Below are 115,343 nucleotides of genomic sequence, written 5' to 3'. Positions count from 1 at the left end.
ACTCGGCAAAGGTGTAGATACCCGTTGCCCTGGCCCGCTCGCTCTGCGGGAACCAAGTGGCCACTACCCGGCTGTTGGTAGGGAAGCACGGTGCTTCGGTTACTCCCACCAGAAAGCGCATGCCCAGCAAAGACAGAAATCCCTGCGCCAGCCCTTGCAGGCCGGTGAACAGCGACCACAGCGTCAGCGCCAGCCAGTAGGTGAGTTTGGTGCCCAACCGGTCGATGAGGATGCCACCCGGGATCTGCGCGGCGGCGTAAGTCCACGAAAAGGCGGAAAAGATCACCCCCATCATCGCTGCGTTCAAGCCCAGGTCGGCACTGATGCTGGGCGCCGCAATGCCCATCACGCTACGGTCGAGGTAGTTGATCATGGTGCCGCCGGAGATCAGCGCCAGGATCGTGAAGCGGGTGCGGGTGCGTTGCTGCGCGCGCGCCGGGGTGTCGAACACCCCGAGGCTGGCGTTCTGTTCAGTGTTCATGACGGTTGCTCTCTTGTTATTGGAATGGCAAAACCCGGGTTCTAGGCGAACCCGAACAGACGGCGGGGTGTGTCCCACATCACAGCACGGCGCATGCGGGCATCCGGCATCAGGCATTCGGCCAGTTTCAGCAATGGGCCGTAGTCCACCCGCGAGCGCTGGCGAATGAACGGCCAGTCCGAACCCCATACGCAGGCCTCGGGGCCAAAGGCTTCGAGCAGGGCATGGACGTAGGCACTGCTCTGCTCCAGCAAGGCATCGGCGGCGGCGAATTTCTGCATGCCCGACAGTTTCACGCTGGTCCGGCCACTGTCGGCCAGCCGCAGCAAGGCCTGGAAGCCAGCTTGTTGCACCCCGGCGGCGACATCCGGGCGGCCACAGTGATCGATCAACAGACGCGCTCGGGAGCCTTGCAGCAGGCCATGCAGGTCCAGCAACTGGTCTTCGCACACCTGCACCTGGGCGAACAGGTCAAGCTCGGCGACCTTGCCGAACAGCCCGTTAACATCCTTGAGGCTGGCCACCCCGTACAACGCGGGGTTGAAGGCGATACCGACCACCCCTTGCGCCCGCAGCGCCGCCAACTGGTCGAGCGCGATATTCGCCTCGACCACCGCCACGCCCTTGAACCGCCCCTGCCCGGTGGCCAAGGCGTGCAGCAAGCAGCGGTTGTCGGTGTGGTAGCCGCTGTTGGGGCCGACGAGCAAGGCATGCTGTACGCCGTAGGCGTCCATCACCCGGGTGAACTGCTCCTGGGTCGCCACCTCCTGGCCAGAGGGCGCATAGGGTGCGTCGGGGTGGTAAGGGAAACGGGCGGGATCAAACAAATGGTTATGGCAATCGATCTTCGGTTCGTCAAAGATGTTCACGCAGCACTCCCGGCAAGCACCGCTGCGCTTGCCTGCAGATCTTGTTATTGTGCGCCACAAGGGCGATTTGGCTGTGTTCAAGATACTGCGTGGGCGGGTTTGACGCTCATACCCAGATGGCGAAAACCATAACCGAAGGTAATACACATGCTGCTTGGCAACGAAGGCGCAGACGCAAGCCCCATGGTGTTCAAACTGCGGCACATGGAAGTGTTCCGTGCGGTGATGCTGACCGGCTCGATCAGCGCGGCGGCCAAGCTGCTGTACGTGTCGCAGCCGGCCGTGAGCAAGCTGATCCAGTACATCGAGGGGCGCCTGGCCTATCGCTTGTTCGAGCGCATCAACAACCGCCTGGTGCCCACCGCCGAGGCGCAGGTGCTGTTCCGTGAAGTCGAGCGGGTGTACCAGGCGGCGCTGGAGGTGAATGAATGTGCGCTGTCATTGGGTGCCGGCGGCCACCGCAAGCTGCGTATCTCTTGCAGCGCCTCGCTGTCGACGGTGGTCATCCCGATTGCCCTGGCGCAGCTCAAGCGCGAGGCGCCTTCGCTGGACATCGAGTGGCAAACCTCGCTGATGGGCGAAATGCCCAACCAGATCCTGTCGAAAAAGGTCGACCTGTCGATTGCCGCCCTGCCCGTGGTGCACGATCACCTGCATTCGCAGGCCTTCATGCGCGGGCGCATGGTGGTGGTGATGCCACCCGACCACGCCTTGGCCGGGCATGGCTCGCTGACCTTGCAGCAGCTGGAAGGCCATGCGCTGTTGCTGTTCAGGCCCGACATGCCGTTTGGCAAACTGCTGGCCGGGCACATCGAGCGGCGCGGGCTGCAATTGAAATCACTGTTGTCGTTCACCAACGCCAACGAAGCAGTGGCCCTGGTGAAGCAAGGCATGGGCATCAGTGTGATCGACGAATTCGTGGCGCAGGACAGTGGGTTGGCGGCGGTGCCGCTGGCCGATGAAATTCACTTTGATATCAGCTTTGTCTATTCGCGGTTCGAGCCGCCGTCGCATGCGGCGATGCATTTGATGCGGGTGTTGCAGGGGCAGGCGCAGAAACTGGGCCGGGCGATTGCGCCAGCATGATTCAACAGGCCGGCGCAATCCCGTGTAGGAGCGCACGGGTTAGAAGCCTATGGTTGCCGACAACAAGTAAGTACGCGGCGTGGAAAGGGTCAACCCCGGCTCACTGTCATCCGAAGCCCCCGCCGAGCTCCAGTAACGATCATCCAGCACATTCTCGACACTGGCCCGCAAGGTAACCTCCGTAGCATCTACCTTGAAGGCATAGCGCGCGCCCAGATCGTAACGCTCCCAGCCATCGATCTGCTTGCTGTTGTTCTGGTCCAGGTACTGCGAGCTGGAATGAATGCCTCGCGCTGTCAGAGTCAGCCCGTTCACACCCGGCACGTCCCATTCGGCGCCGAGGTTGACGTTGTACTCGGGCGTGGCCGGCGCGCGATTGCCATCGTAGGCGCCACCCACGGTGTCGGTCAGCTCGCTGTCGATGTACATGACCCCACCCAGCACCCGCACGCCTTGCACGGGTTCGCCGAATACGCTCAACTCGATACCACGGTTGTCACGCTTGCCATTGGGCCCGAACACCCGCGAGGTGGCGTTCGTCTCGTAGGCCGGCTGGCGAATGCGAAATGCGCTGGCCGTGAACGCTACCTGGCCCAGGTCGTACTTGGCCCCTACCTCAACCTGGCGGCTGGTGAACGGCGGGAAAATCTGGTCTTCGTTGATCGACGTCGACGGCGCGATCTTGCCCTGGCTCAGGCCTTCCATGTAGTTGGCGTACAACGACAGCTGGTCAGTGACCTTGAGCAGCACGCCGCCCGAGGGCGAGACCTTTTCTTCGTCGTAGGCGGTCTCGCCTTTGACGCCGTCGCTCCAGTCATCCACCTGCACCCGCTGCCAGCGCGCGCCCAAGGTCAGCAGCAGGCGGTCGTCGAAAAACCCGAGGGTGTCGGCCAGGGCCACACCGGAGAAGCGGTTTTCTGTGTAGACCTCGGGATCGATGCGGGTGGGTGTGCCCGGGGTCGGGGTCGCTACCGGGTTGTAGAGGTTGCTGGGCGCCGAAGCATAGCGGGCGCCGCCGTTGGTGAAGTCCATGTAGAAGTAGGTGGCGGCCAGGTTCAACTCGTGGCTGACCGGCCCGGTGTGAAACCAGTTGCGAAGGCCTGCCATGGCGGTACGCACCGACTCGTCGCGGGTGAAGTCCCGCGGCTGCACGGTGAAGTCGCCGGCATCGTTGGTGATGGACACGTTGTGCCGCAGGAAATCATGGTTGCTTTCACGCGCACCGACCGCGCCATAGGCCAGCAGCGACTCACTGACGTCGTATTCGGCATGCAACGCACCAAAGGTGTCGTTGGTGCGCGCCTTGCTCCACGCCTGGGCATAGTTGTGGCGAACATCATTGGCATCCGGCACCTTGGCGTTGGCGCCGATCAGCACACGCTCCTGCGGTGCATCGGTGTCACGCTCGGTGTGGCCGAGGTCTGCCGACAGGCGCAGGCGCTCGCCGCGAAAATCCAGGCCCAGTACCGCCATTTCACGCTCGACACGCTGGTGGTCCCATTCGGTATCGCCGGCCTGCTTCACAGCATTCAAACGCACGCCGAACTGCTGGCCTTCGCCAAAACGCCGGCCAACATCCACCGCGCCACCTGCCTGGCCCGCCGACGCATAGCTGCCGGTAAACTCGGTGATCGGCTTGTCTGTGGCCCGCTTGGGCTGCACGTTGATACCGCCGCCCACGCTACCACGCGGCGAAATGCCATTAATCAACTGGCTGGGGCCTTTGATGATATCGACCCGGTCGGCCATTTCCATGTCGATCGAGTAAGTCGGCAAGATACCGTACAGGCCGTTGTAGGCCACATCGCTGTTGAACAGGCTGAAGCCGCGAATGGTGAACTGCTCGAAACGCCCGCCTGCCGGATTGGTGGCCCGGACTGAAGGGTCGGTGGCGATCAGTTCGCCCAAGGTTCGCGCCTGCTGGTTCTTCACCAGTTCGCTGGTGTAGCTGGTGATGCTGAATGGGGTTTCCATGAAATCACGCGACCCCAGCAGGCCTTGCGCGCCCCGCCGGGCCACTTGGCCGCCAGCATAGGGCTGCGTTTCGTTGCTTGCGACCAGCCCGCCGACGATGCTGGTCGGGGCGATTTCCAAAGCGCCACCGGCCCCGGGTGCCGGCATCAGGGTGAAGGCCCCCTCACCCACCGGCAGCAACTGCAAGCCGCTGCCGCGCAGCAGCTGCATGAAACCTTCTTCGACACTGTAGCTACCAGACAGGCCATTACTCTGCCGGCCCTGGACCAGTGCCGGGTCCAGCGAAAGGCTGACGCCGGCCTGGTCGGCAAACCGGGTGAGCACGGCGCCCAGGCTGGCGGCCGGCACCTGATAGGCACGGCGCGCCGGCTCATCAGCCCAGGCGGGTGCGGACAACAACAGGCTCATGGCGAACAACGGGCGCACTGCGCGCACCAGTGGGCGCAGGCGGCAAGACATTACTGCTGACATTGAAAATGGCTCCCCTTTATTTTCTTCTACCGGTAATGACCGGCGAGTGAAAAAAAGGGGACAGCCTCAAGCACGATTTTCTCGTGCAGCAAGGCTGACCCAGTAGCGCGTGCGTGCTTGTACCTGCAACGGCAGGCTGGCGGCGAGCAAGGCAAGAACCCGGTCGGTATCATCAAGGCGGAAAGTGCCAGTTACCCGCAGGCGCTCCAGTTCCGGCGCCCAACGCAGCACGCCGGGGCGGTACCTGCGCAGCTCGTGCAACAAGTCGCCCAAGGGGCGGTCATCCAGCCGCAGTACGCCCTCACGCCAGCCCAGCCGCCATTCATCCAGGCCTGTCACCGGACCGACACCTGCCACCTGCAAGCTGGCCTGCTGCCCGGCGTGCAGTACGTGTGCCGGGCCGCGCAGTGGCTGCAGGCTGGCTACGCCATCGGCCACCAATACCCGGCAGGCCTCATCGACCAGCCGCAGGCAAACTTCACCACCGCCGAGCACCACCTGGCCATAAGGCACCTGCAACGTCAGGTTCAGGTTGGCGGGCACCTTCACTGCCACTTCGCCGCGAAGCAACGTCAGGCGGCGTGCATTCATGTCGATATCCACCGCACTGTCGGTGTTCATCTGCACGAATGTGCCATCGCTCAACAGCACCTGCCGACGTTCGCCTACCGAGGTGTGCATGTCGGCAGTCCAGGCATCCAGAGGCAGCTCACGGCTGACCAGCCAGGCTGTCGGCAACAGCGCGGCGATAGCCAAGGCTTGCTTGAGCAGTGCGCGTCGGCCGGCGTCCGGGCGGTCCAGAGTTGCCATGGCCAAAGCGCCGGGTAAAGCGGTAAAGCGCTGACGCAACAATGATGCCTTTTGCCAGGCGTCTTCATGCAAGCTGCTGCTGGCCCGCCATTGCGCCAGGCGCAGCAAGTCGCCCTCACTGGCGTCGCCAGAATCCAGCAGCGCCAGCCAGCGGGCGGCAGCACGCACAGCTTCGCGGATTTCGGGGGAATGGGGGGTCATTGCAATTCGGCCAGCAGGCAATGTTCGTAAGCCTGCGCCATGTAGCGTTTCACCGAGCGCTCGCAAACGCCCAGGCGCTTGCCGATTTCGGCGTAACCCACACCTTCGAGCTGGCTCCAGAGAAAGGCCTTGCGCACTGGTGCCTTCAGGCCATCGAGCAATTCGTCGAGTACTTGCAGGGTTTCCAGCAATATCCAGCGTTTTTCTGGCGAGGGCACATGCTGCTCGGGCAAGGTGGCCAAAGCATCGAGATAAGCCTGTTCCAGGCTACGTCGCTGGTGGAAGTTGCTCAGCAGGCGCTTGCCGACTGTCAGCAGGTAGGCCCTTGGCTCACGTATGTCTGCCAATGGTTGGGCACTGGTCAGTACCCGCAGAAAAGTATCCTGGCTGAGATCGGCGGCATCCCAGGCATTGCCCAGGCGCCGGCGTAGCCAGGTTTCGAGCCAGCTGCGGTGCTCCCGGTACAGGGCAGGCAGGCTAGGTTCCGTTGGCGGCGCGGCGTCGATCATGAGGATGGCCCTGCGGCGGCGTAAATAGGATTAATTCTAATTTACGTTGCGGCGCAGGGCCAAGCGGTTTGTTACCGGTCAGGCAATCGCTGCATCCACCAGCACCTGCGCTTCCTGCACCAGGCGCTGCAGGTGCGCCTCGTCGATGAAGCTTTCGGCGTAGATCTTGTAGATGTCCTCGGTGCCCGACGGCCGTGCGGCGAACCATCCGTTGGCGGTCATCACCTTCAGCCCGCCAATCGCCTGGCCATTGCCCGGCGCGTGGCTGAGGATCTGCACGATAGGCTCACCGGCCAGTTCGGTCGACTTGACCTGCTCCGGCGCCAGCTTGCTCAGCAGCGCTTTCTGCCGCGCATCGGCCTTGGCTTCGACCCGGGTAGCGTACGGTTTGCCCAAGGCTTCGGTCAGGTCCGCGTAGGCCTGGCTCGGGTTACGACCGGTGCGGGCGGTCATCTCGGCAGCCAGCAAGGCCGGGATCAGCCCGTCTTTGTCGGTCGCCCACACGGAGCCATCGCGGCGCAGGAACGACGCACCGGCACTCTCTTCGCCGCCAAAGCCCAGCGAGCCGTCGAACAACCCTTGGGCAAAGAACTTGAAGCCCACCGGCACTTCGTACAGCTCACGGCCCAGACGCTGGGTGACGCGGTCGATCAGGCCGCTGGACACCACGGTTTTGCCAACGGCAGCATCGCTACGCCATTGCGGGCGGTGGCGGTACAGGTAGTCGATGGCCACAGCCAGGTAGTTGTTCGGTTGCAGCAGGCCTTCCGGGGTAACGATGCCGTGGCGGTCGTGGTCCGGATCGCAGGCGAAGGCCACATCGAAGCGCTCGCGAAGGCCGATCAGGCCCTGCATGGCGTATGGCGAGGACGGGTCCATGCGGATCTGGCCGTCCCAGTCGACGGTCATGAAGCGGAAGGTGGGGTCTACCTCGGTGTTCACCACTTCCAGGTCCAGCTTGTAGTGTTCGGCAATGGCCGACCAGTAGCGCACCCCTGCCCCGCCCAGCGGGTCGACGCCCAGGCGCAGTTTGGCGCCACGGATGACATCGAAGTCGATGACGTTTTCCAGGTCCGCCACATAGCTGCTCACGTAATCGTGGCGCTGGGTGGTCGGGGCCTGCAGCGCCTGGGCATGGTCCATGCGCTTGACGCCTGCCAGGTTCGCCGCCAGCAGTTCGTTGGCCTTGGCCTCGACCCACTTGGTCACATCGCTGTCGGCCGGGCCGCCATTGGGCGGGTTGTACTTGAAGCCACCGCTTTGCGGCGGGTTGTGCGACGGGGTGATGACGATGCCGTCGGCCAGGCCCTGCTGGCGGCCACGGTTGTGGCAGAGGATGGCGTGGGACACAGCCGGCGTGGGCGTGTATTCGTCGTCCTTCGACAACCTGACTTGCACGCCGTTGGCCGCCAGCACTTCCAGCGCGCTGGCCGTGGCCGGGGCCGACAGGGCGTGAGTGTCGGCGCCGATGAACAGCGGGCCATCGATGCCCTTTTCCTGGCGGTACAGGCAGATGGCCTGGGTGATGGCCAGCACGTGGTATTCGTTGAAACTCAATTCAAGCGAAGTGCCCCGGTGCCCCGAGGTGCCGAAGGCCACCCGCTGGGCCGCCACGGCAGCGTCTGGGCGGCCGGTGTAATAGGCGGTGAGCAGTCGGGGAATATCGACCAGCACGCTGGCCGGAGCCGGCTTGCCTGCCAAAGGACTGAGCGTCATGCAAAAACCTCGAGTTCAACAGATGTTGGTGTTGGAACGTGCAGTGTACTGAGAGTTGCAAGGGTGTGCGATGGGTGCCGGCAAAGAACAAGCTAGAGTAGAGACCACACCCACCGTGAATGAGGCCCCATGGCTTTCCACCGCCTGACCCGTACCCACCCCCGCCTGAGCTTCGCCGCAGCGGCAGGCCTGATTGGCGCCTGGCTGATCCCTGCCGATGACGCCGTGCAACACATCCTCGCTGGCTGGAACCTGGGCGTCTGGCTTTACCTGTTGCTGGTGCTGTACCTGAGCTGGGGCGCCGGCCCGGAAAAGGTCCGCAAGGTTGCCCGCGTCGAAGACGAAAACGCAGGCCTGGTCCTGCTCACCGTGTGCATTGCCGCCATCGCCAGCCTCGCCGCAGTCACCCTGCAACTGGTGTCCAGCCGTGGGCTGCAAGGCGCAGACCTGGCCCTGCACTACCTCTACACCGGCCTGACCGTGGCCGGTTCCTGGCTGCTGATTGGCTGCATCTTCAGCCTGCATTACGCCCGGCTGTTCTATACCGGGCAGAATCACGAGCCACCGCTGCGCTTCGCCGATGGCGAGCGCAACCCGGACTATTGGGACTTTCACTACTTCTCGTTCACCATCAGCGTGGCCGTGCAAACGTCAGATGTGGGGGTTGCCGGCAGGCGGCTGCGGCGGATCGTGCTGGCGCATTCCATCGTAGGTTTCGTGTTCAATACCGCAATTCTGGGGTTCACCATCAACATTGCCGCCGGGTTGCTGGGCTGAGCGCACCACTCGTCTGAAAAACTGTGTGCCAAACAGCTCTGAAACCGGACTTAACAGAGCGGAAAACCGTTCCTATCACGCCTGGAAAACGTTTGCCCTGCCGACTGCAGCGCCAAGGATTTCGTGACGCGTATGTGACCGCTGTCATGCATTGGCACATTTGTCGTATTTGCAACCGAGAATCACGCGTGGCAGCTGCTATGTTTACATTCCCGGCAGCCGCATCGATGTGGCCATCCGCTCACCACGTCCAGGCACGGACAAGGAGGCAGGCATGAACAAGATGACGTTCCCCAACGCCTGCCAGGTGATGCGCTGGCATTTTCACCCGCTGGGCTTCGAGGCCATCATGGATGCGCCACGCAGCATGGTGGCGCGACTCTTCGACCGCGCTACCGGCGAAACGCTACTGGCCATAGCCGGTATCCCCTGCACGGCAGTCATGGCTGCCGCCGACGTTGAACGCATCATCGAGGCCGTCGAAGCGGAGATGGACGCGTTTATCCCCAGCTTCACCTTGCGCGATGCCGTCTAGCCCGCTGCGGTATCTTGCGGCCGCAATGCTTGCAACTTGCTCATGAACTGTTCGGCGGGCACGGGCTGGCCCAGCAGGTAGCCTTGCAGCGAATCACACCCAAGTCGGGTCAGGAAGTCTTGCTGCTTGTCGGTCTCCACCCCTTCGGCAACGATGCGCAGGCCCAGCGCCTGGCCCAGTGCGACGATGGCCGAGACAATCGCTGCATCGTCGCTGTCCTGTTCCAGGTCACGCACGAAGCCACGGTCGATCTTCAGCTCGTTGGCCGGCAGGCGTTTGAGGTACATCAGGCTGGAGTAGCCGGTGCCAAAATCATCGATGGACAGGTCCACACCCATGTCGGACAGGCGTTGCAGCACGGTCAGGCTGGCATCGGCATCGTGCATGGCGGTGGTTTCGGTAATTTCCAGTGTCAGGCAGTTGGCCGGCAGGCCGTTCTGTTGCAGGGCCCGGGCCACGCTCTCGACCAGCCCGGCATGGCAGAACTGGATGGCCGACAGGTTCACGGCCATGCGCCAGCCTTGATGCCCTTGGTCCAGCCACTGGCGCATCTGCCGGCAGGCTTCGTCCAGCACCCATTCACCGATAGGAATGATCAGGCCGGTTTTCTCTGCCAGGCCAATGAAGCGGTCAGGCAGCAGTAGCCCTTGCTGCGGGTGTTCCCAGCGCAGCAAGGCCTCGGCACCGATCGGCTGACAAGCCTGGGCGTCGAACTTGGGCTGGTAGTGCAACCGGAACTGGCGCTGCTCCAGCGCCTGGCGCAGGTCCTGCAGCAGTTGCAGTTGCTGGCGGGCGTTGCTGTTCATCGACACGTCGAAGAAGCTGTAGCCGTTCTTGCCGGCGCTCTTGGCGTGGTACATGGCAGCGTCGGCATTGCGCAACAGCTCGTGCTGGTCCTGGCCGTTGCCCGGATACAGGACAATGCCCAGGCTCGCCGACAGTTGCAGGTCGTGTTCGGCCACGCGGAATGGTCGCGACACCAGGTTGACCTGCTTGACCGCCACGTCCATGGCATCGTTCGGCTCCTGCAATTCCACCAGCAGCACGAACTCGTCACCGCCGATGCGCGCCAACGTGTCCTGGCTGTGCAAGTGGCCGCGCAGCCGCCCCGCCACGGCCTTGAGCAGCAGGTCGCCAATGTGGTGACCGAAGGCATCGTTGACCGGTTTGAAACCGTCCAGATCAATGAACATCAGGGCAAAACAGCCGCCCTGCTCCGCCACCCTGGCAATGGCCTGCTCGATGCGGTCGGCCAGCAACGTGCGGTTGGGCAGATCGGTCAGGGTATCGTGCAGGGCCAGCTGGGTGAGCTCCTGGTTGGCCAGGGTCAGCGAACGGGCCAGTTCGGCGGTGCGCGCCTCCAGGCGCGCGTCCAGCACCGAGGTGAGCAAGGCCACGGCCAACACCGCCAAGGTAGTGATCAACACCAGGTAAACCAGGCTGTCGCCCTGCAACCCACCTGCCAGCGCACCGCAGAAACTGCCTTCGGGGAAGTTCGCCGCCGCCATGCCGGTGTAATGCATGCCGACGATGGCAAACCCCATGACCACTGCCGCCAGCCCGCGGATCTGCCGCACGTAGGGGGTGTGTTTGCGCAGACGGAAGGCGATCCATAACGCCGCCGCAGACGCATCCACGGCAATCAGCAGCGAAGCGCCAAACAGCGTCGGGTCATAGTCGATGCCCGGCAGCATGCGCAGCGCGGCCATGCCGGTGTAGTGCATGCAGGCGATGCCGGCGCCCATGATCAGCGCGCCGAAGCCCAGTTGCAGGCACGGCAGGCTCGGCTGGCTAACCAGCCACAGGGCAAAGCCCGAGGACAGCACGGCGATCAGCAGCGAGAACGCGGTAAGCGCCAGGTCATAACCCAGGTCGATAGGCAGGCTGAACGCGAGCATGCCGATAAAGTGCATCGACCACACGCCGATGCCCATGGCCAACGCGCCGCCCCCCATCCACAAGTAGGCAGCCCGGCCCTTGGCCGTGGCGATGCGGCCGGTCAGGTCAAGGGCGGTATAAGACGCCAGAATCGCCACGCACAGCGAAATCAGCACCAGCGAAGAGGAGTAGCTACCGGTCAGCATTGGAGTTCCAGCGACGGGACAGGGGGCCCGGCAAAAGCTGACGATTGTACTCAAGCTTAGGCGAAACGCACGGGGTTTCTGCGAATGGGAATGGATCCAATGCACTCTCTGCGGGAGAATGTCCAGCCCCTTTGGAACGCAGAGAGCAGGTCAATCCTGCTCGGCAAATGCCTGTTCTGCATCCCAGCCGCCACCCAGCGCAGCCACCAGCTGCACACTGGCCACCAAGCGACCTTGCAACAGGTTCAACACACTGCGCTCGTTGCTCAATGCCGTGGTCTGCACGTTCACCACATCCAGGTAGCCGATCAACCCTGCGCGGTACTGGTTCTCGGTCAGGCGCAGCGACTCGCGGGCGGCATCCAGCGCTTCCTGGCGCACCACCGCTTCATCGCCGTACACCTTCAACTGCACCAGCAGGTTCTCCACTTCCTTGAAGCCGTCGAGCACGGTCTGGCGGTATTGCGCCACGGTCTGGTCATACGCGGCCACCGTGCGGTCCACCTCGGCGCTGCGCTTGCCAGCGTCGAACAGGGTCAGCGCCAGTTGCGGGCCTACCGACCAGTAGCGGTTGGGCAGCTCGATCCAGTTGCTGAAGCTGCTGCTGGAATAGCCGCCGCTCATGCTCAGGCTCAGATCGGGGAAATACGCCGCCCGTGACACGCCGATGTTGGCATTGGCGGCCATCACGTTACGCTCGGCAGCAGCAATATCCGGGCGCCGCTCCAGCAGCTGCGAAGGCAGGGATACCGGGATTTGCGGCAGCGCAGGAATGTCCTTGCTGTCGTCCAGAGCAAAGTCGGCCGGGGTTTTGCCCAACAGCACGGCAATGGCGTTTTCGAACTGCGCACGCTGCCAGATCAGGTCGATCAGGTCAGCCTGGGTGCTCTTGAGCTGGGTGCGTGCCTGGGCCACCGCATCCGGCCCCGCAACGCCGGCGCGATACTGGTTTTCGTTCATCCGCAACGAGCGCTCGTAGGCCGCCACAGTGGCTTCCAGCAGACGCTTTTGCTCGTCTATTACCCGCAGTTGCAGGTAGTTCTGCACCAGCTCGGATTGCTGGCTCAAGCGGATCGACGCGAGGTCGGCGAAGCTGGCTTCGGCACTGGCCTCGTTGGCATTCATGGTTTCGCGCAGCTTGCCCCACAGGTCGATTTCCCAGCTCACACCCAACTGCGCGTTGTAGGTGTTGCGAATACCGCTGCTGTTGTTGGACAGGCTCGAACTGGAACTGCCGGTGCCCTGGGCCGAGCGGTTCTTGCTGGTGCTCAGGTCCAGGCTCGGGAACAACGCCGCGCGGCTGCTGCGCACCAGCGCCTGGGCCTGGCGGTACTGGGCTTCTGATTGCGCTACGGTCTGGTTGCTACGGTTCAGTTCCTCAACCAGCGCATTGAGCCCGGCATCGCCGTAGATTTCCCACCAGGCGCCGCGGGCGATGGCGTCGGATGGGGCGGCCTGGGTCCAGCCTTCGGCGTGCTTGAACTGCGCCGCCGAGCTGTTAAGTTCGGGGCGATGGTAGTCCGGGCTCAAGGTACAGGCACTGAGCAGGGCCACGCACAACCCGGCGCCGAGCAGGCGCGAGCCACGCCCACGGGTCAGCGTTTGCAGGGCACGATGAAGTGGGGTCTGGGCAAAAGTCATAGCGGGTTTTCCAGGGCGGCGTCGGTGCGCACGCCGCGCCAACGGTTGAAACGGTGGCGCAGGCGGTCCAGGTACAGGTAGACCACCGGCGTCGTGTAAAGGGTGAGGATCTGGCTGAACACCAGGCCACCAATGATGGTCAGGCCCAGCGGCTGGCGCATTTCTGCACCTTCTGCATGGCTCAACAGCAGCGGCAAGGCGCCAAGAATGGCCGCCAGGGTGGTCATCAGGATCGGCCGCAGGCGCAGCAGGCACGCCCGGCGAATCGACTCCTCCGGCGACAGCCCTTGGTGACGCTCCAGTTGCAAGGCCAGGTCGATCATCAGGATGGCGTTTTTCTTCACCACGCCAATCAGCAGGAACAGCCCCAGCAGCGAGATCAGGCTGAACTCGCCCCCCGTGACGTACAACGCGAGCAAGGCCCCGACACCGGCTGAAGGCAGTGTCGAAAGAATGGTCAGCGGGTGAATGTAGCTTTCGTACAAGATGCCCAGCACCAGGTACACCAGCACCAGCGCACCGAGGATCATGAACGGTTGGCCCTCCTGCGTCTTGGCAAAGGCGTCGGCAGTGCCACCCAGCTTGGCGATCACTTCCTCAGGCAAGCCCAACTTGGCCACTGCGCGCTCCAGCGCTGCCATGGCCTGGTCGGGGCTGTAGCCTTCCGCGACGTCGAAGGCAATGTCTTCCGAGGCGAACTGGCCTTCGTGGCTGACGCGGTCGTTGGCCAGGCTGTTTTCGTAGTGGGCGATGGTGGACAGCGGCACGCGGGCGCCCTCGGCGGTGATCACCTGCACTTGCTCCAGGGTGCTTGGGTCCCAGGCGTATTTCGGGTTGATCTCCAGCACCACCTGGTACTGGTTGAGGCTGTCGTAGATGGTAGAAATCTGCCGCTGGCTGTAGGCGTTGTTCAACACCGTGGTAACCATGTCCATGTCGATGCCCAGGCGCTTGGCCTGGTCGCGGTCGACCACCAGGGTCACCTGCTGGGTGCCGGCACCGTCACGCGCATCGATAGCAGTGAGTTCCGGCAGTGCACGTACAGCAGCGACCACTTTCGGGAACCACTCACGCAGCGCTGCCAGGTCGCCACTCTGCAGGGTATACAGGTACTGCGACGACGTCTGGTCACGGCCACCGCCGCCCAGTTGCAGGTCCTGGTCGGCCATCAGGAACAGGCGCCCGCCAGGCACTTTGGGCATTTCCTTGCGCAGGCGCTCGATCACCTTCTGCGCATCGATCTTGCGCTCGCTGATCGGTTTCAGCCGCACCAGCACCATGGCGTTGTTGGTACCGCTGTTGCCACCGATGAAACCTGCAACGCTCTGCACTGCCGGGTCGGCGAGCAATGCACGGCGGTAGATTTCCATCTTCGGCTGCATCACGGTGAACGACAGCCCGTCGTCGCCGCGGATAAAGCCCATCAGCTGCCCGGTGTCCTGCTGCGGGATCAACGTCTTGGGCACCACTACGTACAGCGCGATGTTGATGCCGATGGTGGCCAACAGGCTGAGCAGCGTCAGGCGATTGTGGCGCAGGGCCCAGCCCAGGCTGCGGTCGTAGGCGTTGACCATGCGCTGGTGCAGTTTGTCGCTCCAGCGTTGCAGGCGTGTCTGCTCGGCCTGATGCGGTTTGAGCCAGCGGGCGCAGAGCATGGGCGTCAGGGTCAGCGACACCACCAGCGACACGATGATCGCCGCCGCCAAGGTGATGGAGAACTCCTGGAACAGGTTGCGCACGATGCCACCCATGAACAGGATGGAGACGAATACCGCCACCAGCGACACGTTCATCGACAGCAAGGTGAAGCCTACTTCCTTGGCGCCGAGGAAGGCCGCCTTCATCGGCGGCTGGCCGTCCTCGATGTGCCGCGAGATGTTTTCCAGCACCACGATGGCGTCGTCCACCACCAGGCCGGTAGCCAGAATCAGCGCCATCAGCGACAGGTTGTTCAGCGAGAACCCGCACAGGTACATGACCGCGAAGGTGCCCACCAGCGACACCGGCACGGCCAGGCTGGGGATCAGCGAGGCGCGCAGGCTGCCGAGGAACAGGTACACCACCAGGATCACCAGCACCACGGCAATCAGCAGGGTGTGCTCGGCCTCTTTCAGGGTGGCCTTGATCACGGGCGAGCGGTCCATGGCCACGTTCAGTTGCACGCTGGCTGGCAGCAACGACTGCAGGGCCGGCAGCTGTGCCTTGATCTGGTCAACCGTTTCGATGATGTTGGCGCCGGTCTGGCGGTTGACCACCAGCAGCACGGCCGCCTGGTCATTGAAGAAGCCGCTGTTGTACCGGTTCTCGACGCCATCGGTGATGGTCGCCACGTCGGACAGGCGCAGGATGGTACCGTTTTGCTGGCGGATCACCACCGGCTCGTAGTCCTTGGCGCTTTCCAGCTGGTCGTTGGCGCGCACCTGCCAGTTGCGCTCGGCGTCCTCGACAAAGCCCATGGGCCTACGCTGGTTGGCGTTGGACACCGCCGTGCGCACTTCGTCCAGCGACAGGTTGTACTGGTTGAGCAGTTGCGGCTCGACGGCGATGCGCACCGCCGGCAGCGAGCTGCCGCCGATCTGCACCTCCCCTACCCCCGACACCTGGGCCAGGCTCTGCGACAGGATGGTGTCGGCCAGGTCGTACAGCTGGCCTTTCTGCAGCACATCCGAGGTCAGCGACAGCACCATGATCGGCGCCTGGGACGGGTTGATCTTTTTGTAGGTGGGCATGCTGCGCATGCCGCTGGGCAGCAGGTTACGGGTGGCGTTGATCGCCGCCTGCACCTCGCGCGCCGCACCGTCGATGTCGCGGCCCATCTCGAAGCCGATGATCACCCGTGTGGAGCCTTGGTTGGAGCTGCTGGTCAGGGTGGTCACGCCAGCAATGCTGCCCAGCTTGCGCTCCAGCGGCGTGGCCACAGTGGAGGCCATCACTTCCGGGCTGGCGCCGGACAGGTTGGCCGACACCACGATCACCGGGAAGTCCATCTGCGGCAGCGGCGCCACCGGCAGCAAGCCGAAGCTGACCCCACCCAGCAGCATGATCGCCAGGCTCAACAGCATGGTCGCCACCGGGCGACGGATGAAAGGACCGGACAGGTTCATGCCTCGGCCTGCTTCACATCAGTGGCCGGGCGCCAGCGGCGAGCCAGGCGGTCGAAGTAGAGGTAGATGACCGGGGTGGTGAACAGCGTCAGCACCTGGCTGACCAGCAAACCGCCCACCATCACCAGGCCCAGTGGCTGACGCAGCTCGGCGCCGGAACCGGTGGCGAGCATCAGCGGCACGGCACCGAACAGCGCGGCCAGGGTGGTCATCAGGATCGGCCGGAAGCGCAGCAGCGCGGCCTGGTAGATGGCATCGCGCGGGCTCATGCTTTGGTTACGCTCGGCCTCCAGGGCGAAGTCGATCATCATGATGGCATTCTTCTTGACGATACCGATCAGCAGGATGATACCGATGATGGCGATCATGCCCAGGTCGTTGCCGCTAATGAGCAGCGCCAGCAAAGCGCCCACTGCTGCCGACGGCAAGGTCGAGAGGATGGTCACCGGGTGAATGTAGCTTTCGTACAGCACCCCCAGCACGATGTACATGGTCACCACCGCCGCCAGGATCAGCAGCAAGGTGCTCGACAGCGATGCCTGGAAGGCCTGCGCCGCACCCTGGAAGCGGGTTTGCACGCCCAGCGGCATGCCGATGTCCTTCTGTACCTGCTCGATCACCTGAACGGCTTCGCCCAGCGATGCACCGTGGGCCAGGTTGAACGACAGGGTGACTGCCGGGAACTGGCCGATGTGGGAAATGGCCAACTGGGCCTGGCGCTGCTCAATACGCGCCAGCGCCGACAGGCGCACCTGGCCGCCATCGGTGGCCTTGACGTGAATCGACTCCAGCGCTCGCGGGCCGATAAGTGCCGCGTCCTGCGACTGCAGTACCACACGGTACTGGCTGGCCTGGGTGTAGATGGTGGAGATCTGCCGTTGGCCAAAGGCGTCATACAGGGCGTTGGTGATCTGCGACACCGTGATGCCCAGGCGGCTGGCCATGTCACGGTCAATCACCAGGTAGACCTGCAAGCCTTTGTCCTGCAGGTCGCTGGCCACGTCGGCCAGTTCCGGGCGCTGCTGCAGCGCCTGTACCAGCTTGCTGCTCCATTGGGCCAACAGGTCGGCGTCGGGCGACGACAGGCTGAACTGGTACTGGGTGCGGCTGACACGGTCTTCGATACTCAGGTCTTGCACCGGCTGCATGAACAGGCGGATACCCACCAGCCGGTCGAGTTGCGGCTGCAGGCGGCTGATGACCTCGCTGGCGGTGACATCCCGTTCGCCATGGGGCTTGAGGTTGATCAGCAGGCGGCCACTGTTGAGCGTGGCGTTGTCGCCGTCTACACCGATATAGGACGACAGACTTTGAACCGCCGGGTCCTGCAGGATGACCTTGCTCAGGGCCTGCTGGCGCTCGCTCATGGCGGCAAACGAGGTGGACTGCGGCGCTTCGGAAATGCCCTGGATTACCCCGGTGTCCTGCACCGGGAAGAAGCCCTTGGGCACCACCATGTACAAGAACACCGTCAGCGCCAGGCTGGCCACGGCGACCAGCAGGGTCAGCGGCTGGTGCTTCAGCACCCATTGCAGGGCACTGCCGTAGTGCTTGATCAGCCAGTCGATCCAGGCACCACTGGCACGGTAGAAGCGCCCCTGCTCTTCTTCCTTGGGCTCGCGTTTGAGCAGCCGGGCGCACATCATCGGCGTCAGGGTCAGCGACACCACCAGGGAAATCAGGATGGCCACCGCCAGGGTAATGGCGAACTCGCGGAACAGCCGGCCAACCACGTCAGCCATGAACAGCAGCGGGATCAGTACCGCGATCAGCGAGAAGGTCAGGGAAATCAAGGTGAAGCCGATTTGCCGGGCGCCCTTGAGCGCCGCCTGCATGGGCGTCTCGCCCTCTTCGATATGCCGCGAGATGTTTTCCAGCATCACGATGGCATCATCGACCACGAAGCCGGTGGCGATGGTCAGCGCCATCAGCGTCAGGTTGTTGACCGAAAAACCGGCCAGGTACATGACGCCGAAGGTGCCGATCAGCGACAAAGGCACGGCAATCGAAGGGATAATGGTGGCACTGAAGCGGCGCAGAAAGAGGAAGGTGACCATCACCACCAGGGCGATGGCGATCAGCAGTTCGTGCTGTACGTCCTTCACGGCTGCGCGAATGGTCTGGGTACGGTCGGTCAACACCGACACATCCAGCCCAGCCGGCAGGTTGTCGGTGATCGAAGGCAACAAGTCCTTGATGCGGTCGACCACTTCGATCACGTTGGCGCCCGGCTGACGCTGGATATTCAACAGCACTGCATGATTTTCGTTGGCCCAGGCGGCCAGGCGCTCGTTCTCCGCGCCGTCGACAATTTCGGCCACGTCTTTCAAGCGCAGCGGCGCACCGTTGTTGTAGGCCAGGATCAGGTTGGCGTATTCCTCGGGGGAACGCAGCTGGTCGTTGGCATCGAGCATCGACACCCGGGTCGGGCCGTCGAAGTTGCCCTTGGGCTGGTTGACGTTGGACGCGCCAATCAGCGTGCGCACGTCATCCAGGTTCAGGCCGTTGGCGGCCAAGGCATCGACGTTGACCTTGATGCGCACTGCCTGGCGCTGGCCGCCGGCAATGCTGACCATGCCCACGCCACTGATCTGCGCGAGCTTTTGCGCCACGCGGGTGTCGACCAGGTCGTTGAGCTTGGGCAGCGGCATGGTCTTGCTGGAGATGGCCAAGGTCAGCACCGGGGTGTCGGCCGGGTTGACCTTGTTGTACACCGGTGGCGCTGGCAGGTCGCTGGGCAGCAGGTTGCTGGCGGCGTTGATCGCGGCCTGCACCTGTTGCTCGGCAACGTCCATGTTCATGTCGAGGTTGAAGCGCAAGGTCAGCACCGACGCGCCGCCGGAGCTGGTCGAGGCCATTTGCTCAAGGCCAGGCATCTGGCCGAACTGGCGCTCTAGCGGTGCGGTGACTGCACTGGTCATGACCTGCGGGCTGGCGCCGGGGTACAGGGTCATGACGCGGATGGTCGGGTAATCCACCTGCGGCAAGGCAGAAACCGGCAGCAGCTTGTAGGCGATCAGGCCGGCCAGGACGATGGCCAGCATGCTCAGCGTGGTGGCGACCGGCCGCAGAATGAACAGACGCGAGAGGTTCATGCGCCCGCCTTGCCTGCTGCTTTGCCAGGTTGTGCTTCACCGGTTTGCGCCGAACCTTTGGCCTCTTGCCCTTGCAGGTGCTGGCCCGGGGTGGTCGGCACTTGCGAGCTGTCTTCGACCACTTCAACCTTGGTGCCTTCGCGCAGGCGGTCGGTACCTTCCAGCACCAGCCGGTCACCGGCCTTCAGGCCGTCGAGAATGACGCTGTTCTCGCCATCACTGGCGCCCACCTTGACCTTGCGCACGTTAACGGTGTTCTCGGCATTGACCACGTAGGCGAAGCTACCGTCATTGCCGAACTGGATGGCCGCCGCCGGGGCCATGACCACCTGCTTGAGGGTATCGGCCAGCAAACGCACGTTGACGAACTGGTTGGGGAACAGGGCCAGGTCCTTGTTCTCGAAGCGGCCTTTGAACTTGAGGGTGCCAGTGGTGGTGTCGATCTGGTTGTCGATGCTGCCCAGCACGCCGGTAGATTGCAATTTGCTGTCACTGCGGTCCCAGGCCTCGACCGGCAGGCTGGCGCCACTGCGATAACGCTCCAGCACGGTGCTCAGCTGGGTTTCCGGCAGGGTGAAGGCGACGTTGATCGGCTCGGTCTGGGTGATGACCACCAGTGCGGTGGTGTCGTTGGCCGCCACCAGGTTGCCCAGGTCAAGCTGACGCAGGCCGACACGGCCGCTGATCGGCGCACGGATCTGGGTGAAGTCGAGGTTCAGGCGGGCATCGTTGACCTGGGCCTGGTTGGTCTTGACCAGCCCCTGGAATTGCGCCACCTGTGCTTCGGCGGTGTCGAGGGTTTGCTTGGCGATGCTGTCTTCGGCGTACAGGCCTTTGTAACGGGCCAGGTCGACCTGGGCGTTCTTCAACTGCGCCTGGTTCTGCGCCAAGGTGCCTTCGGCTTGCTGCAAGGCGATGCGGTACGAGCGCGGGTCGATTTCGGCGAGCAAGTCGCCGGCCTTGACCTGCTGGCCTTCCTTGAAGTGGATTTTCACCAGTTCGCCAGCCACGCGGCTGCGTACGTTGACGGTGTTGGTCGCGGTGACCGTGCCAAGGGCCTTGTAGTACAGCGGGAAATCACCCACTCGCACCGGCTCGACGCGCACGGGTACCGCTTCGCTGGAGCCGCCAAAGCCCGGGCGACCGCCCATCATGCCCATGCCCTTGCCGCCGCGCCCGCCGCCGCCACTGGCTTCTTTATGCGCAGGCGTTGCTGCAGGCCACAGCCACCAGGCCAGTGCAGCCACCAGCAGCAGGATCAGCAGGCCAACGAGCCAGCGACGGGGGGAACGGGAATTGGACGCTTGCATGGGTTGAACGAACCTTGTTCGGAATGGCGACTTGGGGAGGGTGGACGATAAGCAATGGCATCGTTTAAGCAAAGGGCCTTTACCAGAGGTTTACCTTAGGCTGACGTTGCCAAGACGCGGAATTTTAAATGAAAACGGCCCGGAGAGCGTTCCGGGCCGTTACAGGGTGTTGCCTGGAGCGGTGGCGGGCTCAAGGGGTCCGCTGCCTGTGCTGGCCCTATGGCCGGCACAGGACTCCACCGCCCTGCCCCACGCAATCCTTACTTCAGTACAGCAAGGGCTGCATCGTAGTTCGGTTCGTCAGCGATTTCGCCAACCAGCTCGCTGTGCAGCACCTTGTCGTTCTCGTCCAGCACTACCACAGCGCGGGCAGCCAGGCCGGCCAGCGGGCCGTCGGCGATGGCGACGCCGTAGTTTTCGAGGAACTCGCGGCCACGCAGGGTCGACAGGTTCTTCACGTTTTCCAGGCCTTCAGCACCGCAGAAGCGTGCCTGGGCGAACGGCAGGTCGGCGGAGATGCACAGCACGACAGTGTTGGCGACATCGTTGGCCTGGGCGTTGAACTTGCGCACGGAGGTAGCGCAGGTTGGGGTGTCGACGCTCGGGAAAATGTTCAGCACTTTGCGCTTGCCGGCGAAGTCTTTCAGCGACTTGTCAGCCAGGCCTTCACCGACCAGGGAGAAAGCCGGAGCCTGGGCGCCGACCTGTGGCAGGTTGCCGTTAACCTGAACCGGGCCGCCTTTGAGAGTCACTTGAGCCATGACGAAATCCTTATGCTGGGTTTGAAAAGGACACTGAGTTAAGCATGAAGCCGGCCGGGTGCCTATGGGTCAGGTGAAATTGTTCTATTTCCCGACACTTTTTGTGGACAAAAAATGCCCAGGTTGCGACAAGCAACCCGGGCATTCCTCATTGCAGGGGGCGAATCAGCCCAGCAGGCCGTAAACCACCGAAGTCAACGCAACCAGGCCGACCACCACGACGAACACGTTGGAGGCCGCACCGCTGTACTTGCGCATCGACGGTACGCGGCGAATGGCATACATCGGCATCAGGAACAGCAGCACCGCCAGGATCGGGCCGCCGAGCGACTCGATCATGCCGAGGATGCTCGGGTTGAGGGTGGCAACGATCCAGCACACCACCAGCATCAGTGCAGCAACCACGCGGTCCAGGGTTTTGGCACCCGGGCGCGCGCCAGCCTTGGTGATGATGCCCTTCAGGCCTTCGCTGGCACCGATGTAGTGGCCCAGGAACGACTTGGCGATAGCCACGAAGGCGATCAGCGGTGCAGCGAACGCGATAGTCGGGTTGCTGAAGTGGTTGGCCAGGTACGACAGGATCGACAGGTTCTGTGCCTTGGCTTCGGCCAGCTGGGCGCTGCTGAGGGTGAGCACGCAACTGAACACGAAAAACAGCACCATCACCACCATCAGCAAGTGAGCACGGCGCAGGATCTGGCCGCTGCGCTCATCGGCGTGCTCGCCGTAACGGCGCTTCTGGTCCACCGCGAAGGCCGAGATGATCGGCGAATGGTTGAACGAGAACACCATCACCGGAATGGCCAGCCACAGGGTGTGCAGGAACGCCGAAGCCGGCGGCACCTGGGTGGCGCTGTCGAGGATGCCACCGGTCCAGTGCGGCACCAGGTACAGGCCAAGCAGCGCCAGGGCGACGATGAACGGGTACACCAGCAGGCTCATGACCTTGACCGTGGCCTGCTCGCCGCAACGCACGATGGCCAGCAGGCCGAGGATCAGCACGAACGACAGGATGGCCCGCGGTGGCGGCGCCATGTGCAGCTGGTGCTCCATGAAGCTGGACACGGTGTTGGTCAGCGCCACGCTATAGATAAGCAGGATGGGGAAAATCGCGAAGAAATACAGCACGGTGATCGAGGCACCGGCGGTGCTGCCGAAGTGCTCCTTGACCACCTCGGTGATGTCGCCACCGTTGCGCCCCGACAGGACGAAACGGGTCAGCCCACGGTGGGCAAAGTACGTCATCGGGAAGGCCAGGATGGCCAGGATCAGCAGCGGCCAGAAGCCGCCAAGGCCGGCGTTGATCGGCAGGAACAGGGTTCCGGCGCCGATGGCTGTGCCAAACAGGCCCAGCATCCAGGTAGTGTCGTGACGCGCCCAGCTGCCAAGGGTGGCGGGGGTCGATTCTGCAAAGCGTTGTTCAACGCTTGGGGCCTGCTCATTCATTCCGGGTGAAGCTCCACTCGCAAGACTGCAACAGGCTGAGAATGGCGAAATAGTGCCTTCGCCCAACTCAACCGGAAAAGAGGGGCGCGATTGTGCACGGAAAGGTTGCACTTGCGAAGCCCCTTTCCGAGGGGCGGTTGCACTTGTCTTTACAAGCGGGTTGTGCCGACAGGAAATGCAAGGGGCCGCGCAGGCCCCTTGGCGGTGTTACTTCTGGACGGCAGCGAACGCTTCGGCAACCCGTTGCAGGTTGGCCGGGCGCAGGCCGGACATGCACACGCGGCCACTGTCGATCAGGTACACCCCGAATTCGTCCCGCAGGCGGCGCACCTGCTCGACGCTGAAGCCGGTGTAGCTGAACATGCCACGCTGGCGCAGGAAGAACTGGAAGTCCTGGCCTGGCAACAGCACCGCCAGGGCATCGACCAGCGCCTGGCGCATGTCGAGGATACGCTTGCGCATCACTTCCACTTCTTCGGCCCATTGGGCATTGAGGCCGGCATCGCTCAGCACGCCAGCGACCAGTTGGGCGCCGAAGTTGGGCGGGCTGGAGTAGTTGCGGCGTACGGTGGCCTTGAGCTGGCCAAGCACGCTCTGGGCGGTGGCGTCATCGTCGCAGACCACCGACAGGCCGCCTACCCGCTCGCCATACAGCGAGAAGATTTTCGAGAACGAGTTGCTGACCAGGCACGGCACACCGGCACGGGCCATTTCGCGGATGGCGTAGGCGTCTTCCACCAGGCCTTCGGCGAAGCCTTGGTAGGCGATGTCGAGGAACGGGATCAGCTGGCGTGCCTTGACCACTTCGACCACTTGCTGCCACTGGTGTTGTTCCAGGTCGGCGCCGGTCGGGTTGTGGCAGCAGGGGTGCAGCAGTACCACGCTGTTGGCCGGCAGGGTCTGCAGGGTGTCCAGCATGCCGTCGAAGTCCACGCCACGGGTGGCCTGGTCGAAGTACGGGTAGGTGTGCACCTTGAAGCCGGCGCCTTCGAAGATGGCGCGGTGGTTGTCCCAGGTTGGGTTGCTGACCCAGACTTCGGACTGCGGGAAATAGCGCTTGAGGAAGTCGGCACCGACTTTCAGGGCGCCGGAGCCACCCACGGTCTGCACGGTGGCCACGCGGCCGCCGGTCACAGCCGGGTGATCGGCACCGAACAGCAGTGCCTGGATCGCCTGGCGGTAGCTGGCCAGGCCTTCCATCGGCAGGTACAGGGAAGCTTCGTGGTCCTGGCCGGCGATGCGTTTTTCCACCGCATCCACAGCCGCCAGTTGCGGCACCACGCCAGCCTCATCGTAGTACAGGCCGATACTCAGGTTGACCTTGTCGGCGCGCGGATCGGCCTTGAAGGTTTCCATCAACGAGAGGATCGGGTCGCCGGCATAGGCATCGACATGTTTGAACACAGCGTGCAGCTCCTTGGATCAGGACAGTACGAAAAGTCAGCGTTGAGCATACCCGGAGTGCGGGTTCAGGAACATCCACTATTGTGCAAGGTTGTCTATGCAACATTGCATGGCTGGGAATTTGTGCTGGATTCTTAGCGGCACGCCCGCTCCCACAGGTTCAGCGCGTACCTGTGGGAGCGCGCGTGCCCGCGAAAGGGCCGGGTCAGCCAAGCAAGTCTTTCAGGCCCTGCAACTCCTGCTCGGTCACCGCCACCCCCTCCTCCTCAGCCACCTCACGCTCGCGGTATCGCCGCTCACCCGGCATGCGCGTCAACCCCACCGCCTGCATCTGTTCCACCAGCTCGCGGCTGCGCTGGGCAAAGCGCTCGCCCTCGGCCTTGTGCGGGTCGATGACGATGATCAGTTGCCCGGTCCATGGCGTTTTCGCCCCTGGGTACCCCGACCAGTCGAACTCCCAGGAGAAATGCCCACCGGTCAGCGCCGCCGCCAGCAACTCGACCATCATCGACAGCGCCGAGCCCTTGTGCCCGCCAAACGGTAGCAAGGCGCCACCCTCCAGAATCGCCAGCGGGTCGGTGGTCGGCTCGCCATTGGCATCCACACCCATGCCTTCTGGTAGTTGCTGGCCGGCACGCGCAGCAATCTGCACGTCACCGTGGGCCATGGCGCTGGTGGCCATGTCGAAGACGATCGGGTCGTGTTCGGCGCATGGCGCAGCAAACGCGATGGGGTTGGTGCCGAACAGTGGCTTGCGGGCGCCATGCGGCACCACACAGGTCATGCTGTTGACCACGCTCAGGGCCACCAGGCCCTCTTCGGCAAACGGCTCTACATCCGGCCACAGTGCCGCGAAGTGGTGCGAGTTGTGGATTGCCAATACGGCAATGCCGGCATTGCGCGCCTTGGCAACCAACAACTCGCGGGCCGCAGCCAGCGCCGGCTGGGCGAAGCCGCCGGCTGCATCGACACTGACATAGCCGGCAGCTACATCACTGACCTTAGGTATGGCCTGGCCGTCAACCCAGCCACTGGCCAGGGTCGAAACATACCCGGGCATGCGGAATACCCCATGGCTGTGCGCGCCATCACGCTGGGCACTGGCACAGTTGTAAGCCAGCACCCCGGCCACACGCTCGCTGCAGCCATGGCGCCGGAAGATGGCCTGCAACAGGCCCTGCAGTTCGGTAAAAGGCACACGCACGACAGTGCCGGTAGAAGGTGCGGACATCTGAAGCTCCTTGTTGGTATTGGAATGGCTACAGCGTTGCAACGACAAAAACTTTCCTGCATGTGACAGCAATCTGTCAAATGTTGACTTGATGACAGAAAACATTCATTTTCTTCCCCAAGCCTTACCCCTGGAGCCACAGCATGAGCCAACCGATCAAGCAACGCCTGGAAAACAGCCTCGAAGGAGCCGCTGCCTCGGGCCGCAAGATCGCCACCTACATGCTTGCCAACCTGCACGAACTGCCGTTCCAGACTTCAGCCAGCATCGCGGCCAAGCTGGGCGTCAGTGAATCCAGCGTCGGGCGCTTCTGCCGTTCATTGGGTTATGCCCACCTCAAGGCATTAAAACAAGACCTGCAGAACGACTTGGGCGATGGCCCGTGGCTGGTGGGCGACCGCCTGCAAGATTACCGCCAGAACCAGGACGCCAGCGACAACGCCGGCAGCCTGGAGCTGGAAATCGCCGCCCTGGTGCGCGTGCACGAGTACCGCCAGAGCCCGGCCTGGCACAGCGTGGCGCAGCGCCTGGCCAGCAAGCCACGGGTGTTCATCGCCGGCTTCCAGACCGAGCGCGGCGTGGCCATGTGCATGAGCCACTTGCTGCAATACCTGCGCGATGGCGTACAACTGGTCGATATCAGCGCCGGGCACTTCGGCGAAGTGCTGCTTGGCCGCGCCGAAGACAGCGCCCTGGTGGTGTTCGAAGCGCGCCGTTATTCCCGCCATGCCTTGATGCTGTGCCAGAAGGCGCGCGAGGCGGGCATCGCGGTCACCCTGGTGACCGACACCTTCTGTGACTGGGCCGATGCCAACGCCGACGAGGTGTTCCGCATCCCCACCGAGTTCAACCTGTTCTGGGAATCCACCTCGACGATGCTGTCGTGGGTTCACCTGATGGTCAACGAGGTCTGCAAGAAACTCGGGCCTGATGTTGAAAAACGCTTGGAAGCGACTGCCGCTCTACATAACGAGTTCGTCGGCTACACCTCGTGGTCGGCGGGCAAACAACAATAGCAAGAGTGCAATGAGGTGCGAGATGAACAAGACCATGGCCTTGGTGGGTGCGTGTGCCCTGCTGCTGACGGGTGCCGCCAGTGCCGAAACCCTGCGTTTTGCCACCGAGGGCGCCTACCCGCCCTTCAACTATGTCGATGCCGATAACAAACTGCACGGCTTCGACATCGACATCACCCACGCCCTGTGCGAACAGATGAAAGTCGAGTGCACGCTGGTGGCCCAGGACTGGGAGGGCATCATCCCGGCCCTGATGGCACGCAAGTACGACGCTATTGTCGCCTCGATGATCGACACCGAAGAACGTCGCAAGAAAATCGCCTTCACCGACCATTACTACCGCACCCCGCTGACCGTTGCCGTCGCCAAGGACAGCAAGATCGACAGCGCCCAGACCGACTTTGTCGGCTACACCGTTGGCGCCCAGTCGTCGTCCACCCAGGCCATCTACGCCGAAGACGTGTATGGCAAAGCCGGCGCCGACGTGAAGCTGTACCCGACCATGGACGAAGCCAACGCCGACCTGGCCGCCGGGCGCCTGGACGGGGTGATTGCCGACAAATTCCCGCTGCACGAGTGGATGACCAAGAACGGTGGGGATTGCTGCAAGATCCTCGGCGACGTGGCAAACACCAAAGCCGATGCTGCCATTGCCGTGCGCAAGGAAGACGAGGCCCTGCGCCAGCGCCTGAACGTTGCACTGCAACAGATCGTGGCCAACGGCACCTACCAGAAGATCGCCAGCAAGTACTTCGCCTTCGATATCTACAACTGATCTTCAGGAAGTCTTGCGAAATCTCTGTGGGAACGGCGTTGCGTCGCTCCCACAGAGACCGCACTACCCGTCCAAGGGGTTTGTCATGCTCGATCAATTGTCCTTGCTGTCCTTCGCCAGCGGAGGCTGGGGCCAGGCGCTGCTGGCCGGCGCGCTGGTTACGGTTTCCCTCGCCCTGGCCTGCCTGCCCATCGGCCTGCCGCTGGGCCTGGTAGTCGCCCTGGCCGCACGCTCGCGCAAACGCCTGCCACGGGCCTGGGCCACCACGTTCTCTACCGTGTTCCGCGGCCTGCCAGAGCTGCTGACGTTGCTCATCATTTATTACGGCTGCCAGATTGCCGCGCAGAAAATTCTGGCTGCCATGGGCTACGAGGGTGAGTTCCTGATCAACACCTTCCTTGCCGCGATGATTGCCTTCAGCCTGGTGTTCGCCGCGTTTTCCAGCGAGATCTGGCTGGCAGCCTTCAAGACCCTGCCCAAAGGCCAGCTGGAAGCCTGCTCGGCACTGGGCCTGAGCAAGCGCACCGGCTTCTTCAAGGTGCTGTTGCCGCAACTGACCCGCATCGCCCTGCCCGGCTTGTCGAACAACTGGCTGTCGCTGCTCAAGGACACCTCGCTGGTGTCGACCATTTCGCTGGTCGACCTGATGCGCCAGACCAACCTGGCGGTCAGCGTGACCAAGGAGCCGATGTTCTTCTACGGCGTCGCCTGCCTGGGTTACCTGCTGTTCGCGGCACTTTCCGGGCGCGTGTTCGCCTACATCGAACGGCGCAGCAACCGCCACCTGCAAGGAGCACGCGCATGAGCTTCGAACAACTGCTGGCACTGGTGCTCGACCCCGACCTGCTGGAACGTTACGGCCCACGCTTTCTCGATGGCCTGCTGGTAACCGCCAAGCTGGTGGCCATTTCCTTCAGCCTGGGCGCCGTGCTCGGCCTGTTGCTGGCCCTGGCTCGCATGTCGCGCAGCCTGGTGCTGCAGCGTATGGCCGCCGGTTATGTGTACTTCTTCCGTGGCTCGCCGCTGCTGGCCCAACTGTTTCTGCTGTATTACGGCCTGGGCTCGCTCAAGGGCTTCTGGCAGGACGTCGGCCTGTGGTGGTTCTTCCGCGAGGCGTGGTACTGCACCTTGCTGGCATTCACCCTGAACACCGCCGCCTACCAGGCCGAGATCTTCCGCGGCAGCCTGATGGCCGTGGCCCCCGGCCAGCATGAGGCAGCCCGGGCGCTGAACCTGAAACGCTCGACCACCTTCTTCAAGGTGATCCTGCCGCAGTCGCTGCTGGTGGCCATAGGCCCACTGGGCAACGAACTGATCCTGATGATCAAGGCCAGCGCGATTGCCTCGCTGGTGACCATCTACGACCTCATGGGCGTGACCAAACTGGCCTTCTCGCGCAGTTTCGACTTCCAGATCTACCTGTGGGCCGCTGTGCTCTACCTGGTGATCGTGGAACTGGTGCGGCGCCTGCTGAAACACCTGGAAGCCCGCCTGGGCCGCCACCTGAACTGACCGAAGGATACGTTCCATGCATTGCCAGACCCTTGTCCTCGGCGCCGGCATCGTCGGCGTCAGCACCGCGCTGCACCTGCAGGCCCGCGGGCGCCAGGTGATCCTGATCGACCGCGACGAACCGGGCAGCGGTACCAGCCACGGCAACGCCGGGTTGATCGAACGCTCCAGCGTCATCCCCTATGCCTTTCCCCGGCAACTGGGCGCATTACTGCGCTACGGCCTGAACCGCCAGCCCGATGTGCGCTACAGCCTGGCGCACCTGCCCAAGGCCGCGCCGTGGCTGTGGCGCTACTGGCGTCATTCAGCCCCTGGCCGGCTGGCCGGCGCCGCCGCTGACATGCTGCCGCTGGTGCAGCGCTGCGTCGAAGAACACGACGCGCTGATCGCTGCTGCCGGCCTTGAAGGGCTGGTGCAGGCCAAAGGCTGGATCGAAGTGTTCCGCGACCCGGCCCTGTTCGAGCAGGCCAAGGCCGATGCCAAAGGCCTGAGCCGCTATGGCTTGCAATTTGAAATCCTTGAATGCGGGCAACTGCAGGCCCGCGAGCACCAGCTGGACGCCACCGTGGTCGGCGGCATCCACTGGCTCGACCCGAAGACCGTGAACAACCCCGGCGCCCTCACCCGTGGCTACGCGGCGCTGTTTCAGCAGCGCGGCGGGCAGTTCCTGCATGGTGATGCGCGCAGCCTGCGCCAAGCCAACGGCCAATGGCGGGTCGAGAGCCGCCGCGGCCCGATTACCGCCGACGAGGTGGTGGCCTGCCTAGGCCCACAGTCGGCCGAACTGTTCAGCGGCCTGGGCTACCAGATCCCGCTGGCGATCAAGCGCGGCTACCACATGCACTACAGCACTCGTGACGGTGCGCAACTGGAGCACTCCATTTGCGATACCCAGGGCGGCTACGTGCTGGCACCGATGGCGCGCGGCGTGCGACTGACGACCGGCATCGAGTTCGACGCAGCCAGCGCGCCCGGCAACCAGATCCAGCTGGGCCGCTGCGAGGCCCTGGCGCGCAAGCTGTTCCCGGCCTTGGGCGAACGCCTGGATGACACGCCGTGGCTGGGCCGTCGCCCGTGCCTGCCCGACATGCGCCCGGTGATCGGCCCTGCACCGCGCCACCCGGGGCTGTGGTTCAACTTCGGCCACGCCCACCACGGCCTCACCCTGGGCCCGGTCAGCGGTCGGCTGGTGGCCGAGCTGATCACCGGCGAACACCCCTTCACCGACCCCGCGCCCTACAGCGCGACCCGTTTCGACTGAACCCACGCGGGAGAAAAACAACATGACCGCACCACTGAGCCTTGCCAGCCTTGCCCCCGAGCCCGACCCACGCCAGGTGCTGATACGCATCGAAGGCCTGAACAAGCACTACGGCGCGTACCACGTGCTGCACGACATCGACCTGCAGGTGCGCGAAGGCGAACGCATCGTGCTGTGCGGGCCGTCCGGCTCGGGAAAATCGACGCTGATCCGCTGCATCAACCGCCTGGAGGTGGCCCAGCAGGGCAGCATAAAGGTCGACGGCATCGACCTGGCCGCCACCACCCGGGAAGCGGCGCAGGTGCGCAGCGATATCGGCATGGTGTTCCAGCATTTCAACCTGTTCCCGCACATGAGCGTACTGGACAACTGCCTGCTCGCCCCTACCAGCGTGCGCGGGCTGTCGCGCAAGGACGCCGAGGAACGGGCGCGCATGTACCTGAAGAAGGTGGGTATCGAAAGCCAGGCGCACAAGTACCCCAGCCAGCTATCCGGTGGCCAGCAGCAGCGCGTGGCGATCGCCCGGGCGCTGTGCATGAAGCCGAGGATCATGCTGTTTGACGAGCCAACCTCGGCGCTGGACCCAGAAATGGTTGCCGAGGTGCTGGATGTGCTGGTGCAGCTGGCCGGCACGGGCATGACCATGCTGTGCGTGACCCACGAAATGGGCTTTGCCCGGCAAGTGGCCGAGCGGGTGCTGTTCCTTGAGGGTGGGCAAATCATCGAGGACAGCCCGCCGCAGGTGTTCTTCAACCAGCCGCGTACCGACCGGGCCAAGGCGTTTCTGGCGCAGATACTGCACTGAAGCCTGCTCTGGCCTCTTCGCAAGCTTGCCCGCGAAGAGGCCGGCACAAGCAACACTTTATTGCACCGCTGCAAAGACCCAACTGCATCGTTAAATATTATTGACCGGCATCCCCGCCAAACCCACGCCACAACAGGCCCGCATCGGTTTCAGCCCCCAAAAACCGGTGCATTCCCCGCGTTAAAGCCCTCTTCAGTCGTTTGACATATCGAACGGCTCTGGCAAGCTATCTACATGCCCCGACCGGAATCGTCGCCTCTGACGAGCCGGCAGTGCTCGGGGCTACAGGCTGCACCCAAGGCTCCGCGCCGTGCACCTGCACAACAACGACAGGCCGAACCTGTCCCAAGGTGACATATGTCCAACAGCAACATTGGCAACAAGCAACCTTCCCTGCGCAAACCCGTCGTCCTGATGACCATGGGCAGCCAAGAGCGCAAAGGCCATGACTATCAAGTCATGACCCACAAATACATCACGCCGCTGGTCGAGTTCTCCGATTGCGTTCCGGTACTGGTGCCCACCTGCTGCGGCACTGAAGACCTCGAGCCCTACCTGGACATGGCCGACGGCGTGTACCTGACCGGCGCTGGCAGCAACATCGACCCGGCCCTGTATGGCCAGGAAAACCAGACCCCAGGCAAGGGCCAGGACCAGAACCGCGACCTGTTCGACATCCCGCTGGTCAAGGCGGCGATCAAGCGTGGCCTGCCAATCTTCGGCATCTGCCGTGGCATGCAGGAAATCAACGTCGCCCTGGGCGGCGACATCTACCAGAAGGTGTACGCCGAGCCGGGCTTCAACGACCACCGGGAAAACCCGGAAGACCCGGTTGAAGTGCAATACGCTCAGGTTCATGGCGTAAAAATCCAGCCAGGCAGCTGGCTGCAGGACACCCTGGGTACCGACGAGATTCGCGTCAACTCGTTGCATGGCCAAGGCCTGCGCAAGCTCGGCGCTGGCATCGAAGCCATCGCCCACGCCGAAGACGGCCTGGTCGAGGCCATTCACGCCCCGAGCATTTCGCCGTTCCTGTTCGCCGTGCAGTGGCACCCGGAATGGCAAGCGGCGAAAAACCCTGATTCGATCAAGATCTTCCAGGCATTCGGCGATGCTTGCCGCGCCCAGGTACGCAAGGCGCAGATCAAGCGCCAGCACGCTGCCTGACCTACCGTTTCCTCTGCTTTGATCGCGGGGTGGCGCAAGGCCGCCCCCGTTTCCCCGGTCACCCTCTGCTGGTCCCAGAACACTTCCCGTGGATGCGGGCGGCGGGCTTGTGCCTGTCTCCGCGATCGTTTTTCCCTCCCCTCTCAAGAGATACGATGACTGATTGTGATTGGTCTGCCATCGGTGTCTTCGGCTCCTTCTGCTGTAACCCGCGAAGACGCCAGTACAGAATTAACCCTTCCCTCCTGCACCGCCGCAAAAAAATCTCGCAAAGGGACTAGTCATCGTACAAGTTGTACGATAACTTACCTCCACCGCAGAACAACACCCTTCACCCAAGCGCCACAGGATGCCTAGAACAATGACTCCACAAGAACTGAAATCCATCCTCTCCCACGGCCTGCTGTCTTTCCCGGTCACCGACTTCAACGCCCAGGGCGATTTCAACCAGGCTGGCTACATCAAACGCCTGGAATGGCTGGCCCCGTATGGCGCCAGTGCCCTGTTCGCCGCTGGCGGCACCGGTGAGTTCTTCTCCCTGGCTGCCAGCGAATACAGCCAGGTGATCAAGACCGCCGTCGACACCTGTGCTACTTCGGTACCGATTCTCGCCGGCGTGGGTGGCTCCACCCGCCAGGCCATTGAATACGCCCAGGAAGCCGAGCGCCTGGGTGCCAAAGGCCTGCTGCTGCTGCCGCACTACCTGACCGAAGCCAGCCAGGATGGCGTTGCCGCCCACGTAGAAGCGGTGTGCAAATCGGTAAAAATCGGCGTGGTGGTGTACAACCGCAACGTCTGCCGCCTGAACGCCGACCTGCTGGAAAAACTGGCCGAGCGCTGCCCGAACCTGATCGGTTACAAAGACGGCCTGGGTGATATCGAGCTGATGGTGTCGATCCGTCGCCGCCTGGGCGACCGCTTCAGCTACCTGGGTGGGCTGCCGACCGCCGAAGTGTATGCTGCTGCCTACAAGGCCCTGGGCGTACCGGTGTACTCCTCCGCCGTGTTCAACTTCGTGCCGAAGACCGCCATGGACTTCTACAACGCCATCGCCCGTGACGACCACGCCGCCGTGGCCAAGCTGATCGACGATTTCTTCCTGCCGTACCTGGACATCCGTAACCGCAAAGCCGGCTACGCCGTCAGCATCGTCAAGGCCGGCGCCAAAATTGCCGGTTACGACGCAGGCCCGGTGCGCACGCCGCTGACCGACCTGACTGCCGAAGAGTACGAAATGCTCGCAGCCCTGATGGACAAGATGGGTCCGCAATAAGCGCACCCCTGCGGCCTGCCCTTGCCGCACCCGGAGTGGGAAGCCCCACTCCGGTTACAATTCGTGAGCCCGCACAAAAATAACTAGTGGGAGTATTACCAGCATGCAAGCGACTAAGAAGACGCATGTGCGCTACCTGATCCTGTTCATGCTGTTTCTGGTGACCACGATCAACTATGCCGACCGCGCTACCATTGCAATCGCAGGTTCCAGCCTGCAGAAAGACCTCGGCATTGACGCCGTAACCCTCGGTTATATCTTCTCCGCCTTCGGATGGGCTTACGTAGCTGGCCAGATTCCTGGTGGCTGGCTGCTCGATCGTTTCGGTTCCAAGAACGTCTACGCCTTCAGCATCTTCACCTGGTCGCTGTTCACCCTGTTGCAGGGTTTTGTCGGTGGCCTTCCGGTTGCCTGGGCCGTAGTGACCCTCTTCACCCTGCGCTTCCTGGTTGGTTTCGCCGAAGCCCCGTCGTTCCCGGGCAACGCGCGCATCGTCGCCGCCTGGTTCCCCACACAGGAGCGTGGCACGGCCTCGGCCATCTTCAACTCGGCACAGTACTTCGCCACTGCACTGTTCGCGCCGATCATGGGCTGGATCGTGTTCAGCTTCGGCTGGGAGCATGTGTTCGTGGTCATGGGCGCACTGGGCATCGTGTTCTCCATGGTATGGCTGAAGACCATCCACAACCCGCGCCAACACCCCCGCATCAGCCAAAGCGAGCTTGAACACATCGAGCAGAACGGCGGCCTGGTGGACATGGACCAGAAGCGCGGCAACGACGGCCCGAAATGGGGCTACATCAAGCAGCTACTGACCAGCCGCATGCTGCTGGGCGTGTACCTGGGCCAATACTGCATCAACGCCATCACCTATTTCTTCCTCACCTGGTTCCCGGTGTACCTGGTGCAGGAGCGCGGCATGACCATCCTCAAGGCGGGCTTCATCGCCTCGCTGCCGGCGGTCTGCGGCTTCATTGGTGGCGTGCTGGGTGGCGTGATCTCGGACTGGCTGCTGCGCCGTGGCAACTCGCTGACCTTCTCGCGCAAACTGCCGATCGTCTGCGGCCTGTTGCTGTCGACCACCATGGTGTTCTGCAACTATGTAGACGCCGAATGGATGGTGGTCGGCTTCATGACCCTGGCGTTCTTCGGCAAAGGCATTGGCGCGCTGGGCTGGGCGGTGGTGGCGGACACCTCGCCCAAGCAGATCGCCGGACTGTCAGGTGGCCTGTTCAACACCTTCGGCAACATCGCCTCGATCACCACCCCGATCGTGATCGGCTACATCATCAGCGCCACCGGCTCGTTCAAGTGGGCGCTGGTGTATGTAGGTGCCAACGCCTTGGTGGCGGTGTTCAGCTACCTGGTGATCGTTGGCCCGATCAAACGCATCGAGCTGCGCGACGATGCCCCAAAGCCACAGGCTGAGCCTGCCGCCAACAGCGAACTGGCCAGCTCGCGCCACTGAGTGAACACGCCCGCGCCGGTTAACCGGTGCGGGCGGATGTACAAAAAGCCTGAGAACCTGACAAGTAGGGCCCAAACATGCAGTTGATCGAACATTCCGACTCGCCCCGCTACGTCCGCCTGCATGACGACGATAACGTCGTCGTGGTTGTAAACGACGGCGGCCTGGGCGAAGGCGCCCGTTTCGCCGATGGCCTGACCTTGGTCGAAGGCGTGCCACAAAGCCACAAGGTGGCCACCGTGACCATCGCCAAGGGCGAACCCGTGCGCCGCTACGGGCAAATCATCGGCTATGCGCTGGAAGACCTGCGCCAAGGCAGCTGGGTGCAGGAAAGCCAACTGGCCATGCCGTCCGCCCCGGAGCTGGACAGCCTGCCGCGCTGCGACGCTGTCCCGCAGCCCTTGCCGCCGCTGGAAGGCTTCACATTCGAAGGCTACCGCAACGCAGACGGTACCGTCGGTACCCGCAACATCCTCGGCATTACCACCACCGTGCAATGCGTGACCGGCGTGCTCGAACACGCAGTGAAGCGCATCCGCAGCGAACTACTGCCCAAATACCCCAACGTCGATGACGTGGTGGCCATCACCCACAGCTACGGCTGCGGCGTGGCGATCAACGCACGCGACGCCTACATCCCGATCCGCACCGTGCGCAACCTGGCGCGCAACCCCAACCTGGGCGGCGAGGCGCTGGTCATCAGCCTGGGCTGCGAAAAACTGCAGGCCGGCCAGGTGATGCACGACAACGACCCGTCGGTGGACCTCAGCGACCCGTGGCTGTACCGCCTGCAGGACGCCAGCCTGGGCTTTGTGGAAATGATCGAACAGATCATGGCACTGGCCGAAACCCGACTGAAGAAACTCGACCAGCGCCGACGCGAAACCGTACCTGCCAGCGAGCTGATCCTTGGCATGCAGTGCGGCGGCAGCGACGCCTTCTCGGGCATTACCGCCAACCCGGCACTGGGCTACGCGTCCGACCTGCTGGTACGCGCCGGCGCCACCGTGCTGTTCTCGGAGGTGACCGAAGTACGCGACGCCATTTACATGCTGACCTCTCGCGCCGAAAACCAGGATGTTGCCGGTGCCCTGATACGCGAAATGGACTGGTACGACCGTTATCTGGAGCAAGGTGCGGCCGACCGCAGCGCCAACACCACGCCGGGCAACAAGAAAGGCGGCCTGTCCAATATCGTCGAGAAGTCGCTGGGTTCGATCGTCAAGTCCGGCAGCGGCGCCATTCAGGGCGTGCTTGGCCCAGGCGAGCGAGTTACGCGCAAGGGCCTGATTTTCTGCGCCACCCCGGCCAGCGACTTCGTCTGCGGCACCCTGCAACTGGCTGCCGGCATGAACCTGCATGTATTCACTACCGGCCGTGGCACCCCATACGGCCTCGCCATGGCACCAGTGGTCAAGGTGTGCACCCGCAGCGAACTGGCCCAGCGTTGGCCCGACCTGATCGACATCGACGCCGGGCGCATCGCCACAGGCCGCTCGACCATCGAAGAGCTGGGTTGGGAACTGTTCCACTACTACCTGGACGTGGCCAGCGGCCGCAAGCAGACCTGGGCCGAACAGCACCGGTTGCACAACGACATCACCCTGTTCAACCCGGCACCGATTACTTGATGCCCAAGGCAGCAACCTATCAGACATTCTCTTAACCTACAGGAGCACCCCATGCCTGAAATCCTCGGCCACAACTTCATCGCCGGCCAGCGCAGCGCCGCCGGCCAACAGCGCCTGCAGAGCCTGGACGCCAGCACTGGCGAGGCCCTGCCCTACAGCTTCGCCCAAGCTACCGAAGCCGAAGTGGACCAGGCCGCCACCGCTGCCAAGGCCGCTTTCGCCGAATTCCGCCAATTGAGCCCAGCCCGCCGCGCCGACTTCCTCGATGCGATCGCCGCCGAGCTGGACGAACTGGACGACGCCTTCGTCGCCATCGTCTGCCGCGAAACCGCCCTGCCCGCCGCCCGTATTCAAGGCGAGCGTGGCCGCACCAGCGGCCAGATGCGCCTGTTCGCCCAGGTGCTGCGCCGGGGTGACTTCCTCGGTGCCCGTATCGACCTGGCCCTGCCCGAGCGCCAGCCGCTGCCGCGTGTAGACCTGCGCCAGATGCGCATCGGCGTTGGCCCGGTCGCCGTGTTCGGCGCCAGCAACTTCCCGCTGGCCTTCTCCACCGCCGGTGGCGACACCGCGGCCGCTCTGGCTGCCGGTTGCCCGGTGGTGTTCAAGGCGCACAGCGGCCACATGGCCACCGCCGACCTGGTCGGCTGCGCCATCGTGCGCGCCGCCGAACGTACCGGCATGCCCAAGGGTGTGTTCAACATGGTATTCGGTGGCGGCGTGGGCGAGTGGCTGGTCAAGCACCCGGCCATCCAAGCTGTCGGCTTCACCGGTTCGCTCAACGGTGGCGACGCCCTGTGCCGCATGGCTGCCGAGCGCCCGCAACCCATCCCTGTGTTCGCCGAGATGTCCAGCATCAACCCGGTGATCGTCCTTCCGGGCGCCCTGGCCAAACGTGGCGAGGCCATCGCCCGCGAGCTGGCCGGCTCCGTGTGCATGGGCGCCGGCCAGTTCTGCACCAACCCTGGCATGGTCATCGGCTTGCAATCGCCTCAGTTCAGTCAACTGCTGGCCGACCTTGGCCAGCACCTGAACGCCCAGGCCGGCCAGACCATGCTCAACGCCGGCGGCCTGCGCAGCTACGTCGGCGGTCTGGAGCACCTGCACGCCCACGCGGGTATCGAGCACCTGGCTGGCCAGCCACAGGAAGGCAGCCAGGCCCGCGCCCAGCTGTTCAAGGCCGACGCCAGCCTGCTGGTGAATGCCGACCCGCTGCTGCAGGAAGAAGTGTTCGGCCCAACCACCGTAGCGGTCGAAGTGCAGGACAACGACCAGTTGCGCGCCGCCCTGCTCGGCCTGCGTGGCCAGCTGACCGCGACGCTGATCGGTGAGCAGGAGGACTTCGAGGCCTTTGCCTGGCTGGTGCCGCTGCTGGAGGAGAAGGTCGGGCGCATTCTGGTCAACGGTTACCCGACCGGTGTCGAAGTGTGTGATGCGATGGTCCACGGCGGGCCCTACCCGGCCACCTCCGACGCCCGTGGCACCTCGGTTGGCACATTGGCTATCGACCGCTTCCTGCGCCCGGTGTGCTACCAGAACTACCCGCAGGCGTTGCTGCCTGAAGCCTTGCGCGACGGCAACCCATTGGGTCTGCGCCGTTTGGTCAATGGTCAGTGGAGTGACGCGGCGATCTGAGTGATTGCCTGAAACAAGAAAGCCCCGCGCATGGCGGGGCTTTTCTTTTGGCAGTGTCCGCTGGCAAGAGAAACTTCAGGCCCCTTGCGCCTCAGCCTCTTCATGTACCTGACGCAAGCGCTCCCGGCTATTGCTCAGGTGCATGCGCATGGCCATCTTCGCCCCCTCGCTGTCACGCCGGGCGATTGCTTCATAAATCGCCTCGTGCTCATGCATCAACCGGCTCATGTAATGCGCCTGGTCATCATGGGCCAGCCGCGCCGAATTCACCCGGGTGCGAGGGATGATGCTGGTGCCCAGGTGGTTGATGATATCGGCGAAGTAATGGTTGCCACTGGCCTGTGCAATGCGCAGGTGAAACTGGAAGTCCGCCGACACCGCATCGTTGGCATGGGCCGCCCCTTCGTTGAGCTCATCCAGCGCCGCACGCATGCCTGCCAGCTCTTCATCGCTGCGCCGCTGCGCCGCCAGGCCTGCCGACTCGATCTCCAGGGCAATGCGCAATTCCAGCACTGCCAGCACTTCACGCAGGGTGACCACGGTGGCCGGGTCGATGCGAAAGCCCCCGGTGGCCGGCGCGTCCAGCACGAAGGTACCGATGCCATGACGGGTCTCGACCTGCCCGGCGGCCTGTAGCCGCGAGATCGCCTCACGCACCACGGTGCGGCTGACGCCCTCCTCAGCCATGATCTGCGATTCGGTCGGAAGCTTGTCGCCACGCTTGAGCTGGCCACTGCGAATGCGCTCGGTCAGCACCGTGACCAGTTCCTGGGCCAGACTACGCGGCTTGCGCCGGGTCCTTGCCTGTACCTGCTGCTCTGTCATTGCCCTGTGTTTCACCTTGAAAGATAGCGCTCATCATAGCGCATGCAGTTGTACGATCACATACACCCGGTGCGGTATTTCTTGCTTTCCCTCCCAAGCCACAACTATGAAAAAACTGGAGCAAGTGCTGGCCCAGAGCCTGCGCACGCCTGTACTGTGCGCCTTTGCGCTCACTCATCCATGGAAGGAAAATGCCGCATGAAAACCCTCGACCGTTTATTGCTCGCCAGCGGCCTGCTGATACCCTTCTGGTTGCTGGCAGGTGTGTGGCTCACCGCCCAGGCTTACCCCGGCTATGACCACCTGCAACATGCCATGAGCCAGCTCGGCGCCGTCGGCGCGCCAACCCACAGCTGGTCGCCACTGGTAAACAACTTCCCACTGGCTGCGCTGTTCGCGCTGTTTGCCTGGGGCCTGGCGCGGCGCTGGCGTGGTTCGAAGCTGGCTATGCTGAGTGCGGCCCTGGTGTTGGTGCATGGTGTCGGCAGCCTGGGCACCGGCTGGTTCCCGTGTGACCAAGATTGCGCACCAGCGCAGCCGTCCACCTCACAGCAACTGCATAACCTGTCCGGCCTGCTGATGTTCCTCTCGCTGACCCTGGCCAGTGCGCTGTGGGCGTGGCTGGGCAATCGCATTGCCGGCTCGCGGGCCTTTGCGCTGTTCTCACTGGCCTGTGTGGTGCTGGCGATCATTACCGTCGCACTGATGGGTCAGGCAGCGCAAAACGGCCAGTTGTTCGGCCTGTATCAACGCCTGAACTATGGTGTGTCGGTGATCTGGGTTGCCAGCCTGGCCTGGGCCAGCCTGCGCAAGCCTGCCACCAGCCCGCTGCGCATGGCGGTGATCTGACGGCAAATTGCTGGCCCCCGGTCTTGAAAAGCGAAGGCAAACTTCCTTCCTCTTCATATGCTTAGGACAGCAACATGCGAGTACTTCTAGCAACGTTGGCCGGTTGCCTGCTGGCCACGCTCGCTTTCGGCGCCCAAGCCCGGGCGCCAAGCCAGAACGATCGCCACACCTGCACCTGGGGGGCGCAGATAGCCGCCGAAGCCCAACAGGCCAAGCTTTCCGGGGTCACGCTGTATGCCACGCGAAAGAAGCTGCAGGTACGCAAATTCCCCAAACCGTGGATGCGCATGACCGCCTTCGGTATTACCGAGCAGACCTACAACAGCCGCTCGCGGCTAAAACCGTCGGCAATCAGGCAGACTTACTACGAGCAGTGCGTTCAGCACGCTGTAGCAAGAAGATGATTTGTTATTTATCAAATATTTATGCAATAAACTTTAGACTCAGTCTTGAATAACGACAGGCCACTTCTAGGCCGCCAAGGGGCTTCGGCCTAGAAGCGGTCTTCCAGCCAGGCCTTGAATGCCCCCAGTGCCGCTGTATTCAGGCGCGCGGTCGGCCGCACCAGGTAAATGCCCGCTGCCACTGCGGCAACACCCGCACCAGGCGGTGCTTGCATTTGTTAATCTGATAAAGACATTTGAATAGTGATAAAGCCATTCACCCCATGGATGAACTGCGCAAGATCGACCTCAACCTGCTGCTGGCCCTTCACGCGCTGCTCAGCGAGAAACACGTGACCCGCGCCGCCCTGCGCCTGCACCGCAGCCAGCCGGCGGTAAGCCACGCCCTGGCGCAGTTGCGCAAACACTTCGACGACCCCTTGCTGGTTCGCCAGAACGGCCGCATGGCGCTCACCACACTCGCCCAGTCGCTGGCCAGCCCGCTGCAGGATGCGCTGGGCAGCCTCAACGGCCTGCTCGCCACCCCCCAGTTCGACCCGGCCAAGGCCCAGCGCCGCTTCAGGCTGTCGCTGTCCGACTACTCGTCGCGCATTATCCTGCCACCCCTGATGCGCCATCTGCGCCAGGTCGCACCCGGGGTAGACCTGGCCATCAGCCAGGCCAGCCGCGAAACCATGCTGGCCCAACTGCTCGATGGCGAACTGGACCTGGCCTTGGGCATCTTCCCGGACCGGCCCCAAGGCATCACTACCCAGCCGCTGTTTGCCGACAGCTTCATCAGCGTCGCCGACCGCCAGGTCCTGCCAGCCAGCGGCGGCTTGGCGCTGGAAGACTGGCTGGCGCGCCCGCATGTGCTGATGGCCATGCGCCCGGACGCCTTCGATGAGATTGAACGTGCGCTGGCGGCCCAAGGCTTGCGCCGTCGAATTGCCCTGGCCTTGCCGCACTGGAGCGCAGCGGTGGAGGTATTGGCCGGTACCGACCTAATCCTTACCGTGGCCAGCCGCGCCGTAGGCTCGCTGCACCCGCACACGGCGTTACGCCAGTTCGAACCGCCGCTGGCAATCCCCTCGTTCGACTACCAGCAAGCCTGGCACAGCCGCAAGGACAACGACCCCGGGCATCGCTGGCTACGCGAAACCGTGTGGGCCTGCAGCCAACCGGGGTGCTGATCAACCTTCTGGCTGCTTCACCACCGCTGCGGCACTGGCCGGTGTCGCCGTCGCCCAGGTGCCCTGCACCAGCAGCACGCCACATAAAATCAGCACCACGCCCGCCAGCCTGGCCAGGTTGAGTGGCTTGCCAGTCAACCCCATTACCCCAAAATGGTCGGCCAGCACTGCCGTGATGATCTGCCCTGCCACGACCAGTACCAGGAAGCCCGCAGCCCCCAGCCTTGGGGTAAGTGCAGCAGCACCGGCCACATACAGTGCCCCCAGAACACCCCCTACCCACAACCACCAGGGCCCCTGCAGCGCCTTGCCCATGTCCGGTGCAGGCACCCTCAGAACCAGCAGGGCAACAATCACCACCAGCGAACTCACCGTCAACGAGGTGAACGCCCCCCATAACCAGTGCCCCAATGCCCGGCCTACGGCAGCGTTAGCGGTGGCCTGAAAGGGCAGTACGGCACCGGCAAACAACGCCAGGGCAAGCGGCAGAACCAACAGAAGCATGGATTTACTGAACATGGCCGTGCCTTTTCAACGTGTTGATGACCGCCATCATCGTGCAATGCACCAAGCTGATGGAAATCAAAATCATGCACATGAACTATTCGTAGCATGTATGAAAAACAGACATGCAACGCACTAATTCAACAGCTGTCGCAGCCCTGTAACACAAGCACTGTTGACTTACTAAGGCACCAAGATAAACTGCGCCTTATGAATATTCTTGAGAACAAGCATCACATCATGCTCGACGCACTGGCAGAGGCCCCTGCCGACGCCAGGCAAAGCGTGCGCCTGTGTTTCGAACTGCTGTCCGCGGCTGCGGCAATCAACCGCGTGTGCGCGGTTCGCCTGGCTCGCCATAACTTGTCGGAGGGGCGTTTCGCCATCTTGCTGACGTTGCAAGCGGCTGGCGGACGCTTGTCGCCACTGGAACTGGCGACGCGTCTGGCGATTACTTCGGGCACCGTCACCGGTCTGCTCGACGGCCTGCAAGGCGACGGCTTCATCAAGCGCCGCAAGGATGCCCACGACCGTCGCAAACTGAGCATCAGCCTTACCCCGGCAGGTGTTGCTGTCCTGGACGAGGTGTTTGCCGAACACACCGACTGGATCGGCACGATCATGCACACGCTGGACAACACACAGCGCGAAGCCCTTTCCACCGCGCTGCAGGCACTTTCGGCGAGCCCTGCCTTGGCATTGCCACCCGACAAGGACTGAAGCCAATACACCCGTCAAACCACATGGAGGTGGATGATGTTGCAGAATCAGAGCGTACTGGCACGAATCGGCAGGAAGCCGCGCGTGCACAGCGAGCGCGACCAGGTAAGGCGGCGCCAGGCCTGGCTTGAAGCCTGCCTGCCAGCTGCACTCTACCGGCGGCTGTTCATTCGCCGCCTCTGCAGCCAGCCGCTAGCCATTGAAGGCTTCAGCTTTCGACCGGTGCAGAATCTGTATGAACTCGAGCAGGCCCTGCGCCTGGTCAACGACAGCTATGCCCGTCGCGGCATTGCTACTGTGTGCCGCGCCGGCATGCGCTTCTCACCTTTTCACCTGCTACCTGGCACCACCACGTTCGTGGCACTGAAAGGCGACCAGGTGGTGGGGACCGTGTCACTGATCGAAGACTCGCCGCTCGGTTTGCCGCTCGAAGACGTGCATGTCAACGAAGCGGTGTTGCAACGCCTGGGCGGTGGCCGCCTGGCCGAAGTCGGCACCCTGGCGGTCTGTAGCCACTACAAAGGCAAAGGCGTGCCCCTCATGCTGTACAACGCCATGTTCCGTTGGGCCATGGACCATCGCCGGGTAAATAGCCTGCTGATCGCCGTGCACCCTCGCGCCGCCGGCTTCTACCGCAACGTGCTGTTCTTTTCGCCCATTGGCCCCGTGCAGACCTACACCAAGCTCAACAATGCCCTGTCGCTACCCCTGGCCTTGAACCTGAACCAGGCACGCCAGGTGTTCGCCAAGGTCTACCAGCACCCTGGGCTGGGCTTTACCGTCGAGCAGCAGCACACCGACCTTTTCGACTTTTTCTGCGCACGGCATTTCCCGCACATCCAGTTGCCCGTCGCGCCGCCTCAAACCCACTGGAGCACTGACGAAGTGCTCACCCACATGGCACGTTGCGGCACCTCGCCGCGCCATCTGACGCCGCGGGTACGGCGGGTTCTGCAACTGGATTGAGCAGCCCGCCCCGCGCTCCACACCACACGACTTTCATGGAGGATACGTTCATGGACATGGGATTGCTGCGCGCGATCTACAGGGAAATTACCCTCAGGCACCCCCTGGTGCGCACGCCTGAGCCTGATCTGGTAATGGCTGACGACGCCTGTGTCTCGGCTTACGCCGACAGTGCAGGCCAAGGCCAGGCGCTGTCCGGTACGTACCTGTACCACTGCGCCCAGATGTGCGCGTTGATCAAACCGGGCGATGTCGTGCTGGACATCGGCTGTGGCCCGGCCAGCCTGCTGCTGCAACTGGCCCGCCTGAACCCGAGGGCCGAATTCATCGGCACCGACCTGTCGGCCACCATGCTCGAGGTGGGGCAGGCCTCGATTCGCCAGCAAGGCATCGACAACGTCGAACTGCGCGAGGAAGACATGACTCGCCTGGCCGGTATCGCCGACCGCAGCGTTGACGTGGTGATCTCTTCGATGGCGCTGCATCACTTGGCCGACCTCACTCAACTGGAAGCTACGTTTCGCAACATCGCACGCGTGCTCCGCAATGACCGGGCCATCTACCTGAACGACTTTGGCCGGCTCAAGTCGGTAGAGTCGGTGGACTATTTTGTCAGCCGCGCCAGTGATGGAGCCGACCAGGCCACACTGCTCGACTACCGCAACTCGCTGCTGGCTGCTTTCTCTCTGGAAGAGTTCCAGACCCTTGCCGCCAGTTACCTCGGCCCATGCGCCAAGGTATACAGCACAGCGGTCAGCCCGCTGATGATGGTGATCCGCACCCCCAAGCGGCGCTGTGTGGCAGCGATGAAGGGCGAATTTCGGCGACGCTACCGCGATTTGCCACGCAGCCGCAGGGCCGACGTCGACCAACTGCGCCTGTTCCTTGGCATGGGAGGCCTGGCTAGTGCGTTCTGAGCCGCAGGGGCTACAAGCCGCCTTGGCAGCCTGGCGCGCGGTGCTGGGTGACGCCCATGTCCAGAATGACGCCAGCACGCTGTGCCAGCTGAAGCAGGACACCATGCGCTCGCCCGCCCATGCCAGTGCCAGACTCAGGCCAGCCAACAGCGAGCAGGTAGCCGCCTGCCTGGCCATTGCACACCTGCACGGTGTCGCGGTGCAGCCGGTAAGCACAGGCCACAACTGGGGCTATGGCGGCGTGGCAACGCTTCACGAGCACTGCGTGCAACTTGACCTGTCGCGCATGGACAAGATCCTTGCCTTCGACGAGGCTCTGGGCGTGGTCACCCTTGAACCAGGCGTTACTCAGGCCGCGCTGGCCGATTACCTGGCCAGTCGCAACCTGCCATTCCTTACGCCAGTCACCGGCGCAGGGCCCACCTGCAGTGTGTTGGCCAACGCGCTGGAGCGCGGCTTTGGCATCACACCGTTAACGGACCACTGGCAAGCCGTCATGGGCCTTGAAGCCATTCTGCCCGATGGCCAACGCTATCGCTCGCCGATGTGGGCAACGGGCACCACCGCCTGCTTCAAGTGGGGCATCGGCCCCTACCTGGACGGCCTGTTCAGCCAGAGCGGGCTGGGGGTGGTGACACAAATGTCGATCGCCTTGGTCAAGCGCCCACAGGTCGTGCAACCGTTCTATTTCTGGGTGGACTCGGCAGCACAGCTCCCGGCCGCCCTCGATGGCATCAAGCGCATTCTGGAACGTTGCGCCAGCCAGGTGGGCGGCATCAACCTGATGAACAGCACGCGTCTGCTAAGCATGGCCTACGACACCCGGCCCCTTACCCAACTGAATCAGGCCGAACGCAACGCCGCCGCGCAATCGCTGGCATTGCCCGCCTGGATGGGGGTAGGTTCGATCTACTGCGAACAGGCGCAGCTGGCTTCGCTCAAGGGCATCATCCGCAGCGAACTGCGGCGGTTCTGCAGCCGTTACCTGTTCCGCAGCCAACGCCAGCTGGCGCTGGCTGAGCGTGCCTTGCGTCTGCTGCCGGGGGCCTGGTCCAGGCATTGGCAACTGACCTTGAGCAAACTGCGCATGGGCGTTGAACTGATGGAAGGCCAGCCGAACCAGGTGGCACTGCCGCTGGCTTACGCCGCAGGTGCGCAACCGCAGCAAGGCGCCTTGCTCGACCCGGCCCGGGACAACTGCGGCCTGATCTGGTACGCGCCTATCCTGCCCCTGCGCAGCCAGCAGGTAGCCACCTTCGTCTCGCACATGGAACAGGCTTGCGAAACCCATCGCATGCCCTGCCCGGTTACCCTCACCACCTTGTCGGGCCGCGCAATCGACTGCACCGTGCCGTTACTGTTCGACCGCAACGATGCCCCCGCCAGCAGCCGCGCCGAAGACTGCTACCGGCAGTTGTTCCGCACGGGCAAACAGCAAGGCGTACTGCCCTATCGGCTTCCCCTGGCCTTCATGGGCTTGCTGAGCGAAACACAAGCGCCTGCCTGGCAACTCGGGCAGCGCATCAAGGATGCGCTGGACCCAGAGCACCTGCTCGCGCCAGGGCGTTATTGCCCATTGGCGCCAGCCCTCCACTGCCAACCTGCTGTGATGGAGCCTCAGCAATGACTGATGATCGCAAGTCCCTGATCGACCTTGGCCAACTGCCAACCCGCAACCTGGCCGAATGCCTGGCCGTGGACCAGGTGACACTGGCCAATGCCCTGGCCACCCGGTTACCTGCGGCGCTGGTCGAGCAACTGGCTGCCTGCGCTGACCAGGTTCAGACGCTGGGCCTGTCAAAAAAGGTTGCAGCCATCGGCCTGGCGCTGGGCCAATGGCTGGAACATGCACCCGCCCCCCTGCGCCAGGAGGTGTTCGAGCAATGCTGTGCGCACCCGTCCGACACCGTACGCAGCTGGGCAGCCTTCGCTCAGGCACACCTTTCGCGCACGCTGCCTGCACAAGACGCCCTGCTGGCGCAGTTGCGCTTCGCCCGCGATGAGCATTTCGGTGTACGCGAATGGGCCTGGATTGCCCTGCGCCCACGCCTGGCACAGCAGCTGGACACCGCCATGCCGTTGCTCAGCCGCTACGCAGGCGACGCAGACCCGCTGGTGCGACGCTTTTGTATCGAAATCCTGCGCCCACGTGGCGTCTGGTGTGAGCACATAGCCGCGCTCAAAGAACAACCGGAAGTGGCCGAGCCGTTGCTCGTGCCGCTGTTGGCCGAGGCTGAAAAGTACGCCCAGGACTCGGTCGCCAACTGGCTTAACGATGCCAGCAAAACCCGACCCGATTGGGTGCTCCAGCTGTTCCAGCGCTACCCCCCCGGCTGCAAGGCCTCGCAGCGAATCCACACCCGGGCAACCCGAAGCCTGCCCCAGTGAATCACCACAAGGAGAGAAGCATGTCACTCAAGGAAAAACTCGACGCCATCAAACAGCAGATGGGCCAACTGCCCGCCGACGTGCTGGAAAAATTCAGCACGTCGCTACAGGCCTTGATCGCACGCCACCCCGAAGCCCATGCGCTGAAAGCCGGCGACCGCGCACCACTGGCCGTGTTGGAGGATGCCGATGGCAAGGCGGTAGACCTGCATGCCTTGCTGGCACGCGGCCCATTGGTGCTGGTTTTCTATCGCGGCCTGTGGTGCCCGTTCTGCAATGCCGCGCTTGGCGAGTACCAGCAGATGGTGGGTGACCTGGCCGTCAGCGGTGCCACCTTGGTGGCTGTCTCCGCCCAGAGCCCTGCCGCCACCCAAAAAACCCGCGAAGCCCTGGGGGTGCGCTATCAACTGTTGAGCGACCCCGGCAACCAGCTGGCACGCCAGTACGGCATCGTCTTCGAACTGGAACCGGAGCTCGAGGCGGTGTACCGCTCGCTCGGTGCAGACCTCAAGGCCCTCAATGCCAGCGACGACCTCAGTTTGCCGATGGCCAGCGCATTCGTCATCGGCCAGGACGGCCGCATACGCCGGGCGTTCATCAATGTCGACTACTCCGAGCGCGCCGAACCCCAGGCACTGATCGAAGCCGCCAGCCACTGAGTGCCACTCCCCGGCACCGGTTTTCCCGGTGCCCCACCCCATCACGGACTGATGACATGAAACGTATCGCTATCATGGGGGCCGGCGTGGCCGGCCACCTGGCTGCCCTGTACCTGCGCAAGCGCTTGCCGGGCGTAGAAGTGACACTGATCGGCCGCCCGGACCGCAAGCGGCCGATCGTCGGTGAGTCGACGGTCGAGCTGACCACGCATTTTTTCAAAGGTATCGGCCTGGGCAGCCTGCTTGAAGAAAAGCATTACCACAAATACGGCCTGACCTATTACCTGAAACTGCGCAACAACCCGGAGTGCCGTAACTACGTGGTCCATGAGGCACCTGGGGTGATCCGCATGCCCGCCTACAACCTCAACCGCTTCAGCTTCGACAAAGACCTGCGTGCCATCGTGGCCGACCAGCAGGTGCAATTGATCGAGGCCGACGTGGCTGCGGTCGACCTGCACGAAGGCGAGCACACCCGTCACCGCCTGACCCTGCGCAGCGAAGCGCAAACCTGGCAAATGGACGCCGACTGGGTGGTCGACGCCACCGGCCGCAACCGATTCATGGCCAAGAAGCTGAAGCTGCACAAGGAGCCGACCTACCAGCGCAGCACGTTCTGGTTCCGCCTTCGCCAGTTTGACCGCAACATCCTGCACAGCATCAACACCCACAAGGACAAGCATCACTGTTTCGACCCGTATTACGTCACCCATCACTTCTACGGCAAGGGCTACTGGATCTGGCTCATACCCATGCGCAGCGAAGACGGTGCCGACATGATCAGCATCGGTATTACCTACCGCCCGGACATGATCAACGAACGGATTGGCACGCTGGAAGCCTTCAAGGAAAGGGTCATGGCAGACCACCCGGTGATCACCGAGCTGATGGCATCGGGTGAAGTCATCGACCAGCACGCCATGTACAACTACATGTACGAGTCCAACCAGTACTACTCCACCGATTGCTGGTTCCTGATCGGCGATGCGGCGTTCACCTTCGACCCGGCCAACAGTGCGGGGCTGGCTTATGTAGCCCAGCAGATACCGCAAGTGGCCGCCATGATCGAGAAAGACATCCAGGGCACGTTGACGCCCGCCTATGTCAATTGCCTGGAATCGCACATCCAGGCGCAACTGGCGCTTCAGGACACCTGGAGCAAGTGGTACGAGGTAATGGACGACCCGTTCCTGATGGGCTGGACGCTGCTGTTCGCCAACATGGCGTACTTCCATGTGGTGTTGCCCATGTATGTCAGCGGTGATTTTCTCGACGGCCATCAGGCCCAGCAATTCGCCGATTTGTTGCCACGCTACACGCGGGACCTGCAGCCATCACCGCTGCCCTTTGCCTGCCTGTTACGTGAAGTACGCCGTTCCAATCCGGGCATCAGCCCGCAGATGATCCCCAACCTGTATTCGCGCACCATCAACTTCGCCCTGTACAAGGCCGACAACCAGGCCCGGCCGCGATACGCCGCCAGCTACTTCCTGCGCTCGGCGCTGCTGCGCTTACGCTTGATGCGCATGGTGCGCTGGAGTTTGGCGCCTCGCCACCTGAAACTGCTGGCGCGGCATAGCCTGGGCACGCTGCAGGACTTGGGACGCGCTACCAGCCTGCGGCTGATGCCTTCACTGTTCTACAAGTACGGTGAGGCGCCCGAGCTGCTCAAGTCGCCGTTCGGCAGCGACGGCGGCTTCCTCGACCTGGCGCGCCACTGATGGGCATGCCCATGGCCGAAGCCAGCAGCGACGCACTGCTGGCTCATAGCGGTGTGCGCCTGGCTGCCGGGGTCCGTGATGGCACGCTGTCGCCGGTAGCACTGGTCGAACACAGCATCCGCCGCTGCCAAACCGTGCAACGGCGCTGCAACGCGGTGGCAGTGGCGCTGTACGACCAGGCGCGGCGGGCCGCCGAAGTTGCCGAACGCCAGCGAGACCAAGGCGTCCCGCTGGGTCGACTGCATGGCGTGCCCTTCAGCTTCAAGGAGGGCCTGGGGCTGGCCGATGCGCCCAAAACGTGCGGCTCACGCCGCCGACAGCACAAGGTTGCCGGGTTTACCGCCACCGCCGCGCAACGCCTGATCGATGCGGGCGCCATTCCGGTCGCACTGGGTAACCAGGCCGAGATGGCGCTATGGCCAGAAACCGATAACCCTGTCTACGGCCGCACCAGCAGCCCCTACCGGAACGACCGGAGTGCCGGTGGCAGCAGTGGCGGTGATGCCGTGCTGGTAGCCAGCGCTTGCGTGCCATTCGCACTGGGTACCGACGGCGGTGGTTCGGTGCGAATCCCTGCTGCCTGCAACGGCATTTTCGGCCTCAAGCCGTCACGGGGGTTGGTGCCACTGACCGGGCATCTCCCCTTGGACGAACGCGGCCTGGGGCAGCCGAATGCCATGGCCATCGCCAGGCACTTTGCTGCCGGCCCATTGTGTCGGCATGCCGAAGACCTGCCCGTGCTGCTGGAGATCATTGCCGGGCCTGACCACCTGGACCGCAATATCCTCGACAGCTACGTACACCGCCCACCGCCTGCAGCGTTGCAACGCCTGTACCTGTGCCAGCCCGAACGCCTGGCCTGGGGAAGCCGGGTTTCGCCGGCCGTGGCTCAGGCGCTGGATGACGTGGCCCACCACTATCAAAGCCAAGGCACCCATGTCGAGCGCTGGCTACCCCACGCACTGAACGATGCGTTCGCCATCTGGTTGGCCGTGCTCAAGCAGGAAACCGGCGTGCGCCTGGCCGACATTCTCGGTGACGGCCAGCCTGTGGCGCATTTGGCGCATGCCTGGCAAGCACTGCTCGGCCAACCGCAGCATGCCACCGGGCCTTGGCTGGCAACCGTGCTCGACAGCCTGGGCGAATGCCTGGGTAACCCCGGCCTTGCAAGGCAGCTACCCAAACGCGATGCCCTGTTACACGCGCTGACCGAACGGCTGGATGGCAACAGTGTACTGGCCCTGCCGGCGTTGCCCGGCACCTCGCCCGAGCATGGCCATGCCCTGCGCTACCCGGGGGATATCGGCTACACCGCGTTGTTCAACGTACTGGGCCTCCCGGCCCTGACGGTACCCATGGGGCGCCTCGATCAAGGCTGCCCGGTGGCCGTGCAGCTGGTGGCCGGCCCCGGCCAGGAGCCTGTGCTGCTCGACGCAGCACGCTCACTGGAGCTCGCATTCGGTGGCTGGATCGCACCGCCCTTCTGACCCAACACACTCGGGACACCATCATGCCCAATACCCTTCACGCCAGTACCGTGCAGCTCGCGCCAACGGCGCCGGCACAGTCAGCCGTTGGCTCCCAGGCCGAACACCTGACCCTGATGTTTCTGCTGCAGCTCATCGTGATCTTCAGTGTTTCGCGGCTGATCGCCTGGTTCAGTACCCGCCGCTTGGGCCAAACGCCAGTCGCCGGCGAAATCCTTGCCGGGCTGGTGCTAGGCCCAAGCCTGCTCGGCTACTTTTTTCCTGAGCAACTGGCTGCGCTGTTCGTACCGCAAACGGCCACTGCCTTCGTGGTAACAGCACAAATCGGCCTTATCCTGCTGATGTTCCAGGTCGGCCTGGAGTTCGAGTTCGGTGCACACCTCAAGGGCCGCAAGCGTTCGGTCATCATCATCAGCATGGGTGGGCTGCTGGTACCCTTTGCCAGCGGCATGCTCACTGCCGAATACTTCTGGCAGCAAATCAGCGGGGACAGACCGCCCCTGCTGGCGTTCCAGCTGTTCTTCGCCACAGCACTGTCGATTACCGCCCTGCCCATCCTCGGGCGCATCTTCATGGAACTGGGCCTTTCGCGCTCGCGAGTCGCCACCCTTACCATCGGTGCGGCGGCAATAGACGATGTCTGCGGCTGGCTCATCCTTGGTGGCGTTACATCGCTGATCGCCTCGCAGTTCAACCCTTGGGCTTCCTTGGCCAGGGTGCTGGCGCTGGGCTTGTTCATTGTGCTGGTGATCGGCCTGGTGCGACCACTGATCATGCGCTGGATCCTCGGCGACCTGGAGCGCCGACCGCTGACGGCTCAAGGCATATCCCTGATGCTGATCATCCTGCTGGCCAGCGCGACCGTGACCAACCTGATCGGCGTGTTCTCGATCATCGGCGGTTTCATTCTCGGCGTTGCCCTGCACACTGAACGCCGCTTCGTCCAGCAGTGGAATGCCAAGGTCAGTGGCGTGGTCAACGCATTCTTCTTGCCGATATTCTTCGCCTACACCGGCCTGCGCACGGATGTGGGTGCCCTGGAAGGCACGACCGCACTGTGGAATTGCATGCTGATCTGCCTAGTGGCCTTCGCCAGCAAGTTTTTCGGTGCCTACGGAGCCAGCCGCCTGCTTGGCGAAAACCGCCGTGATGCGGCGCTGATAGGCGTGTGCATGAATACCCGGGCGCTGATGGAGCTGGTCGTGCTGAATGTCGGCTATGACCTGGGCGTACTTCCCAAGGAGTACTTTACCCTGCTGGTGATCATGGCCATCATCAGTACCTTCATCGCCTCGCCCTTGATCCGGCTGCTCACAGCACATGCCCGCCCACCACGTTCGACCTCGGAGGCAACCGAGGTCGGCAGCGGCTGAAATCAGCGTGAGGTTTCGACGCGCAGCACTTCGGTGTAGATCGCGTCGACGGTCTGACCGACCTTGAGGTTTTTCATGCGCGCCTGCAGGTCCGGGTTCTCGACCTTGACCACCTGCAGCTTGCCCTCTGGCGGCAGCAGGCTTACTTCATGCTTGGCGAGGTCAATCTTCTTGATCTGCGAGGTGACCCTGACCTGGCGGAAGGCCTCGCCGCCCGGGTTGGGGTTTTGCGCCGTGGCGCGAATGGTGCCGGACTCCTCACTGGCCTTCGGCGCCCCGCCCACATCCGTGTTGAGCACATAGGCCACGGCACGGGTCACGAAGATGTCGACCTGGTCCCCCACCTTGAGGTTGGGAAGGGCCTTGGCTTTTTCAGTCAGCTGGAACGTCACATCCTTCTTGTTATCTGGGCCCTTCACCGTGACCTGGCGGTTGGCCAGGTCGATGGCGGTGACCTGCGTGGTCACGTGACTTTCCAGCGCCTCGCTGGCAATCGGGATATCTGCAGCGTGCACGGTGAGGCTGGTAGCGGATACCAGCGTGGCCAAAGCAACAGCATGCGCAAGTGAGCGGATCGGGTTCATAGGCCTGCTTCCATGTGATCAAGACCGGATAGGGGCGCGAAATGCTCGCGCGCCAACAAGCATAGACCCTGTCCGCCACCCTGCAGGCGCGACGTATTTCGTCCTGTTTTCGTCATGCCAACCCTTGTAATAGCAAATGCGAACTCTTTACACTTGCTTTACATTTACAAATCATTACTATTCGTGACCTTCAAAACAACAAAGAGTCACCTGTAATGGCAAAAAGGTCTGTTGCCCCAGCATCCATTTCCATGCTGGGCCTGCTAGTAGTGCCTGCTGTTCACGCCGCCGTTCAACCCGATGCTCAGGGCTCACTCGCCCTGCCTGCCACTGCCGTCACCAGCGCCTACGAGCAACAAAGCTACAAGGCCAGTGATAGCCGCAGCGCCATGAAGATCGACGCCCCCCTGCGCGACATCCCGCAAACCGTCAACGTCGTACCTGAAAGCGTGATCAAGGACCAAGGCGCGCAATCCATGGAAGACGTGCTGTAAAACGTGCCCGGCATCGGCCTGTCCAACGGCGACGGCCAGCGCGACCAGGTGACCATCCGTGGCTTCAGCGCCATTGGTGACATGTACATCGACGGCGTACGGGATGACCCCCTGTACTTCCGCGACCTGTCCAACATCGAGCGTGTCGAGGTCATCAAGGGGCCTGCTGCCGTGCTGTATGGCCGCGGCTCTTCCGGCGGGCTGATCAACAGCATCAGCAAGAAACCGAGCTTTACGCCCAAGCGCGAAGTCGGCATGAGTTTCGACAGCGAAGGCAAGCGCCGCACGCAGTTCGACACCGGCTGGGCCGACCCGCAGAGCAACCAGGCTTACCGTGTGACCGGCGCCTTCGAAGACAGCGACACCTTCCGCGACGATGGCTACATCGACCGCAAGGCCATTGCGCCGTCGGCCTACTTCCGCCTGTCCGACGACCTGGAACTGAACCTGGGCGCCACCTACCTGTACGACAAGCGCCTGATCGACTTCGGCATCCCGGCGCTGGGCAATCGCCCTGTGGATGTGGACCGCGACAAGCGCTTCGGCTCTGGCGACGCCGACCAGGACTACGCCCGCAGCGAAGTGTTCTCGTTGACGGCGAGCCTGGACTACCGCATCAACGACAACTTCACCCTGACCAACACCAGCCGCTACTACCGCTACGACCTGGACCGCAACAACACCCTGGCTGACAGCAGCCCTACACGCTTCGTCACTGCACCCAACGGCGAACTGCTGGTCAAGCTCAACCGCGGTAACGTAGCCCGTGACGAATACGGCGTATTCAACCAGACCGAGCTCAAACAACAGGCGCAACTGGCCGGTATGCAGCACAACCTGCTGTACGGCGTGGAAGTGGGCTTCCAGGACAAGTACCAGCGCGTGTTGAGCCAGAACAACGTGGCCCAGGTGCCGGTGTACCGCGACGCCCTGGTATCGGTACCCGAGCACGCTGCCAACCTCTCCTCCAAAGGCACCAACTTCCAGCAGACCACCGGCCTGTACCTGCAGGACATGATCGAGCTGAACGAGCACTGGAAGGCCCTGGTCGGCGTGCGTTATGACATCTTTGGCCAGGCGTACGACGACGACCGCGTGCAGAACGTCGACCTCGACCGTACCGACAAGACCTGGAGCCCGCGTGCCGGCCTGGTCTACCAGCCAGACGCCATCCAGTCCTACTACGTGTCGGTCAGCCGCAGCTACCAGCCTTCGGGCGAGGTGTTCGCGGTCAGCCCGACCAACCAGCACCTGGAGCCGGAAGAAACCACCAACTACGAAATCGGGGCCAAGTGGGACCTGCTCGACAGCCGCCTGTCGCTGACAGCGGCGGTGTTCCGCCTGGAACGCACCAACATGAAGACCGCCGACCCGGCAAACCCCAACTTGACCGTGCTGGCCGGCGAACAACGCACCGACGGCTTCGAGGCCACCGTCAGCGGGCAGCTTACGGACAAATGGCAGATCTACGCCGGCTACGCCTACCTGGATGCCGAGATCACCAAGTCCAACAGCAAGACCAACGGCGTGGCCAACGAAGGCCAGACCCCTACCCTGACGCCGCGTAACAGCGCCAACGTCTGGCTGGTACGCACCCTGACCCCGGAGTGGCGCGTGGCCGCGGGTGCCAATTACGTGGACGAACGCTACACCGCGCTCGACAACGTGGTGGTGATGCCGGGCTACACCACCTTCGACGCTGCGCTGCTGTACAGCGTGCCGCAGTGGGATGCGGCGCTGCGCCTGAAGAACGCGTTCGACCGGGATTACTATGCCTCGGCACATGGCTCGGTAGACCTGGTTACCCCAGGGGCACCGCGTACGCTTGAGGCAAGCTTCAATTATCGCTTCTGATACCGAACGGGGCGCAAGGCGGCCCCGAAAGGTTCAGCGATTACGCGTCACCCGCCACACCGTATTCGCCAGGTCGTCAGCGATGATCAACGCCCCACGCGGGTCCACCGTTACCCCTACCGGTCGCCCACGGGTCTTGCCATCCTCACCCCGGAAGCCAATGGCGAAGTCGATCGGTTCCCCGGCGGGCTTGCCATCGCGGAACGGCACGAAGATCACCTTGTAGCCCACCGGATTTGGCCGGTTCCAGCTGCCGTGTTCACCCACGAACACACCCTCGGCGAAACGCTCGCCCATGGCCGGTATCGAAAAATCGACACCCAGCGCAGCCACATGCGAGCCAAGGCTGTAATCCGGCTTGATCGCCGCCGCCACTTTGTCCGGGTTCTGCGGCCGTACCCGCTCGTCGACGTTCTGCCCCCAATAGCTGTAAGGCCAACCATAGAAGCCCCCCTCACGCACCGAGGTCAGGTAATCCGGTACCAGATCGGGGCCTAGCTCATCACGCTCGTTGACCACCGCCCACAATTGCCCGGTCTGCGGCTGGATGGTCAAGGCCGTCGGGTTGCGCAAGCCGGTGGCATAAGGACGGTGGGCGCCCGTCTCGGCATCGACCTGCCAGACCATGGCGCGGTCGGCCTCTACCTCCAGGCCACGTTCGGTGATGTTGCTGTTTGAACCAATCCCCACATACAGGTAGCGGCCATCCGGGCTGACCGTCAGCGCCTTGGTCCAATGGTGGTTGATTTCGGCAGGAAGGTCAGTGAGCTTGGTGGGCGCTCCATCAGCCTGGGTCTGGCCGTCCCGGTAGTCGAAGCGCACCAGCGCATCCTGGTTGGCCACGTACAGTTTGCCGTCGGCAAAGGCCAGACCGTAAGGCGCATTGAGGTTTTCCGCAAACACCGTCTGCACCTCATAGGTGCCATCACCGTCGGCATCGCGCAGCAAGGTCAGGCGGTTGCCGCCTTTGACCTGGGTGTTGCCTTTGGCCTTGATCTGGCTGGCGATCACATCCTTGGGCTTGAGCTTGGCTGCACTGCCGCCGCGCCCCTCGGCGATCAGAATGTCACCGTTGGGCAGTACCAGGCTCTGCCGCGGTATCCTCAGGTCTGTAGCGATGGCCGTGATGCTGAAACCTTCCGGCACAGTCGGCTTCTGCTCACCCCAGGCAACCGGCCGGGCAATCTTCATGCTTGGCAGCAAGCTGCGCTCGGGGGCTGGCAACTCCGGGTCCGGGCCCAGCGCCTGGGTCACCTCACCATCGCCGCCGCACGCACTCAACAACAAAGCCACGCCCAACAGGCTCAACGCATGCAAAGGCTTCATGCTGCACCTCCCGAGCGCAGATTGCTCAAGCCGGTCCAGGCAGCGATTACCGCGAGCACCGTGACGATTACCGACAGCACCAGCCCGGATGGCATCACCGCCCAGGCATCCTTGGCATGTTCAAAGGCATTGATCAGGCCCAGCATCCACGTCACCAGCAACAGCACGAAGTACAGTGTGGGTCGCCCACTTTTGCGCTCTGCCCGGATCAGATTGGCCAGCGCGAATAAAAGTGCCAGCCCGCAGAACACCAGCCCACCGGCGATCAACCAGGCGGCGAAGTTGCTCCATTGGATCTGGTAGCTGTTCAGGTAGGCGATGTCGCTTAGCAATGCGCCGAGAAACAGCGGCACACTGCCGGCCAGCAGCAAGGCGTGAAGCGGGCTGGGTGTATAACGACAGAGGGTTTGGTCAGGTGTGGTCACAGTGCCTCCTTTTCATTCAGTGACCCAGGGACTGATGGGCTATTGCCACCAGGCACGCACAGGTTGCGCTAAGCAAAGGAGCCCTGGGGTGGCGCGATAGTTCACCGTTTCGCTGGAATGAAATATCCTGCAAGCTATTTGGCTCGTGCCCCAGGAGCAGACATGATTAGCAAAATGAAAGACGGGCACGCCCCCTTTGCACTGACCACCCTGCTCGCCTTTTGCCTGGCACTCACTGCTGGCTGCTCCAGCAAAAACAGCCAGGCACGCTATGCAGCTTCTACCGTAGGCTCAAACTGCTTTGCCAAAGCAGTCCCCTCAACCGGAGAAGGCGGTTTGGCGTGGGGGAATACCCTGAGCATTGCCCGGCAGAAATCGCTGAACAACTGCGTGCGCTATGCCGCCCGGTCAGGAGGCACGCCTAGAACGTGTCAAGTGGTGATGGCCAAGTGCAAGAACTAAGTGTTTATGCACTACAAATAAAAACGGAAATTTCCTACAAATATAAACAGGCTGCCTTACTGCAATAAGCGCCACAACTATCCGACTCAAAATCCGACGCCACCGCCCCCTGCTGCCTTCGAAGAAGCCCCTGCTAGACTCAACAAAAGGAAGCGCAAAGTCGAGGGTGACCCGGGTTGGCTCATTGACTGACTACGACTACCAGCACGTTAGCCACTCTCTTTTGCACCTCGCAACCGTTCGATAACCGAACAGTAGCCCGTCTCGTGAATTGACGCTGCCATCCTCACTGCGCACCATGCACTGGCCTTGCGTGCCCCCTGCCTGGGAACCGGCCACGTATCTGTCGTACCGCAGCTGAATACAATTTCAAGAAACGAGCAGTTTATGAACCACTCCAAGATCACCCCCGCCGCACCCCGGATGCACCCGGGTTCGATCGGCGACAAGCTTCGCGGCGCGTTCGGCGTCGGCAAAACCCGTTGGGGCATGCTTGCCCTGGTGTTCTTCGCCACCACCCTGAACTACATCGACCGTGCCGCGCTCGGCATCATGCAACCCGTGCTGGCCAAGGAAATGAGCTGGACGGCGATGGACTACGCCAACATCAACTTCTGGTTCCAGGTCGGCTACGCGATCGGCTTTCTGCTGCAGGGCCGGCTGATCGACAAGGTGGGGGTAAAACGCGCCTTCTTCTTCGCCGTGCTGCTGTGGAGCCTGGCCACCGGTGCTCATGGCCTGGCGACCTCGGCCGCCGGTTTCATGGTCTGCCGCTTCATCCTGGGCCTGACCGAGGCCGCCAACTACCCCGCCTGCGTCAAGACTGTACGGCTGTGGTTCCCGGCGGGTGAGCGGGCGATTGCCACCGGGCTGTTCAACGCCGGCACCAACGTCGGCGCCATGGTTACCCCGGCCCTGCTACCGCTGATTCTGGCCGTGTGGGGCTGGCAGGCCGCATTCATCGCCATGGGTAGCCTGGGCCTGGTGTGGGTGGTGCTGTGGCTGCTGAAGTACTACAACCCTGAAGACCACCCCAGCGTGCGCCAGAGCGAGGTGCAGTACATCCAGCAGGATGACGAGCCCGAGCCGACCCGCGTGCCGTTCAGCCGTATCCTGCGCCTGCGCGGGACCTGGGCTTTTGCGGTGGCCTATGCGATTACCGCGCCGGTGTTCTGGTTTTACCTGTATTGGCTGCCGCCGTTTCTTAACCAGCAGTACAGCCTGGGCATCAACGTGACCCAGATGGGTATCCCGCTGATCATCATCTGGCTGACGGCGGACTTTGGCAGCATCGGCGGCGGCATTCTGTCGTCGTGGCTGATCGGACGCGGCGTGCGTGCCACCACGGCGCGGCTGGTATCCATGTTGATCTTTGCCTGCACCATGCTCAGCGTCATCTTTGCCGCCAACGCCAGTGGCCTGTGGGTCGCGGTGGCGGCCATCTCGCTGGCCGTGGGCGCGCACCAGGCGTGGACGGCGAATATCTGGAGCCTGGTGATGGACTACACGCCAAAGCACCTGGTGAGCACGGTGTTCGGCTTTGGCAGCATGTGTGCGGCAATTGGCGGAATGTTCATGACGCAGATCGTCGGTAGCGTGCTGACCGCTACCCACAACAACTATGCCGTGCTGTTCACCATGATTCCGGCCATGTACTTCCTGGCGCTGGTGTGGATGTACTTCATGGCACCGCGCAAGGTCGAAAGCGCCTGAGTGCGCTAGCCACTTTCCTCTACGGGGCCCTTGCGGGCCCTTTTTTTGGTCTTGTGATCAGGCCATGACAGCGCGCCGTCTGTGTGAGCGCGCTGCCCGCTCGGAGTCAGACTGCGGCCAACACCGCCTTGGCCTTCTCCAGTGCCATGCGCGCGCGCTGCTCGCCGCTGATGCCCTGCTCCAGCAACTGCCGCGTGGGAATTTCCAGGCTTAGCGGTACGCTTGACGGCAAGACGCGTAGCAGGCTGACCAGATCGGCATCGCCATCGCCCGGGAAGCGTCGCTCATTACGCGCCTGGCGCAGGATCTCATCCATGTCGGCCGGTACCGGACCGGCAACGTCGCACAGCTGGGCATAACGCATGCGCTGCGGTGCCAACTGCGCCAGGTCATCCAGTGAAGACCGGGAGCGGTTGAAGTGGAAGGCGTCCACCAGCACGCAGCCATTGCCATGGTCGGCGTTGGCCACCACCCGCATAGCCTGGCGCAGGTCACGTACCTCGGTCCAGGGCATGAATTCCAGGTGTGGGTGAATACCATAGCCCGCCGCCAGCTCGCACAGGGCAGCAAAACGCTCGGTCAGGCGTGCTTCATCGGGGTCGTTGCCTGCCACCAGCAGTTCAGTGCCACCCAGTTCGGCGCCCACCGCAAGGATCGGCTCGAAATCAGCCACACAGGTCTCCGGCTTCAGGCGCAGGATTTCCAGGTCGAGCACCTTGATGCCGGTGTCGCGCAGGCGCGCCTGGGTCTGCCGGCGCAGCTCGGCATCAGCCACCAGCGGGAAGTGCTGTTCCTGCTCGGTGGCGGGTACCAGGCGCAGGCCAACGTGGCTGTAACCGGCACGGGCTGCCGCCTCTACCATCTCTGGCGGGGACAGTTCGAGTACCGTCAGGGCTGCAAGGGAGAAAATACGGTCAGTCATTTATCGTCACCAAAAGAGTAGAGGTTGCGTCAGGCGATGTGCTCGGGCGCGCAAGCCCGGCCCGTTTCCGCCGCCTGGCGGATCGCTTCGATCAGCGCCAGCGTGCGGCCACCGTCGGCGGCATCGATCAGCGGCGCCTGTTCACCCCGGGCAACCCGCACGAAGTGCTGCAACTGCAGGGTCAAGGCCTCGCCGGCGGGAATGCTCTCCTCGCTTTGAAGCAGCGGCGTGTGCCAGCCCGAGCCCGCTTCGGCGTAGTGCCAACGCTTGAGCTGGGGAATGCTCAGCGCCCCTTGAGTGCCGGCCAGCAGGTAGCACGGCTGGCCATCCTGGCGCGGGTACACCGGGCTTTCGCCAGCATCCAGCTCCCAGCTCCACGGCGCCGCCACCGCGTCGGAGCCGGTCAGGCTACCCAGCGCGCCGTTGGCGAACTGCAGCAGCACCGCCGCGCTGTCTTCGTTGGCAAAACCACGTACATCGTTACGGGTGAATGCCTGCACCTGTACCACCTCGCCGCACAGATGGCGCAGCAGGTCGAGGTCGTGGATCAGGTTGGTCAGCAGGAAGCCGGCGCCCGGTTCACGGCGCCATGGCGTTTCGAAATAGCTGTCGGGTTTTTGCAGTTGCCACAGCGCGGTGACATTGATCAGCCGGCCCAGCTTGCCGTCGGCAATCACTTGGTGCGCCTTGGCGATCAGCGGGTTGTGCCGCCGGTGATGGCCGACCAATACGGGTACGCCACAACGGCGCGATGCTTCTACCAATGCGCGAACCTCATCCAGGTGCACGCCCACCGGTTTTTCGACCAGCACCGGCACGCCGGCTTCGACGCAATCCAAGGCGGTCGCCACATGCAGGTTGTTTGGGTTGGCAACGATTACTGCCTCGGGGCGTGCGCGCTCCAGCATCTGCCGGTGGTCGGCAAAACAGGGCACGCCGCATTCAGCGGCAAAAGCCTCGGCCTGCGGGCCGGGGTCGGCCACCGCGCACAGCTGGGCGTGCGGCACATTGCGCAGGTGCTGGTAGTGCTGGCGGCCCATGATGCCGGCGCCGATCAAGGCAATACGAAGGGGTTCGTTCAACAGCCTGTCCTCTTGTCATTGTTGTTGTATGAATTATGGAACCCTATTCCAGAACTCATACAGCACAATTTAGAACCAAGTTCAGCCTTTCAGAAGAACCCGCAGGACAAGCTGTTCGGTAATCGACCGGAAATGCGCGTCAGGCAAACAATTCGCTTGCCCGGCTGGCCGCCGACAGCTCTTGTGCAGCAGCCAGCAGTAGTGGCGCCAGCTCTGCCAGGCGGCTTTGCGCCATCCGTGCACTGGGCCCGGCAATGCTCAATACGCCGATCACCTCGTCAGTGTGCGGGCGGCGCACCACGGCAGCCAGGGCCGAGGTGCCGATGGCCGAGGTTTCCTCGACCCAGGCATAACCACGCTCGCGGGCACGGTGCAGATAGGCGAGCAGCTCGTCGGTGGAGCGCGGTGCGTTGGGGCCGAACTGCGCAGGGTCGGCAATACCTTGGCGCAACACCATCTGCAGCGCCTGCTCATCGTCCAGGCTGGCCAGCCAGGCATGCCCGGACGCTGTATAGAACAGCGGCGCATCGCGGCCCATGTCGGGGTCGTAGCGCAGCCCGGAACGAGCGCCCTGTGACTTGGCGATCCAGGTCTGGCGGGCACCGTCGATCACGCCAAGGCGCACCAGCTCACCACTGTCCTGGGCCAGGCGGTCGAGAATCGGCTGAATGATGTCGGCACCGTTGCTCGACAGGTAGCGAAACCCCAAGGCCACCAGTTTGGCCGACAGTTGGTAACGGCTGTTGTCGCGGTTCTGCCGCACGTAGCCGAGCCGCACCAGCTCGGTGAGCATGCGGTGGGTGGCGCTTTTGGGAATGTCCAGGCGCTCGGCCAGGGTTTGCAACGGCAGCCCCGAGGGTTCGCCGGTAAGGGTTTCTACAAGACTGAAGGCGCGTTCGATCTGACTACCAGCCATGACTACAGGTCCCTGATTTTTTTGCCGATTCTAGAAGATGATTCCACATGAGCGATACCGGCCGCAGCGAAGTCGCGCTGAAGTGTCCGGTTATCGCCCAGTTGTTGACTGTGCGGGCTGCCATGCCCTTGCGGGTAAAGACGGCGCCGATAAAAATGTGGAACCTTGTTCTAATAACAACACAGGAACACCGCGATGCCCTCAGCTGCTCTGGATACCGAATACGATGTACTGGTCATAGGCTCCGGCGCCGCCGGGCTGGCTGCGGCCGTGACGGCGGCCTGGCATGGGCAGAGGGTGATCGTGGTAGAGAAGGAGCCCGTGTTTGGCGGTGCCACCGCCTGGTCCGGCGGCTGGGCCTGGGTGCCACGTAACCCGCTGGCACAGCGGGCCGGCATCGTGGAGGACATCGAGCAGCCGCGAACTTACCTGCGCCATGAACTGGGAACCCACTACAACGCCGAGCGCGTCGATGCCTTCCTTGAGGCTTGCCCGCACATGGTGGCGTTCTTCGAGAAACATACGGCGTTGCAGTTTGCCGACGGCAACGGCATCCCGGACATGCATGGCGACACGCCGGGCGCAGCCCAGGGCGGGCACCAGGTGATCGCGGCGCCGTATGATGCCCGCGAGGTGGGTGCCTTGCTGCCACGCCTGCGCAAGACCCTGCGCGAAACCTCGTTCATGGGCATGCCGATCATGGCCGGTGCCGACCTGGCGGCCTTCCTCAACATGACCCGTTCGCCCAAGGCACTGCTGCACGTATGCAAGCGTTTTGGCCGTCACCTGTATCACCTGGCGCGGTATGGTCGGGCGATGCACCTGGTCAACGGCGTGGCACTGGTGGCGCGGCTGGCCAAATCGGCACAGGACCTGGGTGTGCACCTGCAGGAATCGGCGCCGGCCAAAAGCCTGCTGGTCGAAGATGGCCGAGTGTGCGGGGCTCGGGTGGCCACGCCGCAGGGCGAGCGACAGATACGCGCCAAGGCCGTGGTGCTTGCAGCAGGTGGCTTCCCCAACGACAGCGCCCGGCGCCAGCAGCTGTTCCCGCGCGATGCCAGCGGCCACGACAACCTGGCCCTGCCGCCACAGGGGTGTTCCGGTGACGGGCTGCGCCTTGGCGAGGCGGCCGGCGGCGTGGTGGCCACCAACCTGAAATCGCCGGTGGCCTGGGCGCCGGTTTCGCGCGTGCCGCATCGCGATGGCAGCATCGGCCACTTCCCACACATTATCGAGCGCGGCAAGCCAGGCATCATCGGCGTGCTGGCCAACGGCAAGCGCTTTGTCAATGAAGCGCATGGCTATTACGACTATGTATCAGCCATGGTCGCGGCAGTCCCGCAGGGTGAGGAAGTGTGCTCGTGGCTGGTGTGCGATCATCGCTTCTTGCGCCGCTTTGGCCTGGGCTATGCCCGCCCGGCACCGCTGCCGGTGTGGCCGCATGTGCGCAGCGGTTATCTCAAGCGGGGTGTCACGCTTGAAGCGCTGGCGGACGCCTGTGGCATTGAACCGGCCGGGTTGCGTGCCACGGTCAGCGACTTCAACAAACATGCACGAGATGGCCAGGACCCGGCATTTGGCCGTGGCTCCACGCCGTTCAACCGCAAACAGGGTGACCCGCAGCACAAGGGCCCCAACCCGTGCGTGGCGCCCATCGAACACGGGCCGTTCTATGCAGTGAAGGTGCAACCCGGCTGCTTTGGTACCTTTGCCGGGTTGCGCACCGACGGCAGTGCCCGGGTGCTGAATGAAGCCGGGCAACCCATCGCAGGCCTGTATGCGGCGGGTACCGACATGGCCAGTGTGTTTGGTGGCTGGTACCCGTCGGGCGGCATCAACCTGGGGCCAGCGCTGACCTTTGGCTATGTGGCCGGGCGGCACATTGCCGGGGTGCAGGCGTATGAGTGAGGTGGGCCAACCGGTTCCGGCAAGGAAGTGTTCGCCAAAGCCCTGCATGCCCACTGCTGCCCTCAGGCCCCGTTCGTTGCGATCAACTGCGCGGCCCTGCCCGAAAGCCTGATCGAAGCCGAGCTGTTCGGCTATACCGAAGGCAGCTTCACTGGCGCCCGCAAAGGGGGTGCCATGGGCCTGCTGGAGTCAGCCGGGGACGGTATCCTGCTGCTCGACGAAATTGGCGACATGCCGCTGGCCCTGCAAAGCCGGTTGCTGCGGGCACTGCAGGAACGGCAGGTCACCCGCATTGGCAGCACCACGGCAGCGCCCTTCAAGGCACACATTGTCGCAGCCACCCACAAAGATCTTGGCGCGCTGGTAGCCAACGGAGGTTTTCGCAAAGACCTGTTCTACCGCCTGGACGGCCTGCGTGTCAGCCTGCCCGGTTTGGAACAGCGCCTGGATAAACAACAACTGATCGAAGCCTTTTTCCAGCGTCCGGGCTTTGCGCCGCTGCAGGCCGAGGCCAGGCGCCGGCTGCTGGCCTACCACTGGCCGGGCAACCTGCGGCAACTGGAGAACGTGGCACGGCTGGTCGGGGGGCTGGCCGCGGGTGAGCCCAGCATAGGTGCGCAGCACCTGCCAGAAGACCTGCAAGGCCAGCCGGTCGCGGCGCCGCGCTCGCTTTCAGACGCCACCCAGGACGTGATCGCGCGCGCCTTGCTGGCCCATGAGGGCAATGTCAGTGCTGCCGCCAAGGCGCTGGGTATTTCCCGTACCACCATGTACAAGCGCCTGGGTTCGCGCTAGCACTCAGGCCGGGCAGCGCATCTGCGCCAGCCAGTACGGCACATCCACCTCGTCGATCTGCTCGGCACGCAGGAACAGCTCGGCATACTGGCGGTACACCCCGGTGCTGAGGAACAACTCCAGCAGTTGCCCGTCGATGTGCCGGTCACGGGCCATGAACACCAGGATCTTCACCGATTCGGACAACGTCTTCGGCGGCTTGTAAGGCCGGTCGGCCGCCGTCAGTGCTTCAAATATGTCGGCAATGGCCATGACTCGCTCGGCAATGCCCAGGTCATGCTCACCCAGCCGGCGTGGGTAGCCGCTACCATCCAGCTTTTCATGGTGGTTGCCGGCGATGGCCGGTACGCGTCTCATCTGACGTGGAAACGGCAGCGAGCTGAGCATGATGATGGTTTGCACGATGTGCTCGTTGATCTTGAAACGCTCCTCGTCATTCAGCGTGCCGCGCCGGATCGACAGGTTATACAGCTCGCCGTGGTTGCTGGCGTGGGCTGGCAGGCGCATGTCGAAGCCCCATCGGTTACACGGGTCGCCCTTGGTCACCGGGGGTTTGCGCTCGCCCCAGGGCACACGATGCTCGGGGCGGTCGGCCAGCAGCAATTCTTCTACCGGCAGCGCGGGTTGCGGTACGTCGGTATAGCGCTGCGCCTCATCGCGGGAGATGCCCAGGCGGTTGTCGAAGTGGCGCTGCCAGCGCTGCTGGCTGATCTGCTGCAGGCGCTCGATATCGGCATCCTGCATGGACTCGCCGCCGATGTTGGCCTGGGCGACAAAGGCGAAGTCATCCTGCAGCTGGGCCTGGCTATGGACTAGCGCGGCTTGCAGCACCTGCGGGTCGGCGCCGCTGGCCAGGCCTCGCCAGTAGGCCAGCTCGGCATCACGCCACAGCACTTCAAAACGCATGCGTACTTCATGAATACGGTTGTACAGGGTCTCCAGCTTGGTCGGCTTGTCCACCACGTACTCAGGGCTGGTAACCTTGCCGCAGTCGTGCAGCCAGGCCGCTACGCGAAATTCGTAGCGTTCGGCTTCAGTCATGCTGAAGCTGGCATAGGGGCCGCTGTCGGCATTCACCACCTGGTCCAGCAGCATCTGCGCCAGTTGCGGCACACGCTCGCAGTGGCCGCCGGTATAGGGGCTCTTGGCATCGATGGCGTCGGCCAGCAACTTGATCATGGCATCCATCAGGCGTTGCTGGGCTTCGGCCAGCTGGCGTGTCTCGATGGCCACTGCCGCCACGCCAGAAAGCTCTTCGACAAATTGCCGGAACGGTTCGCCCAGCTGGTCGCGCGCCTGCGCCTCATCCAGTTGCAGCACCAGAATGCCCAGCAGCGCCTGGCTACGGTCTTTCAGCACCACGGCCTGGCTGCGCTCGTCCAGGCCGAGGGCCTGCGTCACCGCAGCGGCCAGCGTGCACCGGGCACCTTCATCCACGGCAAGCTCGCCGGGGTATTGCTCACCCCGGCAGGCGGCGGCCAGGCGCAGCAGCGTGTGCTCGGCGTCGAACAAGTACACCACACCGGCCTCGACCCCGGCAGCGTGCACCAGGTGAGCCAGGACGCCGTCGAGCATACGCGCCAGGTCGCGCTCGCGGCTGAGCGTGAGGGTAATGGCCTGGAAACCGCGAATGGTGCCAGCCATGCGGCTCAATACCTGGCTCAGCTCTCGTACTTCGGACACCTGCGATTTCACCCCCACTTCGCGGCTGAAATCAAAGCTGGCCAAGCCCTGCACCTGTTCAGCCAGCACCTTCAGCGGGCGGACGATACGCCGACCGAGCACACCGCCAAGCACCAGCAGCACGGCCATCAACGCCAAGGTCCAGAGCAACTGCTCGAACAACACCTTGCGCGCACCGGCCAGCAGCTCATGGCCCGGCACGGCAATCAACACCTGCAGATCCTGCCCGGCCAGGCTGGTCAGCGGAATGCGCATGCCATACCAGGTCTGGCCGTCCACCTGGTATGGCTGTGCCTGCGTGCCTGACGGCAGGTCAGCGTACAGGTGCTGCAGGCTTGCGATGTCCAGCTCGCTGAGTCGCGACAGGCGCACGCCCTGCCCTTCATGCACGATCACCCGCTGCAAGTCCGGGTAGGCCACAACATTGCCCTGGTCGTCGAGCACGGCAATTTCGGTGCCGGGGGTGATGCGCAAGCCCTGGGTTTCGCTGGCCAGGTCGTTGACCGAAACATCCATGCCGATCACCGTTTCTCCGTCAACGCTGCGCTGCGCCAGGGTGACGCCTATTTCGCGGGTAGTGAAGAACACGTACGGCGGCGTCAGCACAGTGGCGGGCTGCGCACTGGCTTCGGCGAACCACGGGCGTGTACGCGGGTCGTAGCGGTATTCGGGTTTGGCCTGGGCCCGCAACAGGTTCAACGCCTGGTCGTAGTAGCGCCACTCGCCCTGCACCACCCCGCCCTCGCCACGGCTGACACGCTGCACCAGAAACGCCGTGCCCGGCGGCGCGGCGAAACGCTGCAGCAGCTGCGGGTCACGCAGCCGGCGCACCAACAGGAAATCGCCGCTGGGGTAGCCCATGTAGGCGGCACTGAGCATGCGGTTGGCATTTAGCGTTTCGACCAGTTGCGGCAGGCTATCCAGGCGCTGCGCCTGGGTATGCGCAGCAGGGTTGTGGGCAAGCAGGCGGATGCTGCTTTGCACCGGGTCGATCAGGCGCCGGGCGCGTTCGTCGATGGTCTTGCCCACCTGCTGGGCTGTATCGCCGGCGGCGGCTACCAGGGTCTGGCGGATACCGCGATAACCCTGCCAGGCCAGGGCGGCACCCAGCAGCAGCATGGCCAGCACGATGGCCAGCGCCACCAGCCATTGCAGTGAAATGCCACGCCCGGTCCTACCGGTATCACGCCCCGTCGACACGCAGCCCATCCCAGGTACTCCATGTGAAGCAGATTGAGGGAGCAGCCAGAACGATCATGCGGGCCGAAGCCATTCGCAGGCAGCGAGAGGGGCCGAATGGTGGCCAATAGCCCTGGTCCATCTTGGCAGGAGTGTAGAGTGCGGCGGGGGGGTCTGCCGGGTTGGCAGAAAAAATTAACGTGGCTGGTCACAATGCCCTCAGGTAGACGCCCGCTGCTCCAGCATCACCAGCGTGCCGACATCACCTTGCAGCGCCTGCGCCGGCCATTTCGCGGGTAAATCACGATCGGCAAGGTTCATGTCGATTGGCTCGTTCGAAGAATGAAAAAGGTGGGGCCGGACCGCGCCCCACCTGAGGTGAGTCAGCGTTTGGCCTGCAGGGCCTTTTGGCGGATCTGACTGAGGGTCATGCGCGGGGTCAGGGCTTCAGGGTCGACCTGCACCTCGATCAGCGCCGGCTTGCCGGACGCCTGGCAACGCTCGAAGGCGGCGGCGAAGTCCTCAGTGCGAGTGACCGTTTCACCGTGCAGCCCATAGGCGCGCGCCAGGGCGGCAAAGTCCGGGTTATGCAGTTCGGTGCCAGAGACCCGGCCCGGGTAAGTACGCTCCTGGTGCATGCGGATGGTGCCGTACATGCCGTTGTTGACCACCACCGTGATCACCCGGGCGTCGTAGTGCGCCGCCGTGGCCAGCTCCTGGCCATTCATCAGGAAGCAACCGTCGCCGGCAAACGCCACTACCGTGCGCTGCGGGTAGGTCAACTTGGCTGCTACTGCTGCCGGCACGCCGTACCCCATGGAGCCGTTGGTAGGCCCGAGCAGCGTACGGAATACGCGGTGCTGGTAGCCACGGTGCACCCAACCGGTGTAGTTACCGGCACCGCAGGTAAGGATGCTATCGGCCGGCAAGGTCTTGTTCAGCCAGGCGATCACTTCGCTCATCTGCACATCACCCGGCGAACGCGGGGTTTCGAAGTTGCCCCGGTAGCCGCTGTTCAGGCTGGCGACCCAGTCGGTGAACGCCGCCGGGCGCACGGCGGGCAAGGTGGCGGCCTGGTTCAGGAAGCTCGCCGGGCCGGCATTGATGCCCAGGGTCGGTTGGTAGACGCGGCCAATTTCTTCGGCGCTGGCGTGCACATGCACCAGTGCCTGTTTTGGTGTCGGGATGTCGACCAGCGCGTAACCGCCCGTGGTCATTTCGCCCAGACGTGCGCCTACCACGATCAACAAGTCAGATCGCTTCACTGCATCGACCAATACCGGGCCGGCAGCCAGGCCAAGGTCGCCGGCATAGTGCGGGTCGGTGTTGTCGAACAGGTCCTGGCAGCGGAATGACGCTGCCAGCGGCAAATGCTGCGCCTGCACGAAGCGCTTCAGGTCGGCCACCGCCTGGGCGTTCCAACCACCGCCACCGGCAATTACCAGTGGCCGCTTGGCCTTGGCCAGCAGCGCCTGCAGTTCGCCCAGCGCCTGCGGCGCCGGGGCGGCTTCGACACGCTGGGCCGGGCGGGCATCGGCTACCTGTACCACGTCCGTCAGCATGTCTTCCGGCAAGGCGATCACCACAGGCCCGGGGCGGCCGCTGATGGCGCGCTGGAAGGCCTGGTTGACCAGTTCGGGAATGCGTACGGCATCGTCGATCTGTACCACCCACTTGGCCATCTGGCCGAACATGCGCCGGTAGTCCACTTCCTGGAAGGCTTCGCGTTCAATCTGGTCGCGGGCCACCTGGCCGATGAACAGCAGCATCGGCGTGGAGTCCTGGAAGGCGGTGTGCACGCCTACAGAGGCGTTGGTGGCGCCTGGGCCACGGGTAACGAAGCAGATGCCCGGCTTGCCGGTCAACTTGCCGTAGGCCTCGGCCATGTAGGCGGCACCACCCTCCTGGCGACAGACGATGAGGTCGATTTCGTCCTGCACATCATGCAGCGCATCGAGCACCGCCAGGTAGCTTTCACCCGGCACACAGAACGCACGCTCGACACCATTCACCCGTAGGGCATCGACCAGTACCTGGCCGCCACTGCGCTTCACTTCGGAGTTGCTCATTGTTGTTCTCCCTCAGGCGCTGCGGTCAGATAACCGAGTCTTCCAGGAACGGCTTGTTGTCGATCACCCGCTGGTAGCTCAGCGCGCCCAGGTCGAGCGAGCGGTAGCCGCCATAGGTGATCAGCTCGGACAGCCCGCGGCCAATGGCCGGTGCCTGCTGCAGGCCGTGCCCGCTGAAGCCGTTGCAAAACAGGAAGTTGCTCACTTCGTTATGCGGGCCCACGATGGCGTTGTGGTCGAGCACACAGAAGTCGTAGTGCCCGGCCCAATAGTTGACCACTTTGATGCCCTCGAACGCGGGCACCCGCTCGGCAAGAATCGGCCACACCTCTTCGTCAAACTCCTCGTGCAACACGTCGAAGTCTTCAAAGTCCACTTCCGGGTCGTTTTTAGGGTAGGTGCCGCCCAGGTAGAACTTGCCTTCGGGGCGGAAGAACACCCCGGTCGGGTCGATGGTCAGTGGCACGGTGCCTTCCAGCGGGGTACGGCAGTCGAACACGAACAGCGAGCGGCGCCGTGGCTCGACCGGAATATCCAGGCCCGCCATGCGCGCGACCTTGGTGCCGCGAGTACCGGCACAGTTCACCAACAGGCCGCAGCCGATACGCTCGCCGCTGGCCAGTTGAACGCCGGTAATGCGATCACCTTCGCGCTGGATACCCACCACCTCGTTCTCGATGTACTCGATGCCCATGGAACGCGCCTTGCGGCGGAAGCCGTTGAGCATGCCAAGGCTGTCGAACCAGCCTTCTCCACTCTGGCCATAACTGGCGCCAGCGAGGCGGTCGATGTTCACCCAGGGAAACTTGTGCTGGAGCTGCTCGGGATCGAGCAGGTGCACATCCGCGCCGTGAGACACCTGGGTATCGTGCAGGCGGCGCAGCACTTCATAGCCCTTGTCGTCGCCAAGGAACAGATAGCCATTTTCGTGAAAGGCCAGATCCGGGCGGTCGCCATCCACTTCCATCACGTCGGGGAAGTTGCGCACGAATTCGGCGCCGAACCTGGAGATTTCAATGTTGATCGGGTTGGAAAACTGCTGACGGATCGAACTGCTGGACAACGCGGTGGCCGACTTGTTGTAGGTCCAGTCGCGCTCGATGACCAGCACCGACCCCTTGAAGTCCGGGTTGTTGGCCAGGAAGTAGGCGGTGGCGCTGCCGTTGACCGCGCCGCCGACGATCACCACATCGTAATTCTGTTGTTTAGCGGTGGAAGCCATGGAATTAGCTCTCTTCTGATGTGGGCGTTATTTCGGGTCTTCGAAATGGCCGGCGCCGGCGAAGTTGCCGCCGTGGTAGCGTGCAGCGGGTTCATTCGGGTGCAGTGGCGGGTGCTTGGCCAGGACCTTGTCGCGGTAGTCGTCGGCGCTGTCCTTGGGCACATAGCCGATCGATGAGGCCAGGCGGTTGTCCCACAGGCTTTCGCGGTTGGCCGACATGCCATAGACGATCATGTGTCCGACCCGTGGCGCCAACAGTGAGCGCTCGGTGAGCTGGGCGAAGTCGTCGAACGATAGCCAGGTGGCGAGCATGCGCCGGTCCAGCGGCTCGGGGAACGACGAACCGATGCGCAGGTTGACCGACTCGATGGCGAACTTGTCCCAGTAGTAGCGGCCCAGGTCTTCGGCAAAGCACTTGCTGACGCCATACAGGCTGTCGGGGCGATGCGCGGCGGTGGCATCGATGGTCTCGGTGCGGTCATAGAAGCCGATGGCGTGGTTGGAGCTGGTGTACACCACACGCTTCACACCGTTGCGCCGCGCGGCTTCGTAAATGTTGTAGGTGCCGACGATGTTGCCGTTGAGGATTTTCTCGAAAGTGTCCTCCACCGGTACGCCACCGGCATGAACGATGGCGTCAACCCCTTCGGTCAGCGGCAGCACATCGTCGAAGTTGGCCAGGTCGCAGCGCACCAACTGTTCATGGGGCGCAGCGTGGCCCATGTCGGCGATGTCGGTCAGGCGCAACTCGTCGGCGAAGGCGGCCAGGTGCTTGCGCAGCACGCTGCCCAGGCGTCCGGCGGCGCCGGTGATCAGCAGGCGTTTGAAAGGCTTGCTCATGTGTTACCTCGATTGCTTGATGGGCTCAGGACAGCGCCGCGAACGCGTCGCGCAACTGCCCCAGGGCTTGTTCCAGTTCCTGCCGCGACGTGGCGAACGACAGACGAATGTAGGGTTCCAGGCCAAACGCCGAGCCCGGCACAGTCGCGACTTTGCCGACCCGCAACAGGTAGGCCGACAGGTCGGCATCGTTGCCAATGACCTGGCCATCCGGGGTGCGCTTGCCGATGAAGGCACCTACCTCGGGGAAGGCATAGAACGCGCCCTGCGGCATCTGCAGCTGCAAGCCCGGGATCTGCGCCAAGCCTTGCACCACCAGCGCGCCACGCGCCTGGTATTCACGGTTGGCCTCCCGCACGAAGTCCTGCGGCCCGTTCAGCGCCGCCACGGCGGCCAGTTGCGAAATGCTCGACGGGCAGGTGGTGGTCTGTGACTGGGTCTTGTTCATGGCTACGACCAGGTCTTTCGGCCCGGCGGCGTAACCCAGGCGGTAGCCGGTCATGGCATAGGCCTTGGACACGCCGTTGATCAGCAAGGTGCGCTCACGCAGTTGCGGGCAAGCAGTGACGAACGACACGAACGGCTGATCGCCCAGCACAATGTGCTCGTAGATCTCGTCGGAGATGATCAGCACGTTCGGGTGGCGCGCCAGCACCTTGCCCAACGCGGCGAACTCTTCACGGGTGAAGATCGCCCCGCTCGGGTTGTTCGGCGAGTTGAGCATCACCCAGCGTGTGCGCGGGGTAATGGCCGCTTCCAGCTGCTCGGGCTTGAGCTTGAACCCCTGCTCGGCCCCGCAAGGGATAACCTTGGGCACACCATCGTTGAGCATGGCCATGTCGGTGTACGACACCCAGTACGGCGCCGGGGTGATGACCTCGTCGCCCGGTTCGAGCGTGGCCAGAAAGGCGTTGAACAACAGCTGCTTGGCACCGTTGCCTACGCAGATTTCGTCCAGGCCGTAGACCAGGTCGTTTTCCCGGGCAAACTTGTCGACGATGGCCTGGCGCAACACCTCCAGACCGTTGGGCCCGGTGTAGTGGTTGTTACCCGCAAGCATCGCCTGGTGGGCGGCTTCGATCACGTGGGCCGGTACGTTGTAATCCGGCTCGCCGAGTGCCAGGTTGATGACCGGTTCGCCCTTGGCCAGCATCTGCTTGGCCAGTACCGACACGGCCATGCTTGGCGAGCTTTTTACCGCGCGCACGCGGCTGCTTTGCACGTCCATCCTCTAGCGCTCCTGAGCGGCGTCAAAGCCGTAGTCGTTACGTGCCTGCTCGGCGCTGATGTAACCGGCACGTACATCGCGCTCAACCTGCTTGCGGTCGCGCTGGCGCGGGTCGCCATAACCACCGCCCCCGGGCAGGCGCAGCACCAGGCGGCGCTCAGCGGGTACGAATTGCTGGCCTTTGCCGCGCAGCACGCTGCCGTCATCCAGGCCAACGAAGCCTTGGGCGCCCTCCTTGCCACCCTCCAGGCCGCGTGCCGGGTACTGGATACGGTCGAACATGGCACTGAAGCGCAAGCTGTAGCCTTCGGCCGCCGACACTTCGATTTCCTGGCCCAGGCCACCGCGCAACTGGCCAGCACCACCGGAGCCTTCACGCAGTTCCTTGCGCCATACCACGACCGGGCCGGCGTGTTCGGTGGCTTCCACCGGCATGGTGTGTACGCCGCTGGGGAACGCCGTGGCGCTCAGGCCATCCATCGTCGAGCGGGCACCCATGCCGCCGCTGTTGAACATCAGCATCTCGGCATTGCGGCCGTTGGGGTTGCTCTCCAGCGGACGCACGCTCAGGTGCAGGTTCCACAGGGCGCTGGCACCCTCGGCCGGCACTTTGCCTGGCAGGCACTTGTGCAGCGCGCCGAGCACCAGGTCGGGCACGAAATGGCCCAGCACATGGCGCACCGACACCGGCGCCGGGTGCTTGGCATTGAGGATGCAGCCTTCAGGCGCGGTGACTTCGAAGGGCGCCAGCGAAGCGGTGTTGTTCGGGATTTCCGGTGCGACGATGCACTTGAGGCCATAGCAGGCATAAGCCTTGGCGTAGCCCAGCGGCACGTTGATGCCGAACTGGCTCATGCCAGAAGTGCCGGTAAAGTCGCTCTTGATACCGTCGGGGCCAACAGTGATGGTGACCGCCAGGGTTACCGGCACATCGTAGCCGTCGAGGGTCATGCTGTTGCTGTAGGTGCCGTGGGGCAGCGACTTGAAGCACTCCAGGGTAGCGCGACGGCTGTGTTCGAGGATGAACCCGCCGATGTACTCCAGGTCGTCCAGCTTGAACTCTTCGAGCATGTCCAGCAGGCGCTTGTGGCCAGTTTCGTTGCACGCCGACAACGCATAGAAGTCGCCCACTACCCGGTCGTTCTCACGCACGTTGTTGCGCAGGATGTTGATCAGGTCGCGGTTGACCTTGCCGCGCTCGAACAACTTCATGATCGGGATGAACAGCCCTTCTTCGTACACTTCGCGGGCATCGGGGCCGAAGCCCCGGCCACCGATATCGACCACGTGGGCAGTACTGGCGAAATAGCCGATCAGCTTGCCCTTGTAGAAGGATGGCGAAACGATGGTGATGTCGTGCAGGTGGCCAGTGCCCTTCCACGGGTCGTTGGTCACGTAGACATCGCCTTCGAAAATGTTGTCCTCGCCGATGTCATTGATGAAGTGCACCACCGCCTCGGCCATGGTGTTCACATGGCCAGGGGTGCCGGTGACGGCCTGGGCCAGCATGTTGCCGGCGCGGTCGAACACCCCGGCGGACAGGTCGCCGGCTTCGCGCACACTGGTGGAGAAGGCCGTGCGAATCAGGGTCAGGGCCTGCTCTTCGACCACCGAGACCAGGCGGTTCCACATCACCTGCATTTGAATGTCGATCAACGTATCGCTCATGGTTCTGGCTTCCGAATTCAGGCGTTAGCGGCGCACGACCAGCAGGCAGCCGTCTGGCTGGACCGTGGCGGTGAAATTGGAGGTGACGAAGGTCGAGGTTTCGCGCTCGACGATGACCGCCGGGCCGTCGACACGGGCACCGACTTGCAGCTCTTCGCGTGGGTGGATGCCGGCTTCGACAAAACCACCGGCGGCCACGTCGAACACCTGGCGGCGGGAAATTTCATGGGCGCGGTAGGCGGCGCCCACTTCCTCAATCTGCGTGACGGGTGGCAGGGGCGAACTGGCCTTGACCGACCAGCTGACGATCTCGATGTCCGGCCCTTCGATGGGGCGGCCAAAGAAGCGGGTGTAGGCTGCTTCGAAGCGGGCCTTGAACTCTAGCGTGTCGGCAGCGCTGAAGGCTTTGAATGGCAAGGCAACCGGGATTTCCCAGCCCTGGCCCACGTAACGCATGAACGCGGTGCAGTCCATGTCCGGCTCACCGATCGGCATGCCCTGGCGCAGGAAGCCCAGCGATTCGGCTTTCATCTCGTCGATCAGGTCATTGACCTGCGCGGCCTCGAACTCGGACAAGCGTACGAACGCACTGCGTACGGCCTCGTAACCGAATGGCGCACGCAGGAAGCCGATCGCCGAGCCCACGCCAGCACCCGCCGGGACGATAAAGCGTGCCACACCCATCTTCTCGCACAGCCGTGCAGCGTGCAGCGGGCCGCCACCGCCAAAGGTGATCATGGTGTAGTCGGCAATGTCCTTGCCGCTTTCCACCGCATGCACACGGCCGGCGTTGGCCATGTTCTCGTCAACCACTTCGCACACGCCAAACGCTGCGGTGTCGGCCTGCATGCCCAGCGGCTGGCCGATGACCCGGGCCATGGCGTTGGCCGCGTTGTCGGTGGACAAACGCAGCGCGCCACCGGCGAAGTTGTCTGCATCCAGGCGGCCGAGCAGCAGGTTGGCGTCGGTGATGGTCGGCTCCAGGCCACCACGGCCGTAACAGGCCGGGCCAGGCTCGGAGGCCGCACTGTGCGGGCCCACGCGGATCTGGCGCATGCTGTCGAGGCTGGCGATGGAGCCGCCGCCAGCACCGATTTCGACCATTTCCACCACCGGGATGGAAATCGGCATGCCGCTGCCCTTCTTGAAGCGGTAGGTACGGGCAACCTCGAAGGTTTTCGCGGTTTTCGGTACCTGGTCTTCGATGAGGCAGATTTTCGCCGTGGTGCCACCCATGTCGAACGACAGCACGTTCTCCAGCTGGTAGCGGCGGGCGATGTCGGCCGCAAAGATGGCGCCACCAGCCGGACCGGACTCCACCAGACGGACCGGGAACTCAGCGGCGCTTTGCACCGAGATGATGCCGCCACCGGAGTGAATCATGAACACCGGGCAATGGGCGCCTTCCTGTTTGAGGGTCACCACCAGGCGGTCCAGGTAAGACTTGATCAGCGGTTTGACGTAAGCATTGGCACACACGGTGTTGAAGCGCTCGAACTCACGCATCTGCGGCGAGACTTCGCTGGAAATGGAAATCGACAACTGCGGCAGTCGCGCCTGCAGGGCATCGCGCAACTGGCGTTCGTGAGCACCGTTGACGTAGCTGTGAATGAAGCCAATGGCCACGCTTTCGTAGTTGCCTTCGGCAATGCGCTCGACCAGGGCATCGATCTCGGCCTGCGCAGGGGCGATCAGTACCTGGCCTTTGACATTCAGGCGCTCACGCAGGGTGTAGCGGTGGTCACGATCGATCAGTGGCGGCGGCAGGGCGATGTTGATGTCGTACTGCTCGAAACGGTTTTCGGTGCGCATTTCCAGGGTGTCCCGGAAGCCTTCGGTAGTGATGAAGGCGGTGCGCGCGCCACGGCGCTCGATCAGGGCGTTGGTGGCCAAGGTGGTGCCATGGATCAACTGGTCGATGTCCGACAGGGCCAGGCCCGCCTGCTCCACCACCTGGCGCACGCCGGTGAGGATGGCCCGTTCAGGCAGCTCGTAGTCGGTCAGGATCTTGGTCGAATTCAGCACGCCATTCACGTCCAGCGCGATATCGGTGAAGGTGCCGCCTATGTCCACGCCGACCCGGCATGATGTCGCAGTCATCGTCATATCCCCTGCAATGCTCTGTAGTTGTCTCAACCGGCTGAGGCAGTCTTAATGTAAGTTATATGTTGTCTTACAGGTGGTCAAGCACCTATTTACTCAAAACTGCATTGCCTGCACTGGCCTCTTCGCGGGCACGTCCGCTCCCACAGGTACTGTGGTGCCTGTGGACCAGTGGTGATCCTGTGGGAGCGGGCGTGCCCGCGAAGAGGCCGGTACAGGCGATAGAACCGTCGGATCAGCCCGCCGTCTTGACCATCCGCCCGCCCCCCACCGCCTGCGCAGTAGGGAATACCTCCAACCGCGAGACATCCACCTGCCGCGGCATCTTCAGCGCCGCCAGCAACAGCTGGGCGATATCTTCCGGCTGGATCGACTCATAACCGTCATACAGCTCACTGCCTGCCGCCTGCATGCCCATGGCAGTCTTGTACAGCTGTGTCTGCACCCGGCCCGGAGCAATCTCGGTCACTCGCACGCCGCTGCCCAACAGGTCACAGCGCAAGGCATCGCAGAACAGGCTGACCCCGGCCTTGGACGCGCCGTACACCGCTGCACCCGGGTGCGGCGCTCGACCAGCACTGGAGCCAATGAAGAACAGGTGCCCCCTGCCCCGCTCGACCATGCCTGGCAGCACCTGGCGCGCCAGGTGCAACGGCGCCTTGAGGTTGATGTCGAGCATGTTGTCGATTTCGGCTTCGTCGATGTCCTGGAATGCCGCCCGGGTGGACAGAATGCCCGCGTTATTGACCAGCACATCCACCGCTTGCCCTTCCAGGGCAGCAGCCAGCGAACGGTAATCACGCACATCCGCCTGCAAGGTGGTCACACCCGGCTCGCCAGCCAGCTCGGCCAACGCCTCAGCGCTGCGCCCCACGGCAATCACTCGCAGGCCGGCATCACGCAGCGCCAGTACGATGGCCTTGCCGATACCGCTGGTAGCCCCGGTCACCAGCGCGCGCTGGTAGCCCTCAGGAAATGCGGCTTCAGGCATAGATGTAGCCCCCGCTGACAATCACGTTTTCACCGGTGGCGTAGCTGTTGCGGCTGCTGCCCATCATCACGATCCACTCGGCGATTTCTGCCGGTTCCGCAGCACGGCCCAGCGGGTTGGCTGCCGCCAGCTCGCCGAGGAAGCCCAGCTGTTTGGCGCGCTCGGTGGCAAAACCGGCCGGGGCTACCGAGTTGACCAGGATCTGGTCCTTGGCACAGGCCTGGGCAAACGATTTGGTCAGGCTTACCACCGCTGCCTTGGTGGCGGCATAGTGGGCGTTTTGCGGGTGGGCCTTGAAGGCATCCACCGACGTCACGTTGACGATACGCCCGGTCACCGCCGGGGCCGCCACGTACTGCTGCATGTGGCGCGCGGCGGCGACCATCATGTGGTAGGTACCCTTGATGTTGACGGCGTTCTCCAGGTCCCACTCGTCGTCAGTGATCTCGAAGATGTCCTTACGCGGGTAGATGGCCGCGCTGTTGACCAGGCAATGCACCCGCCCCAAGCCTTCGACGATCTGGTCGAAGGCTGCATGGGCGGTGTCCTTGCGGGCAATGTCGCCTACCGCGATTGCCACTTCTACACCCTGCCCGCGCAGCTCTTCTGCGGCTTGTACCAGCAATTGCTCATTGCGGTCGATCAGGCCGATTTTGCCGGCTCCACGTTTAACCATCAGCCGGGCTGTTTCCAGGCCCAGACCCGAGGCACCACCTACGATCACCACCGTTTGATTTTCCACGAAACACCTCCGCGATTGAGTCTTTACGTAAGATGCCTGTTGTCTTACATTTGGTCAAACATCAATTCGCCCACAGGTGCGTCCATGCCCGCTTCCAGCCTCTCGCCCGTACCCACCCCGCACGCTCGGGACCGCCTGCTGGAGGCGGCCAGCGCCTTGTTTGCCAGCCATGGCTACCAGGCCATAGGCCTGCGTGACCTGGCCAGCCACCTGGGCCTGCGCGCCGGCTCGCTGTACCACCACATCGAGAGCAAACAGGGGCTGCTGTTCGAGCTGATCGAGTCGAGCCTGACCGATCTGCTGTATGAAACCCGACAATGCCTCAAAGGTGCCCGTACCATCAGTGAACACTTGCCGTGCTTTGTGCAGGCCTTCGTGACGTATAGCCAGGCCAACCCCGACAAACTGGTGCTGCTGACGCGGGAAGCCATGAACCTGAACACAGAGCAACTGTTGCAAATCGAACAGTTGAAAACGCAATACAGCGGGCTGCTCAGTGACATTGTCGCCGCAGAGTGCGGGCTGCCGGCACTCCGAGCGCGGTCGATTGCCCATGCCGTACTGGGTTTGCTGTGCGGGCAGGCGCAATGGGGAAGCGTGATCACCGCGAGGGATCAACTGGTGACGTTCGTACAGGGCATTGTCGGTACCGGCAAGACGGCGGCTTATCCATATAAATGCATAACAATATGAATTCTTATTCTTTTTTTAACGAACGATAATCCTCTATAACTCTCTCCACTGCACAGCCGCCAACACTTGGCCAACTGTTCGCAGCGCAACACCCAATCAACACGAAACGCCCGCCCGGCAACAGCGACGCAAACCTGCTAACGCGATAACTTGTTGATTTAGAAGAACATTAGAACCCGGCACGACGATTGCTCAAGCAAAGTCCCCCGCTCAACCCGAACCGGAGACCTGCCCATGAGCACCCCACTGAATGTCGTAGCCCTGTCCGGCGGCACTTCCCGCCCTTCACGCACCCTGGCCCTGACCGAGGCGATCCTCGCTGAGCTGGCTGAACACCTGCACATCAAGCCGCACCTGATCGAACTGGGCGACATCGCCCGCCCACTGGGCAGCGCCCTGTGGCGCAGCGAACTGCCCGACACCGTCGAGCAGCAACTGCGTCTGGTGGAAAAAGCCGACCTGCTGGTGGTGACCACCCCCGTGTACCGCGGCAGCTTTACTGGCCACTTCAAGCACCTGTTCGACCTGATCGGCCAGGATGCCCTGGTCGACACCCCGGTTCTGCTCGCCGCCACCGGCGGCAGCGAACGCCATGCGCTGGTGCTCGACCATCAGTTGCGCCCGCTGTTCAGCTTCCTGCAAGCCCTGACCCTGCCAATCGGCGTGTTCGCCAGCCAGGCAGAACTGGCCGACTATCGCGTGTCCAGCGATGCCCTCGCCGCCCGCATCCGCCTGGCTGCAGAGCGTGCCGTGCCGCTGTTCGGCGCCCACCACGCACTGCGTAAAAGCGCCTGAGGAGCGGCCATGAATGCACCTGTGAATACCCCGCTGCGCCCGGCCTTGGCCATCGCCCGCGAACTGGCCGGGCAGTTTGCCCAGACCGCCGTAGAACGCGACGAGCGCGGCGGCACCCCGAAAGCCGAGCGCGATGCCCTGCGTGACAGCGGCCTGCTGTCGCTGGTGATCCCGCAGGCCTTCGGTGGGCAGGGTGCCAACTGGCACGACACGTTCGCGGTGGTGCGCGAGTTCGCCCGGGTCGACAGCTCCATTGCCCATGTGTTCGGCTTTCACCACCTGATGCTGGCCACCGTACGCCTGTTCTCACGCCCCGACCAATGGCAGCCCTGGTTCGAACAGACCGCCCGCAAACAGTGGTTTTGGGGCAATGCCCTGAACCCGCTGGACACCCGCACCGTGGTCAAGCACTTCGATGGCTGGTGCGAATTTTCGGGCAAGAAAAGCTTCTGCTCCGGCGCCAGCGACTCGGAAATGCTCATCGCCTCGGCGGTGGACGAACGTGCCGGCGGCAAGCTTCTGATTGCCGCCATCCCCAGTGGCCGCACCGGCATCAGCCTGCATAGCGACTGGAACAACATCGGTCAACGCCAGACCGACAGTGGCAGCGCCACGTTCGAGCGGGTGCGGGTAGAGCACAACGAACTGCTACTCGACCCAGGCCCGCTGAGCACTCCGTTCGCCGCCCTGCGCCCGCTGATTGCCCAGCTGCACTTCGCCAACCTGTTCCTCGGCATTGCCGAAGGCGCCTTCGAAGAAGCCCGCCAGTACACCCTCAAGGAAAGCCGGCCGTGGTTCCGCTCCAGCGCCGCCAGCAGTGCCGAAGACCCTTATGTGCTGCGCCATTACGGCGAGTTCTGGGTTGGCCTTGAAAGCGTGCGTCTGCTGATCGAACGGGCCGCACGCCAGCTGGATGCCGCCTGGGCCAAGGAACATGCCCTCACGGCAGAAGAGCGCGGCGATCTGGCCCTGGCCATCGGCACCGCCAAGGTCGCCGCCAGCCGCCACGGCCTGGACATCTGCAACCGCCTGTTCGAGGTCACCGGCGCACGCGCCACCCATGCCTCGCTGCGCTTCGACCGCCATTGGCGCAACCTGCGCACACAAACCCTGCACGATCCGGTGGACTACCGCATCCACGAACTCGGCGAGTGGGCCCTCAACGACAAGCGCCCTGCCCCATCCTTCTATTCCTGAGGATTGCCCATGCAACTGCTGACCCTCCCCCCGTCACCGACACTGGCTACCTCGATCAGGGCGACCGCACAGGTCTTCGAAGACCCAAGGTCACAGGCGCTGCTCGCCCACTTGCAACAGGTCGCCCCCAGCGAGGCCAGCGTCCTGATCATCGGCGAAACCGGTACGGGCAAGGAGCTGGTCGCACGCCACATCCACAACCTCAGTGGCCGGCGCAACGGCCCATTCGTCGCAGTCAACTGCGGGGCGTTCTCGGAGTCGCTGGTGGAGGCCGAACTGTTCGGTCATGAAAAAGGCGCCTTCACCGGCGCGCTGGCGGCCAAGGCCGGCTGGTTCGAGGAAGCCAATGGCGGCACGCTGTTCCTCGACGAAATCGGCGACCTGCCCCTGCCGATCCAGGTCAAGTTGCTGCGCGTGCTGCAAGAGCGCGAGGTGGTGCGGCTAGGGTCGCGCAAGAGCATCCCGATCAATGTGCGGGTCCTGGCCGCAACCAACGTGCAGCTGGAAAAGGCCATCAACGCCGGGCATTTTCGTGAAGACCTGTACTACCGGCTCAACGTGGTGACCTTACAGTTGCACCCTCTGCGCGACCGCCCGGGTGACATCCTGCCACTGGCCCGGCACTTCATTCGCAGCTACAGCGACCGACTGGGCTACGGCCCGGTGGAGCTCAGCGCCAAAGCCCAGGCCAAGCTGGTGGAATACAGCTGGCCGGGCAATATCCGCGAGCTGGAGAACGTGATTCACCACAGTTTGCTCACTTGCGGCGACGGCACGGTGCAGGCGCAGGACCTGCGCCTGTCCAACCTGCGCATCGAGCGGCAAGAGGAAGAGACGGCTGGCAATGGTGTAGACGACTTGTTGCAGCGGGCGTTCAGCCAGCTGTTCGAGGAGCAGCCGGGCGACCTGTACGAGAAGGTGGAAAACGCCTTGCTGCGCTCGGCCTACCGGTTCTGCCACTACAACCAGGTGCATACCGCGCAGTTGCTGGGGTTGTCGCGCAACATCACGCGCACGCGGCTGATTGCCATTGGCGAGCTGGTGGTGAACAAGCGGCGGGGGCAAGAACAGCAAGTGCTGGACAACCGGGTGATACGGTTGTCCATCTGAGCCTTGCAGTGCCGCGAAGGCCTCAGGATGCCGTACGCGGCATCAGCTCATACGGATGCTTCCACCCCGGCTGCGCCTGGATTCGCGCCTTCCAAGCCTCGATATGAGTGAACTCCACCAGCGGGATCCCTGTATCTTCAGGCATGAACACATACCCCGCCAACGACAGGTCGGCGATGGTCAGCCGGCCGCCAACCATGAACGGCGTTTTTGCCAGGTGTGCGTCGACAATACGGTAAGCCGCCGTGGCACGCTCACGCAGGAATCGCGTCACGTCCGTTTCCCCCGTTTTCTTCAGGCAGAATAGAAAGCGCAGCGCGGCGTAATAGCTGGTGAACTTGTGGTTGTCGAACAGCATCCAGCGCCAGATCTCGCGTTTTTCGTCTTCATCACGCGGGCCGAACTGACCGGTCTGTTCGGCAAGGTATTCCAGGATCAGCGCAGACTGGGTGAAGGTTTTGCCCGCGTGCTCCAGCACCGGCACCTCGCCCTGCTCGTTCACCTCATCGCGCCAGCCTGGCTCGCGGGTCTGGCCGTTGAAGAAGTCGACGAAAACCGGCTGCCAGGCCTGGCCAGTGAGCTCAAGCATAAGCGCGGCCTTGTAGGCGTTGCCGGATTCGGCGAAGCAATGCAGCGTGTATTCGGACATCGGCGAACCTTCATTTTCCTTTGAATGATCGTGTCGGGCCATTCACGGGTTCACCCGCGAAGAAGCCGTAGCGCCGAGCAAATCACGCCCGGCCCGCCACGGTCAATCTATCTTCAGGCAATCTGGACGGCGGTTGTTCTCCTGCAGCCAGAACACCCCATTCCCCGTTCCTCCCGTCATAGCCCCCACACAATCTATTTCGTGGCCCCCAAGGGAACTACCACCTCCTGCGTGCTCTCTTAAACGTTGAGTGTTTTATTACCTTGGGCTTCACGCTACTGGAGAACACGACATGCGCCACCTACTCCTCGCTCCTGCGCTGCTGCTCCTGCTGCCTGCCGGTGCTGCCCTGGCCCGCGTCGATGCGGGCGACGTCGCCACCTCGGCCGGTGTTTCCGCTTCGCTTTACTCGACCTTCAAGGACGATAAACGGATCATCCCGGCACGCGATGAACTTTCTGCCTTCGTTGCCAGTGGCGGTGCAATCCGTGGCGCCTATGTGGAGTCGGCGCTGGAACAAGCCCGCAGGGACCACCCTGGGCTGCAAGCCAATGATGAAGAGCTGGCCCGGGCCATTCTGTCGCAGGATGATCGGATAGCCGATCATTGAAGTCAGCCTGCGCCGGCCCTTTCGCGGGCGCGCCCGCGAAAGGGCCGGCGCAGGCAAACATTCACCCCCAGCCATCCATGCGCATGGTTGCCCTGACCAGGCGCTGCTCCTCCTGCTCGATCTCCCGCAAACTGTCGCGAATCCCGTTGATATGCTCGCGCGCAGCCCGCTGCGCCTGCTCCGACAACTGCTCCATCACCGCCTGATACAAGCGTGCATGCTGGCGGTCGATCTGGCGCTTTTGCGCCGGCCGGCAATACAGGTTGTTGACCGAGGCAAACACCGTGCTCAAGGTCAGGTCGCTGAGCGATTGCAAGGTATGCACCAGCACCGGGTTGTGTGACGCCTCACTGATCGCCCGGTGGAACGCGTGGTCGCGACGAGCGTGTTCACGGGCATCGATCGCGTCTGGTGCCTCGTGCGCGGCCAGCATGTCTTCGTAGCGCCGCCGAATCAGCAAGCGGTCAACCTCGGTGGCCCGTAACGCCGCCAGCCGCGCCGACTCTGCCTCCAGCAACGCCCGCACTTCCAGCAAGTCGAACAGCGTACGCGGTTGCGAGCCAAACAAATGCATCAACGGTGTGGCACCCGACTGCCCTGTCAGGTCGGCGACGAACGAGCCCCGCCCCTGTTCGGTATCGATGATGCCGCGCCCCCGCAAAATGCGTAGCCCTTCGCGCAGTGCCGAGCGTGAACACCCCAGCTTCTCCACCAACCGCCGCTCCGACGGCAAGGCCTGGCCCACCTTGAGTACGCCGTCAACGATCAGGCGCTCCACACGCTCGGCCACCTGGTCGGCGACCTTGACCTTGCCCTCAGCACCCATCACGCCTTCTCCTACTGGTAGGACCACCTCAACCGATGGCTCCAATCTAGCCAGGCAAAGCCGTCAATAACCAGCCCTTTGCAGAAAAACTGGTAGGACCAGTGAACGACGCGCTCGACCAGGGCCGTTGGCACGTGCAGGCTGCACCGGTGACCGCTTTGCCAACAACAACAAAAACGTTGCCGAGTGAGCCGATGAATATCCTGTACGACGAACGCGTCGATGGCGCGCTGCCCACCGTAGACCAGGCGGACCTGTTGCAGGCGCTGCGCAAGGCCCTGCCAGACCTCGATATCCTGTACCGCGGAGAAGACCTCAAACCCTACGAATGTGACGGCCTGTCGGCCTATCGCACGGTACCGCTGCTGGTGGTGCTGCCCGAGCGCCTGGAGCAGGTGCAGGCCTTGCTCAGGCTCTGCCACCAGCGCGGCGTACCCGTGGTAGCCCGTGGCGCCGGCACCGGCCTGTCGGGCGGCGCCCTGCCGCTGGCCAAGGGGGTCCTGCTGGTAATGGCGCGCTTCAACCGCATTCTGGAGGTCAATCCACAGGGCCGTTACGCCCGTGTGCAACCCGGCGTGCGCAACTTGGCCATCTCCCAGGCGGCCGCCCCGCACGGTATGTACTACGCACCAGACCCGTCCTCGCAAATTGCCTGCTCCATCGGTGGCAACGTTGCCGAAAACGCCGGAGGCGTGCACTGTCTGAAATACGGCCTGACCGTGCACAACCTGCTCAAGGTGGAAATCCTCACGGTAGAAGGCGAACGCCTGACCCTCGGCAGCGATGCGCTGGACAGCCCAGGCTTCGACCTGCTGGCACTGTTCACGGGCTCCGAAGGCATGCTCGGCATCGTCACGGAAGTGACCGTCAAGCTGCTCCCCAAACCCCAGGTGGCGCGGGTGCTGCTGGCCAGTTTCGACAGTGTCGAGGACGCCGGTCGGGCAGTCGCCGAAATCATCGCTGCCGGTATCATTCCCGGCGGCCTGGAGATGATGGACAACCTGGCCATCCGCGCCGCCGAAGACTTCATTCATGCCGGGTACCCGGTGGACGCGGCAGCCATCCTGTTGTGCGAACTGGATGGCGTCGAAGCCGATGTGCATGACGATTGTGAACGGGTGGCCGCCGTCCTGGCGCACGCCGGGGCCCGCGAAGTACGGCTGGCCCGCGACGAAGCGGAGCGCGTGCGTTTCTGGGCCGGGCGCAAGAACGCCTTCCCGGCGGTGGGGCGCATCTCGCCGGATTACTACTGCATGGACGGCACCATCCCGCGCCGCGAACTGCCACGGGTACTCAAGGGCATCAGTGACCTGTCCGCGGAATACGGCCTGCGCGTGGCCAACGTGTTCCATGCCGGCGACGGCAACATGCACCCGCTGATCCTGTTCGATGCCAACCTGCCAGGTGAACTGGAGCGTGCCGAAGCCATCGGCGGCAAGATCCTCGAACTGTGCGTGGCGGTAGGCGGCAGCATTACGGGCGAGCACGGCGTAGGCCGCGAGAAAATCAACCAGATGTGCGCGCAGTTCAACAGCGACGAAATCACCCTGTTCCACGCGGTGAAGGCCGCCTTCGACCCGCAGGGCCTGCTCAACCCCGGCAAGAACATTCCCACGCTGCACCGCTGTGCCGAGTTCGGTGCCATGCATGTGCACCATGGGCAACTGCCCTTCCCCGAGCTGGAGCGCTTCTGATGAGCATGGACCGCGACAACAGCCAGGCCCTGCTGGAGCAGGTCGGCCAGGCGCTGAACCAAGGCACACCGCTGCGTATCCAGGGCAGTAACAGCAAAGCCAGGCTGGGCAACCTTGTAGCTGGCGAAGTACTCGACACCCGCAGCCACAGTGGCATCGTCAGCTACGACCCGACCGAACTGGTGCTCACCGCCCGCGCCGGCACACCGCTGCGCGAGATCGAAGCGGCGCTGCACGAAGCCGGCCAGATGCTTCCCTGTGAACCGCCACACCTGGGCCCGGACGCCACCTTGGGCGGCATGGTCGCCGCCGGCTTGTCTGGCCCCCGGCGGCCATGGGCCGGGTCGGTACGTGATTATGTACTGGGCACGCGGGTGATCACCGGCCACGGCAAGTTGCTGCGCTTTGGTGGCGAAGTGATGAAGAACGTGGCTGGTTACGATGTATCACGGCTGATGGTGGGCAGCTTCGGTTGCCTGGGGTTGCTGACCGAGGTTTCGTTGAAAGTACTGCCCCGGCCGCGCCAGTGCTTGAGCCTGCGCCTGCCAATGGGCCGGCATGAGGCGCTGGCCGAGTTGGCCGAATGGGGCCAGCAGCCTCTGCCGATCAGCGCGGCTTGCCATGACGGCGAAGCGCTGTACCTGCGCCTGGAAGGCGGCGAAGGCTCGGTTCAGTCGGCACGCCAGCGACTGGGCGGCGCAACCCTCGACAGCGGTTTCTGGAGCGACCTGCGCGAGCAGCGCCTGGCATTCTTCAACAGCCCTGCACCGCTGTGGCGCCTGTCACTGCCCAACGCCACCGGCGAGCTGGACCTGCCCGGCCAGCAACTGATCGACTGGGGTGGAGCGCAGCGCTGGCTCACGTCCAGCGCACCGGCACAGGCCATTCGCGACCTGGTCGCCAACGTGGGCGGCCACGCCACCTGCTACACCGCTGGAGCGGACAGTAGCCCGCCGCTGCCCGCTGCACTGATGCGCTACCACCAGACGCTCAAGCAGCAGCTCGACCCCCAGGGCGTGTTCAACCCTGGCCGCCTGTACCCGAACCTGTGAGGCCAGACCATGCAAACCAACCTGAGTGAAGCCTCCCGACGCCTGGCCCGCGCCGACGAGGCGCAAAGCATCCTGCGCTCCTGCGTGCACTGCGGTTTCTGCACCGCCACCTGCCCCACCTACCAGTTGCTGGGCGATGAGCTGGACGGCCCGCGCGGGCGCATCTACCTGATCAAGCAACTGCTCGAAGGCGAGCCGATCACGGCCAGCACGCAACTGCACCTGGACCGTTGCCTGTCCTGCCGCAACTGCGAAACCACTTGCCCCTCAGGGGTGAAATACCACGACCTGCTGGACATCGGCCGCGCCGTGGTCGAACAACAGGTGCCGCGCCCGCTCGGTCAGCGCCTGCTGCGCCAGGGCCTGCGAGCCGTGGTGCCACGCCCGGCGCTGTTCAAGGCCCTGACCCGTGGCGGCCAGGCCTTGCGCCCGCTGCTGCCGGCCACACTCAAGCGCAAACTGCCGGCACGGGTGGTCGCCCCTGGCCAGCGCCCGGCACCGCGCCATGCACGCCGGGTGTTGATGCTGGAAGGCTGCGTGCAGCCAGCCTTGTCGCCCAACACCAACGCCGCCGCCGCGCGCCTGCTGGACCGCCTGGGCATCAGCGTGCAGCCGATCCACCAGGCCGGCTGCTGTGGCGCGGTGGACTACCACCTCAATGCCCAAGAGCAAGGCCTGCAACGTGCACGGCGCAATATCGACGCGTGGTGGCCTGCCATCGAAGCGGGGGCCGAGGCCATTGTGCAAACCGCCAGCGGCTGCGGCGCGTTCGTGCGTGATTACGGCCATCTATTGGAGAAAGACCCCCGTTACGCCGCCAGGGCCGCGCGGGTCAGCGCCCTGTCCCGCGATCTGGTAGAAGTGCTGCGCGATGAGCCGATCGAGCAACTAGGCCTGTGCGCCGAACAGCGCCTGGCCTTCCATTGCCCTTGTACCCTGCAGCATGCCCTGAAGCTGGGCGGCGCGGTGGAAGCGCTGCTGACGCGCCTGGGCTTTACCCTCACCGCTGTGCCGGACGGCCATCTGTGCTGCGGCTCGGCGGGCACCTATTCGCTGACCCAGCCCGAATTGTCACTGCAACTGCGTGACAACCGCCTCAACGCACTGGAAAGCGGCAAACCGCACGTCATCGCCACCGCCAACATCGGCTGTCAGGCCCACCTCGACGGGGCCGGGCGTACGCCGGTACGGCACTGGATAGAAATTGTCGAAGCAGCCTTGAACCCGGAGCCCCCCCATGCATAGCAAGTTCGTGATCGGCCAGGCCGAAGTCGCCCGCGTATTGGCCGCCGCCCGCCAGGAAGCCCTGGCCCAACACTGGAACGTCACCATCGCCGTGGTTGACGACGGTGGTCACCCGCTAGCCCTGGAGCGCATGGACGGCTGTGCGCCAGCCAGTGCCTACATTGCCGTGGAAAAGGCTCGGACCTCTGCGCTGGGGCGCAAGGAAACACGGGATTACGAAGAGATGGTCAATGGTGGCCGTACTGCATTTGTCACTGCACCGCTGCTGACCAGCCTGGAAGGTGGCGTGCCGTTGCGGGTGGACGGCCAGGTGGTGGGTGCCATCGGTGTGTCCGGGGTCAAGTCCGAGCAAGACGCCCAGGTGGCCAAGGTCGGGGCAGCTGTTCTGTAAATCCTGTGCTGGCCTCTTCGCGGGCTCACCCGCGAAGAGGCCAGCACAGGCACCCCATTTCCTGAAAACTGAACATCGAGCGGACAGACAATGCCAAACCATCAACTCCAGATAGCCCCCATCCTCCAGCGCTTCATCGAAGACGAAGTGCTCCCCGGCACCGGCATCGAAGCCGCCCCCTTCTGGCAAGGCTTCAGCACCCTGGTCCACGACCTCGCCCCGCAAAACCGTGCACTGCTCGCCGAACGCGAGCGCCTGCAGGCCGAACTGGACAGCTGGCACCGCCAGCACCCCGGCCCAATCCGCGACATGGTGGCCTACCAGCACTTCCTGCAAGGCATCGGCTACCTAGTGGATGCCCCCGAAGACGTGCAAATCAGCACCCACAACGTCGACCGCGAGATCGCCGTACAAGCCGGCCCGCAACTGGTCGTGCCGCTGAGCAATGCCCGCTACGCCCTCAACGCCGCCAACGCCCGCTGGGGTTCACTGTACGATGCCCTCTACGGCACCGATGCCATCGCCGAAACCGCGGGTGCCGAGCGCGTCCAAGGCTACAATCCGGTGCGCGGCGCCAAGGTGATTGCCTATGGCCGGCAATTCCTCGATACCTCAGCCCCGCTTGCCGGCGCCTCACACAGCGACGCCAAGGCCTACGCGATCAACCAGGGCGCACTGCAGGTCACCCTGGCCGATGGCCGCCAGGTTGGCTTGCAAAACCCCGCGCAAATGCGTGGCTACCAAGGCGAGCCAAACACGCCAACTGCGATCCTGCTGCAGCACCACCAACTGCATTTCGAAATCCGGATCGACCCGGCCAACATCATCGGCCAGCAGGACCTGGCCGGGGTCAAGGACATCCTGCTGGAAGCCGCACTGACCACCATCATCGACTGCGAAGACTCAGTGGCAGCCGTCGATGCCGACGACAAGGTCAATGTCTATCGTAACTGGCTGGGACTGATGAAAGGCGACCTCAGCGAACAGGTCAGCAAGGGCGGCAAAACCTTCAGCCGCACCTTGGCCGCCGACCGCCAGTATCACGGTGCAAACGGCCAGCCACTGACCTTGCCAGGCCGTTCGCTGCTGTTCATTCGCAACGTTGGCCACCTGATGACCAACCCGGCGATCCACGACCGCGATGGCCGGGAAATTCCGGAAGGCATCCTCGATGCCGTGGTCACCAGCCTGATCGGCCTGCACGATCTCAAGCGCCGAGGCAACTCGCGCGAAGGCAGCCTGTACATCGTCAAGCCGAAAATGCACGGGCCGGCCGAAGTGGCCTTTGCCGACCAGCTGTTCGGTCGCGTCGAGTCCCTGTTGGGCCTGCCCGCGCATACCCTGAAGATGGGCATCATGGACGAAGAGCGGCGCACCAGCGTCAACCTCAAAGCCTGCATCGCCAGTGCTGCATCACGGGTGGTGTTCATCAACACCGGCTTCCTCGACCGCACCGGGGACGAGATGCACAGCGCCATGGAAGCCGGTGCCATGCTGCGCAAGGGCGACATGAAAGGCAGTGCCTGGATCCAGGCCTACGAACGCAGCAACGTGCTGGTGGGGCTGGCCTGCGGATTACGCGGCAAGGCACAGATCGGTAAGGGCATGTGGGCCATGCCCGACCTGATGGCGGCCATGCTCGAACAGAAAATTGCCCAGCCCAAGGCCGGTGCCAACACCGCTTGGGTACCCTCACCGACGGCCGCAACGCTGCATGCGCTGCATTACCATCTGGTAGACGTGGCAGCGGTGCAGCACGCGCTGGAAGCAGTCGATCTGAACGCCCAGCGCCACGCATTGCTGAACGACCTGCTCAGCGTACCGGTCAGCCCAGAGCGGCCCTGGAGTGCCGACGATATCCAGGCTGAACTGGACAACAACTGCCAAGGCATCCTCGGTTACGTGGTGCGCTGGGTCGAACAAGGGGTCGGCTGCTCCAAGGTACCGGACATCCACGATGTTGGCCTGATGGAGGACCGTGCCACCCTGCGTATTTCAGCGCAGCACATCGCCAACTGGCTGCACCATGGCGTGGTGGGTGCCGAGCAGGTCGAGGCGACTCTGCAACGCATGGCCAAGGTGGTAGACCAACAGAATGCCGGGGACCCGGCGTACCGGCCAATGGCGGCCAACTTCGAGGCATCGCATGCGTTTCGCGCCGCCCGAGAGCTGGTGTTCAAGGGGCGCGAGCAACCTAGTGGCTATACCGAGCCGTTGCTGCATGGCTGGCGGTTGCAGTTCAAGCAGCAGGTTCAACGCTAGCCCAAGCTGCGCGGAGCTGCTGGCGCGGCCTTGTGTTGCGCCGGCAGCAAACATCTGCCGCCGGCCCGTCAGGGGTGGTATTCCGGCGCCCTCAGAAATTTCCCACAACGTTCTCGGAAGCATCCTGCTTGCTGCCTCTGCACGCAAAAAACAAGATCGGCACTGGAAACCGCAAGGTCGCGATCCAGAGGAGGCTCCGTATGCACCGTTACGCCCGCTCCATTGCCGAACTGCGCAGCAGCTTGTGCGAAATGCTGGCCCATGACATCTGCAACCCCGAAGAGGATCCGCACCTGTCGGGGGTGATGTTCTTCTGCGCCACCGACGAACACTCCCGGCAACTGGTCGAGCGAATCGAGTTGCTGGCCAGCGAGGTGTTCTTTGACCGGAACGGACGGGCCATCGCGGAACACCTGAAAGCGGCCGCAGTCGATGGCGTGCGCATCAAGCGCAACCGCAAGGCGCCAGCGGATGAAACGGTGATACGCATCGCAGTCGCCGACAAGGGCTATATCACGGTGAGTACGGCCCGGCTCTGAAATATGTGGCCGCTTTGCGGCCCCATGCCCTTGTCTGGCCAATCCGCTATCCTGAGCACTCCCCCGCTCCGGACCGCCCCATGGAACTGCACATTCGCCTGGAAGGCCGCAAAGGCCTGGCCGACCAGCTCTATCAGCAACTGCGCGCCGGGATCGACAGTGGCCACCTGGCCGCCGGCACCCAGTTGCCACCCACCCGCTTGCTGGCCGAGCAACTGGGCGTGTCACGCAAGACGGTGGCCGAGGCCTATTCGCGGCTCACCTACGACAACCTGCTCAGCGGTGTGGTCGGCCGTGGCACCTTCATCACGCCGCGCCAACCGCTGCGTAGCCATGAATCAACCACCATCCCCCTCGCCGGCGCTTTGTCCCTCGAGCGCTGGCAGCAGCGCGCTACCGTGCTCGGCCAACGCCAACTGCAAGCGCCCTCCCGCTATGACTTTATCGGTGGTGCGTCGAGCAAGGCGCAATTTCCGTTTGACCAGTGGCGCAGCTGCCTGAACTACGCCCTGCGCCGCAGCCAACGCCACCCCGAGCGGCAGTTTCCGGCCCAGGGCCTGCCGGAGCTGCGCGAGGCCATAGCCCACCACATCGCTTACGCCCGCGGCGTGCACTGCAGCGCAACCGACCTGCTGGTGTGCAACGGCGCCCAGCAAGCGCTGGACCTGATCGCCCGGGTATTGGTGGAACCCGGTTGCCAAGTGGCCATGGAAGACCCCGGCTACCCGCCTGCCCGGCAACTGTTCCTGGCCCTTGGTGCACGCGTGCAGTCCGTTCCGGTGGATGATGAAGGCCTGCGTGTCGAGCACATCGCCGATGGCACCCGGTTGATCTATGTAACGCCGTCGCACCAATTCCCGCTGGGCATGCCCATGAGCGAGCCACGTCGGCACGCCCTGCTGGCCCGGGCGGCTGAGCTGGGCGCGTTGATCATCGAAGACGACTACGATTGCGAGTTCCGTTACCACGGGCCGGCAGCGGACGCATTGCAGCGCCTCGACTGCCATGGTCTGGTGGCCTATGTGGGAACCTTTTCCAAGACGTTGCTGCCCGAGCTGCGGCTGGGCTATGCCGTGTTGCCGCCTGCCGTGCTGCAGGCGGCCTGCGTGGCCAAGCACCTCAGTGACTGGCACAGCCCGACCTTGCTGCAGTGGGCGCTGGCGCGCTTTTTGGGCGAAGGCCACCTGAACAAGCACATCCGCCGCTGCCACGAGGTTTACAGCGCCCGCCGCGAACGTATCCTGGCGCGTTTGGGCAGCGACCTGTCACCGTGGTTCAGCGCCATCCCCGCCAGCGCGGGCTTCCACCTCAGCGCGCTGGCCAAGCCCGGGGTCGATGTCGAGTTGCTGGCCAACCTGGCCCGCAAGGTGGAGGTGGGCCTGTATTCGCTGGCGCCGTTTTTCAGCGAAGCACCGATACGCCCGGGGCTGTTGCTGGGCTTTGGCGCTATCGAGCTGCTGGACATCGACCCGGCACTGGACCGGGTGCGCGATACCCTGCAACGCCTCAGCTGACTGGCGCGGCCCTGCCCGTCGCGGGCGCGCGCGCGACGGCCGCAGCATAGCCACGCGGATTGAAACACGCGGTTACCAACAGCATCGCCATCACGGTCACGGTCAGCAGCGTCCACGATGCCTGGAAGTCGCCACTCACGTCACGCAACCAGCCGGTGATGTACGGCACGATACCGGTGATGATAAAGCCGATCCCCTGTACGAATGCCGCCAGGCTGCCGGCCTCCGCAGGCGTCTTGAGGTGCTCCAGAGTCAGCGTCAGGCTCTGGCTGAAGCAGGCACCCAAGCCAAAGCCGATCATGGCGACCCACAGTCCTGCAGCCACCGTGGGTGCCAGCAGCAGGCCGAGAAAGCCGGCCAGCTGAATCGCCAGCGCCAGCCAAAGGCCTGGGCGCCGGTCTGCCCAGCGCCGCAGCAGCAGAGGCAGGCCGAGCGCACCGGCCACCTGGAAAATGGTCATCAGGCCCACCAGGTCGGCGCCGCCCTGGACGCTGCCACCGTGCTCGATATGGTAGGCGGGCAACCAGGCCACCATGCTGGTGTAGCCGCCATTGATCAGGCCGAAGTACAAGGCCAGCAACCACGCCCGGCGAGTGCCAAACCAGTGTCCACCCGCAGCGCCCGCCAGCCTCGGTGCTTCCTGACGAGGCCGCAGCACGGCCCAGGCCAGCACCGCCAGCACGGCCGGGGCTGCCCACAGGCCCAGGCCGGCCTGCCAGTGGCCGAAGTGGCCACTGACATGTGGCCCAAGCACGGCCGCCAGGCCGCCGCCCGTCATCAGTGCCGCCGAATACAGGCCCATCGCCCCGGCCAGCCGCCCGGGGAACCATCGATTGACCAACCCTGGCATCATGCCTTGCACCACCGCCACGCCCAGGCCAGCGACCACTGCACTGGCAATCAACGCCCACGCGCTGTCCAGTTGCAGCCGCCACAGGCAGGCCAGGGCAATCGCAGCCAGGCCACCGGCCATGCCGCCATGCTCGCTGATCCAGCGCCGCAGCCAGGGTTGCAGCAACGGTACCAGCCCCATGCACAGCACCGGCAACGCTGTCACCAAGGCGGCCTGCTGGTAGCCCAGGCCAGTGCTGGCACGCATAGGTTCGAGTAACGGGCCGATACTGGTCAGGATCGGCCGCAAGTTCAGCGCCAGCAGAATCACCAGCAACAGGTTCAACGCAGCTCTCATTGTGAATCGGTTCTCTTGTAGCAAGACCCGGCCATTATCCCGGCTCGGTCAGCCTGGCAGAAATGAAGAGATTGGATGCCTGTCAGTGGCCACCTGAATGGTCGATTGGCCTCCTGCATATGCGCAGGATTGGCTATCGGGGGGGCCAAAGGGCGGCACTAAAGTAGTGCCATTCCCACCCCACACCCTTTGGAGACAGCCATGCACAACCGTATCGAATGGGCCAAGCACGCCCCCGAAGCCTACAAAGCCATGGTCGGCCTGGAGCAGGCCCTGGCCAAGAGCGGCCTGGAGAGTTCCCTGCTGGAGCTGGTGCGCCTGCGGGCATCGCAGATCAACGGCTGCGCCTACTGCGTGAACCTGCATGCCAACGATGCGCGCAAGGCCGGCGAGACCGAGGCACGCTTGCAGACGTTGAGCGTATGGCGTGAGACCGCTTACTTCACCCCGCGTGAACGTGCGGCACTGGCCTGGGTCGAGAGCCTGACCCGCTTGCCTGAGCAGGGCGCGCCGCAGGGGCAATATGAAGCCCTGCAGGAACATTTCGAACCGGCCGAAGTGGCCAACCTGACCCTGGCAATTGCCACGATCAATGCCTGGAACCGCTTTGGTGTCGGGTTTGCGATGGTGCCGGCCTGATCATTAATGGGTAGCCGGTACAGGTGACACATCAACGCCCAGCCAACCGAGCCCGATAGCTACCGGGGCTCTGCCCCGTCCACTTCTTGAACGCCCGGTGAAACGCACTGGGCTCCTGGAACCCCGCCTGCTCGGCGATTTCGGCGATGCTTAACACTCCTTCACGCAAGCGCTCGAAGGCCATCGCCCGGCGCACCTCATCCTTGATCTGCTGGTATGACCGCCCCTCCCGGTCCAACTGCCTGCGAAAGGTACTGGCGCTAACCCCCTGCTGCTGCGCCAGCGCCGCCAATGTCGGCCACTGGCCATAACGCAGTGCGCGCAAGCGCCGGTACACCTCGGCCACCAGCCCGTTCTGGTTCCGAAAGCGAATCACCAGCCCCTGTGGCGCAGTGCGCAGGAAGGTTTTCAAGGCTGGCAAATCCTGTACCACTGGTAACCGCAGGTAGGCACTGTCGAATTCCACCTCGGTACGGCCGCTGCCCAGGCGCAGGTCTGGCCCCCACAGCAGCAGGTCGTCCTCCTGGGCCGGGCGCGACACCGCCAGTTCGGTACGGTCGATGGCAATGCGCCGCCCGGCCAGCCAGCACAGCATGCCGATCATCAGCACCAAATAGGTTTCCTCGGCATACACCCGGGTCAGCGGGTCGGCAATGTTCGACTGCACGCTGATCTGCGCCCGACCACCACGTACCGTCAGGCTGCCACGCAGGTCCCGCAGGAACAGGCCGAAGCCGCCCATGCACTGGCGCAAGGCCTTTTCCAGGTTCGGTTCAAGTATCAAGCCCCGGCAGATGAGGGCAAAGCTGCCCAGCGGCATGCCATGGCTGTCGAGGCAGAAAAACTCGTCGTCCAGCCGTTGAATCATCGCCAGCCAGAGCTGGGCGAAGGCCTTGGCCGGCACGCGTGCCTGGGGCTGTTCCAACAGCTGTGGGTCGATGCCCACGGCACGCAGCTGTGCATCACGCTCGGCGGGGCTGTCGCGCAGGGCATGGAGCATGGCGTTGAGAAAGTACACGGCGACCGAATCGCTATCGCGCATGGCGGTTTTCGCTGTCTATGCTGAGTGGCAAAAAGTGCCAGGTTGTTTGAACAGTTCCGGCATAGGCTGCAACGGAACCTTTGCCTAGACTCGATCCCACTCCGGGACCGCCGGCCATTCTCGCAGAGCCTGGCCCCGTCCCGCCATGCCTTCGCAATCGGAGCCCCTATGAGCAACGCAGAAATCTACGTCGTCAGTGCCGTCCGTTCAGCCATTGGTGGCTTTGGCGGCTCCCTCAAGGACCTGCCGCTGGCCGACCTGGCCAGCACCATTACCCGTGCTGCCATCGAGCGTTCGGGCCTGGCCGCCGATCACGTTGGCCATCTGGTGATGGGCACGGTAATCCCCACTGAGCCGCGTGACGCCTACCTGGCCCGTGTGGCAGCAATGAACGCCGGCATCCCCAAGGAAACCCCGGCGTTCAACGTCAACCGCCTGTGCGGCTCGGGCCTGCAGGCCATCGTTTCGGCAGCCCAGGGGCTGTTGCTGGGGGACACCGACGTGGCCGTTGCAGCCGGTGCCGAATCCATGAGCCGTGGTCCATACCTGCTGCCACAGGCACGCTGGGGCGCGCGCATGGGTGACCTGCAAGGCATCGACTACACCGTTGGCGTGCTGCAGGACCCGTTCCAGCATTTCCACATGGGCATCACCGCCGAAAACGTCTCGGCCAAACACGGCATCACCCGCGAAATGCAGGACGAACTGGCCCTGACCAGCCAGCGCCGCGCCGCCCGCGCCATTGCCGAAGGCCGCTTCGACAGCCAGATCGTGCCGCTGGAACTGAAAACCCGTAAAGGCAGCGTGCAATTCAGTGTCGACGAGCATGTACGTGGCGAAGTTACCGCTGAACAACTGGCCGGCATGAAGCCGGTGTTCAAGAAAGACGGCACCGTCACCGCCGGCAACGCCAGCGGCATCAACGACGGCGCCGCCGGCCTGGTGCTGGCGACGGGCGACGCCGTGCGCCGCCTGGGCCTGAAGCCGCTGGCCCGCCTGGTGGGTTACGCCCACGCCGGTGTCGAGCCTGAACTAATGGGCCTGGGTCCGATCCCGGCCACCCGCAAGGTGCTGGAAAAGACCGGGCTGCAGGTCCAGGACCTGGACGTGATCGAGTCCAACGAAGCGTTCGCCGCCCAGGCCTGCGCCGTGGCCCGCGAGCTGGGCTTCGACCCGGAAAAGGTCAACCCCAACGGTTCGGGCATTTCCCTGGGCCACCCGGTAGGCGCCACGGGCGCGATCATCGCCACCAAGGCCATCCATGAACTGCAGCGCATCCAGGGCCGCTACGCGCTGGCCACCATGTGCATCGGTGGTGGCCAAGGCATCGCCGTGGTCTTCGAACGCGTCTGAGGGAGGCTGACACATGAGCATTGAACAGATCGCCGTGATCGGCGCCGGCACCATGGGCAACGGTATTGCCCAGGTGTGTGCAGTGGCCGGCTACCAGGTGTTGCTGGTGGACGTGTCCGACGCGGCACTGGAGCGTGGTGTGGCCACCTTGAGCAAAAACCTCGAGCGCCAGGTCAACAAAGGCACCCTGGAGACGGACAAGGCCGCAGCCGCCAAAGCCCGCATTCGCACCAGCACCGACTACACCCAGCTCAGCGGTGCGCAGCTGGTGATCGAGGCCGCCACCGAGAACCTGCAGCTCAAGCAGCGCATCCTGCAGCAAGTGGCCGCCAACGTCGCCGCCGACTGCCTGATCGCCACCAACACCTCGTCGCTGTCGGTCACCCAGCTGGCCGCCAGCATCGAGCACCCCGAGCGTTTCATTGGTGTGCATTTCTTCAACCCAGTGCCGATGATGGCACTGGTGGAAATCATTCGCGGCCTGCAGACCAGCGACAGCACCTATGCCCAGGCGCTGGTGGTGACCGAAAAGGTCGGCAAGACACCGATCACCGCCGGCAACCGTCCGGGCTTTGTGGTCAACCGCATCCTCGTGCCGATGATCAACGAAGCGATCTTCGTGCGCCAGGAAGGCCTGGCCAGCGCCGAGGACATCGACACCGGCATGCGCCTGGGCTGCAACCAGCCCATCGGCCCACTGGCCCTGGCCGACCTGATTGGCCTGGACACGCTGTTGGCAATCATGGAGGCCTTCCATGAGGGCTTCAACGACAGCAAGTACCGCCCTGCCCCGCTGCTCAAAGAAATGGTCGCGGCCGGTTGGCTGGGGCGCAAGAGCGGTCGCGGCTTCTTCACCTATTGAGGACCCTGCGCCATGCCCCCGGTCAATGCCGCAATGCGCTGTGCCAATTTTGAAGAGCGACGTGACCGGGCCATGGCGCTGTTTGCCGAAAAGGGCTTTGGCCAGGTCAGCATGCGCGAGCTGGCGGCCCATGTGGGGCTGACTGCAGGCTCGCTGTACCATCACTTCCCGAGCAAGCAGGACTTGCTGTACGACCTGATCGAGGAGTTGTACGAAGAACTGCAGGCCACCCTGGACCAGGGCCGCCGGGCCATGGCGCGCGGGGCCTCGGCGTTGAGTTGCCTGATTACGGCGCACTGGCAGTTGCATGCCGAGCGGCCCATGCAGTTTCGGCTGGCCGAGCGGGATTTGTGCTGCCTGAGTGACGAGCAGCGGGCGCGTTTGGCGTTGTTGCGTTCGCGTTACGAGGCCGGGCTGCTGAGGCTGATTGCGCCGCAGGCGAAGCTGCAAGGGGAAGCCTTGGTGGCGACGGCGCATGTGGTGGCGACGCTGCTTAACCAGTTGCCGGGGATGTTGAAGGCACTGCCTGAGGAACAGGGAGTGGGGTTGATGGAGAGTATGTTGGTAGGGGGTATTGAGCGGACCCTGAGGTAGCCTGTTCCGGCCTCTTCGCGGGTAGAACCGCCAAGAGGCCGGAACAGGTTAACGCAGCAGGCTCTGGATCTGCTCATGCAAGGTATCCAGGTCAAACGGCTTGGCCAGGATCGGTGCCTTGCGGGTGATCGGACTGCCCGATTCCAGAATCTCCGCCGGGTAGCCACTGATGAAGATCACCTTCAGGTCCGGCCGTAACTTCACCGCAGGCTCGGCAATCTCCACCCCGGAGATGCCACCCGGCAGGCGGAAGTCCGTCACCATCAGGTCCAGGTGCGGTTTGCTGGCCAGGATGGCAAACGCCTGCTCGCCATCTTCGGCCACCAGCACGTGATACCCCTCGCCCGCCAGGTAGTCACGCAGAATCATGCGAATCGCCGGTTCATCCTCGACGATCAGCACCACGTCTTGTGCATCTTCACTCATGTTAACGCCTTGAAATGCTTACAGTTGGCCATCAGACCGCAGGCTCATGCAGAGGTTGCCCGCGCCTGGTCGTTTTGTTGTTCGTAGGTTGCCAGCGGCAGCTGCAAGGTAAAAGTGGCACCCTTGCCCTCTTCACTGTCGACCCGGATGCACCCGCCATGAGCCTGCACGATCTGCTCCGATATATACAACCCCAAGCCCAATCCGCCGCTGGCTTGCTGGGTGGCCACCCGCTCGAACTGCTGGAAAATGCGCTGCTGGTTGGCCGCACCAATGCCGATACCCTGGTCCTGCACTTGCACGCACGCCAGGCCGTCCTGTTCGAACACCCGTACCTGCACCGGCTTGCGCTCACCATATCGCAAGGCATTGGACAACAGGTTGACCACCACTTGTTCAATGCGAAATTCGTCCCACTCACCGTGCAGCGGTTCGCAACGGTGTAGCTCGATACGCGTGTCCAACGCAGTGGCCTGGGCAGCGAAATTCTCCACCAGTCCACCTACCAGCTGGCTCAAGTCGAAGGCCTTGGGCCGTAACGACAGCTTGCCGGTGCGGATACGCGACACATCGAGCATGTCTTCGATCAGGCGGATCAGGCTGTTGATCTGCCGTTCATCGCGCTCGACCATCGCCTGCAGCTTCTGGCCACTGAACGCGGCAAGGTTGCCGCGTGCCAGGTGCATCTTGCGCAGCTGGGTTTCCAGGATCAACCCATTGAGCGGCGTGCGAACCTCGTGGGCGACAATCGACATGAAGTCATCACGCATTCGCACGGCATGTTCCAGCTCGCCTCGCGCCGTCTGCAACTGGGTCAACAACAGTTCCTGCTCCTGGCGGCTGCGCTCCAGCGCCTGCAACTGGCGGTCGAGCACCTTGCGCTGGCGGTACAAGTCGACGAACACCGACACCTTGCTCTTCACCGCCAGGGTGTCGAGCGGCTTGTGCAGGAAGTCCACCGCCCCGCTTTCGTAGCCCTTGAAGGCATAGTTCATTTCGCGTCCGGCCGCAGTGACGAAGACGATGGGAATGTTGCGGGTCTTTTCCGTACCACGCATCAGCTCAGCCAGCTCGAAGCCATTCATGCCTGGCATCTGCACATCGAGAATGGCCAGGGCGAACTCGTGTTCGAGCAGCAGCGACAACGCGGCTTCCGCCGACTGGGCCTGATGCACCTCGCGGTCTTCGCCCTGAATCAGGGCGTCCAGGGCCAGCAGGTTCTCCGGCAGATCGTCGACGATCAGCAGTTTGGCGATGGTGTGGCTTAGCATGCGCTGGGTTCCAGGGCGGCGAGCAACTGCTCGATGCCACTCAGAGTAAGTATATGGTCAGGCTGGTGCAGGGCCAGGGCAGCCTCAGGCATCAGCGCAACCTGTGCGTCACGGGGGTCCTGGACGATGGTCCGGCCCCCGCTGTTCTTGATGTAGGCCAGCCCTTCGGCGCCATCTTCATTGGCACCGGTAAGCAGCACGCCGAGCAGGCCATCACCGTAGGCGTCTGCCGCCGACGTGAACAGGAAATCGATCGATGGCCGGGAAAAATGCCGCGGTGGCTCCTGGCTCAGCGACAGGGTGAAGTCGCTTTCCACCGACAAGTGGTAGCCAGGCCCGGCTACATACACCTGCCCGGGCTTCAGCGGTTGCTTGTCGCGCGCCTCGCACACAGGGCGCTGCAAACGCCGTTGCAGCACCTCGGCCAACTGACTGTGACGGTCATCCGGCAGGTGCAGCACGCACACCACCGGGATGCCATAACCGGCGGGCAACGCGCCGAGCACGGTGAACAACGCCGTCACGCCGCCTGCCGAGGCGCCAATCACCACTGCGCGTACGCCCTTCATGATTTACGGTAGATCCGTTCAGGCTTGACCAGCGGCTCGAACCGGTCGCTGTAGGCCGAAAAGTCCACCGACTCCTTGCTGCCCAGCACCAGGAAGCCGCGGTGGCACAGGGATTCATGGAACAGGCCCAGGGCACGGTCTTGCAATTCCTTGTTGAAATAGATGAGTACGTTGCGGCACGACACCAGCTGGGTTTCGGAAAACACGCTGTCGGTGGCCAGGCTATGGTCGGCGAAGGTCACGTTGTCGCGCAGGGTGCTGTCCATGATGGCGTTGCCGTAGGCCGACGTGTAGTACTCGGAAAAGTCCCTGCGCCCGCCCGCGATGCGGTAGTTTTCGGCGTACTCGCGCATGCTCTGCATCGAGTAGATGCCCTGCTTGGCCTTGTCCAGCGAATGCGGGTTGATGTCGGTGGCGTAGATGATGGTGCGCTCCAACAGGCCTTCCTCGCGCAGCAGGATGGCCATGGAGTACACCTCCTCACCCGTGCTGCAACCCGCAATCCACACCTTGATCGAAGGCCAGGTGCGCAGCAGCGGCACCACTTCGTTACGCAGCGCCAGGAAGTGCCCCGGGTCGCGGAACATTTCGCTGACCGGGATCGTCAGGTACTGCAGCAACTGCATGAACATGCCCGGGTCGTGCAGCACACGCTCCTGCAGCGCCGACACCGTCAGGCAGTCGAACTGGCGCAGCGCGTGCAGGATCCGGCGCTTGATCGAAGCGCCGGAATAGTTGCGGAAATCGTAGCTGTACTTGAGGTAGATGGCCTCGATCAGCAAGCGGATCTCAATGTCGGTGTTACGTTCGCTAGTCAAATTCGCTCCAGTTGCGGCAGCCATACACGGATCAGCGAGAACAGGCGGTCCAGGTCGATCGGTTTGGCCAGGTAATCATTGGCCCCGGCCTGCAGGCAACGCTGCTGGTCATCCTTCATGGCCTTGGCGGTCACGGCGATGATCGGCAGCTTGCGCCAGCGCGGTTGCTGGCGGATCAGACGGGTGGCTTCGAAGCCGTCCATTTCCGGCATCATCACGTCCATCAGCACCAGGTCGATGTCGTCATGCTGCTCCAGGCGCTCGATGGCTTCACGCCCGTTGCGGCCGATTTCCACTGTCGCGCCCTTGTGCTCCAAGGCACTGGTGAGGGCAAAGATGTTACGCACATCATCGTCCACCAGCAGTATCTTACGGCCTTCGAACACCTTGTCGCGGCTGCGTGCGGTCTTGAGCATGCGCTGGCGTTCATTGGACAACTGCGACTCCACCTTGTGCAGGAACAGCGTGACTTCGTCCAGCAGGCGCTCCGGCGAACGTGCGCCCTTGATGATGATCGAACGCGAATACTTGAGCAGGTCGGCTTCTTCTTCGCGGGTCAGGTTGCGACCGGTATACACGATCACCGGCGGGAAGGAGCGGATATCCTCGGCGGTCATGCGCTTGAGCAGCTCGTTACCGAGCATGTCGGGCAACTTGAGGTCGATGATCATGCAGTCGTAGATGTTCTCGCGCAGCAGCTCCAGGGCGTCCTGGGCCATGGCCACCGCAGTGATTTCCACGTCGTCGTCGCCAATCAGGCGGGCAATGCTTTCGCGCTGCAGGTCGTCGTCTTCCACCAGCAGGATGTGCTTGAGCTTCTGGGTCAGCTTGGCCTCCAGGCGGGCGAACACTTCTTTCAGCTCGTCACGGCTGGTGGGCTTGACCGCGTAGCCGACAGCGCCCATATGCATGGCGGCCTCGACCCGGTCTTCGACAGAAATGATGTGCACCGGAATGTGCCGGGTGCTGGCCTGCTCCTTCAGGCGCTGCAGCACCGTCAGGCCGGAATGGTCGGGCAGGCGCATGTCCAGCAGGATCGCATCGGGGATGTACTGGGCGGCCAGCTCGAACCCTTCGTCGGCGCCCTGCGCCACCAGGCAGCTGTAACCCAGTTCATGGGCCAGGTCGAAGAGGATGCGGGCGAAGTTGGGTTCGTCTTCGATCACCAGGATGCAGCGGTTGCCGAACGGCGCGCGCTCACGGTCGTCGTCAAACGCCGGCAGCGGGCGTTTTGGCGCAGCCGCCACCGGCACCTGGGGGGCGGGCGGCAGGGTGTCGACCGCCGGGCGCAGGCTGAGGGGCTCCACACTGTGCCCCACACTTTCGTAGTGCTCTGGCAGGATCAGGCTGAACACACTGCCTTTGCCAGGGCTGCTGTCAACGCTGATCTGCCCGCCCAGCAAATGCGCCAGGTCGCGCGAGATCGACAGGCCCAGGCCAGTGCCGCCGTAACGGCGGTTGCTGGTACCGTCGACCTGATGGAAGGCACCGAAAATGGCCTGCTGCTGGTCGGCGGCAATGCCAATGCCGGTATCGCGCACAGCGAAGACAATGCCAGTGCCAGCCTGGTAGCCGATGTTCAGGCTGACCTGGCCACGCTCGGTGAACTTGACGGCATTGGACAGCAGGTTCTTGAGGATCTGCTCCAGGCGCTGGCGGTCGGTGAACAGGGTGGCGGGTACATTCGGTTCAGCGTTTACCTCGAAGGCCAACCCCTTGTGCCCGGCCAGCGGTTCGAACATGCCGCGCAGGCCTTCGACCAGGCGTTCCACCTGGGTACTTTCAGGGCGCACCTCGAGTTTGCCGGCCTCGACCTTGGCAATGTCGAGAATGTCGTTGATCAGGTTGAGCAGGTCATTGCCGGCCGAATAGATCGAATCTGCGAACTTGACCTGTTCTTCGCTCAAGTTGCCTTCGGCGTTTTCCGACAGCAGTTTGGCCAGAATCAGCGAGCTGTTCAGCGGCGTGCGCAGCTCGTGGGACATATTGGCCAGGAACTCGGACTTGTACTTGCTCGAGCGCTGCAGCTCGTCAGCGCGCGCCTGCAGCTCGTGCTGAGCCTGCATCAGCTCGTCGTTTTTCAGGTCCAGCGCCTCTGTGCGTTCGGATAACTGCTCGTTGGTCTGCTCCAGCTCCGCCTGCTGGATTTCAAGGTGGGCCTGAGACTCCTTGAGCACACGGGATTGTTCTTCCAGCTCTTCGTTGGCGGTTTTCAGCTCTTCCTGCTGCACTTGCAGCTCTTCGTTCAACTGCTGGGTTTCGGCCAGCACTTCCTGCAGGCGTTGGCGGTAGCGGGCACTTTCGATGGAAATGCCAAGGTTGCCGGCAATGCGTTCCAGCATTTCGGCGTCGCGGTCGTCCAATGGGCGCAGGAAGCCCAGTTCCAGCACGCCATTGATCTGCCCGTCGTCGCTGACTGGCAGCAACACGGCGCTGCGTGGCAGGCCACTGCCCAGGCCGGAACTCAGCTGGTAATACCCTTGCGGCAGTTCTTCCAGATGCAGCAGGCGCCCTTCACGTACGGCCTGAGCCAGCAGGCCGTCGTGATCGCCCTTTACCTGCTCCCGGGCTTGCTCCTCTGCGCTCAGGCCATAGGTGGCCACGCGCACCAGGCGGCCATGCTCATCGCGTACATACACCGCCCCCACCACACTTTCCAGGTAGTCGGCAAAGAAGCGCAGGATGTTGTCACCCAACATGGACAGGGTCAGTTGCCCCAGCACCTGCTCGGCCAGTCGGGTCTGGCCATTGCGCAGCCAGGCCTGGTGCTCTAGGCGCTCGGCCGCACGCTGCTGGGCCTTGAAGTTTTCTTCGTAACTGCCCGACAACGCCAGCAGGTCACGCCGGCCAAGATAGGCCAACATGGCGCTGAGGCCGACGATGAACAGCACGAACACCGAGATGGCAGTGACGGTAACGCTGCTGACTTTCTGGTTGCGGGCCATGCGTAACTGCTGTTCGGTGCCGATCAGGCCGTCGAATTCCTTGCGGATCTCGTCGGTCAGGCGCTTGCCCCGGCCATTGCCGATCGACGCCTGGTAATCGCCCTGGCTGCGGCGCAGGGCGATCATCTCGCTGCCGAAATTGTTCCAGGCTTGCTGCAGGGCAACCAGCCGGTCGATGCGGTCGACCTGCTGCGGGTTGTCCTCGACCAGGCCGCGCAGGCTTTGCAAGCTGCCGAGAATGCGTGGTTTTGCCACCTCATAGGGGTCAAGGAAGCGCTCGTCGCCGGTGATCAGGAAGCCGCGCATGCCGGTTTCCATGTCGATCGACAGCTTGAGCGTCTCGTTGGCATTGCCGATCACCCGGTCGGTGTGCTCGACCCACTGCATGGCAGACAGCAGGTAGTTGATCACCGCGACAAAGGCCACGGCGCCCAACAGGCCAACCCCCAGAGGAAGAGCGATGTTACGGCTCAATAGCTTGCGAAAGCTTCGTTGGTCCATCGAGGCTGATTGAATCATGTGAAAGGGCCCGAGCAAGAAAAGTCCATTGAAAAGCGTGGCGGATCTACCGCTATCGTTATCTGCCACTGCACCGTCCTGTTAAGCGAGTCTAACCAGCTTTGGCGGGTCTGGCAGGGCATTTAGCCAGTATTTGAAGGTGGCGTGCGCCAATCGTTCCATCTGATTGCATGGATCGGTATCCTCGGGAACTTCTGGTGCCGACCGGAGCACAGATTAAAGACATTCATTGCACAGGACCTGAAACATGCACCTTCTGGTAGTCGAAGACGACGACATCGTACGTATGCTGATGGTCGAAGTGCTCGAAGAGTTGGGCTACGAAGTGATCCAGGCAGAAGATGCCGCGGCCGCCCTGCGGGTACTCGAAGATCCGAGCCAGGCGCTGGCACTGATGATGACCGATGTGGGTTTGCCGGACATGCGTGGCGAAGCACTGGCGGGTAAAGCGCGCGAATTGCGGCCGCTGCTGCCTGTGCTGTTTGCCAGTGGTTATGCAGACAGCCTCAATGTGCCCGAGGGCATGCACATGATCGGCAAGCCGTTCAGTATCGACCAGTTGCGGGACAAGGTGGTGGCCATTCTCGGCCCGGTTTGAGATGGGGTCGTCTGTACCGGCCTCTTCGCGCGCGCAGGCAATACACCTCACAACTACCTGCGCAACAGGTAGGTATCCATGATCCACCCCTTGCGCCGCCGCTCCCGCTCACGCACTTCCAGAATCTGCGCCTTCACCGCCTGTAGCGGCCCGGCAATCAGCACTTCATCCTCGGTCCCCAGGTAAGCGCCCCAGTAGATGACCAACGCCGGGTCATCAAGCTGGGCAAACGCGCACTGCCCGTCGAGCATCACCACCACGTTGTCGATAGGCCCCTGTTCGGTCAGGCGCCGCCCTGGCAGCACGGTCAGCGGCTCGCCAATGCGGTTGAGTGGCACCTGATGACGTGCAGCCAGCGCCTGCACACTGCTGATGCCAGGGATAATCTGCAGGCGCAGCGCCACGCCGCGTTCACGGACCAGGTCGAGTATGCGCAAGGTGCTGTCGTACAGGGTCGGCTCGCCCCACAGCAGAAAAGCGCCGGTTTCGCCGTCGCCAATTTCCTGTTCGATCAACTGCCCATACAGCGCAGCCCTCTGCCGGTGCCAAGCCTGCACCGCTGCCAGGTAATCATCCGCCCGGGCGTCGCGCAAAGGGTCGGCTACCTGTAGCAGGCGATAGCCGCCCTCAGGCCGGTAGCGTTGCAGAATGCCCGTGCGCAGACGCACCAGCTCATCCTTGTTGCGACCTTTGTCGAGCACGAAGAACACACTGGCCTTTCGCAACGCATCGACTGCCTCATAGGTGACCTGGCGCGGGTCACCCGGGCCGATGCCGATCAACAACAGATTTTTCATTGTCCTGCCCTTTGCGGGAACCAGCCGCCATTGTCAGTTGGCTGCTGGTATTTGGCAAAGCAGTCGCTTAGAAGATCGAGAAGTTATAGCTGACAATTACCCGTGTCTCGTCCATGTCACGCGCCCACTTCTCGTAGTTACTGCGGTAAGTGGAATTACGCAGGCGTACACTGACATCCTTGAATGTGCCACTTTGCACCTGGTACTTGAACTCGGTGTCGCGTTCCCATTCCTTGCCTTCAGCCGTGCTGCCCGGCACCTTGATATTGTCGCCGTTGATGTAACGGGTGAAGAAGGTAAGGCCGGGCACACCCAGCGCCTTGAAGTCATAGTCATAGCGCACCTGCCAGGAGCGCTCCTGGGCGGCGGCGAAGTCGTTGACCTGCGCGTAGTTGACCAGGTACGGGTTGCTGCCATCCAGATACGGCATGGCGCTGTCGCCATACATGCGTTGCCAGCCGGCACTGATCTTGTGGCCCCCCAGGCTGTAGCCGAGCATGCCACTGAAAGCGCGGTGGTCGATTGCCCCGGCGCGGGCATTGCCGATGTCGTCACTCTTGATCAGCCGCAGGTCGGCCGACAGGCTACCCACTGCCAACGGCTGGCTGGCCACCAGGCCGAGGAAGTGCTGGCGGTAGATATTCTCCAGCTTGGCCACCTGGTACTGGGCGCTGAAGCGCTCGTTGAAACGGTAATCGACACCGGCCAGGTCGAAGTGGTCGGCTTCGATATCGCAGGCATAGCGCTTGTTCTTGCAGTGCACGCGAATGTCCTGGCGGTCGGTGGAATCCCGAGCGGTGTATTTGTCCAGGCGAGCCAGGGTGAACTTCAGATCGTGCAGTTCTTCAGAGGTGAGCATGGCGCCATGGAACATGGTCGGCAACAGGCGGCCATCGTTGTACTTGAGCAACGGCACATCCGGCATCATCGAACCGTACTTGAGCACGGTGTTGGAGACCTTGACCTTTGCCGCCAGGCCCATCTTCGCGTACTGGTCGGCCGAGTGCCGTGGGTCGTGGCCGGAAGACGGCAGCAAACCACTGTTACTGTCGGCCGGGCTGGAATCCAGTTTGAAGCCGACCATACCCAGTGCATCCACACCAAAACCTACCGGGCCCTGGGTATAACCCGACTGCACATTGAGGATGAAGCCTTGTGCCCACTCTTCGCGCTTGGACGCACCCTGGCTGGAACTGCTGTGGCCGTCACGGAAATCCCGGTTGAAATAGACATTGCGTGCTTCAAGCTTCGCACTGCTGTCTTCCATAAAACCGGCGGCCTGGGCATTGACGCCGGCACACAACAGGAACAGGCCGGCAACACGACGCCCGGGGGCGAGGGGGAAAGGGGCAAACATGCGAGGAAACATCCAGAATGAAAACGGGTTAACAACCTGTGGCACGTGGTGGCCACGGTACTGCGACAGGCCAGAACAGTAGCCGGCCATCATCTGAAATGATCGCGCAAAGGCTCTGGCACGGGCCATTGGACCATGGTCTAAGCGCCCAGGCAGGCCACCACAGAAAACCGGCGAAACAACGCACGCAAAACTAGGAAAGTTCCCAACTTACTTACAAAAAGTTAGCAGTTTACCCAGTACCCATGAATGACTACACTCGATATCAGCGAACAGCAGAACCCACCCGCGTGGCCGGCGTTTTCATTCTTCTTCAATGTTCGTCACGCCCTGCCACGACCGACGTACAGGAGTGATTACAGTGTCCAGACTTGCAGAGTTTCGTGCTGCCGAAAAAGCGCTCCAGGAACAGATGGCGCAACTGGAGGCGTTGAAAAAGGATGCCGGCCTAAAACGCGAAATCGAATTCGAGCAGAAACTAGTCGGCCTGATGAAAAGCTATGACAAGAACCTGCGCGATATCATCGCCATCCTCGACCCGAAAGCCGTGACCCGGGTATCCGGCGCCGCGCCCAAGCAACAGCGCCGCCCACGCGTGGTGAAGGTGTATCAAAACCCCCACACCGGCGAGCGAATCGAGACCAAAGGCGGCAACCACCGCGGGCTCAAGGCCTGGAAAGAACAGTACGGCGCCGCGACGGTAGAAAGCTGGGTACGCTGATGAAACGTCCACGTGTACTTCACACTTTTTTCACAAGGGCTGGCTCAGTATCGAGACAGCTAAAGGACTAGCGACCCCATCACGCGCCCGCACATGCGGGCCTCTAATTCCAGCGCCCTGCCTTGTGCAGGGCGCTTTCATTTGCGCTATTGGCGCACTGCCGTATCATGGTCAGCCTGTCCGTTTTGCCGGTGCCCTGTGCCCGGCCCCGTCTCAGGAGTTCTCATGAGCCTGCACGATCTGCAAACCCTGCCTGGCGTCACCGCCCAGCCAGACACCGCCACCGCCCAGTTCGTCTTCAACCACACCATGCTGCGGGTCAAGGACATCGAGAAATCGCTGGACTTCTACACCCGCGTGCTGGGCTTTCGCCTGGTAGACAAGCGCGACTTCCCCGAAGCCGCTTTCAGCCTGTACTTCCTGGCCCTGGTCGACCCGGCGCAGATCCCTGCCGATGACGCCGCACGCCACCAGTGGATGAAGTCGATCCCTGGCGTACTGGAGCTGACCCACAACCATGGCACCGAAAACGATGCCGAGTTTGCCTACCACAACGGCAACACCGACCCACGCGGGTTTGGCCACATCTGCATTTCGGTGCCGGACGTGCGCGCCGCCTGTGCACGCTTCGAAGCACTGGACGTACCGTTCCAGAAACGCCTGCAGGACGGGCGCATGAACCACCTGGCCTTCGTCAAAGACCCGGACGGTTACTGGGTGGAAGTGATCCAGCCAACCGAGCTCAAAGGCTAAGCGTTCATCGCCGTGCGCTCGTCGGGCCGGGAACTCCCGGCCCCTTGCTGTGGTATATGAAGGTAACTGCTTCACATGCCACAGCGAGGTAAGGACGATGCAATCTCTTCACTGTGAATACCGCAAGCACACCATCACCGCCAGCGTGATGCCGCACCCCGACTCCCCCCTGCCCTATGCCGCCGGCTGCCTGATCACCGCCCCTGACGGGCACACCAGCAGGCGCATGTCGATGCCAATGAAGTTTTTCTCGGACCTTGAGAATGCGCAGCATGTGTCACTGGCCCACGGCCGGGCTTTGGTTGACCAGCAACTGGATGAGGGGCACAAGGTGTTCTGACCCTGCCTTGAACCTGTACCGGCCCTCTAGCTGCGCAAGGGCCGGCACAGCAGCCACTAGATATCCCGCGCGTACGCCACTGCCGCATCCACCTGCGCCCGTGTCGGCCTTACCCCGGTGTACAGCACAAACTGCTCCAGCGCCTGCAACGCAATCACCTCCAGGCCCGTGATGACCGGCTTGCCCAACGCCTGCGCCCGGCGGATCAGCGGGGTTTGCGCCGGCATCGCCACCACATCGAACACCCGCTCAGCCGCTGCAATGGCAAGCTCGGAAAACGCCATTTCTTCGGCCTCCGGTCCTCCCGCCATCCCGATCGGCGTCACGTTCACCAGCATCGGCGGGCAGATGTCTCCCAGGTCCGGTACCCAGCGATAGCCACAGATATCCGCCAACTGGCGCCCGGCTTGCTCGTTGCGCGCAACGATCATGCCCTCGGCAAAGCCGGCATCGCGCAAGGCACTGGCCACGGCCTTGGCCATGCCACCACTGCCGCGCAGGGCAAAGGCAGTGCCCGGGTCGACCTGATGCTGTGCCAGCAACTGGCGAACAGCCAGGTAGTCGGTGTTGTAAGCCTTCAGGTGCCCATTGGTGTTGACCAAGGTATTCACCGATTCAATGGCCGCAGCCGACGGGTCAATTTCGTCGACCAGGGCCATGCAGGCCTCCTTGTACGGCATCGACACACCGCAACCGCGGATACCCAACGCTCGGATACCCGCCACCGCCGCGGGCAGGTCATCCGTGCGCATGGCCTTGTAATAGAAGTCCAGGCCCAACTGCTGGTACAGGTGGTTGTGAAAACGCACGCCGAAGGTGCCGGGGCGCCCGGCCAGGGAGATGCACAATACCGTGTCCCTGCTGGGAGTTGTCGACATAACCTGCTCCTTTGTCATAACTGAAACGTTTATTCAGCGTACCAGAGCCAACCACTGGTCGTCCCTTACATAACCTTTACCGTTTCCCTGTAATCAGCTGACGGAGACCGGAGTCATAGTAGTAAGGCCCCGAACGAGGGGTTTTCCTGCGAGGTTGCGTTATGAACCGTCTCATTCCCGGAATTGCCTTGCTGATCGCTGCCTTGGCCGTCAGCGGGCCTGCTGCTGCGCATGGCGGCCATGGCGGCGGCGGTTGGTATGGGCCGGGCCCACTGCTGGGCGCGGCGGTGGTCGGCGCGGTGGTCGGGGCAACGGTGTATGGCGGACGTGACCGTACCGTGTATGTCGAACGCCAGCCGGTCTACTACGGGCCGCCGCCAGTTTATGTGCAACCGCCACCGCAGCCGGTGTACTACCAGCCGTACTACGCCCCAGCACCACCGCCCCCGGGCTACCGCACCTACTACGGCCCACCGCCGGTGTATTACGGCCCGCCGCGCTGGTAAAGGTTGATAGAACTAATGACCACTATTGAGCACGTTGATTTCAAACCGCCCCGGCTGCTGCGTATGGTAGGGCCATGTCTTGCAGGAGGTCCCCATGGCCACTATCCATATCATGTCCGTCGTCGGCAGCGCCGTTCCCGCCTCACTGCGTGAGCAGGGCCTGCTGGCTTGCTGGTACCTGGTACGCAACGGTGAAGCCGTGAGCGGCCCGATGCCGACACTGGCCTCGGCCCAGGCACTGGTTGAACAGTTGCAACCCGGCACCCTGGTTGCCTGACCCGAATGTGTTGTGCGTTGCTCCCTACGCCCTTATGGCCCGCCAAGATGGTGGGCTTTTTTTTGCCTGGGCCCCTCAGCGTTGCGAGCTACGACTCAACTGGCTGCTCAGCACCATGATCTTGCCCTGAAGCCGCCCTACCGTCAGCACCAGCTCGTTGCGCTCCCTGGCCAGCTGGTCCGCTTTGGTTTCTGCCTCTCGGCGGGCATCCCGCTCAATGTCCAGCAGCTCGGTCAGGCGGCGAATGACTGCAACATCCGCGCTGTCCATCGCACGTTCGGCCGCATCCTTGGACAACCACTTGCGCAGCCACAGAAACGCACCTAGCAGCACAGTGCCCGTACCGCTCAGCCAAGTGACTGTGCCCGGGCCGAGGTCGGTCGGATCCATTGTGAACCTCATTACCAATGATGATGTGATGAGCACTGGAGAAAAGCGTCTCGCTGGCTTTTCTTGTTTGCCGCTTTAATTTAGCCTACAGCTAATTTCATCACAAGAGGCAATTTAGCCATGCGCACATTTAGCAGCGAGCTAAACACTGGCATGCTTTGCCCTATGGACATCTACGGCATTCGCAAACACAACCTGGTCAAGTTGATCGGCAGCCAGAGAAAGGGATCCTGCGCAGAGCGCTGGGGGATGGCGCCTGCACACCTGAGCCAGATCCTTTCTGACAAGACCGCAAAAAACCTGGGCGATGACGTGGCCCGCCGGATCGAGGGCATCGAAGGCCTGCCACGCGGGTGGTTCGACGCACTGTCGACAGGTGACCCGGTACAGTTGCCGGTCGAAACCGGCGACGGCAAGCTTTCTGCGGCCGACCTGGTCAAGCAGATGCTTGCCAGAAGTGGCAAAGGCATCCCCGAAGAAACCCGGCAGCGGTTGCTGGCCGCAGCTGAAGAGCCGCTGGACGCCACACGGGTGAAAGCTGAGCTTGTCCGCCCTGGCCTGGTGGGTGATGAAGTATGGATTGCCCACTACGACGTGCGGGCTGCCATGGGCGGTGGCCAGATCCCCCACGATTACCCGGAAATGTTCAAGGACGTTCGCGTCAGTCCCAGCCATCTTCGCGAGCTGGGTGTGGAATTCACTGAACACCACCACCTCAAGATGGTGACCGGCTGGGGCCAGTCAATGGAGCCGACCATCAAGCACCGTGACCCACTGATCGTGGACGTGAGCATCCGGGATTTCGTGGGCGACGGGATCTACTTCTTTTCCTGGGGCGATCACATCTACATCAAGCGGCTGCAAATCGCGGATGAGGACCACTTCGAGATGATCTCAGACAACTCACGGCACAAGGACCGCATGATTCGCCGCGAAGAAACCTACATCCAGGCCCGGGTGCTGCTGGTGTGGAATGCACACTTGGTATAACGCCCATGCCCGCCCCCAGGCGGGCTCTTCATGAGGCTCAGAACGGCGCCTGCGCTTCGACCTCCTCCGCCTTGCTGTCCTGCTCAACGATGAAGTCATCGCGCTCCTCCACACTGCTGCGCGCCCAACGTACGGTAACGCTCTCGTCATCGTTGAACGTAAGGTCCAACTCGGACGTTTCGGACAACAGGCCCATCACCTCTTCCCACTCCGCATCACCGTCGGTGTCCAGGCGATGCACCACAACCCAGCGTTGGGTCTGCGCGACCGGGTGGTTGATCATCGACGACACCCGCAGGCTAAGACGCTCGATTCCGGTCATTGCCTGACGCTGCCGGGAAGTTGACTGCATGTGCATAGACATATTCTCATCCTGAAAGCTGTATATCTGTACAGTATCCGAGAAAAGCTTATCTCACCGCCAAATCCAGCGTAAAGCCCCCCGCTGAAAATTTTCCCGATTGTGTAAATTTGCGCAAAGCGAAATTTATTTAGCTTTAAGCTATTGACTGAAATTTAGCCCAGCGCTAATTTTTATCCCGCAGCCGCAAACGCGGCCGCCAGAGCCCCCAGCCAATCCTCGCTTTGCGTCAGGAGTTCATATGACCGTAGACATCAGCAACCTCATCATCGCTACGCCGGTAGCCGTATCCTCGACCAACCCCGTTGCACTCGAACTCAACGGTGCCGAAGCGATTGCCAGCTACCCGAGCATCGTCAAGGTCCTCAGCGATGGTTCGATCCAGTTCTCAGCCCCCACTAAAGGCGCCTCAAGCAAAAGCACCCGCAGGACCCGCTGCGAGTGGACGGAAACTGAGGATTGGACGCTGGCCAGTGCCCAGGATCACTGGAACTACCAAACCATGACGCTGACCAAGGTCAACGCTGCGCAGAAGGTGGTCATCGCCCAGATGCACGTACGTGGGGACGATAGCCCGCCGGTGAAGGTGTTCTGGAACAAGGGCAACATCACGCTGGGTTTTCGGCGCACCTACAACCAGGCCAACCCGGTGAACTCGACAGTGCTGAAAGGCGTGCCGCTGGGGGGCAGGTTCATCGTCAGCATCCACACCACGTCTGCCGGCGTGGTCAACGTGACGGCCAAATACAATGGTGTTTCCGGCTCGTCAGGTAATTTGCAACTCGACAGTACCTGGGCGCCACGGTTGTTCGAATTCCACGGCGGCATCTACAACCAGGTTGACTACACCGATACAACACCGGCCGATGACGGCTCGATCTGCATCATCAGCGAACTGTCGCTGATCCACCGCTGAACGATGCAAGCCCGAAAGGCATCCCGGTGCCCTGCCCAACACGGGTTGCGCCGGGATCGCCGTGACACGCCGAGCCATTGATTAGTCTCGATGAGTCATATTGTTGCCTTCCCGCTCCCAGACTAATAATTGACTGTCTGCCTGGGGAGGCGCGAAACATGCAATCAAGATTCGTTATTGTCCCTGCCGTGCCAGTGGAAGGTGATGCGTTGCGCATCGGTAACCGGTTCTATGCCGCTACCACTTCGGGCGGTTTCGATATCTATGACAACCAGGAAAAACAGCGGCTCAAGCGGGGCTATGTCAACAAGTCCGAAGCGGCGGCCGCGTGCACATTGATGAACGCAGAATCACGCAACCCAAAAGAGTTGTTTCCCATCCTGCGTACAGACTGATTTGCTATCCGACCTGATCAAGGCCGCGCCGAGCGGCCATCGCGGCCGTGCGCCTGAAATCAGGCCCTGCTCCGCTACAGGATTAAATTTCCTTCACCTTGCGCCCTTTAGTCATAAGGCATTCGACAGCGTTTGGGCCATACTCCACAGATGTTTTTTGGGGTTTGGCGAGTTTTCGAAAGTGAGGAAAGCCCGTATTTACGGGCCTTCCAGCCCATACCGCCACCCTGCATCCCACTGGAAAACACAGCCATTGGTACAAAAATTGGTACGAGCTGGCTGTACGCACATACAGCGGTTTTCCGTCACCAATCCTCATCCCTTGCCGCCAACATCACCATGCGGTTTCTTGGCGGTGTTTGGCGGTGACAAAGGGTTGATTTCATTGAGTCAAACGCCCCTCCACCCCCCTTCTTTCCCTTCCAGTGGTATCAAAATTGGTATCACTTGGTCGCCGCCGCTGGCTGTCCGCTGTCGACCCATTGCGGCCATTCGCGGAGGGCAATGAACGGCCTATAGCGCCCCTTCGACCATACCGCTCGATGGGTGTTCATGGCGTACTTCGATACAGACATGGCCTAGTTCGAAGCTACCATCTTGGCCCTGTGGGGCTATTCCAAGCGTTGCTACAGTGGGCTCCAACAAACTCCACCCACTGCGAGCAACTACCCATGAACAACCGCCTTGATTACTTCAAGCTGTCTCCCCAAGCGTCCAACAAACTGGTGGAACTCACCCTACAACTGAGCAAGAAACCGCCACTGGCCGATCTTGGCCACCTGATCATGTTGCGCGCTTCGCAGCTCAACGGCTGTGCGTTCTGCGTGGATATGCATGTGAAAGAGGCCAAGATCCATGGCGAGCGCGAGCTGCGTCTTCACCACGTGGCCGTATGGCGTGAGTCAGGGCTGTTTTCGCCAGTAGAGCGGGCGGCGCTGGAGTGGACTGAAGCCCTAACCCAACTGCCGCCTCATGGTATCTCCAACAGCCTGTATGCGAGTGCGCTTGAGCAGTTTTCCGAGCA

General features: G+C 63.1%; 102 protein-coding genes and 3 pseudogenes (1 of these 105 running past the window's edge). 58 read left to right on the top strand and 47 right to left on the bottom strand.

Annotated features, from left to right (window positions below):
- Together D906_RS23315 and D906_RS23310 are read right to left on the bottom strand one after the other, a co-directional pair.
- Positions 1-481, bottom strand: partial view of an MFS transporter gene (locus tag D906_RS23315; RefSeq protein WP_019098369.1) — the 5' end (the start) only. 869 nt of this gene lie to the left of the window's left edge; 481 of the gene's 1,350 nt are visible here — the first part of the coding sequence; it begins with the start codon at positions 479-481; the stop codon falls past the left edge of the window.
- 41 nt (positions 482-522) lie between these two features.
- Positions 523-1,350: an amidohydrolase gene (locus D906_RS23310; RefSeq protein WP_025752591.1), complete on the bottom strand. Its 828-nt coding sequence runs from the start codon at positions 1,348-1,350 to the stop codon at positions 523-525.
- Positions 1,351-1,497: 147 nt separating this feature from the next.
- On the opposite strand from D906_RS23310, the gene D906_RS23305 reads away from it, so the two are divergent.
- Positions 1,498-2,436, top strand: coding sequence for a LysR family transcriptional regulator (locus D906_RS23305; protein ID WP_016713859.1), 939 nt, complete (start codon positions 1,498-1,500; stop codon positions 2,434-2,436).
- Positions 2,437-2,475: 39 nt separating this feature from the next.
- Here the strand turns inward: D906_RS23305 and D906_RS23300 are convergent, their stop codons facing one another.
- The 4 genes from D906_RS23300 to pgm all read right to left on the bottom strand — a co-directional run bounded on the left by D906_RS23300 (position 2,476) and on the right by pgm (position 8,117).
- On the bottom strand, positions 2,476-4,881 hold the full coding sequence (locus D906_RS23300) for a TonB-dependent receptor (RefSeq protein WP_027614944.1): 2,406 nt from the start codon (positions 4,879-4,881) through the stop codon (positions 2,476-2,478).
- Positions 4,882-4,947: 66 nt separating this feature from the next.
- Complete coding sequence (locus D906_RS23295; RefSeq protein WP_019098367.1) at positions 4,948-5,892, bottom strand: FecR domain-containing protein; 945 nt, start codon at positions 5,890-5,892, stop codon at positions 4,948-4,950.
- Positions 5,889-6,401 carry a sigma-70 family RNA polymerase sigma factor gene (locus tag D906_RS23290; RefSeq protein WP_019098366.1) on the bottom strand — a complete coding sequence of 171 codons (513 nt, stop codon included), beginning with the start codon at positions 6,399-6,401 and terminating at the stop codon, positions 5,889-5,891. Before D906_RS23290 ends, D906_RS23295 begins: the two co-directional genes overlap by 4 nt.
- Before the next feature lie 78 nt (positions 6,402-6,479).
- Entirely contained in the window at positions 6,480-8,117 is a 1,638-nt protein-coding gene (gene pgm, locus D906_RS23285; protein ID WP_019098365.1) for a phosphoglucomutase (alpha-D-glucose-1,6-bisphosphate-dependent), read from the bottom strand.
- A gap of 129 nt (positions 8,118-8,246) precedes the next feature.
- Here pgm and D906_RS23280 point away from each other — a divergent pair, with 129 nt between their 5' ends.
- Together D906_RS23280 and D906_RS23275 are read left to right on the top strand one after the other, a co-directional pair.
- Positions 8,247-8,894: a DUF1345 domain-containing protein gene (locus D906_RS23280; RefSeq protein WP_019098364.1), complete on the top strand. Its 648-nt coding sequence runs from the start codon at positions 8,247-8,249 to the stop codon at positions 8,892-8,894.
- A 274-nt stretch (positions 8,895-9,168) separates the two neighbouring features.
- Positions 9,169-9,429, top strand: coding sequence for a DUF1652 domain-containing protein (locus D906_RS23275; RefSeq protein ID WP_019098363.1), 261 nt, complete (start codon positions 9,169-9,171; stop codon positions 9,427-9,429).
- Here D906_RS23275 and D906_RS23270 read toward each other — a convergent pair.
- The 9 genes from D906_RS23270 to D906_RS23230 form a co-directional block, all read right to left on the bottom strand.
- A complete protein-coding gene (locus D906_RS23270) occupies positions 9,426-11,513 on the bottom strand; it encodes a bifunctional diguanylate cyclase/phosphodiesterase (protein ID WP_027614945.1) in 2,088 nt (695 codons plus the stop codon). The genes D906_RS23275 and D906_RS23270 overlap by 4 nt on opposite strands.
- Before the next feature lie 150 nt (positions 11,514-11,663).
- The gene (locus D906_RS23265) at positions 11,664-13,154 is read right to left on the bottom strand and encodes an efflux transporter outer membrane subunit (RefSeq protein WP_027614946.1); all 1,491 of its coding nucleotides are present in this window, start codon (positions 13,152-13,154) and stop codon (positions 11,664-11,666) included.
- The gene (locus D906_RS23260) at positions 13,151-16,258 is read right to left on the bottom strand and encodes an efflux RND transporter permease subunit (RefSeq protein ID WP_019098361.1); all 3,108 of its coding nucleotides are present in this window, start codon (positions 16,256-16,258) and stop codon (positions 13,151-13,153) included. The genes D906_RS23265 and D906_RS23260 overlap by 4 nt, the downstream gene beginning before the upstream one ends.
- Complete coding sequence (locus D906_RS23255) at positions 16,255-19,353, bottom strand: MdtB/MuxB family multidrug efflux RND transporter permease subunit (protein WP_019098360.1); 3,099 nt, start codon at positions 19,351-19,353, stop codon at positions 16,255-16,257. The genes D906_RS23260 and D906_RS23255 overlap by 4 nt, the downstream gene beginning before the upstream one ends.
- On the bottom strand, positions 19,350-20,663 hold the full coding sequence (locus D906_RS23250; RefSeq protein WP_027608910.1) for an MdtA/MuxA family multidrug efflux RND transporter periplasmic adaptor subunit: 1,314 nt from the start codon (positions 20,661-20,663) through the stop codon (positions 19,350-19,352). Before D906_RS23250 ends, D906_RS23255 begins: the two co-directional genes overlap by 4 nt.
- A gap of 260 nt (positions 20,664-20,923) precedes the next feature.
- The gene (gene tpx / locus D906_RS23245) at positions 20,924-21,424 is read right to left on the bottom strand and encodes a thiol peroxidase (protein WP_019098358.1); all 501 of its coding nucleotides are present in this window, start codon (positions 21,422-21,424) and stop codon (positions 20,924-20,926) included.
- Positions 21,425-21,589: 165 nt separating this feature from the next.
- Entirely contained in the window at positions 21,590-22,870 is a 1,281-nt protein-coding gene (locus D906_RS23240) for a serine/threonine transporter (protein WP_025752601.1), read from the bottom strand.
- A 207-nt stretch (positions 22,871-23,077) separates the two neighbouring features.
- Complete coding sequence (locus D906_RS23235) at positions 23,078-24,274, bottom strand: amino acid aminotransferase (RefSeq protein WP_019098357.1); 1,197 nt, start codon at positions 24,272-24,274, stop codon at positions 23,078-23,080.
- A gap of 205 nt (positions 24,275-24,479) precedes the next feature.
- Positions 24,480-25,505, bottom strand: a complete 1,026-nt coding sequence (locus tag D906_RS23230) for an Ldh family oxidoreductase (protein WP_019098356.1) — start codon at positions 25,503-25,505, stop codon at positions 24,480-24,482.
- Between the two features lie 143 nt (positions 25,506-25,648).
- On the opposite strand from D906_RS23230, the gene D906_RS23225 reads away from it, so the two are divergent.
- The 11 genes from D906_RS23225 to D906_RS23175 all read left to right on the top strand — a co-directional run bounded on the left by D906_RS23225 (position 25,649) and on the right by D906_RS23175 (position 38,045).
- Positions 25,649-26,521, top strand: a complete 873-nt coding sequence (locus tag D906_RS23225) for a MurR/RpiR family transcriptional regulator (protein ID WP_016713843.1) — start codon at positions 25,649-25,651, stop codon at positions 26,519-26,521.
- A gap of 22 nt (positions 26,522-26,543) precedes the next feature.
- Positions 26,544-27,296: a transporter substrate-binding domain-containing protein gene (locus D906_RS23220; protein WP_019098355.1), complete on the top strand. Its 753-nt coding sequence runs from the start codon at positions 26,544-26,546 to the stop codon at positions 27,294-27,296.
- 85 nt (positions 27,297-27,381) lie between these two features.
- Positions 27,382-28,101 (top strand): ABC transporter permease, encoded by a 720-nt coding sequence (locus tag D906_RS23215; RefSeq protein WP_016713841.1) that lies wholly within the window; start codon positions 27,382-27,384, stop codon positions 28,099-28,101.
- Positions 28,098-28,808: an ABC transporter permease gene (locus tag D906_RS23210; protein ID WP_019098354.1), complete on the top strand. Its 711-nt coding sequence runs from the start codon at positions 28,098-28,100 to the stop codon at positions 28,806-28,808. Before D906_RS23215 ends, D906_RS23210 begins: the two co-directional genes overlap by 4 nt.
- Positions 28,809-28,824: 16 nt before the next feature.
- Positions 28,825-30,069, top strand: coding sequence for an FAD-binding oxidoreductase (locus D906_RS23205; protein WP_016713839.1), 1,245 nt, complete (start codon positions 28,825-28,827; stop codon positions 30,067-30,069).
- A gap of 22 nt (positions 30,070-30,091) precedes the next feature.
- Positions 30,092-30,874: an amino acid ABC transporter ATP-binding protein gene (locus tag D906_RS23200; RefSeq protein WP_019098353.1), complete on the top strand. Its 783-nt coding sequence runs from the start codon at positions 30,092-30,094 to the stop codon at positions 30,872-30,874.
- 357 nt (positions 30,875-31,231) lie between these two features.
- Entirely contained in the window at positions 31,232-32,041 is an 810-nt protein-coding gene (locus D906_RS23195; protein ID WP_027614947.1) for a gamma-glutamyl-gamma-aminobutyrate hydrolase family protein, read from the top strand.
- A gap of 361 nt (positions 32,042-32,402) precedes the next feature.
- Positions 32,403-33,314, top strand: coding sequence for a 5-dehydro-4-deoxyglucarate dehydratase (gene kdgD, locus D906_RS23190; RefSeq protein WP_016713836.1), 912 nt, complete (start codon positions 32,403-32,405; stop codon positions 33,312-33,314).
- Positions 33,315-33,417: 103 nt separating this feature from the next.
- Positions 33,418-34,782, top strand: coding sequence for an MFS transporter (locus D906_RS23185; RefSeq protein WP_019098352.1), 1,365 nt, complete (start codon positions 33,418-33,420; stop codon positions 34,780-34,782).
- Positions 34,783-34,859: 77 nt separating this feature from the next.
- Positions 34,860-36,413 (top strand): galactarate dehydratase, encoded by a 1,554-nt coding sequence (gene garD / locus D906_RS23180; RefSeq protein WP_025752604.1) that lies wholly within the window; start codon positions 34,860-34,862, stop codon positions 36,411-36,413.
- A gap of 51 nt (positions 36,414-36,464) precedes the next feature.
- The gene (locus D906_RS23175) at positions 36,465-38,045 is read left to right on the top strand and encodes an aldehyde dehydrogenase (NADP(+)) (RefSeq protein ID WP_027614948.1); all 1,581 of its coding nucleotides are present in this window, start codon (positions 36,465-36,467) and stop codon (positions 38,043-38,045) included.
- A 75-nt stretch (positions 38,046-38,120) separates the two neighbouring features.
- Here D906_RS23175 and D906_RS23170 read toward each other — a convergent pair whose 3' ends face one another.
- Complete coding sequence (locus tag D906_RS23170; RefSeq protein ID WP_019099577.1) at positions 38,121-38,870, bottom strand: FadR/GntR family transcriptional regulator; 750 nt, start codon at positions 38,868-38,870, stop codon at positions 38,121-38,123.
- Positions 38,871-39,068: 198 nt separating this feature from the next.
- Between D906_RS23170 and D906_RS23165 the strand changes: the two genes are divergently transcribed.
- A complete protein-coding gene (locus D906_RS23165; protein ID WP_027614949.1) occupies positions 39,069-39,719 on the top strand; it encodes a DUF998 domain-containing protein in 651 nt (216 codons plus the stop codon).
- A gap of 74 nt (positions 39,720-39,793) precedes the next feature.
- A complete protein-coding gene (locus D906_RS23160; protein WP_016713830.1) occupies positions 39,794-40,123 on the top strand; it encodes a hypothetical protein in 330 nt (109 codons plus the stop codon).
- A gap of 89 nt (positions 40,124-40,212) precedes the next feature.
- Here the strand turns inward: D906_RS23160 and D906_RS23155 are convergent.
- Positions 40,213-40,328 (bottom strand): annotated as a pseudogene (locus D906_RS23155) (LysR family transcriptional regulator); the annotation flags it as partial.
- A gap of 58 nt (positions 40,329-40,386) precedes the next feature.
- Between D906_RS23155 and D906_RS23150 the strand changes: the two are divergent.
- The gene (locus D906_RS23150) at positions 40,387-41,295 is read left to right on the top strand and encodes a LysR family transcriptional regulator (RefSeq protein WP_025752611.1); all 909 of its coding nucleotides are present in this window, start codon (positions 40,387-40,389) and stop codon (positions 41,293-41,295) included.
- Here the strand turns inward: D906_RS23150 and D906_RS23145 are convergent, their stop codons facing one another.
- A complete protein-coding gene (locus D906_RS23145) occupies positions 41,296-41,814 on the bottom strand; it encodes a DMT family transporter (RefSeq protein ID WP_027608904.1) in 519 nt (172 codons plus the stop codon).
- Positions 41,815-42,009: 195 nt separating this feature from the next.
- On the opposite strand from D906_RS23145, the gene D906_RS23140 reads away from it, so the two are divergent.
- Genes D906_RS23140 through D906_RS23100 form a run of 9 tightly spaced genes read left to right on the top strand, consistent with a single transcriptional unit; the run spans position 42,010 to position 52,030 of the window.
- On the top strand, positions 42,010-42,519 hold the full coding sequence (locus D906_RS23140; protein WP_027614950.1) for a MarR family winged helix-turn-helix transcriptional regulator: 510 nt from the start codon (positions 42,010-42,012) through the stop codon (positions 42,517-42,519).
- 36 nt (positions 42,520-42,555) lie between these two features.
- Positions 42,556-43,485, top strand: a complete 930-nt coding sequence (locus D906_RS23135; RefSeq protein WP_019099571.1) for a GNAT family N-acetyltransferase — start codon at positions 42,556-42,558, stop codon at positions 43,483-43,485.
- Between the two features lie 50 nt (positions 43,486-43,535).
- A complete protein-coding gene (locus D906_RS23130; protein WP_019099570.1) occupies positions 43,536-44,402 on the top strand; it encodes a class I SAM-dependent methyltransferase in 867 nt (288 codons plus the stop codon).
- Entirely contained in the window at positions 44,392-46,029 is a 1,638-nt protein-coding gene (locus D906_RS23125; RefSeq protein WP_027614951.1) for an FAD-binding oxidoreductase, read from the top strand. Before D906_RS23130 ends, D906_RS23125 begins: the two co-directional genes overlap by 11 nt.
- A complete protein-coding gene (locus tag D906_RS23120; protein ID WP_025752615.1) occupies positions 46,026-46,790 on the top strand; it encodes a hypothetical protein in 765 nt (254 codons plus the stop codon). Before D906_RS23125 ends, D906_RS23120 begins: the two co-directional genes overlap by 4 nt.
- Positions 46,791-46,810: 20 nt before the next feature.
- Positions 46,811-47,449 carry a peroxiredoxin-like family protein gene (locus D906_RS23115; protein WP_016713821.1) on the top strand — a complete coding sequence of 213 codons (639 nt, stop codon included), beginning with the start codon at positions 46,811-46,813 and terminating at the stop codon, positions 47,447-47,449.
- A 56-nt stretch (positions 47,450-47,505) separates the two neighbouring features.
- Entirely contained in the window at positions 47,506-49,170 is a 1,665-nt protein-coding gene (locus tag D906_RS23110; protein WP_027614952.1) for an NAD(P)/FAD-dependent oxidoreductase, read from the top strand.
- Positions 49,170-50,657 carry an amidase gene (locus D906_RS23105; protein WP_028614307.1) on the top strand — a complete coding sequence of 496 codons (1,488 nt, stop codon included), beginning with the start codon at positions 49,170-49,172 and terminating at the stop codon, positions 50,655-50,657. The genes D906_RS23110 and D906_RS23105 overlap by 1 nt, the downstream gene beginning before the upstream one ends.
- A gap of 23 nt (positions 50,658-50,680) precedes the next feature.
- The gene (locus D906_RS23100) at positions 50,681-52,030 is read left to right on the top strand and encodes a cation:proton antiporter (protein ID WP_027614954.1); all 1,350 of its coding nucleotides are present in this window, start codon (positions 50,681-50,683) and stop codon (positions 52,028-52,030) included.
- A gap of 2 nt (positions 52,031-52,032) precedes the next feature.
- On the opposite strand, the gene D906_RS23095 is transcribed toward D906_RS23100, so the two are convergent.
- Entirely contained in the window at positions 52,033-52,614 is a 582-nt protein-coding gene (locus D906_RS23095) for a hypothetical protein (RefSeq protein ID WP_016713816.1), read from the bottom strand.
- A 215-nt stretch (positions 52,615-52,829) separates the two neighbouring features.
- Here D906_RS23095 and D906_RS23090 point away from each other — a divergent pair.
- Positions 52,830-54,962: pseudogene (locus D906_RS23090) on the top strand (TonB-dependent receptor).
- Between the two features lie 33 nt (positions 54,963-54,995).
- Here the strand turns inward: D906_RS23090 and D906_RS23085 are convergent.
- Both D906_RS23085 and D906_RS23080 read right to left on the bottom strand, forming a co-directional pair.
- The gene (locus D906_RS23085) at positions 54,996-56,288 is read right to left on the bottom strand and encodes a sorbosone dehydrogenase family protein (RefSeq protein WP_027614955.1); all 1,293 of its coding nucleotides are present in this window, start codon (positions 56,286-56,288) and stop codon (positions 54,996-54,998) included.
- Entirely contained in the window at positions 56,285-56,713 is a 429-nt protein-coding gene (locus D906_RS23080; RefSeq protein ID WP_019099561.1) for a DUF2231 domain-containing protein, read from the bottom strand. The genes D906_RS23085 and D906_RS23080 overlap by 4 nt, the downstream gene beginning before the upstream one ends.
- A 162-nt stretch (positions 56,714-56,875) precedes the next feature.
- On the opposite strand from D906_RS23080, the gene D906_RS23075 reads away from it, so the two are divergent.
- Complete coding sequence (locus tag D906_RS23075; protein ID WP_019099560.1) at positions 56,876-57,175, top strand: hypothetical protein; 300 nt, start codon at positions 56,876-56,878, stop codon at positions 57,173-57,175.
- A 423-nt stretch (positions 57,176-57,598) separates the two neighbouring features.
- Complete coding sequence (locus tag D906_RS23070) at positions 57,599-58,888, top strand: MFS transporter (RefSeq protein WP_371059045.1); 1,290 nt, start codon at positions 57,599-57,601, stop codon at positions 58,886-58,888.
- A 106-nt stretch (positions 58,889-58,994) separates the two neighbouring features.
- On the opposite strand, the gene D906_RS23065 is transcribed toward D906_RS23070, so the two are convergent.
- From D906_RS23065 to D906_RS23055, 3 genes are all read right to left on the bottom strand, one after another.
- Positions 58,995-59,810: a sugar phosphate isomerase/epimerase gene (locus tag D906_RS23065; RefSeq protein ID WP_019099559.1), complete on the bottom strand. Its 816-nt coding sequence runs from the start codon at positions 59,808-59,810 to the stop codon at positions 58,995-58,997.
- Between the two features lie 29 nt (positions 59,811-59,839).
- Positions 59,840-60,892 carry a Gfo/Idh/MocA family protein gene (locus D906_RS23060; RefSeq protein WP_016711092.1) on the bottom strand — a complete coding sequence of 351 codons (1,053 nt, stop codon included), beginning with the start codon at positions 60,890-60,892 and terminating at the stop codon, positions 59,840-59,842.
- A gap of 139 nt (positions 60,893-61,031) precedes the next feature.
- Complete coding sequence (locus D906_RS23055; RefSeq protein ID WP_016711093.1) at positions 61,032-61,808, bottom strand: IclR family transcriptional regulator; 777 nt, start codon at positions 61,806-61,808, stop codon at positions 61,032-61,034.
- 195 nt (positions 61,809-62,003) lie between these two features.
- Between D906_RS23055 and D906_RS23050 the strand changes: the two genes are divergently transcribed.
- The 3 genes and pseudogenes from D906_RS23050 (at position 62,004) to D906_RS26910 (ending at position 64,511) form a co-directional block, all read left to right on the top strand.
- Positions 62,004-63,716: an FAD-dependent oxidoreductase gene (locus D906_RS23050; RefSeq protein ID WP_025752629.1), complete on the top strand. Its 1,713-nt coding sequence runs from the start codon at positions 62,004-62,006 to the stop codon at positions 63,714-63,716.
- Between the two features lie 15 nt (positions 63,717-63,731).
- A pseudogene (locus D906_RS26915) lies at positions 63,732-64,139 on the top strand (sigma 54-interacting transcriptional regulator); the annotation flags it as partial.
- A 144-nt stretch (positions 64,140-64,283) separates the two neighbouring features.
- On the top strand, positions 64,284-64,511 hold the full coding sequence (locus D906_RS26910) for a helix-turn-helix domain-containing protein (protein ID WP_256586164.1): 228 nt from the start codon (positions 64,284-64,286) through the stop codon (positions 64,509-64,511).
- 3 nt (positions 64,512-64,514) lie between these two features.
- Here the strand turns inward: D906_RS26910 and D906_RS23040 are convergent, their stop codons facing one another.
- The 9 genes from D906_RS23040 to D906_RS23000 all read right to left on the bottom strand — a co-directional run bounded on the left by D906_RS23040 (position 64,515) and on the right by D906_RS23000 (position 78,236).
- A complete protein-coding gene (locus D906_RS23040; protein WP_027614957.1) occupies positions 64,515-67,403 on the bottom strand; it encodes an HD domain-containing phosphohydrolase in 2,889 nt (962 codons plus the stop codon).
- Positions 67,404-67,756: 353 nt separating this feature from the next.
- Positions 67,757-69,442 carry a thiamine pyrophosphate-binding protein gene (locus tag D906_RS23035; protein WP_019096239.1) on the bottom strand — a complete coding sequence of 562 codons (1,686 nt, stop codon included), beginning with the start codon at positions 69,440-69,442 and terminating at the stop codon, positions 67,757-67,759.
- Between the two features lie 25 nt (positions 69,443-69,467).
- Entirely contained in the window at positions 69,468-70,664 is a 1,197-nt protein-coding gene (locus tag D906_RS23030) for an FAD-binding oxidoreductase (RefSeq protein ID WP_027614958.1), read from the bottom strand.
- A 27-nt stretch (positions 70,665-70,691) separates the two neighbouring features.
- Complete coding sequence (locus tag D906_RS23025) at positions 70,692-71,504, bottom strand: NAD(P)-dependent oxidoreductase (protein WP_019096237.1); 813 nt, start codon at positions 71,502-71,504, stop codon at positions 70,692-70,694.
- A 25-nt stretch (positions 71,505-71,529) separates the two neighbouring features.
- Positions 71,530-72,732, bottom strand: a complete 1,203-nt coding sequence (locus D906_RS23020) for an aminotransferase class I/II-fold pyridoxal phosphate-dependent enzyme (RefSeq protein ID WP_019096236.1) — start codon at positions 72,730-72,732, stop codon at positions 71,530-71,532.
- Positions 72,733-72,735: 3 nt separating this feature from the next.
- Entirely contained in the window at positions 72,736-74,400 is a 1,665-nt protein-coding gene (locus D906_RS23015) for a hydantoinase B/oxoprolinase family protein (protein WP_016711102.1), read from the bottom strand.
- 24 nt (positions 74,401-74,424) lie between these two features.
- Positions 74,425-76,500 carry a hydantoinase/oxoprolinase family protein gene (locus D906_RS23010; RefSeq protein WP_097156183.1) on the bottom strand — a complete coding sequence of 692 codons (2,076 nt, stop codon included), beginning with the start codon at positions 76,498-76,500 and terminating at the stop codon, positions 74,425-74,427.
- 238 nt (positions 76,501-76,738) lie between these two features.
- The gene (locus D906_RS23005) at positions 76,739-77,494 is read right to left on the bottom strand and encodes an SDR family oxidoreductase (RefSeq protein WP_019096234.1); all 756 of its coding nucleotides are present in this window, start codon (positions 77,492-77,494) and stop codon (positions 76,739-76,741) included.
- Entirely contained in the window at positions 77,487-78,236 is a 750-nt protein-coding gene (locus tag D906_RS23000; RefSeq protein ID WP_019096233.1) for an SDR family NAD(P)-dependent oxidoreductase, read from the bottom strand. The genes D906_RS23005 and D906_RS23000 overlap by 8 nt, the downstream gene beginning before the upstream one ends.
- Before the next feature lie 84 nt (positions 78,237-78,320).
- Here D906_RS23000 and D906_RS22995 point away from each other — a divergent pair, with 84 nt between their 5' ends.
- The 4 genes from D906_RS22995 (at position 78,321) to sfnR (ending at position 82,031) form a co-directional block, all read left to right on the top strand.
- Positions 78,321-78,929, top strand: coding sequence for a TetR/AcrR family transcriptional regulator (locus tag D906_RS22995; protein WP_027614960.1), 609 nt, complete (start codon positions 78,321-78,323; stop codon positions 78,927-78,929).
- A gap of 234 nt (positions 78,930-79,163) precedes the next feature.
- On the top strand, positions 79,164-79,724 hold the full coding sequence (msuE, locus tag D906_RS22990; protein ID WP_016711107.1) for an FMN reductase: 561 nt from the start codon (positions 79,164-79,166) through the stop codon (positions 79,722-79,724).
- A 9-nt stretch (positions 79,725-79,733) separates the two neighbouring features.
- On the top strand, positions 79,734-80,921 hold the full coding sequence (locus D906_RS22985) for an acyl-CoA dehydrogenase family protein (protein WP_025752645.1): 1,188 nt from the start codon (positions 79,734-79,736) through the stop codon (positions 80,919-80,921).
- 9 nt (positions 80,922-80,930) lie between these two features.
- On the top strand, positions 80,931-82,031 hold the full coding sequence (gene sfnR, locus D906_RS22980; RefSeq protein WP_019098603.1) for a sigma54-dependent transcriptional activator SfnR: 1,101 nt from the start codon (positions 80,931-80,933) through the stop codon (positions 82,029-82,031).
- 22 nt (positions 82,032-82,053) lie between these two features.
- Here sfnR and D906_RS22975 read toward each other — a convergent pair whose 3' ends face one another.
- Positions 82,054-82,680 carry a glutathione S-transferase family protein gene (locus D906_RS22975; RefSeq protein ID WP_019098604.1) on the bottom strand — a complete coding sequence of 209 codons (627 nt, stop codon included), beginning with the start codon at positions 82,678-82,680 and terminating at the stop codon, positions 82,054-82,056.
- Between the two features lie 292 nt (positions 82,681-82,972).
- Between D906_RS22975 and D906_RS22970 the strand changes: the two genes are divergently transcribed.
- Positions 82,973-83,290 carry a DUF2388 domain-containing protein gene (locus tag D906_RS22970; RefSeq protein WP_019098605.1) on the top strand — a complete coding sequence of 106 codons (318 nt, stop codon included), beginning with the start codon at positions 82,973-82,975 and terminating at the stop codon, positions 83,288-83,290.
- 61 nt (positions 83,291-83,351) lie between these two features.
- On the opposite strand, the gene glcC is transcribed toward D906_RS22970, so the two are convergent.
- Positions 83,352-84,116 (bottom strand): transcriptional regulator GlcC, encoded by a 765-nt coding sequence (gene glcC / locus D906_RS22965; RefSeq protein ID WP_027614961.1) that lies wholly within the window; start codon positions 84,114-84,116, stop codon positions 83,352-83,354.
- A gap of 194 nt (positions 84,117-84,310) precedes the next feature.
- On the opposite strand from glcC, the gene glcD reads away from it, so the two are divergent.
- The 7 genes from glcD (at position 84,311) to D906_RS22930 (ending at position 92,813) form a co-directional block, all read left to right on the top strand.
- Positions 84,311-85,810, top strand: a complete 1,500-nt coding sequence (gene glcD, locus D906_RS22960) for a glycolate oxidase subunit GlcD (RefSeq protein ID WP_019098607.1) — start codon at positions 84,311-84,313, stop codon at positions 85,808-85,810.
- Positions 85,810-86,862: a glycolate oxidase subunit GlcE gene (gene glcE / locus D906_RS22955; RefSeq protein WP_027614962.1), complete on the top strand. Its 1,053-nt coding sequence runs from the start codon at positions 85,810-85,812 to the stop codon at positions 86,860-86,862. The genes glcD and glcE overlap by 1 nt, the downstream gene beginning before the upstream one ends.
- Before the next feature lie 9 nt (positions 86,863-86,871).
- Positions 86,872-88,107 carry a glycolate oxidase subunit GlcF gene (glcF, locus tag D906_RS22950; protein ID WP_027608887.1) on the top strand — a complete coding sequence of 412 codons (1,236 nt, stop codon included), beginning with the start codon at positions 86,872-86,874 and terminating at the stop codon, positions 88,105-88,107.
- Complete coding sequence (locus tag D906_RS22945; protein WP_019099230.1) at positions 88,100-88,498, top strand: heme-binding protein; 399 nt, start codon at positions 88,100-88,102, stop codon at positions 88,496-88,498. The genes glcF and D906_RS22945 overlap by 8 nt, the downstream gene beginning before the upstream one ends.
- Positions 88,499-88,588: 90 nt before the next feature.
- Complete coding sequence (locus D906_RS22940) at positions 88,589-90,760, top strand: malate synthase G (protein WP_019099229.1); 2,172 nt, start codon at positions 88,589-88,591, stop codon at positions 90,758-90,760.
- Between the two features lie 200 nt (positions 90,761-90,960).
- Positions 90,961-91,299: a hypothetical protein gene (locus D906_RS22935; RefSeq protein WP_019099228.1), complete on the top strand. Its 339-nt coding sequence runs from the start codon at positions 90,961-90,963 to the stop codon at positions 91,297-91,299.
- Positions 91,300-91,379: 80 nt separating this feature from the next.
- The gene (locus D906_RS22930) at positions 91,380-92,813 is read left to right on the top strand and encodes a PLP-dependent aminotransferase family protein (protein WP_027614963.1); all 1,434 of its coding nucleotides are present in this window, start codon (positions 91,380-91,382) and stop codon (positions 92,811-92,813) included.
- Here the strand turns inward: D906_RS22930 and D906_RS22925 are convergent.
- Positions 92,806-94,002, bottom strand: a complete 1,197-nt coding sequence (locus D906_RS22925) for a cyanate transporter (RefSeq protein ID WP_027614964.1) — start codon at positions 94,000-94,002, stop codon at positions 92,806-92,808. The two genes, D906_RS22930 and D906_RS22925, sit on opposite strands and share 8 nt — an antisense overlap.
- 201 nt (positions 94,003-94,203) lie before the next feature.
- Between D906_RS22925 and D906_RS22920 the strand changes: the two genes are divergently transcribed.
- Positions 94,204-94,641: a carboxymuconolactone decarboxylase family protein gene (locus tag D906_RS22920; protein ID WP_019098769.1), complete on the top strand. Its 438-nt coding sequence runs from the start codon at positions 94,204-94,206 to the stop codon at positions 94,639-94,641.
- A gap of 31 nt (positions 94,642-94,672) precedes the next feature.
- Here the strand turns inward: D906_RS22920 and D906_RS22915 are convergent, their stop codons facing one another.
- Positions 94,673-95,683 (bottom strand): AraC family transcriptional regulator, encoded by a 1,011-nt coding sequence (locus D906_RS22915; protein ID WP_027614965.1) that lies wholly within the window; start codon positions 95,681-95,683, stop codon positions 94,673-94,675.
- A 168-nt stretch (positions 95,684-95,851) separates the two neighbouring features.
- Between D906_RS22915 and D906_RS22910 the strand changes: the two genes are divergently transcribed.
- From D906_RS22910 to D906_RS22900, 3 genes are read left to right on the top strand one after another with little or no spacing between them, the layout of a single operon-like run.
- Entirely contained in the window at positions 95,852-97,036 is a 1,185-nt protein-coding gene (locus tag D906_RS22910; RefSeq protein WP_027608884.1) for an acetyl-CoA C-acyltransferase family protein, read from the top strand.
- Positions 97,037-97,049: 13 nt separating this feature from the next.
- A complete protein-coding gene (locus D906_RS22905) occupies positions 97,050-97,898 on the top strand; it encodes a 3-hydroxybutyryl-CoA dehydrogenase (protein ID WP_019099464.1) in 849 nt (282 codons plus the stop codon).
- Between the two features lie 12 nt (positions 97,899-97,910).
- Positions 97,911-98,492, top strand: a complete 582-nt coding sequence (locus D906_RS22900) for a TetR/AcrR family transcriptional regulator (RefSeq protein ID WP_019099465.1) — start codon at positions 97,911-97,913, stop codon at positions 98,490-98,492.
- Positions 98,493-98,540: 48 nt separating this feature from the next.
- Here D906_RS22900 and D906_RS22895 read toward each other — a convergent pair whose 3' ends face one another.
- Genes D906_RS22895 through D906_RS22875 form a run of 5 tightly spaced genes read right to left on the bottom strand, consistent with a single transcriptional unit; the run spans position 98,541 to position 105,040 of the window.
- Positions 98,541-98,918 carry a response regulator gene (locus D906_RS22895; RefSeq protein WP_016711125.1) on the bottom strand — a complete coding sequence of 126 codons (378 nt, stop codon included), beginning with the start codon at positions 98,916-98,918 and terminating at the stop codon, positions 98,541-98,543.
- 44 nt (positions 98,919-98,962) lie between these two features.
- On the bottom strand, positions 98,963-100,189 hold the full coding sequence (locus D906_RS22890) for a hybrid sensor histidine kinase/response regulator (protein WP_019099466.1): 1,227 nt from the start codon (positions 100,187-100,189) through the stop codon (positions 98,963-98,965).
- Entirely contained in the window at positions 100,183-100,758 is a 576-nt protein-coding gene (locus tag D906_RS22885; RefSeq protein WP_027614966.1) for a chemotaxis protein CheB, read from the bottom strand. The genes D906_RS22890 and D906_RS22885 overlap by 7 nt, the downstream gene beginning before the upstream one ends.
- Positions 100,755-101,576 (bottom strand): protein-glutamate O-methyltransferase CheR, encoded by an 822-nt coding sequence (locus D906_RS22880; protein ID WP_019099468.1) that lies wholly within the window; start codon positions 101,574-101,576, stop codon positions 100,755-100,757. Before D906_RS22880 ends, D906_RS22885 begins: the two co-directional genes overlap by 4 nt.
- Positions 101,573-105,040, bottom strand: a complete 3,468-nt coding sequence (locus tag D906_RS22875) for a response regulator (RefSeq protein ID WP_027614967.1) — start codon at positions 105,038-105,040, stop codon at positions 101,573-101,575. Before D906_RS22875 ends, D906_RS22880 begins: the two co-directional genes overlap by 4 nt.
- 247 nt (positions 105,041-105,287) lie before the next feature.
- Between D906_RS22875 and D906_RS22870 the strand changes: the two genes are divergently transcribed.
- Positions 105,288-105,638 (top strand): response regulator, encoded by a 351-nt coding sequence (locus D906_RS22870; RefSeq protein WP_019099469.1) that lies wholly within the window; start codon positions 105,288-105,290, stop codon positions 105,636-105,638.
- A gap of 53 nt (positions 105,639-105,691) precedes the next feature.
- Here the strand turns inward: D906_RS22870 and cobF are convergent, their stop codons facing one another.
- Together cobF and D906_RS22860 are read right to left on the bottom strand one after the other, a co-directional pair.
- Positions 105,692-106,435, bottom strand: coding sequence for a precorrin-6A synthase (deacetylating) (cobF, locus tag D906_RS22865; protein WP_025752672.1), 744 nt, complete (start codon positions 106,433-106,435; stop codon positions 105,692-105,694).
- A gap of 67 nt (positions 106,436-106,502) precedes the next feature.
- On the bottom strand, positions 106,503-107,792 hold the full coding sequence (locus tag D906_RS22860; protein ID WP_019099471.1) for an OprD family porin: 1,290 nt from the start codon (positions 107,790-107,792) through the stop codon (positions 106,503-106,505).
- 361 nt (positions 107,793-108,153) lie between these two features.
- On the opposite strand from D906_RS22860, the gene D906_RS22855 reads away from it, so the two are divergent.
- From D906_RS22855 to D906_RS22845, 3 genes are all read left to right on the top strand, one after another.
- Entirely contained in the window at positions 108,154-108,513 is a 360-nt protein-coding gene (locus tag D906_RS22855) for a histone-like nucleoid-structuring protein, MvaT/MvaU family (protein WP_016711134.1), read from the top strand.
- A 225-nt stretch (positions 108,514-108,738) separates the two neighbouring features.
- Positions 108,739-109,266 carry a lactoylglutathione lyase gene (gloA, locus tag D906_RS22850; protein WP_016711135.1) on the top strand — a complete coding sequence of 176 codons (528 nt, stop codon included), beginning with the start codon at positions 108,739-108,741 and terminating at the stop codon, positions 109,264-109,266.
- Between the two features lie 97 nt (positions 109,267-109,363).
- The gene (locus tag D906_RS22845) at positions 109,364-109,606 is read left to right on the top strand and encodes a hypothetical protein (RefSeq protein WP_019099472.1); all 243 of its coding nucleotides are present in this window, start codon (positions 109,364-109,366) and stop codon (positions 109,604-109,606) included.
- A gap of 56 nt (positions 109,607-109,662) precedes the next feature.
- Here D906_RS22845 and D906_RS22840 read toward each other — a convergent pair whose 3' ends face one another.
- Positions 109,663-110,484 carry a shikimate 5-dehydrogenase gene (locus tag D906_RS22840; RefSeq protein ID WP_019099473.1) on the bottom strand — a complete coding sequence of 274 codons (822 nt, stop codon included), beginning with the start codon at positions 110,482-110,484 and terminating at the stop codon, positions 109,663-109,665.
- A 161-nt stretch (positions 110,485-110,645) separates the two neighbouring features.
- Between D906_RS22840 and D906_RS22835 the strand changes: the two genes are divergently transcribed.
- Together D906_RS22835 and D906_RS22830 are read left to right on the top strand one after the other, a co-directional pair.
- Entirely contained in the window at positions 110,646-110,990 is a 345-nt protein-coding gene (locus tag D906_RS22835; protein ID WP_027614968.1) for a hypothetical protein, read from the top strand.
- A 94-nt stretch (positions 110,991-111,084) separates the two neighbouring features.
- Entirely contained in the window at positions 111,085-111,267 is a 183-nt protein-coding gene (locus tag D906_RS22830) for a hypothetical protein (protein WP_016711139.1), read from the top strand.
- A 75-nt stretch (positions 111,268-111,342) separates the two neighbouring features.
- Here D906_RS22830 and D906_RS22825 read toward each other — a convergent pair whose 3' ends face one another.
- The gene (locus tag D906_RS22825) at positions 111,343-111,657 is read right to left on the bottom strand and encodes a hypothetical protein (RefSeq protein WP_016711140.1); all 315 of its coding nucleotides are present in this window, start codon (positions 111,655-111,657) and stop codon (positions 111,343-111,345) included.
- A gap of 165 nt (positions 111,658-111,822) precedes the next feature.
- Between D906_RS22825 and D906_RS22820 the strand changes: the two genes are divergently transcribed.
- On the top strand, positions 111,823-112,647 hold the full coding sequence (locus tag D906_RS22820; protein ID WP_019097705.1) for a S24 family peptidase: 825 nt from the start codon (positions 111,823-111,825) through the stop codon (positions 112,645-112,647).
- A 37-nt stretch (positions 112,648-112,684) separates the two neighbouring features.
- Here D906_RS22820 and D906_RS22815 read toward each other — a convergent pair whose 3' ends face one another.
- Positions 112,685-113,011 (bottom strand): DUF1654 domain-containing protein, encoded by a 327-nt coding sequence (locus D906_RS22815; protein ID WP_016711142.1) that lies wholly within the window; start codon positions 113,009-113,011, stop codon positions 112,685-112,687.
- Positions 113,012-113,249: 238 nt separating this feature from the next.
- Between D906_RS22815 and D906_RS22810 the strand changes: the two genes are divergently transcribed.
- From D906_RS22810 to D906_RS22800, 3 genes are all read left to right on the top strand, one after another.
- Positions 113,250-113,924: a polysaccharide lyase family 7 protein gene (locus tag D906_RS22810; protein WP_027614969.1), complete on the top strand. Its 675-nt coding sequence runs from the start codon at positions 113,250-113,252 to the stop codon at positions 113,922-113,924.
- A 158-nt stretch (positions 113,925-114,082) separates the two neighbouring features.
- Positions 114,083-114,319, top strand: a complete 237-nt coding sequence (locus D906_RS22805) for an Arm DNA-binding domain-containing protein (RefSeq protein WP_019097706.1) — start codon at positions 114,083-114,085, stop codon at positions 114,317-114,319.
- A gap of 671 nt (positions 114,320-114,990) precedes the next feature.
- The coding region (locus tag D906_RS22800) for a carboxymuconolactone decarboxylase family protein (protein WP_110321043.1) at positions 114,991-115,343 on the top strand (353 nt) is incomplete at its 3' end.

It is taken from the genome of Pseudomonas sp. LAIL14HWK12:I1 (genome assembly GCF_003202095.1).
GTDB lineage: Bacteria > Pseudomonadota > Gammaproteobacteria > Pseudomonadales > Pseudomonadaceae > Aquipseudomonas > Aquipseudomonas monteilii.
Note: the sequence above shows the minus strand (reverse complement) of the source record. Positions and strands in the feature narration are given on the sequence as shown.

Bases quoted from the DNA above. Each gene is read 5' to 3' on its own strand.
- D906_RS23305 (WP_016713859.1), top strand. From the start codon at position 1,498: ATGCTGCTTGGCAACGAAGGCGCAGACGCAAGCCCCATGGTGTTCAAA.
- D906_RS23300 (WP_027614944.1), bottom strand. From the start codon at position 4,881: ATGTCAGCAGTAATGTCTTGCCGCCTGCGCCCACTGGTGCGCGCAGTG.
- D906_RS23295 (WP_019098367.1), bottom strand. From the start codon at position 5,892: ATGACCCCCCATTCCCCCGAAATCCGCGAAGCTGTGCGTGCTGCCGCC.
- D906_RS23290 (WP_019098366.1), bottom strand. From the start codon at position 6,401: ATGATCGACGCCGCGCCGCCAACGGAACCTAGCCTGCCTGCCCTGTAC.
- pgm (WP_019098365.1), bottom strand. From the start codon at position 8,117: ATGACGCTCAGTCCTTTGGCAGGCAAGCCGGCTCCGGCCAGCGTGCTG.
- D906_RS23280 (WP_019098364.1), top strand. From the start codon at position 8,247: ATGGCTTTCCACCGCCTGACCCGTACCCACCCCCGCCTGAGCTTCGCC.
- D906_RS23275 (WP_019098363.1), top strand. From the start codon at position 9,169: ATGAACAAGATGACGTTCCCCAACGCCTGCCAGGTGATGCGCTGGCAT.
- D906_RS23270 (WP_027614945.1), bottom strand. From the start codon at position 11,513: ATGCTGACCGGTAGCTACTCCTCTTCGCTGGTGCTGATTTCGCTGTGC.
- D906_RS23265 (WP_027614946.1), bottom strand. From the start codon at position 13,154: ATGACTTTTGCCCAGACCCCACTTCATCGTGCCCTGCAAACGCTGACC.
- D906_RS23260 (WP_019098361.1), bottom strand. From the start codon at position 16,258: ATGAACCTGTCCGGTCCTTTCATCCGTCGCCCGGTGGCGACCATGCTG.
- D906_RS23255 (WP_019098360.1), bottom strand. From the start codon at position 19,353: ATGAACCTCTCGCGTCTGTTCATTCTGCGGCCGGTCGCCACCACGCTG.
- D906_RS23250 (WP_027608910.1), bottom strand. From the start codon at position 20,663: ATGCAAGCGTCCAATTCCCGTTCCCCCCGTCGCTGGCTCGTTGGCCTG.
- tpx (WP_019098358.1), bottom strand. From the start codon at position 21,424: ATGGCTCAAGTGACTCTCAAAGGCGGCCCGGTTCAGGTTAACGGCAAC.
- D906_RS23240 (WP_025752601.1), bottom strand. From the start codon at position 22,870: ATGAATGAGCAGGCCCCAAGCGTTGAACAACGCTTTGCAGAATCGACC.
- D906_RS23230 (WP_019098356.1), bottom strand. From the start codon at position 25,505: ATGTCCGCACCTTCTACCGGCACTGTCGTGCGTGTGCCTTTTACCGAA.
- D906_RS23225 (WP_016713843.1), top strand. From the start codon at position 25,649: ATGAGCCAACCGATCAAGCAACGCCTGGAAAACAGCCTCGAAGGAGCC.
- D906_RS23220 (WP_019098355.1), top strand. From the start codon at position 26,544: ATGAACAAGACCATGGCCTTGGTGGGTGCGTGTGCCCTGCTGCTGACG.
- D906_RS23215 (WP_016713841.1), top strand. From the start codon at position 27,382: ATGCTCGATCAATTGTCCTTGCTGTCCTTCGCCAGCGGAGGCTGGGGC.
- D906_RS23210 (WP_019098354.1), top strand. From the start codon at position 28,098: ATGAGCTTCGAACAACTGCTGGCACTGGTGCTCGACCCCGACCTGCTG.
- D906_RS23205 (WP_016713839.1), top strand. From the start codon at position 28,825: ATGCATTGCCAGACCCTTGTCCTCGGCGCCGGCATCGTCGGCGTCAGC.
- D906_RS23200 (WP_019098353.1), top strand. From the start codon at position 30,092: ATGACCGCACCACTGAGCCTTGCCAGCCTTGCCCCCGAGCCCGACCCA.
- D906_RS23195 (WP_027614947.1), top strand. From the start codon at position 31,232: ATGTCCAACAGCAACATTGGCAACAAGCAACCTTCCCTGCGCAAACCC.
- kdgD (WP_016713836.1), top strand. From the start codon at position 32,403: ATGACTCCACAAGAACTGAAATCCATCCTCTCCCACGGCCTGCTGTCT.
- D906_RS23185 (WP_019098352.1), top strand. From the start codon at position 33,418: ATGCAAGCGACTAAGAAGACGCATGTGCGCTACCTGATCCTGTTCATG.
- garD (WP_025752604.1), top strand. From the start codon at position 34,860: ATGCAGTTGATCGAACATTCCGACTCGCCCCGCTACGTCCGCCTGCAT.
- D906_RS23175 (WP_027614948.1), top strand. From the start codon at position 36,465: ATGCCTGAAATCCTCGGCCACAACTTCATCGCCGGCCAGCGCAGCGCC.
- D906_RS23170 (WP_019099577.1), bottom strand. From the start codon at position 38,870: ATGACAGAGCAGCAGGTACAGGCAAGGACCCGGCGCAAGCCGCGTAGT.
- D906_RS23165 (WP_027614949.1), top strand. From the start codon at position 39,069: ATGAAAACCCTCGACCGTTTATTGCTCGCCAGCGGCCTGCTGATACCC.
- D906_RS23160 (WP_016713830.1), top strand. From the start codon at position 39,794: ATGCGAGTACTTCTAGCAACGTTGGCCGGTTGCCTGCTGGCCACGCTC.
- D906_RS23150 (WP_025752611.1), top strand. From the start codon at position 40,387: ATGGATGAACTGCGCAAGATCGACCTCAACCTGCTGCTGGCCCTTCAC.
- D906_RS23145 (WP_027608904.1), bottom strand. From the start codon at position 41,814: ATGTTCAGTAAATCCATGCTTCTGTTGGTTCTGCCGCTTGCCCTGGCG.
- D906_RS23140 (WP_027614950.1), top strand. From the start codon at position 42,010: ATGAATATTCTTGAGAACAAGCATCACATCATGCTCGACGCACTGGCA.
- D906_RS23135 (WP_019099571.1), top strand. From the start codon at position 42,556: ATGTTGCAGAATCAGAGCGTACTGGCACGAATCGGCAGGAAGCCGCGC.
- D906_RS23130 (WP_019099570.1), top strand. From the start codon at position 43,536: ATGGACATGGGATTGCTGCGCGCGATCTACAGGGAAATTACCCTCAGG.
- D906_RS23120 (WP_025752615.1), top strand. From the start codon at position 46,026: ATGACTGATGATCGCAAGTCCCTGATCGACCTTGGCCAACTGCCAACC.
- D906_RS23115 (WP_016713821.1), top strand. From the start codon at position 46,811: ATGTCACTCAAGGAAAAACTCGACGCCATCAAACAGCAGATGGGCCAA.
- D906_RS23110 (WP_027614952.1), top strand. From the start codon at position 47,506: ATGAAACGTATCGCTATCATGGGGGCCGGCGTGGCCGGCCACCTGGCT.
- D906_RS23105 (WP_028614307.1), top strand. From the start codon at position 49,170: ATGGGCATGCCCATGGCCGAAGCCAGCAGCGACGCACTGCTGGCTCAT.
- D906_RS23100 (WP_027614954.1), top strand. From the start codon at position 50,681: ATGCCCAATACCCTTCACGCCAGTACCGTGCAGCTCGCGCCAACGGCG.
- D906_RS23095 (WP_016713816.1), bottom strand. From the start codon at position 52,614: ATGAACCCGATCCGCTCACTTGCGCATGCTGTTGCTTTGGCCACGCTG.
- D906_RS23085 (WP_027614955.1), bottom strand. From the start codon at position 56,288: ATGAAGCCTTTGCATGCGTTGAGCCTGTTGGGCGTGGCTTTGTTGTTG.
- D906_RS23075 (WP_019099560.1), top strand. From the start codon at position 56,876: ATGATTAGCAAAATGAAAGACGGGCACGCCCCCTTTGCACTGACCACC.
- D906_RS23070 (WP_371059045.1), top strand. From the start codon at position 57,599: ATGCACCCGGGTTCGATCGGCGACAAGCTTCGCGGCGCGTTCGGCGTC.
- D906_RS23065 (WP_019099559.1), bottom strand. From the start codon at position 59,810: ATGACTGACCGTATTTTCTCCCTTGCAGCCCTGACGGTACTCGAACTG.
- D906_RS23055 (WP_016711093.1), bottom strand. From the start codon at position 61,808: ATGGCTGGTAGTCAGATCGAACGCGCCTTCAGTCTTGTAGAAACCCTT.
- D906_RS23050 (WP_025752629.1), top strand. From the start codon at position 62,004: ATGCCCTCAGCTGCTCTGGATACCGAATACGATGTACTGGTCATAGGC.
- D906_RS23040 (WP_027614957.1), bottom strand. From the start codon at position 67,403: ATGGGCTGCGTGTCGACGGGGCGTGATACCGGTAGGACCGGGCGTGGC.
- D906_RS23035 (WP_019096239.1), bottom strand. From the start codon at position 69,442: ATGAGCAACTCCGAAGTGAAGCGCAGTGGCGGCCAGGTACTGGTCGAT.
- D906_RS23030 (WP_027614958.1), bottom strand. From the start codon at position 70,664: ATGGCTTCCACCGCTAAACAACAGAATTACGATGTGGTGATCGTCGGC.
- D906_RS23025 (WP_019096237.1), bottom strand. From the start codon at position 71,504: ATGAGCAAGCCTTTCAAACGCCTGCTGATCACCGGCGCCGCCGGACGC.
- D906_RS23020 (WP_019096236.1), bottom strand. From the start codon at position 72,732: ATGGACGTGCAAAGCAGCCGCGTGCGCGCGGTAAAAAGCTCGCCAAGC.
- D906_RS23015 (WP_016711102.1), bottom strand. From the start codon at position 74,400: ATGAGCGATACGTTGATCGACATTCAAATGCAGGTGATGTGGAACCGC.
- D906_RS23010 (WP_097156183.1), bottom strand. From the start codon at position 76,500: ATGACTGCGACATCATGCCGGGTCGGCGTGGACATAGGCGGCACCTTC.
- D906_RS23005 (WP_019096234.1), bottom strand. From the start codon at position 77,494: ATGCCTGAAGCCGCATTTCCTGAGGGCTACCAGCGCGCGCTGGTGACC.
- D906_RS22995 (WP_027614960.1), top strand. From the start codon at position 78,321: ATGCCCGCTTCCAGCCTCTCGCCCGTACCCACCCCGCACGCTCGGGAC.
- msuE (WP_016711107.1), top strand. From the start codon at position 79,164: ATGAGCACCCCACTGAATGTCGTAGCCCTGTCCGGCGGCACTTCCCGC.
- D906_RS22985 (WP_025752645.1), top strand. From the start codon at position 79,734: ATGAATGCACCTGTGAATACCCCGCTGCGCCCGGCCTTGGCCATCGCC.
- sfnR (WP_019098603.1), top strand. From the start codon at position 80,931: ATGCAACTGCTGACCCTCCCCCCGTCACCGACACTGGCTACCTCGATC.
- D906_RS22975 (WP_019098604.1), bottom strand. From the start codon at position 82,680: ATGTCCGAATACACGCTGCATTGCTTCGCCGAATCCGGCAACGCCTAC.
- D906_RS22970 (WP_019098605.1), top strand. From the start codon at position 82,973: ATGCGCCACCTACTCCTCGCTCCTGCGCTGCTGCTCCTGCTGCCTGCC.
- glcC (WP_027614961.1), bottom strand. From the start codon at position 84,116: ATGGGTGCTGAGGGCAAGGTCAAGGTCGCCGACCAGGTGGCCGAGCGT.
- glcD (WP_019098607.1), top strand. From the start codon at position 84,311: ATGAATATCCTGTACGACGAACGCGTCGATGGCGCGCTGCCCACCGTA.
- glcE (WP_027614962.1), top strand. From the start codon at position 85,810: ATGAGCATGGACCGCGACAACAGCCAGGCCCTGCTGGAGCAGGTCGGC.
- glcF (WP_027608887.1), top strand. From the start codon at position 86,872: ATGCAAACCAACCTGAGTGAAGCCTCCCGACGCCTGGCCCGCGCCGAC.
- D906_RS22945 (WP_019099230.1), top strand. From the start codon at position 88,100: ATGCATAGCAAGTTCGTGATCGGCCAGGCCGAAGTCGCCCGCGTATTG.
- D906_RS22940 (WP_019099229.1), top strand. From the start codon at position 88,589: ATGCCAAACCATCAACTCCAGATAGCCCCCATCCTCCAGCGCTTCATC.
- D906_RS22935 (WP_019099228.1), top strand. From the start codon at position 90,961: ATGCACCGTTACGCCCGCTCCATTGCCGAACTGCGCAGCAGCTTGTGC.
- D906_RS22930 (WP_027614963.1), top strand. From the start codon at position 91,380: ATGGAACTGCACATTCGCCTGGAAGGCCGCAAAGGCCTGGCCGACCAG.
- D906_RS22925 (WP_027614964.1), bottom strand. From the start codon at position 94,002: ATGAGAGCTGCGTTGAACCTGTTGCTGGTGATTCTGCTGGCGCTGAAC.
- D906_RS22920 (WP_019098769.1), top strand. From the start codon at position 94,204: ATGCACAACCGTATCGAATGGGCCAAGCACGCCCCCGAAGCCTACAAA.
- D906_RS22915 (WP_027614965.1), bottom strand. From the start codon at position 95,683: ATGCGCGATAGCGATTCGGTCGCCGTGTACTTTCTCAACGCCATGCTC.
- D906_RS22910 (WP_027608884.1), top strand. From the start codon at position 95,852: ATGAGCAACGCAGAAATCTACGTCGTCAGTGCCGTCCGTTCAGCCATT.
- D906_RS22905 (WP_019099464.1), top strand. From the start codon at position 97,050: ATGAGCATTGAACAGATCGCCGTGATCGGCGCCGGCACCATGGGCAAC.
- D906_RS22900 (WP_019099465.1), top strand. From the start codon at position 97,911: ATGCCCCCGGTCAATGCCGCAATGCGCTGTGCCAATTTTGAAGAGCGA.
- D906_RS22895 (WP_016711125.1), bottom strand. From the start codon at position 98,918: ATGAGTGAAGATGCACAAGACGTGGTGCTGATCGTCGAGGATGAACCG.
- D906_RS22890 (WP_019099466.1), bottom strand. From the start codon at position 100,189: ATGCTAAGCCACACCATCGCCAAACTGCTGATCGTCGACGATCTGCCG.
- D906_RS22885 (WP_027614966.1), bottom strand. From the start codon at position 100,758: ATGAAGGGCGTACGCGCAGTGGTGATTGGCGCCTCGGCAGGCGGCGTG.
- D906_RS22875 (WP_027614967.1), bottom strand. From the start codon at position 105,040: ATGATTCAATCAGCCTCGATGGACCAACGAAGCTTTCGCAAGCTATTG.
- D906_RS22870 (WP_019099469.1), top strand. From the start codon at position 105,288: ATGCACCTTCTGGTAGTCGAAGACGACGACATCGTACGTATGCTGATG.
- cobF (WP_025752672.1), bottom strand. From the start codon at position 106,435: ATGAAAAATCTGTTGTTGATCGGCATCGGCCCGGGTGACCCGCGCCAG.
- D906_RS22860 (WP_019099471.1), bottom strand. From the start codon at position 107,792: ATGTTTGCCCCTTTCCCCCTCGCCCCCGGGCGTCGTGTTGCCGGCCTG.
- gloA (WP_016711135.1), top strand. From the start codon at position 108,739: ATGAGCCTGCACGATCTGCAAACCCTGCCTGGCGTCACCGCCCAGCCA.
- D906_RS22845 (WP_019099472.1), top strand. From the start codon at position 109,364: ATGCAATCTCTTCACTGTGAATACCGCAAGCACACCATCACCGCCAGC.
- D906_RS22840 (WP_019099473.1), bottom strand. From the start codon at position 110,484: ATGTCGACAACTCCCAGCAGGGACACGGTATTGTGCATCTCCCTGGCC.
- D906_RS22835 (WP_027614968.1), top strand. From the start codon at position 110,646: ATGAACCGTCTCATTCCCGGAATTGCCTTGCTGATCGCTGCCTTGGCC.
- D906_RS22830 (WP_016711139.1), top strand. From the start codon at position 111,085: ATGGCCACTATCCATATCATGTCCGTCGTCGGCAGCGCCGTTCCCGCC.
- D906_RS22825 (WP_016711140.1), bottom strand. From the start codon at position 111,657: ATGGATCCGACCGACCTCGGCCCGGGCACAGTCACTTGGCTGAGCGGT.
- D906_RS22820 (WP_019097705.1), top strand. From the start codon at position 111,823: ATGGACATCTACGGCATTCGCAAACACAACCTGGTCAAGTTGATCGGC.
- D906_RS22815 (WP_016711142.1), bottom strand. From the start codon at position 113,011: ATGTCTATGCACATGCAGTCAACTTCCCGGCAGCGTCAGGCAATGACC.
- D906_RS22810 (WP_027614969.1), top strand. From the start codon at position 113,250: ATGACCGTAGACATCAGCAACCTCATCATCGCTACGCCGGTAGCCGTA.
- D906_RS22805 (WP_019097706.1), top strand. From the start codon at position 114,083: ATGCAATCAAGATTCGTTATTGTCCCTGCCGTGCCAGTGGAAGGTGAT.